This is a genomic window from Microbacterium hanjuni (assembly GCF_043556395.1).
Lineage (GTDB): Bacteria > Actinomycetota > Actinomycetes > Actinomycetales > Microbacteriaceae > Microbacterium.
Map to the genome: position 1 here is coordinate 563,207 of NZ_JBIGIK010000002.1, position 110,340 is coordinate 673,546.

Below are 110,340 nucleotides of genomic sequence, written 5' to 3' on the forward strand. Positions count from 1 at the left end.
CCTCGAGGTCGTCGAACGCCGCGGGGGGTACGCCGGATACGGGGCGCAGAACGCTCCGGTGCGCCTCGCCGCCCAGTATCAGCAGCGCCAGCTCGCGGAGTCGGGGTCGAAGCGGTGATCCGCCACGTCGCCGTCTTCCGCTTCGACGCGTCGTTCACCGCGGAGGATCGCGCGCGGTGGATCTCGATGCTGCGCGCTCTGCCCGCCAGCATCCCGGAACTCCGATCGATGAGCGTGGGCGAGGACGTGCTGGGAGGGCCCTCGTCGCACGAGCTCGCCATCGTCGCGGACTTCGACGACCTCGCCGGCCTCGCGACCTATACGAAGCATCCTGCGCATGCCGCGGTGCTCGAGATCTCGGGCCCCGTGAAAGTCTCGCTGGCCACGGTCGACTTCGAGATGCCGGAGCCCCGGTGACGGGCGGCGGGGTCGAGCACGGGCGAGCTCCGTCCTACCTCGTGGGGCTGATCGGCGAGGGGATCACCGCCTCGCTGACCCCGCCGATGCATGAAGCGGAGGCGGCCGCCCTGGGGCTGTCGTACACCTACCGCATCCTCGACCTCATCGAGCTGGGGCGTCCGGCCGAGGACGTCGGTGCGTTGCTCGACGAAGCCCACCGAGCGGGCTACGCCGCTCTGAACATCACCCACCCGTGCAAGCAGCTCGTCGTGCAGATCGTCGATGAGCTGGACGAGGATGCTGCTCGCCTGGGCGCCGTGAACCTCGTCGTGTTCGACGACGGCCGCCTCATCGGCTACAACACCGACTGGATGGGATTCCGCGACGCGCTCCGCGCCGGCCTTCCCGACGCTCCGCTGGAGCACGTCGTGCAGGTCGGCTGCGGCGGCGCGGGCGCCGCCACCGCCTACGCGCTGCTGCACAGCGGTGTCGCCGAGCTGAGCCTCAACGACACGGACGACCGCCGTGCCGAGCAGTTGGCCGCGCGCCTGCGTGAACTCTTTCCCGCCCAGGCGGTGCACGCGGCGGCGGCGCCGACGCTGCCCGACCTCATCGCGCGCGCGAGCGGTGTGGTGCACGCCACCCCGATGGGCATGGCCCACCACCCGGGAGTGGCCTTCGACGTGGCGGGGCTGCGGGAAGGCGCCTGGGTGTCGGACGTCGTCTACCGCCCACTCGAGACCGAGCTCGTCCGGGAGGCGTCGCGACGCGGGCACCCGGTTCTCGACGGCGGTCGCATGGCCGTCGGTCAGGCCTGGGCTAGTCTCCAGATCATCACCGGCGAGCAGCCTCGCCGTGACCGGATGGAGCGGCATTTCCGAACGCTCGTCGAGGCCGAGGGGGTTCACCATGACGCAGGTGCGCGATGACGACGCCGGTGCGCTCGCCGCGACCCCGCGCGCCGAGCGCACGCGGGAGGACATCCTCGAGGTGGCCACCGACGAGTTCGCCTCCAACGGGTACGCCGGAGCGCGGGTGGACGAGATCGCCGCGCGCACCCGCACGACGAAGCGCATGATCTACTACTACTTCGAGTCGAAGGAGGGCCTCTACCTCGCCGTTCTGGAGCGCGTGTACGCCCAGATCAGGCAGGTGGAGCGCGGCGTGCACGTCGACGAGCTCGCCCCCAGCGAGGCGCTGCGCACCCTCGCCGAAGCCACCTACGACCACCACACGACGCACGAGGCGTTCATCCAGCTGGTCAGCATCGAGAACATCCACCGCGCGGAGCACCTCCGCCAGTCCGAGATCATCCTCCGCGAGAACGCGACCGCGATCTCACTGCTCGAGCAGGTCATCGAGCGAGGGGTGCGCGAGGGCAGCTTCCGCGCCGATGTGGACGCCGTCGACGTGCACATGATGATCAGCGCCTACGCCTGCTTCCACGTCGCGAACCGGCACACCTTCGCCGCGATCTTCCACCGCGACATGCTGGACCCCGCGCTGCAGAGTCCCCACCGCCGACTCATGGGCGACATGATCGTGGCCACCATGACCAGCCGGCCGGCGCCACCGGTCGATTGACCTCAGCCTCGCGGCAGCTGCTCGCCCCCGCAGGGGCACCGTTCAGGAGACTGACGCACGTGGCGTCAGAACCGATCCTGATTGGACTGAACGTGACCGCTTCGACCGACGCTGACCGCACCCGCCTGGCCGAGAAGGCTGAGGCAGAGTACTTCCGACGCTTTCTGGCGCGCGTTCCCGCGACGACCCAGCAGGATCTGGGAATCCGCACCGCCACCGTCGGCGCCGGTGTGGTGACCGCGGTCCGGAACGACCCTTCCGGTTACTGGACCAAGGCTCTCGGATTCGGCCCGGGAGACCTCATCGACGCAGCTCTCCTCCGGGAGATAGTGGGCTTCTTCCGACTCGCGGGCAAAGAGGAGGGTGTCATCGCCATTCCCCCGTCGGCCGAACCTCAGGACTGGGCCGAGCTCACCCGACAGTTCGGACTGACACCGACGTCCGAATGGACTAAGTTCGCTCGTTCCCCTGGCGCCATCACCACGCCGTCGATCGATTTCGAGGTCCGGGCCCTCGGCGCCGAAGACCCCCCGCGTGGCAACGGATCATCCGGGAGGCGTTCGGCATGCTCGAACCCGACCTCACGCCGATGCTCCGAGCGACGATCACCGATCCCGTCGCCCGGGTGTTCGGGGCCTGGGACGGCGACCTTCTGATCGGGGCTGGAGCCGTCCATTTGCTCGGGGAGGCAGCATCGCTCAACACCGGCGCGACACTTCCGTCCCACCGACGTCGCGGTGTTCAGGGTGCACTCATCTCCGCTCGCGTTCGCGCCGCAGCTGATGCTGGATGCCGGCTCGTCTCGGCGGAGACGGGGTCCTCGCCCGACAGTCCTTCGTACCGCAACCTCGTCCGGGCCGGTTTCGTTCATCTCTACGACCGCCAGAACTGGACGTGGACGGCGTGACTATCGTCCGGGGCTGAGGTGCTGATTCTCGATTGCGTCGGCTGCTGCTGAGACGCCTGATTCCGCACTCAAGCCCGCGCCCAGAGCGCGCGCCCGCTCCCCCACAGCGGGTTCGAGGAGCTCACGAAGGGCCGTGAACAAGGCTTCTTCGGACAGGTGGTCGAAGGGAAGCCAGCCGCCGACCCGGAGGTCTTCGACCCGTCTTCCCCAGAAGGGCTGATCGAAGTTCACCGAGCAGACCAGGGTCGGAAGACCGGCCGTGAGGCTCGCGGCGGTCGTCCCCGCGCCTCCGTGGTGCACGGCCGCGACGCAGAGCGGGAAGACGGAACTGTGGTCGATCTCTCCGATCACACGAACCAGGTTCTCGGTGTCATCGATCTCGGTGCCATCGTCCCCGCCACCACCGTAGGTGGACCAGCCGGCACCGATCAACGCTCTCACCCCGAGTCGCGCCGCGACCCGCCTGACGAGGTCGATCATCCGCTGCGGTTCTCGAACGGGCATGCTGCCGAAACCGAAGTAGACCGGCGGGGATCCGGCCGTCAGCCACTCGCGGAGACCTTCGTCGGTAGCTGCCTCGCCCCAGAGACGCCGATGCAGCCCGGTCGGAGTGATGAATCCGGTCAGCGGTCGCTCGGCCGACCAGCCCGCCAACTGGGGAACGAGTGCTCTGCTGTAGGCCTGGAGCTCGAGGGTGTGACGACCTCGAAGCCGAGCCGTGAGATTCTGACGGACCGGGGGGAGGCCTAGTGCGGCGCGAAAGGAATTTGCGTAGTCCGCTGTCGCCTTCCACTCGGTGCGGGCGACGAGGCGGTATGTGAATCTGTTCGCCGGCCCACCGAGGGATCGGGTGGTGAGTGCGTACGCCGGGAAGAATCGGTTGGCCCGGCGCGGCGAGTAATACAGACCGACGAGCGGGATGCCATTGACCTCGGCGATTGCGCTGGCTTCCTCCATCGTGTTCACCCCCGAGACGATGACATCGCTTCCACGGCTCGCCCGGCTGATCGCGCGGCCGAGACCTGCCAGTCGTTCGGTCTTGAGGCTCACGACCCCCTGGAGGAACGCGCGCATGTCGCCCGACGCCAACCACCTCTCCCCCTCCTCCGAATCGAGCAGCTCCCGGGTGCTGAAACCCAGCGGCTCTGTCTCGACTCCGAGCTCGGCACCGAACCGGATGAGATCGTCGGACGCTCCGAGCACCACGTCATGACCGCGCTCCGTGAGCTCATGGGCGAGGACCGCAGACGGCTGCACGTCACCGCGGCTTCCCGCCGACAGGATGCTGATCCTCATGGTCAGGCGGCCCGGTCGCTGATCGCGTCGGAGAACTGCGCGATGAGCTGGCTTCGGCTGGTGATCTCCAGCTTGATGAAGACATTCCGCAGATGCGACTCGATGGTGCGGGGGCTGAGATGCAGGATGTCGCCTGCCGCTTTGTTGGACACACCGCCGGCGATGAGTTCGGCGACCCGCCGCTCGCCGGCTGTCAACTCAGAGATCCGCGACTGCTCCCATCTTCTGAGTTCCCCGCGGAGCGACCGACGCGCATCGCCATCCTCGAGCAGGGCGATGGCACCCCGCGCCGTGTGCGTGATCGCCGAGCGCTGCGTCTGATCGACCGGGACACCGCGGACGAGTCGGAGTGCCTCGGCGATCAGGCGCGCACGCTCCGGCACCCACTCCATCGTCTCGGCCAGCGCGAGAAGCGCCAGCGTGCTGTCGTGGATCTCCCTCGGAGATCCTTCCGCGCCAGTGAGCCAGGCCTCGATGCGACGGGCCTGCAGCCTCGGAAGCGTGCGACCGGTGCGATCGGCGAGTCCTGCCAGCGCTGCTGCGAGAGATCGTGCCCGGTCGATGTCTCCCACGTCGATGTAGGCCCGGGCGAGTTCGACGTCGACCCAGAGGCGGCGGCCCGGTTCCGCGACACCGAGTCGGCCTGCCGTACGGATGGCCTCTTCGAGGTGACGGACGGCGAGGCGCGCATCCCCGCTTCGGGATAGCAGGATGCCCCGGAGAGCCGCCCGGGTGAGGTGCCCGAGTGGATCGACGCCGGTCTCGGGCACCCGGCCGATGATCTGGGCCACATCGTCGTACCGGCCCTGTTCCAGAGCGAGGAGCCCGCCGGCCCTGACGCCCGCCGGTGCCGCAGCCAGGTGTGGTGCCTGAGATCCGCTCATCGTCAGTCGCTGCTCGGCCGAACCGAACCGGCCCACCATCGTGTCCACCTGGGCCGCGTGGACGACGAGGATCTGGCGGAACCCTTCGTCGCCCTGGATCTCGCTCTGCACGAGGAGCGCGGCGAGCCCGCGGCGACTCGAGGCGATTTCGTCGATCGTGTAGGCGTACAGAGCGACCTGGGCCTCGACCGTGTCTTCGAGGAGCATGCGGGGCACACGTTGCTGCAACCGTTCGAGATCGGCGACGAGGGCGGCATCCAGCCCCGCCCCTGCGTTGACCTTGGCGTAGAGCAGCTTGGAGAGGAGCGAGTGTCGAAAAGGCGCCGAGTGCCGCTCCGACCGCAACCGGGGCAGGTGCGCTTCGAGTTGGTGCTGCACGACCGCGAAGTTCTCGCCGAGTCCGGAGACGGCCAGGCGCAGAACATTCCGGTGAGGGTGGTCGGCGGGTAGGGCTTCGAGGAGGTTCTGTGCCCGCATCCGGGCGGCGGCGAGCCCCGACGTCCGGTAGATCGACGAGGTGAGGAGCCCGATCGCCCGTTCTGCCTGGTCTTCGGTGAGTCGGCCCCACTCGAGCGCCTCGAGGATGCTCGCGACCGACCGGAACCCGCCCTTCCGGTATTCCTCGGCGGCCAGCCGCAGTTCCCGCTCGTTCCGGTCGGTCGCGCCCCCCGCACTCCGTCGGGCGGAGCGGGCCCAGAATTCGACCGCCAGGTCGACGCGCCCGGCCTGCTCGCTCTTCAGCGCGGCACGCTCCAGGGCCAGGGCGAGGTCGGTGTTCTCGCCTTCGTCCGTGCCGAGATCCTGCTGCCGCACGGCGTCGAACTCGCTGACACTTCTTCGCGCCAGCCGGAGATGCAGGTCCCGGCGATCGGAGCGGCTCAGAACCTCGAGTGCGGCCGCCCCGAGGCGGGGATCGGCGGGTCGCAGGGATCCCTCTCGAAGAGAGAGCAACCCCGCTTCCACGGCCTGATGCACGGGCACGCTGTGCTCGCCGAGAACGACGGGGATGTCGCGGACGAGGAGGTGCCCGAGGGCTGCGACTGCTTGCAGCGCCTCCAACGTCAGCCGGTCGAGCGCCTCGATCGTCTGGGTGCGAGCTAGCGATGTCATGCACGCAGCCAAGTCCAGACCTGTCGACGAAGAGTCGACGGGGAGTGGAACCGGGTCGACCTGGACTACCGCCGGACCGGAATACCTGCGTGCTTTCACTGATGCGCTCCCGAATCCGCCCGCGCAGACTGCCTGCGGTAGTCGCACAGGACGGAGCAGAAATGCGAATTGCATTCAGTAGCACCGGGTTCGTCGGGCATCTCGTTCCGATGTTCCCTTTGATGAGAGCCTTCGTGGCCGCGGGCCACGACGTGGCGGTGATCACCAGTTCGGAGATGGAGCCGCTCCTTCGGCGCGAGGCATCCGAGAACCTGATCGTCCTGCCGGCGGGGCCGCTCGCCTCGGTCACGATGACGAAAATGGCCGACGCGACAGGGGTCAGCCCGGCCACCGAACCGGTGCCCCCGGTCATCGCGGAGTTCTTCGCCGGGCGGCAGGTCGACGCGGGGTTCGAACGTGCTCACGCGAGCGCGGCCGCGTGGGAGCCGGACGTCATCATCAGTGAGGCGATGGACCACATCGGCCCACTCATCGCCGGCGAGCTCGGCGTGCCGTTCTATCGCCACTCCTTCGGGCCCACCCGACCCCGGTTGCTCACCGAGACGCTCGAGCGAGTGGCTGCAGGGCGGGCGGCTGCCCTCGGCGTCGCAGTGGCGGCCACCGAGGCCCTGATCGACATCTTCCCCGGGAGCTTGCAAGCCCCGCACGGGGAGAGTTCGTTGAGACGGATCCCGCTCCGACCTGAGATCCACCACCGTCCGGGTGCTGACCCGGTCGAGAAGCAGGAAGCCGTCGATCCGTCGCGGCTGAAGGCCCTGGTGACGTTCGGCACGGTCTTCACCGACCCTGGGGTGAGAGAAGCCGCCGTCGAGTCGATGGACCCGCACCACTGGGACCTCGTGATCACGACAGGAGGAGACGCCGGAAGCGGCTCTCCGCAGTCGCACCCGGAGCGCCGGTACGTACCGTTCACCCCTCTCGGCGAGCTCCTGCCCGGAACCGACCTGGTCATCACGGCCGGCGGTGCGGGAACGGTGCTCTCTGCCCTGATCGCCGGAATCCCGATGGTGATCCTCCCGCTCGGGGCGGACCACGACATCAACGCCGCCCGCGCGAACGCGGCCGGCGTCGCCCTCGTCGTGCGTGACCCCCGCGACATCGGCAGGGCGGCGACCAGGATGCTGTCAGACCCGCGGTATCACGAACAGTCCCGCATCATCGCCGCACAGATCGCAGAGCTGCCGAGCGCCGACGTCGTCGCCGCCGGGCTCGAGCGGGAGATCGCGGGCCGTCATGAGTAACGGGACCGAGGGGCCCATGTCGCTCTCCACCTGGCTGAGCGGTGCTCGCCCGCGAACGCTGACGCTCAGCGCCGTGCCGGTCGTGCTCGGCACGGCCGCCGCTCAGCATGCGGGAGGCGCCAACATCGGTCTCGCCGTCCTCGCCCTCCTGACGGCGCTCTTCCTGCAGGTCGGCGTGAACTACAGCAACGACTACTCAGACGGGGTGCGCGGAACCGATCAGTTCCGGGTCGGGCCGCCGCGGCTCACCGGATCCGGCGCGGCTCGCCCTCGGATGGTTTTGGCCGTCGCGCTCGCCTTCTTCCTCCTCGGCGCGGCATCCGGACTCGTCCTCATTCTGCTGACGCAGGAGTGGTGGCTGGCCGCGGTCGGCGTCGCCGCGATCGCCGCGGCCTGGTCGTACACCGGGGGATCCCGCCCATACGGGTACGCCGGGCTCGGCGAAGTGGCGGTCTTCGTCTTCTTCGGGCTGGTGGCCACGGTCGGCACCGAGTACGTGCAGACCAAGGCCTTCAGCGTGCTGGGCCTGATCTCCGCCGCTGCGGCGGGCTTCTTCGCCTGCGCCGTGCTCATGGTCAACAACATCCGCGACATCGAGCCGGATCGACGGGCAGGCAAGCGCACATTGGCCGTGAAGCTCGGCCTGCGCAGCGCCCGGATCGCCTACGGCGCGCTCCTCGCGGCTCCCTACGTACTCGCCGTGGTGATCGTGGTCACGCATCCGTTCGCGATCCTGGGGGTGGTGTCGCTTCCCCTCACGGTGCGCGCGTTCGTCCTGGGGACGAGGAGCTCGAAGCCCCTCGAGCTGATCACCGCGTTGAAGTCGACGTCTTTCGGGGCACTGCTCTTCGCGATCGCCCTCGGGCTCGGCCTCGTGCTGACGTGAGGAGGACCGGGCTGCTCTTAGCCGCCGTGGGCGTGGCCGCACTCGTCTGCCTGGCGGCCGTCTGGTTCGCCACGCACCCGTCGTCCGTGCCACCGATCGACGCCGCGTGGCAACGGCTCATGCTCGCCGGCGACCTCCCCGTCGCCCTCGACGCTGCACGGGTGCTCGATCTGCTGGGGCACGGAGTGATCGGCTTCGTGGTGCTGCCGCTCGTCGTCGCGGGTTGCCTGTGGCGCCGCGGGCCCCGCGCGATGGGGCTCGTGATCGCGTCGTCGCTGCTCTCGCTCGGTGCCGCGCAGCTTCTGAAGCACCTGGTCGAACGGCAGCGGCCGGCCCCGACGCTCGTCCCCAGCGATCTGGGATCGTTCCCCTCGGGCCATGTCATGAACGTCGCCACACTGGCAGTGGTCGTGCTGCTAACCGTACCGCGGTGGCGCGTCGCCGTCATCGGCCGTTCCGCGGTGGTGGTGATGGCTGTCAGCAGAACGTATCTGAACGTCCACTGGCTCACCGACACCCTCGCCGGAGCCGCACTCGGGGCGGCGGTTCCGATTCTGCTGGCGGCGGCCGTCAGATTCGGCGCGGGGGCCGGGGAGCCGTCATCCGCGCGTCTTCGATGGCGTGAGTGAGATTTCCTGCCCAGAGCCCTCCATGTCCCGGCAACAGGATGTCGGCTGCGACATCCTCCAGGTCGGCCAGGGCGTCGAACGACGCGACCGGGTCGTGGGAGAAGAACGAGGGAAGCAGTTGCGGTCCGCTGCGTCGGCTGAGTGGGTGCGCGGTGATGAGAGCGTCGCCTGAGACGAGCACTCCCTCATCGGGGAGGAGGAAACTCGTGTGCCCGCTCGTGTGTCCGCCGCTCAGAACCGGAATCGGATGGCCGGGCAGGTCGAGCCGATCGTCCGCCGGAAACGATCGAGCCGTCGGGAGGGACAGGTGTTGTGCGCCACCCGCCATCGCGATCATCGCCAGCCATCGCGCACCGCGAGGCTTCCAGGAGTGACGGACGACGTCGCTTACGCTCGCCTGCTCGCGCGCCGATCCGTGAGCGTTGGGCAGTTCCCGGGCGTGTGTGTACACCGGAACTGCTCGACGGCCGAGCAACGCCGGGAGCCCGCCGATGTGGTCGACGTGCGCGTGGGTGACGAGCACCGCGCGAACGTCTTCCCAGCGATGCCCGATCCGCTCGATCTCGGCGACGACCGTGGCGGCATCGCCGGGGTACCCGGCATCGATGAGCGTCAGATCCTTCCCGTCGCGGAGAACGACGAAGTTGACTGCGGTGCCCCGGCCGAGGAAGACGTTCGAGGCTACTTCGTGCATGGTTCTGCCGGGAAGAGTGCGGCTTGGTAGGCGAGCGCCGCTTTGGACGCGGAGAGCGACGTGTGTCGCGCCGCGGTGGTGATGTTCTCGTGCGCGAGAGCCAGCGGATGATCAGGGGCCAGAGCGGTCGGCCCGAGGCTGCCGATGAGCCGGGGGATGGCGGATTCCGCTTCGCCGACCGCACGTGCCGCCAGGTCGGCGGCACGGCTTCGAGCCCGCACCGTCATGGTGTCGACCTTGGCGCGGGTACTCAGTCCTGAGGTGGCCGCTGAGAGCAGGGCTTCGGCGCGATCTATCCGCCGCAGCGCGTCCGAGGTGGCCAGCTGCACATCCGGCCGCGACCAGCGACTCGACGACGACGCGTTGCGCTCGATCTCGGCGCTGACGAACGACGAGGCCGAGCGAGCCATCCCCACGACGGACGAGGCGAAGAACAGCGTCGCGAAGAACGTCAGGGGCGCCTCGGTCGACGGAGCGCTCAGGGCGAGCACGCGCCTGGCCGGTACGGTGACCGCGTCGAGATACGCCGTGTCGCCGCCGGCCCCGGTGAGTCCGATCGCTTTCCAGCTCGATTCTCCGCGCACCTCTCCGACAGGGACGAGCACACGGTTGAGCTGCCGCGAATCGGTGTCTGCCACCGTCGCCATCACCCAGCTCGCGAAGCGCAGTCCGCTCACGGGTGCCGACACCGCCGTGACGGTGGCCGTCTCGGCCGTGAGGATGAGAGTTCCCGAGGGTGCGAGCGTGCCGGCGACGAGCGTCTCGGCGTCTCCGCCCCAGATCTCGTCGAGGGCCGACTCGGGGAACTGCGCGACGGCCAGATTGGTGACGGCCGCGATGGCGGCCAGCCAGCCGGCGTCGGCGTTCCAGGCCGACACCTGCGCGATCCTCCGGGCGATCTCATCGACCCTGTCCTGCCTGCCCCCGAACTGCTCGGGCACGAACACCCGGAACACCCCGGTAGTCCGCAGAACATCGACGTCGGCCGGTGACAACCTGTCGGATTCGAGGCCCGTCATCACGCTGACACCGCCGCGAGGAGCACCGAGGGATCGCCCTCGAACCAGACGCAGTCCATCTCGAAGTGCGCGACGCGCGGGCCGGTATCACTGCGTCTGATCAGGAACGTCCAGCGGTTCCCCATCAGCGCGTGGCGCGTGGAGAGCGGGTCGGGGCCCTCGCCGGGAAGGAAGTGCTGGGCCTGGGCGTAGGCCTCGATCCGATAGCCGTCGCCCTGGGCCGCGACGAAGACGTTGCTGACCAGGTGCATCGTGTCGAGCGGACCGACCGCGCCGATCATCGCGGGGATGACCGTTTCGCGGCCGGAGAGCACGGGGAAATCCAGGCCGATCTTCGTGGTGGCCGGAGTGAGGTCGACGACCACGTCCTCCGTGAGGAGGCCGGCGAGGACGGACGTGTCGCCCGTGTCGAGCGCGCTGGCCCACAAGAGCGGCACGGCGCGGAGCATTCTCTCGTCGTCGATCGGTTCTGCGGGCGGGGTGAGGGAGTTGTCGGTCATGATCGTTTTCCTTGAGTCGTGTTCAGATGAGTGGCTGCTGGAGCCGGAAGAGGTTCTGGGGATCGACGGAGTGTTTGATCTCCCGAAGCCGCGCCAGAGCGTCGGGGGCGAAGAGACTTTCCAGCGATGCGTCCAGATCGTCGGGCGCGAAGTTGAGGTACTGCCGGCCCGTGCTCCACGGCTTCATCGCCTCGACGATGTGCTCGGCCTCTCGGATGGCATCAGCCCGCACCGACGGCATCCCCACGGCCACCGTCCAGAGCACGAAGGCGGCGTCGTCACCGGTCAAAGCACCCGGGGAGGGCACCGCACGGCTCATCGCGCCGCCGAGGTGGCGCAGCTCAACGATCTCCACCCCGGGCTCGGCGGCCGGGCCGGCCACCGCGATCAACGCGTCGACCGCCTCGTGATCGAGCCTGGACAGGAAGGTGGTCCGCTCGCTGAAGGGTGCCGGATCGACGGGATCGGAGTGGATGCTCGCGAACTGCTCGTACGGCAACTTCCCCACCGTGTCCAGTCGGACCGGTGCCGCGGCACGGAGCGGACGGAGAAGCTCGTCGACGTCGTCGACGGAGCCGAGGAACGCCACGCGGAGGTGGATGACGAAACGGCCCGCGAGGATTTCGGGAATGCCCGGCAGAGGGGGCATCCGCAGGAGCGCGAGCGATGTCGTGAGTGCGTCGGGCGCGCTCTCGGTGAGCACGCGGTAGGCCTCGAGCACCCGCTCGGCGTCACCCCCGTCGAAGAAGATGCCGCCACCCGTGAACGTGCTGATCGGGAAGAGTTCCACTTCGATGGCGGTGACGATGCCGATGTTGCTGCGACCGCCCCGAAGCGCCCAGAAGAGGTCCGCGTGCTCGTCGGCCGAGACCTCCAGGAGTGAACCGTCTGCGACGACGACCCGGAGTGCCGTCACGTGATCTACGGCCCATCCGTGCGCTCGCCCTAAGGTCGGGCTGATCCCGCCCCCGAGGGTGAAACCGACGACCCCCACCTGCGGTGAGGAGCCGTGCAGCGGAGCCAGGCCCAGCGGCAGTGTGGCCGCCAGGACATCTGACCAGACTGCGCCCGCTCCGATCTGCGCTCGCTTCGCTGCGGCGTCGACGTGGACATAACGCAGGGCGCTGGTGATGATGAGCATCCCGCCCTGGATCGGCCGTGCGGCGTGGTGACCCGTCGACATCACCGCGACGGGCAGGTCGCGAACGGCCGCGAACCGCACCGCTTCGACGATGTCTTCCGCATCCGCCGCTCGAACGACGACGTCGGGATGACGCTCCGCCGCGAGGTTGTACCCCGACGTCGCGGCGTCGTAGCCGGCCGAACCGCGGCCGAGTACCATGCCGGCGATTCGAGCGGTCAGTTCTGTGAGTTCTTGGTCGTTGACGTACGACGTGGTGCTGTCGATGGACGGGGACATCTGTTTCCTCTCTCTGGCCGCCTCCTCGGTCGAAGCGGGCACGAGTGAGTCCATCGCAGCGCTGTGGATGCTCAGTCGACGTGCCGTCGACGCCCGGTGGACTACGCCTGGAAGGGCTTCTGACCGGCCTGCCGGCGCGAGTAAGCCTGCACTAGCGACAGGAACCGGTAGCGATGCCCCGGCTCGGAGATCAGGAGGTTCGCGTCGACGAGCTCCTCCAGCAGCCTCGTGGCGAAGGCCGGTTCGATCGCAGCGTGCTCGGAAGCCCAGGAGGAGTCGAAGGGCCCCGTCGCGACGACGGCGAGCCGATGGCTCACCGACAGCGCTTCGGCGCTCACGATCGACTCGGCCCGGGCGAGAGGAGCATCGACGATCTGGCAGTCCTCCTGCATGACCATCGGGCTCTGCAGATCATCGAGGAGTTGCTGCTCGATCTCTGCCAGCGTCCAGTGCGGGCGATCGTTCAAGCGCGCGGCGGCGACCTCGACGGCGATCGGGATGTTCGAGCACTCTTCAGCCAATCGACGGGCGGTGGCTTCCTCGCTGGCGATCCTGGCCGGGCCGGCCAGGATCCCCATCAGGTCGGTCGATTCCTGGGTCGTGAAGGCCGTGAGCCGGAGCCACGTCACGGATGGCGTGTTGACGATGCGGCGCTGGGAGGTGACGATGACGGCCGACTGGCTGCTCGAGGGGAACAGGAGCGAGAGGTCTGACGCATCCACGATGTCGTCCAGCACGAGCAGCAGAGCCCGATCCGACGTCAGGGTTCGCCAGAGTGCCGCGCGCCGAGCCACTCCAGTGGGCATCTCTTCAGGCCGGATGCCGAGGGTTGCGAGCAGTTCGCCGAGCACAGAGGCGGATGGCTTCTCGCCGATCTGCAGGAAGATCTGACCGTCAGGAAAGTTGCTCCGTACGGTGTGGGCGACTCGCAAGGCCAGCCGGGTCTTGCCCATTCCGTCGAGTCCCGCTATCCCGACGTGTCGTATCGTCGGCAGCGTCAACGCAGCGGTGAGGCGAGCGACCTCGCCCGCGCGACCCACGAAAGGCGGGGCGTCGCTGGGAAGTTCGGCGGGAATTCGAATGGAGAGCTGAGGGTCTGGCTGAGTCACGCCGACGCCGACGCCGACGCCGACGCCGACACCCGCAACGGCCTTCTCGGCTCGGAGTATCTGAACGTGGAGCGCCTGGAGTTCAGGGCCCGGATCGATGCCGAGTTCCGAATCCAGAGCGTGCCGTACGCGCTCGTAGACGCTCAGAGCATCCGATCGCTGGTTCTTCTGCCAGAGACCGGTCATGTAGAGCTCGGCGAGCTTTTCGTGAGTCGGTTGCCGCCGCCACAACTCGCCGACGGTGCTGAGAACCTCGCCCGGCTCGCCGTCCGCCAGCTCCAAGGGGAACAGGGCGATCACAGCGTCCACCCGGCGGCTCTCCAGCCAGGCCCGTTGGGCGACCAGCCAGTCCGCCTCGTACCCCTGGAGCGCGTCGCCTTTCCACAGCGACAGCGCCGAGCGGAGCGAGTCCCGCGCGGAGTGACCGTCGAACTGTCTGATCTCGTCGGCGACGTGGAGTAGCTCGAAGAACTCGGCGGTGTCCACCGCGAGGCCCTCGGTCGCGATCCGATAGGAGCCGGCTGTGAACTGGATCAAGTCGCTCCCGGGAGATGCCGATCCGAGAACGCGGCGAAGCCGGTAGATATAGGTGCGCAGGATGCCCCGAGCACTGCGAGGAGGGTTCTCACCCCACAACCGGTCGACAACATCGTCGACCGTGACGGGTCGACCATCGGCCAGGATCAGCACCGCGAGCACCGCGCGTTGCTGGCGGGTTCCCAGATCGACCTCGCGCCCGCCACTCCAGGCTCTCACCGGCCCCAGCAGTTCGAAGGAGAGCGAGCGATCGACGAAAGGCGCGGGTGGGGTGGCTAAGAGCTGCGCAACGGGATGTGTCATGTCACCGATTCATGTGGGAAGGATGCCCGGTGCGCCGATGAACCGCGGAAGTCGTTTTTGACTGTCCGATCTACATTAGGGCGCGACGACTGGAGGTGACCTGTGAGATCGACGGGTGTTCTCGACGGAATACGGAGTTGGGGAAATGCGGTGCGACGAGGGTCACGCCGTCACCTCTGGCCCTCTCGGCGATGTCGATCCGCGTGCTGACCGCCCGCCGGGGGTCGTGATCGCCGACCCACACGAGATCAGGGTGGCCGATCTCCGCCGGGCAGTGCATGGCGTCCCCAACGATGAGAGCGCGCCCGGCGGTCCCCTCCACCGAGAACGCGACGTGACCAGGCGTATGCCCGGACGTGGGAACGGCGAACACCCCGTCGAGCGGTTCTGAACCGGCCACCAGGTCGTTGCGGCGTGAAGCGATGATGTCGAGTTCGTGCTGCCTCGGGCCGATGGCGTCGCCGACGTTCTCGGGCCTCGCCCAGAAACGCCACTCCCCTTCGGTCAACCAGTAGTCCGCATTCGGGAACGTCGGGGCACCGGAACCCGTCTCGTCCCCGAGCCATCCCAGATGGTCGGCATGGGCGGTCATGATCTCCTTGCGGATCGGGACGGTCGCGGGACGCGGGGCGATGACCTCATCAGGTCCAGTCGCCGTCTTCGGTGCCGAGGTGCTCGCGACCGAGTGGCGTGATCGGGACGGTCGCGAGGCTGGTGAACCCGATCTCGAGCAGGGTGGAACGGGGCACGCCGACACGGCCGAGGGTAGACATGCCCTCGATGACCGCGCAGAAGTAGGTGCCGAGCGCCTCTGCATCGGCGCTGCTGTCGATCTCACCCGCGTTCTGCGCGTCGACGATGCACGCCGTGTAATCGGCCCGGATCGAATCGAACGCGGCGGCGACGGTCGCGGCGACTTCGGACTCGCGGCTGGAGAGCTCGACGGCCGCCCGGAGGAACAGAGAGGGCGGGGCCTGGGCCGCGCCGTGCTCGACGGCGGCGCTGACCAACTGGGTGCGGATGCGCACGATCGGATCCTCCGCGCTCTGCAGGATCGACTTCACCGCGTCGACGGCACTGGCGGTGTCACTGAGGAAAGCGCGCATGAAGAGTTCCTTCTTGCCGCCGAAGGTGTTGTAGAGACTCTGCCGGGCCAGACCCGTCGCTTCGAGAAGGTCATCGAGCGAGGTGCCCGCGAAGCCCGTCTCGGCGAACGTGCGCCGTGCGCGGTCGATGACCTCGGCCTCGTCGAACATGCGTGGGCGTGGCATCCGAACCTCCCGGAAATGAGTTGTTGACTGATTCGTCCATTATGTCTTATTGTTTTGGATCAAGCAGTCAACAACTCACATCGGGGAACATCATGGTCGGAGCATTGCACGGGAAAACGGCACTCGTATCGGGCGGCACGTCAGGTATCGGGCTGGCCGTCGTCCGCCGTTTCGTCGCCGAGGGCGCACACGTCTTCGTCACCGGGCGGCGGCAGGAGGCGCTCGACGCGCTCCGCTCGGAGTTCGGAGACGCGGTCACCCCCGTGCGCGCCGACGCCACGGAGCCCGAGGGCATCGAGGCGGTCTACCGGGCGGTGGCCGCCCGCGGCAGAGGCCTGGACGCCGTGCATGTCAACGCCGGCATCGGCGAGTTCAAGCCACTCGAGTTCGTGACCGCTGAGGACATCGACACGACCTTCGGCACGAACGTGCGTGCAACCACCCTCACGGTGCAGGGCGCGCTGCCGTTCCTGCACGAGGGGTCGGCGATCGTCGTGACCGGGTCGTCTTCGGCATCGGGGACCGAGCCGGCGTTCGGGCTCTACGGTGCGTCGAAGGCGGCGGTGGCGACCCTGACCCGCACCTGGGCGGCGGAACTAGCGCCTCGCGGCATCCGGATCAACACCGTGGTTCCCGGCCCGACCGAGACCCCTGGCCTGAAGGGACTCGCCTCGGGGAACCCGGACGAACTGCTGGCGCAGATCGCCAGCAGGATCCCCTTCGGTCGGGTGCTCCTGCCGGAAGAGGTCGCGTCGGCGGTGCTCTTCCTCGTCTCGGACCAGAGTTCCGGGATGACCGGCAGCGAGCTGGCCGTCGACGGCGGCAGCACGATCGTCTGACCTCACTTCACAGCGCCGGAACACTCACACGACAGGAGTTCGACCATGACACACACACGACGCAACGGCTGGTTCGGGGTCACGGCAGTGGCCGTGGGATCCTTCGGAACCGTCTTGTCCGAGTTCTTGCCCATCGGGCTCCTCCCGTCGATCTCCCGCGACCTCGGCGTCTCGATCGGCGTGGCCGGACTCATGGTGGTCGTGACCGGTCTGGCTGCTGCGGTCGCCGCGCCCGTGATCACCGTCGCGTCGTCGCGCCTCGACAGGAAGGTGGTGCTCATCGGCCTCAGTGCTGTCCTCGTCGTCGCCGACGTCGTGGGCGCGACCGCCGGGGCGTTCCCGGTCCTGCTGCTGTCGCGCGTCCTGCTCGGGGTCGCACTCGGCGGGTTCTGGGCCGTCGGCCTAGGAGTCGCACCCCGACTCGTGGCCCCCGCGGAGTCCATCCGAGCGGCTTCCCTCATCACGGCCGGCATCTCAGTCGCAACCGTGGTCAGCCTGCCGCTCGGTGCCTTCATCGCCACGACGGCGAGCTGGCGGCTGGCGTTCGCCATCGGTGCAGGTCTCGGGATGATCGCACTCGTGTTGCAGCTCATCGCGCTCCCCGCGCTCCCCTCGGAGCAACGGGTGCGCCCCGCGGCACTGATGGCGCTGTTCACGGTCCCTCGTGCCCGGGTCGGCCTGATCGTCGCGGCCCTCCTGTTCGCGGCGCAGTTCGCGGCCTACACATACATCAGTCCCTTCCTCGAGGACACGGCGAGGATCAGCCCCGATGTGGTCACCGTTGCACTGCTCGTGTTCGGTGTCGCCGGGATCGCCGGCAACTTCGCGGCCGGCGCCACTCTCGACCGGTCGGTCTCGTGCACCCTCGTGGCCGGCGGACTCGTCCTGGCTGCGGCCGTGGCCCTGCTCCCACTTGTCGCGCACCTTCCGGTGGCCGTCTTCGTGCTCCTCGTCGCGTGGGGCCTGGTGTGGGGCGGGCTCCCGCTCGCCTTGCAGACCTGGATGGTCAGTGCACTGCCGGAAGGAGCCGAAGCCGGCATGGCCATGTTCGTCACGACGATCCAGGTCGCGCTCGCCGTCGGCTCCACCCTCGGCGGGGTCGCCGTCACCGTCTCCGGGATCGGCGTCGACTTCAGCTTCGCCGCGATCCTCGCGGTGCTCGGCACGACCGCCGTCATCCTCCTCGGCCTGCGCAGCGTCCGGCGACCGGCCGCCGTCACCCATCACTGACACGCATCACTGACGCCTGCGCGGACATCGCCGCGCAGCAATCCCTACGAAAGGAAGAACACCATGTCGAACACCGCCACCAACACCGACTCCAAGCGCATCCTCCTCATCGGCGGCGGCTCGGGCATCGGCCACGCCATCGCCGCAGCCGCCCTCGAGCGCGGCGACCAGCCCATCATCGGGGCGCGCGACCCGGAGCACACGTCGTCCACGCTCCCGGAGGCGCTCCGTGGCGTGCCCGTGGTGCACGCCGACCTCGCCGACGAGGACACCATCGCCGCACTCCGCGAGTCGGGGCCGTTCGACGCCGTCGTCTCGCTCGCCGCAGCATCCGCGAACGGTCCGGTCGCGGAGCTGGAACGGGCGGCGATCCACAGCGCCTTCGACGCCAAGGTCGCCGGGCCCATGCTGCTCGCCAAGCACCTCAGCGGTTCGATCCGCCCCGGCGGCACGTTCGTGTTCTTCTCCGGCGTCGCCGCCTGGAAGCCGGCACCCGGCATGAGCGTGATGGCGACGGTGAACGGTGCCGTGGCGTTCATGGCCGAGGCGCTCGCGGTGGAACTCGCCCCGGTTCGGGCGGTCGCCGTCTCGCCCGGCATCATCGACTCGGGGCTCTGGGACTTCATGGGCGATGACGGCAAGCGCGACTTCTTCCGGGCGACCGCCGCAGCGAACCCCGTGCGACGCGTCGGCACGCCCGCCGACATCGTCGGGGCGGTGCTCCTCGCGATCGACAACACCTTCATCACCGGCACCACGCTCCACGTCGACGGTGGCGGACGCCTCACCTGACGGCGAGCGAACGGCTCGCGCCCCGACGCCTCAGCCGCTACGCGATCGACCAGACGTGGGCGGTTCCACCCGGGTTCTCGACGGTGATGGCGGTGTCGAGGTCGCGGTACTGCGCGTCGACGTTCGACACGATCATCGTGTGGTCGACCCCGTTGTTGTTCTGCGGATCCCAGTCGACCATCACACGTCGCGGACCTCGTGCTGCTGAAGAGCGACGGGTGCCACGGGGGGGGAACCCGGCGCGCGGCGAATAGCATGAACCGGTGACCACGCCCGCCCTCTCCGCCGAGCAGGAAGCGCTCTACCGGCTCATCGAGGACACCCGGGAGCACGTGTTCGTCACGGGTCGCGCCGGTACCGGCAAGTCGACGCTGCTGCAATACCTGGCCTACAACACCTCGAAGCAGATCGCCGTGTGCGCCCCCACGGGGGTGGCGGCGCTGAACGTCGAGGGCCAGACGATCCACTCGCTGTTCCGGTTGCCGATCGGCCTCATCGCGAACGGTGAGATCGACCAGTCGGACACCACCCGGCGAATCTTGAACGCGATCGACACCCTCGTCATCGACGAGATCTCGATGGTCAACGCCGACCTGATGGACGGGATGGACCGAGCGCTCCGCCAAGCTCGGGGTCGACGGGCCGAGCCTTTCGGCGGTGCACAGATCGTCATGTTCGGCGACCCCTACCAACTCGCTCCGGTCCCGCCCCGCGGCGACGAGATGCGGTACATCCAGGACCACTACCGCTCGTTCTGGTTCTTCGACGCGAAGGTGTGGGCGGGCGATTCCGCGGGCGACGGCATCATCGCGCTCGGCCGCCACGGCGCCGAGCTGCACGTGCGGGAACTCGTCGACATCCACCGCCAGGCCGATCCGGCCTTCAAGGCCCTGCTGAACGCGGTGCGCTACGGCCACGTGACCGCCGAGATGGCCGAGGTGCTCAACACCGCGGGAGCGCGCACGCCTCCGGATGCTGCCGACGGCGAGCATCCGATCATCACCCTCGCCACCCGCAACGACATCGTCAACACGATCAACCGGCGCCACCTCGACGCGCTGGTCGGGCGTCTGCAGACGGCCAAGGCCGAGGTGAGCGGGGACTTCGGTCGAGGCGAGGCGAGCTACCCCGCCGACCAGGAGCTCAAGCTCAAGGTGGGCGCTCAGGTGATGTTCCTGCGCAACGACATCCCGGGCTTCGGCGAACCGGCACGGTGGGTGAACGGCACGATCGGCACGGTCACCCGCATCGCCGGCGGCACCGTGCGCGTCGAGGTCGACGGGCGCGAGCACGACGTCGAGCCGGCGGTTTGGGAGCGGTATCGCTACGCCTACGACCCGGGCGCGCGCACGCTGTCTCGAGACATCGTGGCGGAGTTCACGCAGTTTCCGCTGCGCCTCGCGTGGGCCGTCACGATCCACAAGTCGCAGGGAAAGACCTACGACAGGGCCGTCGTCGACCTCGGTTCGGGCGCCTTCGCCCCGGGGCAGACGTACGTGGCCCTCAGCCGGCTCACCTCGATCGAGGGGCTCTACCTCTCCCGGCCGCTACGCCCGAGCGATATCCGGGTTGATCCCGACGTGCGCCGGTTCATGTCGAGCCGGCCCGGAATGCGCGCGTAGCTCCGCAGCATCCGCCCCTCGACGCGGGTCAGGCGACTTCGGTCGCCTTGGCTGCCGCGAGGTCGACGAAGAGCTCGGTGTTGAAGCGGTAAGCGAGCAGTACCTCGGCGATCACGCGTTCCTGCTCGGCGGCGCCCCAGGGTGCTGAGTCGAGCTGCTCGCGGTAGACGTCCTTGAACGCCTTCGGGTCGGCGATGGCGTCGAAGAGGTAGAAGCCGATGCCGTTGGTGTCGAAACCGAAACGCCGCTTCATGAGGCGACCGATGAAGAGCCCTCCCGACAGGTCGCCGAGATAGCGCGTGTAGTGGTGGGCCACGAAACCGCCGGCCCACACCGACCCGACCTGCTCGATGCGTTCCACATAGCGACGCGTGGTCGGGAGGGGCGTGATCCGCTCGCGCCAATCCGGTCCGATCAAGAACTCCAGGTCGGCCTCGAGAGCGGGGATGCGGGTGAGGCGATCGGTGATGAAGACGGCGGCCACCGGGTCGTTGCGCATCCGGTCGGTCGCCGCTTCCAGCGCGGCGTAGATGAACCAGTGCTGCGCGACGAGCGCGATGTAGTCCTCTCGCGTGCCGTCCCCCGTCATGAGATCCGACATGAATCCTGCGCCCTCGCTCGACGAGTGCGCCGCGCTGGAGCGTTCACGCAAGGCGGTGGAGAACGGCAGAAGTTCGCTCATGAACGTCATCCTAGGGGAAAGTTAGGGCAACCTAACCTAGGAAGTTCCTCCGGTGACGTCAGCCGTGCGGGCGCGGCTCGAGGCCCAACCGAGCACACGCCGCGTCGTAGAGGGCGACGATCTCGCGGCGCACGGCCGCGCGCTCGGTGATCGGGCCGCCGGGCCAGTCGACACGTACGGCTTTCTCGCCGCCGTCGGAACCGGTGACGCTCCACTCGCCGCCGTCGCCGTCGAAGCCGGTCATCGTCGCGGAGACCGCGTCGGTGTCAGGACCGAAGGCGCGAGCGATCAGCACGTTGTCGTCGGTGTGGTCGCTGTTCATGTGCCGGAGCACGCCGCTCATCGTCGCGTCATCGAAGGTGTGAGCCATGCGAACACCATAGGCAACTCGTGATGCACCTGTGACCTGCGTCCGGGCGATCACCCAGGCTGGGCAGATGCGGTGTGTTTGAATTCTTGGACGCGTCATTCGGGCGCGAGGATCTTCCGGGGGTGAAGGTGCGCATCCTTCCCAGGCGCCGCGGCGTCGCGGCAGTGGTCGCTGTTGCGTTCGCGCTCACCATGCTCAGCGGATGCAGCGCCGACGAGACCGTCGAGCTCGATCTCCCCGCTCAGGTCGAGAGCGACCTCCCGGCCGACACGGTCGCCCAGCTCGAAGCCGCCGTCACCTCCGCCATGACCGCCACCGGATCGTCGGGCGCCGTCGTCGGCGTCTGGGCGCCGTGGAGCGGCCAGTGGGTCACGGGCCTCGGCGCGCAGAGCATCGGGGGGACGGATGCTGTCACCACCGACATGACGTTCCGTGCGGGTGACGTCACCCGGGCGATGACCTGCGACGTCCTCTTCCGCACGGCCGCTGCCGGCACCGTCTCGCTCGATGACAGCGTCACGCAGTACGTCTCCTCGGTGCCCGATCTGTCACTCGTGTCACTGCGCCAGCTCTGCGACAGCAGTTCGGGCGTGGGTTCGTACGCCCCCACGCTGCAGTCGGCGTTCTTCTCCAACCCCGACCGCGAGTGGAACCCCCGCGAACTGGCCGGGTACGGCCAGGCGCAGTACGACCAGAGCGTCTCGGGATCGGCGTTCCGCGACTCCGATGCCGGTTACCTGCTGCTGGGCCTCGCCTTGGAGCGCGCGACAGGAGAGTCGATCGGCCAGCTGATCGACGAGGAGGTGGTGCGCCCGCTCGGGCTGACGGCGACGAGCCTTCCGGGCTCCGATCCGGCGCCTCCCGGTGACGATGCGCTCGAGGGGTACTGGTCGGTTCCGGATGCTGCGGGCGCCTGGAACTGCGCGGATCCCGCGAACCGGACGGTGCTGTCGGCCAGCATGGGCGCCAGCGACTCCGGCGCCGTCACCGACATCACCGATCTCGGGCGGTACGCCCAGGCTCTGGCGACGAACGCCCTGGTCGGCGGCGAGTCCGCACGTTTCGACAACCCGCTCCCGGTCGCGGCCGATCAGCCCTCGTGGTTCACCGCGAAGGGCGGGGCCTACCAGGCGGGCTCGTTGATCGGGCAGTACGGCTCCGTACCCGGCTACCTCACCGCCGCGTTCTCCGATCCCACGACGGGCATGACCGTCGCGGTCGTGCTGAACAACTCCGGGGCGAACTCCTCGATCGGCGCGTGGCTGGCCTGGGAACTCGCCGCCATCGCCTCGAAGGCACCGGCGGCGTCGGGCCAGACGGCTCCGCAAGCCGGTCTGCCGTGGACCGCCCAGCAGTTCCACGACCAGATCGCCGCGAACGCGATCTGCGCCGCTCCCGCGCCGTGACCGAGACCTCCCGGTCGCCGCGATGACCGGGCGCTCGCGGCCGAACGCCGCGGTGCTGCTGGTGATGGTCGGCCTCGCGTGTCAGGAGATCGGGGCCTCGACCGCGGTGCTGCTCTTCGACGACGTCGGGCCACTCGGGATGGTCATGCTGCGCCTGGTGTTCTCGGCGGTGCTGCTCCTGATCATCGCCCGCCCCCGTTTGCGCGGACACGACCGATCGGACTGGGTATCGGTCGTGCAGTTCGGGCTGGTGCTCGCCACGATGAACGGCCTGTTCTACCTCGCCCTCGAGCGCCTGCCGCTGGGGGTCACCGTGACCATCGAGGTGCTGGGACCGCTCACGCTGTCGGTGATCGCGAGCCGCCGCGCCTCGGCGTGGCTCTGGGCGGGGCTGGCCCTCGTCGGCGTCGTCGCCCTCGGGGGCGGCGGGTGGGACGACCTCGACCTGGTCGGCGTGCTCTGTGCCCTCGGCGCCGCCGCGAGCTGGGCGTTCTACATCCTCGCCTCCGCGCGGGTCGGACGAGCCTTCCCGCGCCTCGACGGTTTGGCCATCGCCATGAGCATCGGCGCCGTGGTGTCGATCCCGTTCGGCGTCGCCGACGCCGGCAGCGCCCTGCTGCGCCTCGACCTCCTAGCGCTCGGGGCGGCCGTGGCGGTGCTGTCCTCGGCCATTCCTTACGCGCTGGAGCTGTTGGCGCTTCGCCGCCTGCCCGCCTCCACGTTCGCGATCCTGATGAGCCTCGGACCGGTCACGGCCTCGATCGCGGGGTTCCTCCTGCTCGGACAGCACCTCGCCTGGCTCGAGCTGGTCGGCATCGCCCTGGTCATCACGGCCAGCATCGGCGCCGTGCGCGCCTCGACCCGCGCGGGCGCGGCGACGGCATCCGACCGTCGAGACATCGAGCTGGGCGAGCCGCTCGCCTGAGGCTCGGGATGTCCGCCGCACGCGGACACAACTCCTCCACCGCGCTCGGGAAACCGGCGAATACCGGTCGATTCGCCCGTCTCGGCGTAGTCGTGGAGGAGTTGTGTCCGCCGGGCGGCGGTGAGGGGGGAAGTCGACTGCCGGCGAGCATCTCGCCTGGCCTTTCAGGCGTGCGTCGCCACGCGGACACAACTCCTCCACCGCGCTCGGGAAACCGGCGAACACCGGTCGATTCGCCCGTCTCGGCGTAGTCGTGGAGGAGTTGTGTCCGCCGGGCTTCGGAAGGAGTGTGTTGGAACATATAGTGTTGCAACATGCATCCCGTCCGCCGAGTCGCGGTGGTCAGTACCGGCGCGGTACAGATCCACCCCGAGCACGTGGAACGCACCCGGTCGCCGCTGCCCTGGTGGCTGCTGACCTCCCGCCGGTGGACGGCACCGCGACCGATCAACGTCTACGTCATCGAGCACGAGGCGGGCCTGGTGCTCTTCGACACCGGGCAGGATCGGGCCTCCGTCACGGACGCCCGGTACTTCCCCCGGGGGATCAGCGGCTTCCTCTACGCGCGACTCGCGAGGTTCACGATCGGTGCCGACGAGACCCTTACTGCGCAGCTGGACCGCCTGGGATACGACATCGCCGATGTGCGGGTCGCGATCGTGTCGCACCTCCATCAGGATCACATCGGCGGTCTGGCCGAGCTCGGTCACGCCGAGATCATCGTCGCTGAAGCGGAGATGGCAGCAGCGCGGCAGCGCTTCGCCGAGTTGAACGGCTATCTCCGACGTCACATCTTCCTTCCCGGGCTCCGCTGGAGAGAACTCGATCGCGGACTCGACGTCTTCGGCGATGAGTCTCTCACCGTGATCCCGACGCCGGGCCACACGCCGGGGTCGCTCTCCTTGCTGGTGCGTCAGGACGGCATCGCGCCCCTGCTCTTCGTGGGCGATCTCACCTACGACGTCGACCTGCTGGATAGCGGGCGGGTGCCGGGCGTCGGAGACGAGGGCGGCTTGGCCGAATCGACCAGGAAGGTCGCCGAGCTCTCGGCCCAGCATCCGGGTCTCGTCGTCTTGGCCGCGCACGATCCCGCCGCCGAACGCCTCCTCGCTGCTGCCGTGTCGCCGCGATCGGTCACGGAATGAGGGTGGCGGAGCAGGTCCGCTACCTCGTGCTGGCGGCTCAGCGCGAGGGCAATCGCCGACTCGCGACAGCCCTCGGCGAGATCGGGCTGACGCCGGCGCAGTCGGAGGTGTTGCGCATCCTCGGTGACCACAGTGGCCTGACACTGCACGGGGTGGGCGCGATGCTCGTGTGCGACAGCGGTACGAACCCGTCGCGCCTCATCGAGAAGCTCGTGCGGGCGGGCCTGGTCGAACGCACCGCGGACCCGTCCGACCGACGCTCGATGCGGCTCTCCCTGACCGCCTCCGGCGCAGCGGCGGAGCGGCGGGTGCGCATGATCGAAGACGCGCTGTACGCCCAGATCGATGCCGTGCCCGACGCCGCGGCACTCGCGCGGATGCTGCAGCCGCTGGTCTCCGGGACGGTCGCAGGCGAGGCGCTCCGAAAGCGCATCGAGGGATAGCGCGCGCGCCGTCAACCGCTCGGGTATGGCGCCCCATCAAGCGGCGGAATCGTGCCGGGGTAGGGGACATCGGGCCGGAGGGCCTGCAGCGCGTGCAGTTCCTCCGGGGTGAGATCGCCCGCCTGGGCGCGGGAGGCGATCGTCATCATCCGCGCGGGCGACATGGCGGCGCCCGCCGCCGACCCGTTCACCTGATTGATCGCCCAGGCATAGAGGGCCTGCTGGGTCTTCGACATCCTCCGGTACGAGCTGATCAGGTAGATGAGGGTGCCGAGGAACGCCAGCCCGATGAAGATCATGAGGACGCCTCGCCCCGGCTCCTCCGGGCTCCACGTGAACATAAGCACTCCGAGGACCGGGAACGCGACCCCCGCGACCGCGCAGACGGCGATCTGCGTCACCCAGTAGCTGGTGCCCGAACTCTGGTCTGTCATGTGCCGCCCCCGCCGCCGCCCCCGCCATAGCGGATCAGGGGCAGATGCAGGCTACCGCTGCGCGGCCGTTCTGCCGCACGGCAGGCCGGTCAAGGGGTCGTGGCGACGAGGCGCAGCCATCCACTGTCGATGCGGTTGGCATCGGTGAAACTCACCTGCACCGGCCCTTGGTAGGTGAGACCCGAGTAGGCGATCGCCACGCCGGTGTCGCACTGCATCGTGCCCTCCATCAGTACTCGGTTGTCCTCGCCGGCCGCCGCAGTCCCCACGCGATAGTCGGCCGCCACGCCGACGCACTCACCGTCCAAGCGGATGTCCGGACCCGTCAGCTCGGAGACCAAGGTCGACGTCGAAGGAATGCCCTCGGGCCCGTCGGCCACGAACTCCGCTCGGGCGATCTCGTCCGGCGTGGTCTCGGGGATCGGCGGAAGCGTAGGTTCGGGCGTCGGAGAAGGCGGGGCGGTCGGCGACGCGGATGCTGCGGGCGTGACCGCATCCGAGTCGGCACCCGGCGGTCCTACCGCCGCGCATCCCGCCATGAGCAGGGTCAGGGCCGCGGCGAGCGGAAGAGCAGAGGAAGCGACACGTGTGCGGATTGAGATCCGGCTACGTTCAGGGGCCATCACTTCACGCTAGGCAGGGCGAGGGGGGTAGGTCAGCCCCCCGCACGTCATTCCCAGGGGAGCGTGAGGTGCACCGTCAGCCCACCTCCGGGGGTCTCGCAGGCCACGATGGTGCCGCCCATCAGCTCCACGAAGGTGCGGGAGAGGTAGAGACCGAGGCCGAGACCGGAGTGCCCGGCGGGCCCCCCTCGCCAGTACTGCCCGAAGATGTTCTCGCGGTCACCGGCGGGCACGCCCGGACCATGGTCGATGATCGACACGAGCGCCCGCCCCTGGTCTTCTCGGAATCGCAGCAGGACCGCACGATTCGCAGGCGAGTGACGGTGCGCGTTGCTGAGGATGTTGACGATCGCACGCAGGAGCAGGGCGGGATCACCGACGACGACTGCTTCGGTGTCGGGGAAGTCCAGGCGGATGCTGTCGGGTCCGAGCCGCAACTCCGCCACGCCTTCCAAGAGCAGCGCGGTCACATCCATCGGCTCGCGATGAACGCGCAGGGCGGCGTCGACGACGCGCGTCATGTCGAGCAGTTGGTCCACGAGCCTGGCGATCGTTTCGATGCCCCGGTCGGCGATGTCGACCAGTTCGGCGCGGGTGGCCGGGTCGCTTCCTCCGTCGGCGCGCGCCAGCTCCGACAGGGCGAGGCTGGCGGCGGCGATGGGCTGGCGAAGATCGTGAGCGAGGCAACGGAGCAGGTCCGTTGAGGTCAGGGGCTCGGACCGCGCGGCGGTCACGCTCTGCTGCTCCATCTCGCCCCTCCGCTCGCCCGTTCCCCGAGTAAACGCTCGCGGGCGGCCGGGGGCATCCGTCAGATGACGCAAATCCTGGACGAGTTCTTCGACACCGGCCCTACCGGCGGCGGCTGGACGCCCGGGCGAAGGGGGAAGATGAAGGCATGGCTGCCCCCCACCGCCCCGGTCTTCGGGTCACGGCCGGGCTCACCATTCCCGAGTCCGAGCTGTCGTGGCGGTTCTCGCGGTCGTCCGGGCCGGGTGGGCAAGGCGTGAACACGGCGGACTCGCGCGTGGAGCTGATGTGGGATGTTGGTACCTCGAGCGCCGTCACCCGCTTCCAGCGTGAGCGACTGCTCGAGCGGCTGAACGGGCGACTCGTCGACGGCGTGCTGACGATCGCCGCATCCGAGCACCGCGCCCAGTTGCGCAACCGCGAGGCCGCCCTCGCCCGCCTGGCCGCCCTGGTGGGTGAGGCCCTCCGACCCGCATCCCCCACACGGCGACCCACCAAGCCGAGTCGCGGCTCGAAGGAACGGCGTCTGAAAGCCAAGCAGGTGCGCACCAACGTCAAGCAGATGCGTCGCCCGCCCACCGATTGACCCCACCACACGCCTCACCGGGCGCGGGTGTGTTCGGTGGCTCCGGTCGGCCTGGGCGGAAGCGGCGGGTAGATCCGGCGTAGGACGAGTCGTTGCACGAGGGTCCAGATGACCGTGACGAGGAGGTACAGCCCGGCCGCCAGCGGTACGAACAACGCGACGGCGGCCGTCGCGAACTGCAGCGCGCCTGCAACGCGCAGCACGCCGGCGGAGCCGAAAGCCGCCGGCTCGCCCGCCACCGCCTGAGGGGCGACCTGTGGTCGGAACACGCGACGGGTGACCTCGGCCACGACGATGATCGCCGCGATCAGCACCCCGAAGACGGCGGCCGTCGTCGGGGTCACCGCGCCGGCACCGATCGCTCCGATCAGGCTGGTGCCGAGCGGGACGCCGAGCAGCTGCTCGGTGAGCAGGCCATTCGGGTGTCCGGCGATGACGGAGTGGAGGAAGAGCGCGTAGATGAGACCGACCACCGGCGCCTGGATGAGCACCGGCACGCACCCGGCGAACGGGGAGGCTTTCTCGTCGGCGTACAGCTGCATCGTCTCGCGTTGCAGACGCTCGCGGTCTTTCTTGTGCTTGCGCTGGAGGGCGATGAGTTTCGGCGCGATGCGCGCTCGGGTCTGCTCGGCCTTGGCCTGAGCGACCCCGGTCGGGATGAGCGCGGCGCGGACAGCCAGGGTGAGCACGATCACGGCCGCGGCGGCGGAGGCCGCCCCGGCGACCGGCTGCAGCGCTGCGGCGAGCGCCATGAGGATGCCGTACGCCACATTGAGGGTGGCGGAGATGAAGGGGAGGGAGAAGAGGTCCAAGGGATAAGCCCGTCGTCGAGGTCAGAGGTGGTCGCGGAGCGGCCACGTGAGGCGACGACGAACACCGACTCCGCCCGGTCGGGCGGGGGTGGTCGACGGGACTACGCGGCCGAGACCGCGCTACCCGGAGCTCGAGAACGGGGGTGGCCCGCAGCATCCGGATCACTCTGCAGGAGCGGCGCCGACACATCGATCGTTCGGCGGGGCCGTGCCAGGGACGATCGAGCGGACGGCCGGAGCGCGACCGCGTGCACGAGTGCGACCACGAGGGCGGTGGCGAGCAGTGCCGCCGCGACGACGGTCACGGTGCCGGGTTCCACCTCGGCGATCAGCCCCATCGAGGAGAACAGGATGCGCAGGAAGGAGCCGATCGCGTCGATCATCGCCCGTCCCTCCGCCTCACCGAATGCGGTCACGCTAACACGGAGCGCCGGGCGCTAGGAATCGGGGTTGCTCGCCTGGACGACGATGCGGTCGCCGGTGTGCGTGAAGCGCAGCACGGCATTGTCGCCGAAACGGTCGCGCAGCTGCTGGTAACCCGCGTCGGTCTCGCCGCTGAGCGAGAGCTGCGTGAGCGCGTCGAAGGCGGCGGTCGTGCAGCCTCCCCGGGTCTCGTCCCCGAGAGAGACGAAGACGCAATTCTGCGTCTCGGGCTGTTCGGGATCGAACGGCGATCGCGTGGTGAAGACGGTCAGGCCGAAGTAGTCCTCGAAGCGGATCAGCTCACTCACCCCGCCGCCGTCGTAGCCATATGGGGTGCCGAGTTCGGGCGCCGCCGTAAGGGTATCCACCACGGTGGGGTCGTTGTGCGTGAGCGCCCACGTCGCGGCGGCCCCGATGGCCGCCGCGAGGACGACGGATGCTGCCCACACCCCCGCCCGTCGAAGGCGCTGTCGAGGCTGCGGCTCTAACGGAATGACCGACTCGTGCCCTGGCTCAGGCTCAGGCTCGTGCTTAGGCTCGGACCGGGGTTCGGGTGAGGGCGCGGTTTCGGACGACTGCCCGCGTTGCCCCGTTCGGAGTCCCTCGAGCTCGCGCAGCCGGTCCCACGCGCGCGGATCGTCGCGGATATCGGGGTCGGGGCCGTAGGCCCGCGCTCGCAGCGCAGCGAGCTCGTCATCGGGAGTGCTGGGCACTGGGCCATCGTCTCACTCGGGGAGAGCTGCCGACGCACGAACCTTGGGGTGGAGCGCGCGCCGGTACGTGAAGACCCACCCGAGTGCCGTGCACAGCGCGAAGACAGCCGAGACGATCAACGAGAGCGGGGATCCGAACGCGATCGCCATCGGGGTTCCCCCGAACACCCAGGCGCTCGCGCCCACGGTGACCTGCCCCAGCAGGGCTCCGAGAACGGCGAAGACCGCGACGTGGACGGCGGGGCGGGCGACACGTTCCAACGCCTTTCCGATGAGCCGCGCGACGGGAGCCATCACCGTGGTGACGAGGCCCGACACGACCGCGGCGCCGCCGAAGAAGAGGAACGCCACGAGGAACTCGAGCGACCCGTACGTTCCGCTGGGCGGGTTGACGATGAGAACACCGAGCATCAGCACGGCCAGGATCGCGAGGAACACGGCCCACGCCGTCCATGCCCCACGCCACAGCTCGCGCCACGTGAAGGCCATCGGCCTTTCGGGCGTGCGAACGGACGGTGCAGTACTGCTTTCCGCACCGTCGGGCAGTGTCCGCTTCGGCTCACTCACCGGTGTCTCCTCGCTCCGGCGCGACGGTCACGCTGCCGGTCTGTGCGCGCGGAGAGCTGGGGGGAAGGGATGCTGCGCGGGAGCGGATGGTTTCGACCTCGGCGTCGAACAAGACGTCGGCACCGATGCCCGTCGCCGCCAGGTGCCCTCCGAGCTCGAGGCTGATGATCCCGTGGAGTCGGGTCCAGGTGAGGAACGCCAAGGCCAGCACGTCGACCGGCACCGAGGTGATCTCCCGCCGCTCCGCCCATTTCTCGAAGGCGTCGGCGAGCGCGGGGCGCGCGGCCGGACGTGACCCCGCCCCTTCCTCCTCACCACGCCCGGTGACGGCGAGGAGGGCGTTGATGATGACCGTCATGCTCCGTGAGGACGCCGGAATGGTGCGCTCGGGAGCGAACTCCTCGCCCGAACCGATCCGGGTCTGAAAGATGAGGCGGTACGCATTGGGTTGCTTCAAGGCCCAGGCTCGCATGCCGCGGAGGACGGCATCGAGATGACTTTCGGCTGACCCCTTGGCGTTCTCGAGATCCACCAGGGAGTCGGCGAGATCGTCGTAGGCGTCGACCACGAGGTCAGCCAGCAGAGCGTCGCGATTGGCGAAGTAGCGGTAGATGGCGGCCGGCGACATCGACATCTCCCGAACGATCCCGCTCAGGGACACAGCATCCGGACCCCCCTCGCTGATCTGGTCCATCGCGAGCTGCTTGATCTCACGCACCGTCGCGACGCGGCGCTCTTCGCGTCGCGTCGGCTTGATGGTCGAGCTCATTCCGTTTCCTTCCGTGGGTCGTGTTGACACCGTAACACCCCTTCACTAGTGTGAAGCCCACTCCCATTGCGACAGATGGTCGCAGTGACGGAAGAAGCTCATGACCTCCTCAACCGCCCCCGTTCCCGCCACCATCACGAAGGTCGTCCTCCCCGGCATCGTCGAGCCCTCCGGATTGCAGATCACCACTGCCCCTGCCCCGACGCCCGTGGGAAGCCAGCTCCTCGTGCGGGTGGAAGCGACCGGCATCGCGTTCGCCGAGCAGGCGATGCGCCGGGGCCGCTACTACGGGCAGCCGGAGTTTCCCTTCACCCCCGGGTACGATCTCGTCGGCCGCGTGCTCGCTGTCGGCCCGGACGGCGATCGGCAGATGGTCGGCCGCCGGGTCGCCACGATGACCAAGACGGGTGCATGGGCCACCCATACCGTCGTCGAGGCGCGCGACAGCGTCATCGTCCCGGAGGGCATCGCCTCCGAGGATGCTGAGACGGTGGTCGTGAACGGGGTCACCGCTTGGCAGATGCTGCACCGTGCTGCGAAAGTGCGACCCGGTCAGACCATCCTCGTGTTCGGCGCGAACGGCGGAGTCGGCGGCATCCTCATCCAGCTCGCCCGCCACCACGGCGTCACCGTCATCGGCGCCGCATCGCCGCGTCACCATGACGCCCTGCGTGCTGCGGGAGTCATCCCGGTGGACTATGCCGACCCGAATCTCGAGGCGACCGTGCGCCGGCACGCACCCGCCGGTGTCGACGCCGTCTTCGACAACATCGGAGGGGATATGGCGAAGACGTCCTTCGCGCTTCTGGCCCGCGGGGGCACCCTCGTGACGTACGCCATCGCCAAAGCGGTGAGCGGCACCGGACCCCTGATGATGCCGTTCATGAAGACCCTCGGCCAGGCCGTGCTGTGGAGTGCGCTGCCCAACGGCAAGAAGGCGACGTTCTACGACCTGTGGGCGGGACACACGCTCCGCCCGGCGCGATTCCGTCGCCGTCTCGAAGAAGACCTCGGCCACGTCTTCGAGCTGCTCCGCACGGGCACGATCACCGCCAACATCGCCGCCCGCTTCCCCCTCACCGAGGCGGTCGCCGCTCTCGAACTCGCCGAGTCCCGCACCCTCAACGGCAAAGTGATCCTGCTGCCGTGACTCCGCGTCGCGCATTGGGTGGGGTCCCCACGAGAGCTCGCACGCGGTAGAGTCGCGGCTACGACGCCCAGTCCCCGCGTCCCTGCAGTCGGCATTCGCCTGCTGTCGGCGCGCGAGCGAGGGACTGATGGTGTCCGAACAGGTGGGAAGCGGTAGCGGCGCCGCCGGCGCGCCCCCTTCGGACGCCCTGCACGCCGGGTTCTTGGAGCGTCTGCCCGTCGACGGCGCATCGGTGTCGGTCATGACGCTGGCGGGAAACCAGTCCACGGTGTCGTCCAGCGACGCCCTGGCCACCCATCTCGAACAGTTGCAGTACGACCTCGGTGAAGGCCCCCACTACCGGGCGCTGGAGACACACCGACCCGTGCTGGTGCCCGATGTCCGATCCGCCGATCACTCGCAGTGGCCGATCTTCGGAAACGCCGTCTGCGAGACCAAGGCCAGGGCGGTGTTCTCCTTCCCGCTGCGCATCGGTGCGGCCACCGTCGGAGTCGTCGACTTGTACTGCCTCGCACCGGGGCACCTTTCCGCTCTCGACGTAGCCCACGCCGCAGCGCTCGCCGGGGCGGTCGCGGGCAAGGCAGCGGCCTACGCCGCCACCGACGCGGACGGCGACGGGCGTCATGATTCGGAGCTCGTGGCGGGAACGCGCCGAGAGGTCCATCAAGCGACCGGCATGATGTCGGTCCAACTCGACACGTCCGTGACGGAGGCGTTCGCTCTCCTCCGCGGGCACGCCTATTCCGCCGGTCGGAGCGTGGACGAGGTGGCGCGTGACGTGGTGGCGCGGGTTCTCGACTTCACCCGACCCTCAGACGGGTAGCGGGAGACGCTGATGCGTACGACACTGATCGAAGGACAGGATGATGGCTGAAACAACGCGGGACGCTCGGCTCAGCGCCGCTTTCCTGAAGGTGGCTGACACCTTGGTGGACGACTACGACGTCGTCGACCTGCTCGACACCCTCGTGCAGGAGTGCACGGTCTTCGTCGGTTCCGATGCGGGGGGTCTGCTGATCGCGGATGCGGACGGGTGGCTGCAGCTGATCGCCTCCACGAACGAGGAGGCCGAGTTCGTCGAGATCATCCAGCTCAACGCGGGTGAGGGCCCGTGCGTCGACGCGTACAAGACCGGTGTGGGCGTGACCGTGCCCGACCTTTCCGAGAACAACCAGTGGCCGGCGTTCAGCGCCGAGGCGCTCAAGCAAGGCTTCCGATCGATGCACGCGTTTCCGATGCGGTTGCGGGGAGAGACGATCGGCGCGATGGGCCTCTTCAGCGTCACCACCGGCGAGCTCAGCGAAAGCGATGTGGCCGTCGCCCAGTCTCTGGCTGATGTCGCCACCATCGGCATCCTCCAGGAACGTTCCCTCCGCGACACCACCATGGTCGCCGACCAGATGCAGCGCGCCCTCGACAGTCGCGTACTCATCGAGCAGGCCAAGGGCGTCATCGCCGCGCAGACCGGCGTGAACATGCACACGGCGTTCGCGATCCTCCGCGACTACGCCCGCAACAACCAGCTCAAGCTCGGCGCGGTCGCCGAGCGTGTCGCGGAGCGCACCCTGACCCTGTCCGCCGGGGAAAGCGTCGCAGCGGAGTAGTCACGCCTCCTCCCGGGTGACGAGCGATGAAGCTGGCGGTCAGTCGTGGCCCAGGTCACTGTTCGTGAACGATCCGCACGCGGCTGACGGTGAAGCCCGCGCGCGTGAACGCTGCGCGCATCGGCGCATTCGCCCGGTCGGCGGTGCCGACGATGCGGTGCTGTCCGTTCTCGTGGTGGACGTGCACCATTTCGGCCAGCAGGTCGTGAACGTAGCCCTTGCCTCGATGCTCGGGGACGACCCCGAGGTAGCTGATGCTCGCGTCGTAGGCGGTCCTGGTCGGGATGATGAACCCCACGGTCGAGCCGTCGCGCAGCGTCGCGATCTGCCAGGCATCGCGGTCTCCGGGCAGCGAGAGGTAGAAGTGCAGGTCGTCCTCGGCCAGGGCGTCGAGACCTTCGCGGGCGACCATGTCGAGGGTGTGGGCGTCGAGACTGCCTGCGGCGACCCGTGCGAACATGCTGCGGAACACGTCGTCCGCCGCTGGTGCGAAGGAGAGCCGGAGGGAGCGGCCGGGGCGCGGGTCGGTGTCGGTCCGAGCGAAGCTCACGCGTTCGGTGGTGAGGCGGAACCCACCGGCACGCGCGGCGCGCTCCCGCCAACGAACGGCGTGGACTGCCGCAGGGTCGCTGGGCCAGTCCACGTCGACGTCGACATTGAATTCCAGCGCCGGCCCGGGGCCGAACGAGTCGAGCCCGGCTCGGACGAGAGCTGCTCCCACGTCCTCGGGATGATCCGCAGGATCTGCTACCCAGAGGCAATCGAGGGTGGCCGGCCGACCAGCATCCTCGCGTCCCCACCACAGTGCACGCCCGATCGTCCGGCCGTCCCGCTCCGCAATCCACGACCACTCGAGTCGGTAATTCCCGGTCGCCATCTCTTCGCGCAGCTGCGCCGAAGCGACCCACGCGACCGGTTCCACGCCCACCCCCTCGACGAGGAGCGCGTCGTCGCTCGGTCGGGCGGGTCTGACCGAGAAGGAGCCACGGGGTGGCAGCGGTGTGCCCGTCATGATGAACCGGTGGACGGGGTGTGATCCGGAAAGTCCGTCTCACCGAAGGGATCCATTTCGCGATTCTAGGTCTGGGCGGCGCCTGCCCCTAGGCTTCCCGGATGGCATCGGGCGTCCGGGATTCTTACGCGCAACGAGCCGCGGAGTACACCGAGCTTTTGGGCTCGATGACAGCGATGCATCCGTCGGACGTGCAGCTCGTGACGTCATGGGCCGCGTCGGTCGATGGTCCGTTACTCGACGCCGGGTGCGGTCCTGGACACTGGACCGCCCACCTCGCTGGGCAGGGAATCGATGCGCGCGGTGTGGATCAGGTGCCTGCCTTCATCGATCACGCGCGGGCCGCCTACCCCTCGGTGACCTTCACGCTCGGGAGTATGGATGCTCTGGTTGATCCGGACGAGACGTACGGGGGAGTTCTCGCTTGGTACTCCGTCATCCACCACCACCCATCGAGCATCGGACGTGCGCTCGCCGAGTTCGCTCGGGTTCTGCGCCCCGGTGGACAGCTGCTCGTCGGTTTCTTCCTCGGCACTGACGTCGAGCCGTTCGACCATGCGGTCGTCACGGCCTATCGGTGGCCGGCCGATCTCCTCGCGCACGAGCTGACGGCGGCCGGATTCGCCGTGACCGAGACGCATACGCGCACCGTGGCCTATGAAAGACCGCGACCGCACGGCGCGATCTTGGCGCACCTCCGAAGCGCGGGGTGAGGGTCGCGGGCCTTCCTGGCAGACGGCCGCCTAGTGGTGCGGCAAGCATCCTCGGTTCGTCTTCGGATCTTGCAACGGGATGCTGCGTGAAGAACGCCAGTATCCGTACGCGCTCTCGACGAGGAGTGTGACGGCCGACGCGCGCCCCGTCAACGGGAGCACGCGAGTGATCTGGCGCTCCGCGACTTTTAGCTGGTCGAGGGTCCCCGTGTCGCCCACGGTGGCGTGGGGTACACACCCATCGTGCGCACCGCCATAGGGCGGGTAGCCGGGGAAAGCGCGGTGAACGGCGCCGGTGAGCTCGACGAACGGCGCCGGATCTTCGGGGCCGAGCCAGAGGACCTGATCGCCGAACCACCCGGTGGTCGTCAACGCGAAATCGAAGGCCGGGATTCGGCCGATAGTGCGAACCACGACACTCAAGGCCGACGCATCCAGTCCAGAGGCGGGGACGAACGGAAAGAGAATCGTGACGTGCGGAGGCACTCCGGCGCGAGCATCTGCGGAGAGCCCCCGCCTGAGCGATGACAGTTGGGCGGACGGCGGGGTCTCGATGACCAGCGCTGTCCGAGACATAACTCGATAGTAAGAGCGAGACGGGGTATCGGATCGTCTACCGGCCGGCCGGGCATACAAGTGCAGGAGAGGCGGTACTGCTAACTCGGTTCGCCGCTGAAAGTCAGTCCGTCCTCCCACGTCAAATCGATGTCGTATTGACTCAGACCCGTCTTGCACACCTCGAGGTCAGCCAGCGCAGCCGGCGAAAGCTTGAAATACGCGTCAATCGCGAACCGAATCGGGAGCTCAGCCACGTCCGGGTACGCCGCCACGAGCTGCCCATCCAACGCAAACCCGACGTACGTCAGAAGCTTCGCGTTGAGCAGCTCCGGATCGGGACGATCGCGCCACGCCTCGGTCTCGACAATGTGCAGGATGCAGGTCGACCCATCCGCCGACACCCCAACCAGATCTATGACGTCGGGATTGTTGAGTCCTGGCATGCGTCGAGAATACGTCGGGCACTCTGACTCGGCCTCCTCCCGGAAACGTTTGACGGTCGCATTGTGGGTGTCCTCCGACGATCTACTTCGCTACTTCCTACGCCGCCTCGATCGCGAAGATGCAGCAGACGCCCTCGCCGACGTGATGACCACAGCCTGGGCGCGGGTGGACCGACTACCGGATGAGCCCCACGAGGCGCGCATGTGGCTGTTCGGCGTCGCTCGCAACGTGCTGCTACACGCCCACAGGGGCAACGCGCGAAGGTCTCAACTCGCTGACCGAATGCGAATCGAACTCGCATCGCGAAGCGCATCACCGGCCGACTCTGGGCTGGAAATCCGTGACGCCATCCGCAGGCTAGATAGCGACCTCGCGGAACTGATTAGCCTCATTCACTGGGACGGGTTCTCCATCGTCGACGCAGCAACGCTGCTCGGCATTCCGGCCTCAACGGCTCGCGGTCGTTACCAAAGAGCAAAGAACGCGCTACGGGAAACGCTTGCATCCAACACGAACTAGAACGCCGGATGCCGACCCGATCGGAGCCAGGGCAGATTCCCTCTCAGCCCATGCCCCGGGTGCCTCAGCGCGGCTCTCGTCGGCCTCTGGTGGCTCGGTTGCATCGAATGTGCTCTGGGCCGTTGTACTGCGTGCGGTCAGTCTCGTCATGACCGAGGTCGAAGGGCTCCCGTGCGCCTGTGTACTGAGCGCACCGCCAGCATCGCACCGTGCCAGTGGCTACCTTGGGTCCCCACTCGGCGCGGAGGCGTCTGTGGTCTGTCCCGTAGCCGCGTTCGGCTGAGTACCCGCGTCGCTTCTCGTGTGCTCGGCGGTGAGTGATGCACCGGCCTTCACCGTTCTGGATCGAGGCCGGGCTGTCGAGGCCGGGGTGCCAGGCTCGGGACATACCCTCATGCGTGGCCTCCGTACCCCAATAGGCTGTGGTGGCACATTGACGTGGGGGTATAGCTATGGGGTTCTGGTCATCACTGTTCGGCGGTAGCACGGAGGCGCCTGCGCCATTGCCCGCTCCACGGCCATCCGCTCCGGCTGCGGCCCCAGCGGTCAGGGTCCCGCCGCGTTGGGGTGAGATTGAGATCGAGGGTGAGAGCTACCGGCGCGACTCAATACGTCGTCTGTTCGAGGAGCTTGGTCTACCCGAGGGTGGCGTCGCTCAGCAGTCCGCGCGGCTTGTGCCTGAGCCGACGAATGAGTACGACCGCTTCGCCGTGAAGGTGCTGATCGGAAAGTGGCACGTCGGGTATATCCCGTCGTCGATCAGCAGTGAGGTCTCTGCCGCGCTCAATGGTCGGGTCGGCGTCGCGCCTATCCGCGTGTGGGCCGCCCCGAAGGACGGCGCATGGCGGGCGAGGGGCACGTTGTTCCCCGAGGTGGATGAGCCCGATCGGGACTTCGCGCAGGAGCAGAGGGATGCTCCGGTCATTGAGCCGACACCGGAGACGATCGCACCAGAGATGGTCGAGGTGACCGGCGCCGTGGATCTTCGGCACCTTGAGTGCATGCGCATGAGGATCAAGGGCGTTGGGAACTACGTCGGCTACAAAGAGCGGCAGGCCATGACCGGCATCGAGTGGGTTCTTGTGAGAGAGCCGGGCAACCCTCATGACTCGAGCGCCGTCATGGTCACCACCAGCGAGGGCCGGAAGGTCGGCTACGTCTCCGCGAGCCGCGCCAAGATGCTTGCTCCTCTGATGGATGCGGTCGCGGCTCGCGCGTACGTGGTGTCCGGAACTGGTGGTTCCGACGAGAGCATCCAGTTGTGGGTCGACGTTCCGAAGGCGGATGCGATCCGTGCGTTCGTGAAGTCGCTACCGACGGGGTAGCCGAGGGCCAGGCGGCCCCGCTGGACGATCCGTTAGTGGTCCGGTGCGAGAGCTGACCGCGGCAGCACGGTGCGGTCTACTCAGTGCTCTCGTGGCGGGACGACCTTGACGACGAGGAAGTTGAGCGCCGGGGTCGCCATGATCACGTGCGACGACGATATCGGCTGCCGAAGGTTCCCGCAGCGCGACCGTTCTATGAATGACCGCCCGGGTCTCAGAGGTCTAGGAACCGCAGTTCGTCAGGACTTGCGTGTGCGGGCGCCCCGTGAGGGTCGTTCGGTTCAATCCGCTCGGATGGCTGCTGGGTGTCACCGTGTCCGGTGATTTCAATTGCCACGGAGGAGTGCCGCGTGACGACCGCGCCCGCCTCCGGTCGCTGAGACGTGATGTAGAACAGGCCGGGCCAAGCGAGCGCTCCAACCGGAGGGCCGTCCGGGTCAGGATTGGCCAGCGTTACTCCGCGTTCGGCGGCGAGATCGCGTCCGACGTGGAAAGGGAGCCCGACGATATTCGGTACCGTCACAAGATTCCCGACCTGGTCCCACATGATGACGACGGTACGGGCACGTCCCACCCGACACCAGTAGCAAGCCAGGAGACGATCCACAAGCGGGCGGTCGACGGCCGCTCCTGCGCGACGCGTACTGCTCTCCACTGGTCGATGGCGGAAGGATTCATCCCCGCCGCAGCAGGAATAAGGCCTGCCTCGTACTGGCCGAAACCCCGGTTCGCATTACCCCGCCCGATAAAGATGCCCGCAGGGGCGCGTCAACCGGGGCGGGCAGAATGTTCGCTCCAGGACGTTGGACGCGGCCGCGGTGGCTGAGATTCGGAACTGAGTTGCACCCCGCAAGGATGGCGACACCAGCGATCTAGCGTCGAGAGCACAGCTACCGCCCCCGGTGGTACTCGCAGTCAAGCCGAACGGTGAACGTCTGGCGCGTGGAAGAGCCAATGTGTTCCTGACGGTTGAGTGCCAACCGGCTTGAAAAAGTGCCACCTTGCGTGAGAAGTGACAGTGGAGGGGCTGACGGGAATCGAACCCGCGCTATCTGCTTGGGAAGCAGAAGTTCTGCCATTGAACTACAGCCCCGTGCGGCCTTTCGGCGCCGAGCCAGCATAACAGGGACGATCCGCGCCGCCCGCGGCGCCAGCATCCGATCGAATCGACATCCTCGCGCCGAGACGACAGGGTGGCGGCGTCGGCGAGGTGTCGCCTCGACGGGGCGATGTCGTTTGGGCGGAGCCGCTCTAGGCTGAGCGCGTGCTGCTCTCTGATCGCGACATCTCTCGTGAACTCGCCGCTGGACGCATCGTTCTCGAACCGTCCGACGCTGCCATGGTGCAACCGTCGAGCGTCGATGTGCGTCTGGACCGGTACTTCCGGCTGTTCGACAACCACAAATATCCCTTCATCGACCCCGCGGTCGATCAGCCCGAGCTCACGCGCCTCATCGAGGTCGCCCCGGATGAGCCGTTCATCCTTCACCCGGGTGAGTTCGCGCTGGGGTCGACGTTCGAACTCGTCGGACTGCCCGACGACGTCGCCGCGCGCCTCGAGGGCAAGTCGTCGCTCGGTCGCCTGGGCCTGCTCACCCACTCCACGGCGGGCTTCATCGACCCGGGATTCTCGGGCCACGTCACCCTCGAGCTCTCGAACGTCGCGACGCTGCCCATCAAGCTCTGGCCGGGTATGAAGATCGGCCAGCTCTGCTTCTTCCAGCTGTCCTCGCCCGCCGAGAACCCCTACGGCTCGGGCCCCTACGGCAACCGCTACCAGGGCCAGCGCGGTCCGACGGCCTCGCGCTCGTTCCTCAACTTCCACCGTTCCGACGTCGGAGTCACCACGGCTGGATCTCTCGGCCAGTAGCGCTCGCCCGCACCGAAACGCGGGTGCGACGCGCGACGCCCGCACGACGGTGCGGGGGAGTCGGGCTGCACAAAACTCACCCGCACCGAATTGCGGATGCTGCCTGCGCAGCTCGCATTTCGGTGCGGGTGAGTTCAAGGGTGGGCTCGCTCAGACGGCGGGCTCGGATGCTGCGGCACGGCCGCGCTCGAACCCGGCGGTGAAACCGCGCTCGTAAGCGCGCTCGCCATGGCGGTGGCCGCGCCCGTGGCCGCGCCCGTGTTCATGCTGCTCGTGAGGGGCGCACGGACCGTCGTGCGGACCGAACCCGCCCTCGTGCCGACCGAACCCGCCGCCGAAGCCGGGGCCGAAGCCGCCGCGGAAGCCGCGGCGCTCATCGGCGCCCGGGCCGAAGCCGAAGCCGCGATGCCCGCCGAAGCCGGGGCCGAACCCGCCGCCGGAGCCGGGGCCGAAGCCGCGGTGTCGACCGAAACCACGCCCGGGGCCGCGCCCGCCGAAGCTCTCTTCGTCGTAGCCGAGGGCCTCGGCCATCTTCTGCAGCGACGCGAGGGTCGTGGCGTAGTCCTCGGGCGAGACGGCGTCACTCACGCGAGCCCGCACGCCGTCGACGATGCCGCCGAGGCGCTCCTTGGCCGCGGTCCCTTCCTCGGTGAGGGAGAAGGTGCCGTCGCTCTCGGCGATCCAGCCGCGCTCGATCAAGCGGCGCACGCGTCCGCTCTTGCGGGCGAGGCGCTCGAGCAGCCAGGGGGCGTCGACCGAGCCGTCGATGACGTTCAGCAGCATCCACTCGCGACGGTCGATGCCTTCGGCGGCGAGGGTGCGAGCGAACTCGAGGGTGATCAGGTGGTCGACCGTGCGCAGCCAGAAGCCGAGCGGTCGGTCGGAGGTGTTCTCGTTGTTCTCGGTGGTGTCGTTCATGGGATGTCCTCTCGAATCGGAGGCCGTCAGCCGCCGATGTATGTCATGTAGCAAGTACATGCACTATGACATGGGTTGCGAGAGCATGTCAAGTGGCATGTAAATTCGAGACATGACTTCCGATCCCCTCGACGAGATCGTCGCCGCCTTGGCGCGGCTGCGCGGGCCTCGGCCCCGCCCGCCGTGGGAGGGCGGGGGCCCCGGCCGCTGGGGTCGGGGCGGCCCGCGCGAACGCGATCACGAGCACGGCGAGCACCCCCGCGGCGGGATGCCCCCGTGGGCGGGCGCGCACGGACGCATGGCAGGACTCGCGAGACTCCGGATGCTGGAGGCTCTGGCCGCAGCATCCGAGCCCCTCTCCGTCAGCGAACTCGCCGTCGCGATCGGCGTCGATCAGCCGCGCGCCTCTCGGCTCGTGCAGCAGGCCGCCGACCACGGCTTCGTGCGGCGCGAGGCGGATCCGTCCGACGCGCGGCGCACGCGGATCGCGCTGACCGACGAGGGCTCGGCCATCGTGCGCAGCTTCCGCGGCGAGCGACGCGAGGCCGTACGCGAGGCGCTCGACTCCTTCTCCGATGCCGATCGCGCCGAGCTCGCCCGCCTTCTCACGAAGCTCGCGGAGGCCTGGCCCCGCTCCTGACCCGCCTGCTCCCCTGTCACATACCGCGGGTGCGACCCGCAGATTGTGACAGGGGAGCCGCTCTTGGGCGTGAACCCCGCCGCTCGCCTGTCACGAATGGTGGGTCGGACCCGCAGAACGTGACAGGGGACCAGCTGTACCCAGGGCTGGCGCGCCCGGGCTAGGCGCAGAACCCGTTCGCCTGTCATGAATGATGGGTGCGTCCCGCAGATTGTGACAGGGGAGCCGCTCTTGGGCGTGAACCCCGCCGCTCGCCTGTCACGAATGGCGGGTCGGACCCGCAGAACGTGACAGGGGAGCAGCTGCCGCCCGACCCGCCGCTCCCGCGCTACGCGCGCGGCGTGCGCACCGGCAGCAGCAGCGCGAGACCGAGGACCAGCACGATCACGATGCCCAGGATGCCGAAGGCGGTCACGCTGGTCCAGACGATCAGCAGCGACCAGAGGGCCGAGGAGATCCAGCTCGCGGCCCGGCCGGTCGTGGCGTAGAGGCCGAAGATCTCACCCTCGCGGCCGGCGGGCGTGACTCGGGCGAGGAAGCTGCGGGCGGCCGCCTGCGCCGGACCGACGAAGGCGCAGAGCAGCAGTCCGCCGACCCAGAACACGATCGGCCCACCATCGCGGAACAAGAACACCGCGAGGCCGGCGACGATCATTCCCACCAGCGCGGTCACGATGATCGCCTTGGCCCCGAACCGGTCGTCCAGGCGCCCGGCGAGCAGGGTGGACACCCCGGCGACGAGGTTGGCCGTGATGCCGAAGATCGCCAGCTGGATGAAATCGAAGCCGAAGACCCCGCCCGCGATGATCGCGCCGTACGCGAAGACGCCCGCCAAGCCGTCGCGGAAGACGGCGCTCGAGATGAGGAACCAGAACGTCGGGCGCGTCTGCTCGTTGCGGTACAACCCGACGATGTCCTTGATGAGCAGTCGATAGCTCGCGAAGAAGCTCACCTTCGCCGCCGTGCGGCCCGCACTCGGTTCGGGCACGGCGAAGAAGAGCGGCACCGAGAAGACGATCGCCCAGACGGCGCAACCGACGGCGATGAGGCGGAAGGGCAGCCCGTCTTCGGTGGGGAGGCCGAACCAGTCGGCGGCGAAGAACACGATGACCAGCGCGAGGGCGACGACCCCGCCGATGTAGCCGAAGCCCCAGCCGAGCCCCGAGATGCGCCCGATGTTCTTGCGGTTGGCGATGCCGATGAGCAGCGCGTTGTAGTTCACGCCGGCGATCTCGCTGAGCACGCTGCCGGTGGCGATCAGCGCGACGCCCCAGACGAACAGCTCGGGCTCGGGGCGGATGAAGTACAGCGCGAACATGCAGGCCACGAGCAGCCCCGTCGCCCCGGCGAGCCACCGCTTCTGGTGGCCCGAAGCATCGGCCCGCTGACCGAGCACGGGCGCGAGGGCGAGGATGAGCAGGCCCGCCGCCGTGCCGCCCCACCCGAAGCCCGCCGCGAGGTTCGCGAGGCCGGCTTCGCGCACCGCGTCGCCTTCGGGAAGCGCCGCGACATCGGCTGGGAGGAACGCCTCACCGGTGAGGTACAGCGTCGAGGCGAAGATGAAAGTCAGCAGCACCGAGTTGAACGGCTGCGTCGCCCAGTCCCAGAACGCCCACGCGAGAACCGTGCGCCCCGGGACCTTCTCGTCGGCCCGGAGGTCGAGACCCATCGCCGCAACGGCGCCGGTGTTCGCGGCGGCCGGCGGCGCGGAGGGAACGGAGCTGTCGCGATCGGGTGCGCTCATGCCGGTCACGCTAGGCCGTCGCGGTGAACAGTCGGTGGCGCCCCGCCGGTGGCGTGCGCGGAGGAGAGGCTGAGCGGGTGCGCGCCGCTAGGCTCGCGGAAACGAGAGGGGCGCCATGGCGGATGACCGGCTGACCGCGCGTGGGCACGGGCATCGGGGCGCTCGCTCCGGTCGCCCTCGCGACGACGCGTCGGGGGCGGATGCTGTCACCGTCGCTTCCGCACTGAAAGAGCGGGTGTACGCCGCCTTCACCGGCCTCGCCATCGTGCTGGTGACAGCGACGAGCGAGCACCCCGAACCGGATCACGCGTTCCTCGGCCTCGTGCTGGGCGTGCTCGGCATCTCGATCGCCGGTTTCGCGGCAGACGTGATCTCCCACCTCGCCGTGCACCGCTCCTTCCCGAACCGCACGGAGTTCGGTGTGATGATCGCGATCGCGGGCAGCGCCGTGAGCACGGTCTTCGTTCCGGGGATCATCCTCGCCCTCGCCTGGGCGGGTGTCTTCGACCTCGGCGGGGCGTTGCGCGCCACCATGACCGTGTACATCGTCACGCTCGCGGTCATCGGCTGGCTGGCCGTGCGCCGGTCGAAGTTGGCGTGGTGGGTGCAGCTTATCGCGTTGGCCATGCTGCTGGGGCTCGGGCTGCTGGTCATCCTGCTGCAGACGTTGGCGCACTCGATCTGAGCGGGCCCAACGAGCCGAACGCACCGCGAGGCTGAGGGTTGAGCCTGTTCATGGCAAGTTCGCTTGACGCGCGGGAAGCGTCTCGATAGCGTTGAGTCATCACGGCTCAACCTCGCCGATCGTGCGAGGACGAGCCCCCGAAGAACTTTGTACAACCTCGGGTCGCAGCATCCACTGGACCCGACAAGAAGGAGATGAACATGCCTCGTGCAGTTGGAATCGACCTCGGTACCACCAACTCCGTCGTTTCGGTCCTGGAGGGCGGCGAGCCCAAGGTGATCGCGAACGCCGAAGGCTTCCGCACCACCCCGTCGGTCGTCGCGTTCACGAAGGACGGCGAGGTGCTGGTCGGTGAGACCGCCAAGCGCCAGGCCGTGACCAACGTCGACCGCACCGTCTCGAGCGTGAAGCGTCACATGGGCACCACCTGGACCTTCGACGTCGACGGCAAGAAGTGGACGCCGCAGGAGATTTCGGCCCGCATCCTGCAGAAGCTGAAGCGTGACGCCGAGGAGTACCTGGGCGACACCGTCACCGACGCGGTCATCACGGTTCCCGCTTACTTCAACGACGCCGAGCGTCAGGCCACGAAGGAGGCCGGCGAGATCGCGGGCCTCAACGTCCTGCGCATCATCAACGAGCCGACCGCTGCCGCCCTCGCGTACGGCCTCGACCGGGGCAAGGAGGACGAGCTCATCCTCGTCTTCGACCTCGGTGGTGGAACCTTCGACGTCTCGCTGCTCGAGGTGGGCAAGGACGACGACTTCTCGACCATCCAGGTGCGCTCGACCGCCGGTGACAACCGCCTCGGTGGCGACGACTGGGACCAGCGTCTCGTCGACTACTTCATCAAGCAGTTCAAGGACACCACCGGTGTCGACGTCTCGGGCGACAAGATCGCACTCCAGCGCCTCAAGGAGGCTGCCGAGCAGGCGAAGAAGGAGCTGTCGAGCTCCACGTCGACCAGCGTGAACCTGCCCTACCTTTCCCTCACCGACTCCGGCCCCGTGTCGCTGTCCGAGACGATCACCCGCGCGAAGTTCGAGGACCTCACCAAGGACCTCCTCGACCGCACGAAGAAGCCCTTCGCGGATGTCATCCGCGAGGCCGGCATCAAGGTCGGCGACATCGACCACATCGTGCTCGTCGGTGGCTCGACCCGTATGCCCGCCGTTGCCGAACTCGTCAAGCGCGAGACCGGCAAGGACGCGAACAAGGGCGTCAACCCCGATGAGGTCGTCGCCGTCGGCGCCGCTCTGCAGGCCGGTGTGCTGAAGGGCGAGCGCAAGGACGTCCTGCTCATCGACGTCACCCCCCTGAGCCTCGGTATCGAGACCAAGGGCGGCATCATGACCAAGCTCATCGAGCGCAACACGGCCATCCCGACCAAGCGCAGCGAGACCTTCACGACCGCGGACGACAACCAGCCGTCCGTCGCGATCCAGGTCTTCCAGGGCGAGCGTGAGTTCACCCGCGACAACAAGCCGCTCGGCACCTTCGAGCTCACCGGCATCGCCCCGGCCCCCCGTGGCATCCCGCAGGTCGAGGTCACCTTCGACATCGACGCGAACGGCATCGTGCACGTCTCGGCGAAGGACAAGGGCACCGGCAAGGAGCAGTCGATGACGATCACCGGCGGCTCGTCGCTGCCGAAGGAAGACGTCGAGCGCATGGTGCGCGAGGCCGAGGAGCACGCGGCCGAGGACAAGAAGCGTCGCGAGTCGGCCGAGGTGCGCAACCAGGCCGAGACGCTCTCGTACTCGATCGAGAAGCTGCTCACCGACAACGCCGACAAGCTGCCCGACGACGTCAAGACCGAGGTCCAGGGCGATGTCGACGCGCTCAAGACCGCTCTCGCGGGCGAGGACGACGATGCGGTGAAGACCGCGTTCGACAAGCTGAACGCCAGCCAGGGCAAGATCGGCGAGGCCATCTACAGCGCCGGTCAGGCCGAGCAGGCTCCGGATGCCGGCACCGAGGCGCCTTCGGAGAACGCTGCACCCTCGTCTGACGAGGATGTCGTGGACGCCGAGGTCGTGGACGACGAGGACGAGAAGAAATAATCATGGCGAACAAGGACGACGAACAGCCCCAGGGTTCGGGCGCCGGTCCTGACGCGCCGACGGGGTCGGAGGAGCAGTCCTCCGGCCCCGCGCCGCAGGAGCCGGAACTCACCGTGGACGACATCCTCGGAGCGCCCCAGTCCGCCGACGCTCACGCCGGTGACGCCGCGGGTGCTGGTCAGAACGTGGACGACTCCCAGCTGCTGGGTGACCTCAAGCGACTGCAGGCCGAGTACGCCAACTACCGTCGGCGTACCGAGGAGCAGCGCGAGCGCGAGATCGAACGCGCCAAGGGCGAGGCCGTGAAGGGTCTCATCCCCGTGCTCGACGACCTCGACCGCGCCATCAAGCACGGCGATCTCGTCGCGGGCACGCCCTTCGCCGCGATCTCCGACAAGCTGCGCACCGTCGCGGAACGTCTCGGTGTGGTGTCGTACGGCACCGCGGGCGAGGCCTTCGACCCGCAGCAGCACGAGGCGATCTTCCAGGCGCCGACCCCCGGTGTCACGACGCCGACCGTGCTCGAGGTCGTCGAGGTGGGTTACCGCCTGGGTTCGGTCGAGCTGCGACCCGCGAAGGTCGTCGTCGCCGTACCGGTCGAGTAGGAGAGCCATGGCGAGTCAGGACTGGTTCGACAAAGACTTCTACAAGGTGCTCGGCGTCGATAAAGACGTCCCCGCGGCCGACCTGAAGAAGGTCTACCGCAAGCTGGCGCGCAAGTATCACCCGGATTCCAACCCGGGTGATGCGAAGGCGGAGGCCACCTTCAAGGAGATCAGCGAGGCGTATGCCGTGCTGAGCGACGCCGATCAGCGCGCGGAGTACGACCAGATCCGCGCGATGGGCTCGGGCGCCCGCTTCAGCGCCGGCGCGCCCGCCGGCGGCCAGGGCAGCGCCGGGTTCGAAGACGTGTTCAGCATGTTCGGACAGGGTCGCGGAGGCCCGCGCACACAGAGCGCGGGCAACTTCGACGACTTCTTCGCCAACTTCGAACCCTCCGGCTTCGGCTCCGGACGTTTCGGGCAGACGAGCGGGGGCTACCGCGGATTCGGCGGCCCGCAGCGCGGCTCCGACGTCACGGCGCGCACGACGATCGACTTCCTCACCGCCACGAAGGGCGAGACCATCTCGCTCGCGGGCGAGGATGGCAAGCCGTTCAAGGTGAGGATCCCCGCCGGTGTCTCCGACGGGCAGAAGATCCGGTTGCGCGGTCGAGGGAGTCCCTCTCCCGACGGCGGCGAACCCGGCGACATCGTGGTGCAGGTGGCCGTGCGGCCGCATCCGGTGTTCGTCCGCGACGGACTCAACCTTCGCGTGACGGTGCCGGTCACCTTCACCGAGGCGGCCCTCGGTGCGACCATCGAAGTGCCGACCTTGGGTGGTGACCCGGTCAAGCTGCGGGTCGCGCCCGGCACCCCCTCCGGACGCGTGCTGCGGGTCAAGGGCCGCGGCGTCGCAACCACCAAGGGCACCGGCGACCTCCTCGCGGAGGTGCAGGTGGCGGTGCCGTCGCATCTGGACGAAGCGGCGCGCGAAGCACTCGAGAAGTACCAGCAGGTCGAACCGAAGGAGAACCCCCGCGGTGACCTGATGGCGAAGGCCCGCGGCTAGCAGAGCGCACGACAACGGCAGGACTGTCGCACGAAGACGGAGGTGATCACGTGGCAGAGAAGGAACTCGACGAGGACGCACCGATCTTCGCGATCGCCATGGCCGCCGAACTGGCGAACATGCACCCCCAGACGCTGCGTCAATACGACCGGCTCGGCCTCGTCGTGCCCGCCCGCACCCAGGGCGGGTCGCGGCGATACTCCACCCGTCACGTCGAGCAGCTGCGGGAGGTGTCGCGCCTCTCGGGCGAAGGCATGAGCCTGCCCGCGATCGCGCGCCTCGTCGCGCTCGAGGAGCACGTGCACGCCCTCACCCGTCGGGTCACCGACCTGGAACGCCAGCTGACCGCCGAGCGCCAGACCCGCCCCGGCGCCCGGGTGTTCGCCGCCGGCGCGACCGGCGCTGTGATCACGCTGCGCCACGGCGCCCGCGTCCGCCGCGCGACGGACGTCGTGTTGTGGCGCGCCGAGCGCTCGCACGGCCAGGACGACGCCGAGCAGTGAGCGACGCCGACCGCGGAGACGTGGTGGTGCTCGGAAGCGCCAACATGGACCTCGTGGTGCGGCAACCACGTCGGGCTGAACCGGGCGAGACGATCTTCGGCACCGCCTTCACGACCGGCGCCGGCGGTAAAGGCCTGAACCAGGCCGTGGCCGCGGCGCGGGCAGGCGCGCGGGTCGTCTTCCTCGGAGCCGTCGGGGCGGATGCTTTCGGCGAACGCCTGCGGCAACGACTCGTCGCGGACGGGGTCGAGGTGTCGGGGTTGCGGGTCTCGACCGAGGCCACCGGCATCGCGCAGATCACGGTCACCGACGACGGCGAGAACACGATCGTGGTCGTGCCCGGCGCCAACGACGACGTGGAGTTCTCGCCCGACGATCAAGCCGCGGTGGCGGCAGCATCCCACCTCGTCGTTCAGGGGGAACGTCCGATCCCCCTGCTCGCGACCGCGATGCGCCATGCCCGCGAGGCGGGAGTGACGACGGTGCTGACCCCGGCGCCCGCGAGCCGCGACCTCGAGGCGCTGCTCGACCTCACCGACGTGCTGGTGCCCAACGAGAACGAAGCGCTCGAGCTCAGTGGCAGCCCCGACGCGGCCGAGGCGGCGGCCCGACTCAGTCGCCGTGCGGGCACCGTCATCGTGACGCGCGGTGCGCACGGCGCGCTCGTGGCGCGCGACGGCGCCGTCGTCTTCACCCTTGCCGCACCGGTGGTGACTCCGGTCGACACCACGGCCGCCGGCGACACCTTCGTCGGCGTACTCGTCGCCTGGCTCGCGGACGGCGCGTCGCTTGAGGACGCCCTCTCCGCTGCCGCCGCGGCCGCGGCGATCACCGTCACCCGAGCGGGGGCGGCGGAATCGATGCCCCACCGCGACGAGATCGATCGCGCGCTGAGCGCCCCGACCTCGCCGTCATAGAGTGCTCCCATGTCGAGCGAGCCGTCCCTGAGCGCCGCCGCATCGCGGACCGCTCGCCGAGAGCAGGGCGAGACGGCGGCCATGAAGCGGTGGGAGAAGGCCGGCTACTGGCCGCTGATCTTCGCCGCCCTGGCCTTCTTCTTCGCGATCACCTTCCAGGTGGTCGGCAATCTGACAGAGCCGTGGTCGAGTCTGACGTGGATCGTGGTCGCCGTCACCTGGCTGATCTTCCTCATCGACTACGTCGCGCGCCTGATCATGAGCCACCCGCGGGGCACGTGGTTCCGCCGCCATCTCTTCGACGCCGCCGTCGTGGTCGTCCCCACCCTGCAGGCCGTGCGCCTGCTGCGGGTCGTCACGCGGTTGGTGTCGCGGCGGGGGTCGGCGGGCGACTCGCTGCGCGCGAGCCTGCTGGTCTACGGCTTCGGCTCGGCGCTGCTGCTGATCTGGCAGGCGTCGCTCGCAGTGCTGAGTTTCGAGCGGAACGCCCCCGGGGCGAACATCACGACGTTCGAAGACACGGTGTGGTGGGCGTTCTGCACCGTCAGCACCGTCGGCTACGGCGACTTCTATCCCGTCACGACCGGCGGACGCACGGTGGCGATCTTCCTGATGATGGGAGGCGTCATCCTCGTCGGCCTCATCGTCGCGTCGTTCTCCTCGTGGGTCGCCGAGCGCGTCACGCGGGGCCACGAGGAGAAGCGCCCCGCGACCCGCGGCGACGTGATGGCGGTCATGCACGAGGTGCAGAAGAACGAGATGCCGCCGGCCCCCGCACCCGGAGGGCCCGGGACGCCCTGAGCGTCAGCCCGGTGAGATCCGCAGCACGGTCGGCGACTCCCCGAGGGGGAGATCATCGACCACGCGCAGGGTGCGGGCGATCTCGTCGACCGCCGGCAGGACGGTCGCGACGCGCGCACGGTCGCCGCACACCGCGGTGAGCGTGACCAGGTGCGAACCGGTGTCCCAGGTGTACGTCGCGAACGGGGGAGTGCGGGGATCGGGCGGCAGGTCGATCACCAGTTTCTCGCCGACACCCAGGTGGGGGTTCGAGAACGCCTCGGTGTCGTCATACTCCATCGGCATCGCGGCTCGCGCGGCGCGCAGCTGCGGGGTCGCCTCCTGCACCTGCGCCATCGCGACCAGCAGCTCTGGGTCGGATTTCCAGACCCAGACGAGCACCCGGCCCGCAGCGCGCCGCATCAGCAGCGGGGCGGCCTGGCTCGCCGCCCACGCGAGCACCCTGCTGCCCGGGCGGTCGCTCGCCCCGACAGCCCGGTTCGCCTGAGCGAGCAGCATCCGGATCGCCGCCTTGCGGTGCCGGCGACCGCGCAGCCCGAGCGACTCGGTCACGGCCACCCAGCGGGTGGGATCGGCGTCGGCCTGCAGGCGGGTCGGCATGCACCCAGCGTAGGCGTCCGCCGGCACCCTATGCCGTGTCGGAGGTTGGTGGCAGTCTGAGACGACGGCGCACGTCGCCGCGGTGTCGCCTCGATTCTCTCTTCCGGAGGCCCTCGTGTTGGGAAAGATCCTCTTCAGGTATCTGAAGACCTACCGCTGGCTGCTGGCCGGCGTGCTGGTGTTCCAGTTCATCTCCGCGATGGCTTCGCTGTTCCTCCCGCGGCTCAACGCCAACATCATCGACGAGGGCGTCGCGCAGGGCGACACCGCCTTCATCTGGTCGACCGGGACGCTCATGCTGGCCATCTCGCTCGGGCAGATCACCGCGTCGATCATCGCGACCTACTTCGCCGCCCGTGCGGCGATGGCGGCCGGGCGCGACATCCGACGCGACGTGTACGACAAGGTCAGCGCGTTCTCCGAGCGCGAGGTCTCGCAGTTCGGGCCCGGCTCGTTGATCACCCGCAACACCAACGACGTGCAGCAGGTGCAGATGCTGGCCATGATGGGCGCGACCATGCTCGTCACCGCCCCGCTCCTCGCGATCGGCGGTGTGATCATGGCCCTGCAGCAGGACGTCGGCCTGAGCTGGCTGATCGGCGTCGCGGTGCCGACGCTGCTGCTCGTGGCGGCGCTCATCATCAGCCGTATGGTGCCGCTGTTCCGCACCTTCCAGACCAAGCTCGACGCGGTCAACCGCATCATGCGCGAACAGCTGACCGGCGTCCGGGTCGTGCGCGCCTTCGTGCGCGAAGACATCGAAGAAGAGCGTTTCCGGGGCGCGAACACCGACATCATGGTGGTCGGGCGCAAGGTCGGTTCGCTGTTCGTGCTGCTGTTCCCCCTCGCGATGCTCGTGCTGAACGTCACCGTGGTCGGCGTGATCTGGTTCGGCGGCATCCAGGTCGACGCCGGCAACGTCGAGATCGGCACGCTGTTCGCCTTCATGCAGTACGTCGGTCAGATCCTGATGGGCGTGCTGATGGCCAGCTTCATGACGATCATGATTCCGCGAGCCGCCGTGTCGGCCGAGCGCATCGGGGAGGTCCTGGCCAGCCAGTCGACTCTCACCCGCGCCACGAACCCGGTGACGACGTTCCCGACCCCCGGGTCCGTCGCGTTCGAGGACGTCGCGTTCTTCTACCCGGGTGCGGAGTCGCCGGTTCTTCAGGGCATCACCTTCGCCGCCGACCGTGGCGAGACCGTCGCCGTCGTCGGCTCGACCGGTGCGGGCAAGACCACGCTCGTCTCGCTGATCCCGCGCCTGTTCGATGTCACCGCGGGCGCCGTACGGGTCGGCGGCGTCGACGTCCGCGAGGCCGATCTCGACGAGCTGTGGAAGGGCATCGGGCTCGTCCCGCAACGCCCGTTCCTGTTCACCGGCACCGTGGCGTCGAACCTGCGTTTCGGGCGAGAGGATGCGACGGACGCAGAGCTGTGGAGGGCGCTCGAGATCGCGCAGGGCCGGGACTTCGTCGAAGAGATGGAGGGCCGGTTGGAGGCACGTATCGCGCAGGGTGGCACCAACGTCTCCGGCGGACAGCGCCAGCGCCTCGCGATCGCCCGGGCCATCGTGCACCAACCCGACATCCTCATCTTCGACGACTCGTTCTCGGCCCTCGACCTGACCACCGACGCGCGGTTGCGCCAGGCGCTCTGGCGAGATCTGCCCGACGTCACCAAGATCGTGGTCGCCCAACGCGTCTCCACGATCATCGGCGCCGATCGCATCATCGTGCTCGAGGACGGCCGGATGGTCGGGCTCGGCACCCACGAGGAGCTGCTCGCCACCAGCGAGACCTATCGAGAGATCGTCGAGTCGCAGTTGGGGGTGGAGGCATGAGCGCCCCCGACGCCCTCACCGAGGACGAACGCCTCGAACTCGAGCTGGCCGAACAGGCCCGGCTGAACTCCGGCGACTGGGACAGCGTCGCCCCCGGCAAGGCGAGCAACTTCGGCAAGAGCTTCGCCCGGCTCATCGGCCTGCTGCGCCCCCACGCGGTCGCCTTCGCGATCGTCTCGGCACTGGGCGCCTTCGGTGTCGTGCTGGCCGTGATCGCGCCGCGGGTGCTCGGGGAGGCGACCAACCTCATCTTCGAGGGCGTCATTTCCCGCTCCCTGGGCGACCAGTTCCCCGTCGGCACCTCCCAGGATCAGGTCGTCGAGTCGCTGCGCAACGCCGACCAGGGTGACCTGGCCAATATCGTCTCGGCGATGCAGAACTTTCAGGTCGGCGCGGGCGTCGACTTCGAACGCCTCCGCATGGTGATCATCGCGGTGCTCGCGATCTACGTGATCTCCTCCTTCTTGAGCTGGATCCAGGGCTTCGTGATCAACGTGATCATGGTGCGCACGATGTGGCGACTGCGTGAATCGGTGGAGGCGAAGATCAACCGCCTCCCGCTGTCGTACTTCGACAAGGTGCAGCGCGGGGAGCTCATCTCCCGGGTGACGAACGACATCGACAACATCACCCAGACGATGCAGCAGTCGCTCTCGACAGTCGTCACCTCGGTGTTGACCGTCGTCGGCGTGCTCATCATGATGTTCACGATCTCGTGGCAGCTGGCGATCGTCGCCCTCATCTCGCTGCCGTTGATGGCCGTGATCTTCGGGGTCATCGGGCCGCGCTCGCAGAAGGCGTTCGGCATCCAGTGGCGCAAGGTCGGTCGCCTGAACGCCCGCGTCGAGGAGTCTTTCTCCGGCCACGCGCTGGTGAAGGTCTACGGCCGCGAGAAGGACTCGCGTGAGAAGTTCCAGGCCGAGAACGACGAGCTGTACGAGGCCAGCTTCCGCGCCCAGTTCCTCTCGGGGATGATCATGCCGGGCATGATGTTCATCGGAAACCTCACCTACGTGGGCATCGCGGTGCTCGGCGGTCTCATGGTCGCGAGCGGACAGTTGCGCCTGGGTGATGTGCAGGCGTTCATCCAGTACTCGCAGCAGTTCACCCAGCCGTTGTCGGAGCTGGGCGGAATGGCCGCGGTCGTGCAGTCCGGCACCGCCTCGGCCGAGCGGGTCTTCGAACTGCTCGACGCCGAGGAGCAGTCACCCGACGCGCCCGATGCTCCCCGCCCCGTCGACGGAGACGGTGTGATCGAGTTCGAGAACGTGCGGTTCTCGTACACCCCCGAGCGCCCGCTCATCACCGACCTGTCGTTCCGGGTGGAACCCGGGCAGACGGTCGCGATCGTCGGACCGACGGGGGCCGGCAAGACGACGCTGGTGAACCTCATCATGCGGTTCTACGAGCTCGACGGCGGGCGCATCCTGCTCGACGGCCAGAACATCGCGGAACTGACGCGGGACGACGTGCGCTCGCGCACCGGGATGGTGCTGCAAGACCCGTGGTTGTTCGCGGGAACCATCCGCGACAACATCCGGTACGGGCGCGAGAGCGCGACCGACGAAGAGATCGTGGCGGCCGCCGTGGCCACCCGTGTCGACCGGTTCGTGCACTCCCTCCCCGAGGGATATGACACGGTGCTCGACGAGGAAGCATCCAATGTCTCCGCGGGTGAGAAGCAGCTCATCACGATCGCGCGGGCCTTCGTGGCGCAACCGTCGGTGCTGATCCTCGACGAGGCCACCTCCTCGGTCGACACGCGCACCGAGCTGTTGCTGCAGCAGGCCATGGCGGTGCTGCGCGAGGGGCGCACCTCGTTCGTCATCGCCCACCGCCTGTCCACCATCCGGGACGCCGACCTCATTCTCGTGATGGAGCACGGCGACATCGTCGAGAAGGGCACCCACGAAGAGCTCATCGCCGTCGAGGGGGCCTACTGGCGGCTGTATCGGTCGCAGTTCGAACAGGCCGCACCCGACCCGGACGCCCTCGCCGACGCGCGTGACGGCGCCCCGGCGGTCGAGACGGCGGGCGAGCGCAGCGAAGCGGAGGCGACAACGGGCGACGCAGCGGCACGCTGAGCCGGCTGCCTCCGCGGTGTCCTGAGACGCCTCGGGTACAGTGGGGGCCGCATGCACCGCACCGTGCGACTCATCCCGCCGCACAGATTGGCCGCCATCCGTGACCTCCCCCGCGACGCCTGACGCTGGACCCCTCGACTCCCACCGACCCCTCACGATCGTGATCGGGAGCGACACCTTCTCCCCCGACATCAACGGGGCGGCCCGCTTCGCCGAACGCCTCGCCGCCGGTCTCGTGAAGCGCGGACACAACGTGCACGTGGTCGCCCCGAATCGCGCCTACCGCAAGGCTGCGCCGGCGATCGAAGTCATCGAGGGCGAGCCCATGACTCTGCACCGACTGCCGTCGGTGCGCTGGCCCCCGCATGACTGGCTCCGCTTCGTCTGGCCGTGGCGCACGAAGCACTACGCCCGCCAGGTGCTCGATGCGGTCCAGCCCGACGTCGTGCACATCCAGTCGCACATCGTGATCGGTCGAGGTTTCACCCGCGAGGCACGCAAGCGCGGTATCCCCGTCGTCGCGACCAACCACGTGATGGCTGAGAATCTGCTCGACTTCACGACCCTGCCGCCCGCCCTCAACCGGCTCGTCGTGAAACTCGCTTGGGCCGACGCGAAGAGCACCTTCGGGATGACGCGCGCCATCACGACTCCGACGCGCAACGCCGCCGATTTCCTCGAGTCCACGATCGACATCCACGGCGTCATCCCGATCAGCTGCGGCATCGACAAGACCAATTACACCCCTGACCTCACTCCCCGCGACGCGAACCGGGTGCTCTTCGTCGGTCGGCTCACCACCGAGAAGGCCATCGACGTCATGCTCAATGCCGTCGCCCGACTCGACCCGGCGCTCGATGTGCACGTCGACATCGTGGGCGGCGGCGACCAGCGCAAGAACCTCGAGACGCTCGCTCAGCAACTCGGCATCGCGGGCCGCGTCACGTTCCACGGACACGCCTCCGACGACGAGCTGCGCACGCTGTACTCCCGGGCGAGCGTGTTCGCCATCGCCTCGATCGCCGAGCTGCAGTCCATCGCCACGATGGAGGCCATGGCATCGGGTCTGCCGATCGTCGCCGCCAACGCCGTCGCCCTCCCGCACCTCGTGCAGGACGGCGTGAACGGCTACCTGTTCGAGCCAGGCAACATCGACGAGATGGCCGCGCGCCTCACCGACGTGCTGACCGCGGCCCCCGAGGAGCGCCTGCGCATGCAGCAGGCCTCGCTCGACGGCGTCATCGTGCACGACATCGGGCACACCCTCGACACCTTCGAGGCGCTGTACCGCGGCGAGCCCCTCCCCGATTAGGTCATCGTGCACGTCGTGATGTTCGGCGATCAGCACGTCGAATCCTCGGGCGGCGCGCAGGTGTCGATGCGCCTGCAGCGCCGCTTCCTCGAGCGCGCCGGCCACACGGTCACGATTGTCTCCCCCCGTCTTCATGCGCGTCGCGTGAGCGACCCGGCCTACGTCGACCTGCCGTCGCTGCCGATCACGATCGACCGCGAATACGGCATCCCCTGGCCCGGCGCGAGCACCGACCGGCGCCTCGATCAGGCGATGACACGGCGACCTCCCGTCGACCTCGTGCACGTGCAGGCGGACTTCTGGGGCGCCTTCCTCGGACACCGCTTCGCCCGGCGCCATCGTCTGCCGCTCGTTCACACGATGCACAACCGCGTCGATGTCGGCATCGAAGCGACCGCGCCGGCGCCCTCGCTGGTGCTGCGCGCGCTCAACACCTGGGCCCGCCGAGCGCTCCGCCGCGGTGGGCCCGCAGCCGGTGTCGACGGTTGGGCCTACCTCCGCACCCTGGCGTCGGGGGCGGATGCGGTGACCGCACCGTCGTCGCACTTCGCGCACCGGCTCGAACAGCACCGCGTCTTCCCTCACGTGGACGTCGTCTGGAACGGTATCGACGACGCGGTGCTGAACGAGATCGGGGCCGCGAGGTTCCCGCGCGCGGAGGGCCGCGTGCGGCTGGTCTGGATCGGGCGTATGAGCCCGGAGAAGCGGTTGCTGCCGTTCCTCCGGAGTCTCGCCGAAGCGGGCATCGACGCCGACGTCGCGGTGATCGGCGGCGGGGGGCAGCTGCGGGCGGCGCGCCGGCTCGTCCGCCGGCTGGCCCCGAACGCCCGGGTCACGTTCGCTGGGCGTCTGCCCTACGCCGAGACGCTACGGCGGATCGCGGCCGCCGACGCGGTGGTGCAGACCTCGATCGGTTTCGAGACGCAGGGGATGACGGTGTTCGAGGCCGCGTCACTGGGCGTGCCCTCGATCGTCAGCGATCCCGACATCGCGCGCGAGCTGGGTTCCGGCCACTGGCCGGTGCACGACGCGAGCACGAGAGCGCTCGCCGCGGCGCTGCGTTCCGCAGCATCCGACATCCTCGAGGGTCACGCTCCCGTGCCCGACCCCTCGATCCGCGAGCGGTTTCGCCAGTCGTCCCGCACCGACGCGATGATCGCCGTCTACGACCGAGCCCGGGCTTCAGAATCCGACGGCCCCCAGCACGAGCGGGTAGATGACGTACCCCGTCACGAGGTTGAACAGGGCCAAGGCCCCGGCGCCGATGCCGATGCCCGCGAGCACCCGGGGGGCGTCTCGTCGGGTGACGCCGAAGATCCCGAAGCCCAGCGCCGTGAGGGCGAGTAGGCCGGACAGCACGGCGACGACCGCGCCGGCGAATTCGTAGCTCGTATACGCGTCAGAGCGAACGATCAAGCTGCCCTGCACGACGGTCCCGATCAGGCTCACCACGAACAGCCCGGCCGCGGCGATCACGGCCACGAGCCCCGCGGGATTACGGCGACCGACAGCCGCGGGCTGCGGAGCGCCGTAGCCGGAGAACTGCGGCGGCGCGCCTGCCGGGTAGGCCGCCGGGTAGGGCGGGCGTGCGGGCTGCGGTCCAGCGGCGGGGTGCTGCGGGGGATGGGGCTGCGTCACGGTCGGCTCGATTCTCGTCGCGCCGAGTCTAGGGACGCGGGTGGTGTTCAGGGAAGGCGTCGCGGGTCGGTGGGCAGGCGGTGGTAGCCGTCGGCGTGCAGGGAGGCGACCGTGGCGGTGATCGCGGCGATGGACAAGGCGGTCAGGAAGAGGAGAATGAGCATGGCAGTAACGCTACGATTGTGTGAATACCGCCACGAGTGGCAGTATGGCCATCGTTCGAACGAATCCTGCCAACGCCGAGGAGCCCTGTGAAAACCGTCGCCGTCATCGTCCAGTCGGGTTTCTCGCCGTTCGAATTCGGGCTCGCGTGCGAAGCCTTCGGCCTGGACCGCAGCGACGACGGCATCGAGCCCTTCGACTTCCGCATCGTGACCCCGGCGCCCGGAGTGATCGACAGCAGCATGGGCTTCTCCGTCAACGTCGAGCACGATCTGACCTTCGCCGACGAGGCCGACCTGGTGATCGTCACGCCGATCCCGCGCGCCCGCTGGGCGAGCGTCGACACCCGCGTCGCCGGTGTCGTCCGGCGAGCGGCGGACCGCGGCGCCTGGCTGCTCAGCGTCTGCAGCGGCTCGTTCGTGCTCGCCGCCGCGGGCGTGCTCGATGGCCGCCGGGCGACGACGCACTGGATGTACGCCGAGATCATGGCGACGATGTACCCCTCGATCGAGGTCGACCCCGACGTGCTCTACGTGCAGGACGAACGGATCATCACGAGCGCGGGAACGGCTGCCGGTATCGACGCCTGCCTGCACCTCCTCCGTCAGGAGTTGGGGGCGGAGGCGGCCAACACCATCGCTCGGCGCATGGTCGTTCCTCCCCAGCGCGACGGCGGGCAGGCGCAGTTCATCGCGGCACCGCTGCCGGTGGAAGCATCCCTCTCCCTCGCCCCGGTGAGCGAATGGATGCTGCAGAACCTCGCATCCGATCTCTCGGTCGACCACCTCGCCGCGCGCGCTCACATGTCGCCGCGCACCTTCGCGCGCCGCTTCAAGGCGGATTTCGGTGCCACACCCGCGGCCTGGCTGGCGCGTCAGCGCATCATCCACGCGCAGCGGCTGCTCGAGCAGACGGGGTTCGGCCTCGACCGGGTCGCTGCCGAAAGCGGGTTCGGCTCGGCGGCCGTGCTGCGCCAGAACTTCGCGCGCACGCTCGGCATCACCCCGACCGCTTACCGCTCCCGCTTCGCATGCACGACCGAGGCGCGTGGCGCGGCGTCGGTCGACCCCTTCTCGGTCGATGCCTTGGAGGCTGACGTCGCGGCGGAGCTCGCCCCCGTCGCCTGAGCGACGGCGTCGCGGTTCGCCGCGACGAAGGCGGCGTGGTCGGCGCGGGTGAGGTCGGCGTAGGCGAAGGCCCACTCGACCATCGGTCCTGCCAGAGCGCGGCCGCTGCCCGCATACCCCGCGACGGCCGGGGCGTTCGGAGACTGGGCGTGGGCACGTGCCAAGGTCGCAGCGCAGGCCTGGGCGTAGCGGAGGAACGGACCGTCCTCGAGCTCGGACATCTCGATCCCCCCTTTCATGTCGTGCAACTGCCGCAGGTAGAAATCGGTGGCGCTGCGCACGTGACCGAGGAACGGATCGGACACCGCCTGCAGCACCCGCTGCAGCGAGACCACCCGCGCGCCCTGGCCGGCGGAGGCGATCAGCGACGTGAGAGCAGGCGGCTGGGGCCAGTTGCCGTATTCATCCAACACGCTGCGCACCGCCTCTTTGCCCTGCAGGATCAGCGCGTGCGCGTCGCCGTCCTGCAGCAGCACGAGGTAGCAGCGCGTGCCGACACTGCCGACACCCACGACCCGCCGGGCGACGTCGACGATCGAGTACTGCTCGAGCAGCACGGCGACATCGATGTTCACGGAGGTGCGGTAGTCGCCCTCGACCGCGAGAAGGCGCTGCGTCGTCTCCGCGTCGAGGTGCACCATCGTCGGGGGCTGCTCGGTGAAAGCGAGTCGTCCGCCGCTACCCCCGCCGACGGTGAGCCGACGCACCGCGCGACCGCCGGTACGCCGTTTCGCGTCGCGGATCGCCTCGCCCAGCACCGCGCGCGATTGCGGGTCGAAGGAGCCCATCAGCGACTCGGGGGAGAAGTGCTCGAAGTAGCGGGCGACGGGGTCACGGTCGACCAGCCGGTCCATCACCCGCGCGTAGGTGATCACGGCGGCACCGGCCGCTTCCCGCACGACCTGGTCGCTGCGCGAGGTTTCGCCGCCCGCGAGCACGATGCTCGTCACGAGACGCTTGAGATCCCACTCCCAGGGGGCCCAGGCCGCTTCGTCGAAATCGTTGAGGTCGAACACGAGCGAACGCTGGGGCGAGGCGTAGAAGCCGAAGTTGGCGACGTGCGCGTCGCCGCAGGAGGCGACGACGATGCCCGTGGTCTGATCGCGGGCGAGGTCGGCCGCCATGACGGCGGCCGCGCCACGGTAGAACGCGAAGGGACTCGCCGCCATGCGTTGAATGCGCAGCGGTACGAGCTCGGGCACGCGCGGTGCGTTCTGAGCGGTGAGGATCGAGAGCGGATCGCGGCCCGTGGTCGTCAACGTCGCCAGATCGCGGCGCGGCAGCCGCTGCCGGGTGCCGCGGCCGGTGGCGCGTCCCTCGGCCGTCGACGGCGGGGAGGCATGGGGGAGGTCGGGTGCGGGCGAGGTCACGGCCTCACCGTAGCCCCCCTCGGGAACGGTCGTGAGTACTGGTGGAACGAAGGGCGCACCTGATAAAGTTGAGGCGCAAGCACTCAAGTTTGCGAGTGCGACCACGACTTTCAGGAGACCGAATGAACGCCACCCAGCAGCCCGGGCAGGAGGAGGCCCAGAGCCCCCTCGAGCAGTTCGGGATCAATCTCACAGACCTCGCCCGTCAGGGCAAGCTCGACCCCGTGATCGGTCGCGACAGCGAGATCCGCCGGGTCAGCCAGGTGCTCACGCGCCGCACCAAGAACAACCCGGTCCTGATCGGCGAGCCCGGCGTCGGCAAGACCGCCGTCGTCGAAGGTCTCGCCCAGCGCATCGTCGCCGGCGACGTCGCCGAGAGCCTCAAGAACAAGGAACTCATCACCCTCGACATCTCCGCCCTCGTGGCGGGCGCGATGTATCGCGGGCAGTTCGAGGAGCGCCTCAAGAGCGTGCTCAAAGAGATCACCGAGTCCGACGGGCGCATCATCACGTTCATCGACGAGCTGCACGTGCTCATGGGCGCCGGTGGTGGCGAGGGTTCGGTCGCCGCCTCCAACATGCTCAAGCCGATGCTCGCGCGCGGCGAACTGCGCCTCATCGGTGCGACGACGCTCAACGAGTACCGCGAGTTCATCGAGAAGGATGCTGCGCTCGAACGCCGTTTCCAGCAGGTCTACGTCGGTGAACCGACCGTCGAAGACACCATCGCGATCCTCCGCGGCCTGAAGGAACGCTACGAAGCGCACCACAAGGTCGCGATCGCCGACGCGGCGCTCGTGGCGGCAGCATCCCTCTCCAACCGCTACATCCCGTCCCGTCAGCTTCCCGACAAGGCCATCGACCTCATCGACGAGGCCGCGTCGCGGTTGCGGATGGAGATCGACTCCGCGCCGCTGGAGATCGACGAGCTGCGTCGACTCGTCGACCGGCTGAAGCTCGAGGAGCTGGCGCTGAAGAAGGAGAAGGACGCGGCCTCGAAGGAGCGGCTGGCGACCCTGCGCGAGACTCTGGCGCTGCAGCAGGCGACCCTCAAGGACCTGCAGGCTCGGTGGGAGCTCGAGCGCGCGTCGCTGAACCGCGTCGGTGAGCTGAAGACGCGTCTGGACGCGGCCCGAGGCGAAGCCGAGCGTGCGCAGCGCGAGGGCAACCTGGAGAAGGCCTCCCGCCTGCTCTATGCCGAGATCCCGGCGCTCGAGCGCGAGCTGATCAAAGCGGAGGGCGAGGATGCTTCGGCCGACGGCGAGGGTCGGATGGTCAACGACCAGGTGACCGACGAAGACATCGCCTCGGTCATCGCGGCGTGGACGGGCATTCCGGTCGGCCGGCTGCTGCAGGGGGAGACCGAGAAGCTCCTTCACCTCGAGAAGGAGCTCGGCAAGCGCATCATCGGGCAGAAGGACGCGGTCAAGACCGTCTCCGACGCGGTGCGCCGCTCGCGGGCCGGGCTCAGCGACCCCAATCGTCCGATCGGGTCGTTCCTGTTCCTCGGCCCGACCGGTGTGGGTAAGACCGAGCTGGCCAAGGCGCTCGCGGAGTTCCTCTTCGACGACGAGCACGCGATCGTGCGCATCGACATGTCGGAGTACGGCGAGAAGCACTCGGTCTCGCGCCTCGTCGGAGCCCCTCCCGGCTACGTCGGTTACGAGCAGGGCGGTCAGCTGACCGAGGCCGTGCGCCGGCGCCCGTACAGCGTCGTGCTGCTGGATGAGATCGAGAAGGCCGACCCCGAGGTCTTCAACATCCTGCTGCAGGTGATGGACGACGGCCGGCTCACCGACGGGCAGGGCCGTACGGTCGATTTCACCAACACGATCCTGATCATGACGTCGAACCTCGGCTCGCCGATTCTGATCGACCCGACGCTGTCGGTGGATCAGAAGCGCGAGCAGGTCATGGCGCTGGTGCGCCAGGCGTTCAAGCCCGAGTTCGTGAACCGCCTCGACGACATCGTCATCTTCCAGCCGCTGAGCCAGGACGACCTCGCGCAGATCGTCGAACTCGCCGTCGACGGGCTGCAGCGGCGCTTGCGCGAACGGCGCCTCACGCTCGCCGTCACCCCCGACGCGCGCGCGTGGCTGTCCGAACGCGGCTACGACCCGGTGTTCGGCGCGCGTCCGCTGCGCCGGCTCATCCAGAGCGAGGTGCAAGACCGTCTCGCGATGGCGATCCTCGGCGGCGGCGTGCACGACGGCGACCTCGTCCGGGTCGACGTCGCGCCCGACGGCTCGGGCCTGGCGCTGCGCAGCGACGGCCCCGCGGCCGCCTAGCTCACCGGCTGCCTGGCCGCCTGGCTGCCGGGCTGTCTGCGCGAATCAACGCCCGGATGCTCGAATCCACCCTCGGGTGCAGCATCCGGGCGTTGATTCGTGCGGCGGAGCATGGATTCGCCGGCAGCGCGAGCGGAGGCTCGAGGTTCGCGGGGGAGGGTAGCGTCGAGGGATGACGACGCTGCGCGCGCTCTGGGGCTCGACGCACCCGGGACCGACCCTCGTCGTCACTGCACTCTCCCTCGCGCTGGGCATCGCGACGGGGCTGGATGCTGTGCGCCTCGCGCTGCTGGTCGGTTCGGTCTTCCTCGGCCAACTCTCGGTGGGGCTCTCCAACGACGCGATCGACGCGGGTCGCGACCAGGCCGTCGGACGCACCGACAAGCCGATCGCGGCGGGCGTCATTTCGGCGCGGCTGGCCCTCGGCACCGCCGTCTCGACCGCAGCCGGCGCTCTCGTGCTCGCCGGCGTGCTGGGTTTCGGGATGCTGGCGGCCACCGCCGTCTTCCTCGCCGGCGCCTGGGCGTACAACGCGGGGCTGAAGGGCACGGCTCTCTCGCTCGTCCCCTTCCTGATCAGCTTCGGGCTGTTCCCCTCGCTCGCCACCCTCTCGGCTCCCGCGCCCACACTCGCTCCGCTGTGGGCGGGTGTCGCCGGGGCGGCGCTCGGGGCGGCGGTGCACCTGACCAACGTGCTCCCCGACCTCGACGACGATCAGCGCACGGGCGTGCGCGGCCTGCCGCACCGACTCGGCGCCCGGGTGTCGGCGGTGCTCGCCGTGGTGGGGATCCTCGCCGGCGCGATCGCGGTGCTCTGGGGCTCCAGCGGCGGCGAGCTCGCCGCGGTGTCCCCGCTCGGGTGGATCTTCGCCGCCCTCGTCCTCGCTGCGGCGGTGGCGACCGGCATCCTGGCCCTCGTCCGTCCTCCGGGAAGGGCGGTGTTCCGCCTCGTGATGCTCGCGGCCCTGCTGCTGGCCGCCCAGCTCGTCGCGACGGGCTCCGCCCTCACCCCCTGACCCGGGCGGTCACCTCCGCCGGGCTTGTTCGCCCAGAACGCACGTATTGGGCGAGAACGCACGCTGTCGCGCTCGAGGACGTGCGGTTTCGTCGAGAACGTACGTTCTGGGGCTCGGGAGGTGCGGCGGAGGCGGGCGGGCCGGCACCCGAGGTGGCGGGACGAAGGCTCACCCCACCCCACCTCACCCCACCCTGGGTCCGGCCCCCGGGTTGGACACAACTCCTCCAATCCGGCAGCGGGCGAACCGGCCGCCCGCGCCACGGTGCCGCTGCGCCCTTCGAACCGTCGGGAAGTAGAGGAGTTGTGTCCGGTTGGTCTCACACCCGCCGCGGCTCCTACCTCGGGTCCGGCCCCGGGGTGGGACACAACTCCTCCAATCCGGCGGCGGGCGAACCGGCGGCCGGCGCCATGATGCCGCTGCGCCCTTCGAACCGTCGGGAAGTGGAGGAGGTGTGTCCGGTTGCCTACACCGGCCCCGGGTCCGACGCTTACCCGGCTCACCCCCCGGTGGTGGAGGAGGTGTGTCCGGTTGGTCTCGTACCCGCCGCGGCCCCTACCCTGGGTCCGGCCCCGGGTGGGACACAACTCCTCCAATCCGGCGGCGGGCGAATCGGCCGTCCGCGCCACGATGCCGCTGCGCTCTACGAACCGTCGGCAAATGGAGGAGTTGTGTCCGGCTGCGCCGAGACACCTGGAAAGCTCACGCGGCGCGGTCGAAACCCATCGCGTAGGCGCGCGCGAAGATACCCGAAGCGGGCGAACCGAGAGCCACCCGTAACAGCGCCCGCCGGGCGGCATCACCGGCCGGCCCGAGCGGGCGCCCGAGGGTCGTGTTCGCGGCGGCGAGGCGCGCGGCGGTCCGCGCCGAGGCGAGCCGGTCCCGCTCCCAGCGGTCGAGCTCCGCGTCGGGACGGCGGCCCGAGCGCACCCAGTCCGTCACGAGCGGCGCCAGGGTCGCAGCATCGAGCAGCCCGAGGTTCATCCCCTGCCCGCCGATCGGGCTCACCTCGTGCGCGGTGTCGCCGAGCACGACGAGGCTGCCGTGCACGAGCGCGGGCGCGACGGCACGGCGCACGCGGAAGCCGGAGGCCGAGACGAGGGATGCTGCCGCCTCGGCCTCGCCTCGCTGTTCGAGCGCCCTTCGCAGCCGCGCCGTTCGGGCTTCGGGCGCGTCGTGGCCGGGCTCGGGGTCCCAGGTCACGAACCGCCGCACCCCGTCGGGGAGGGGAAAGGACTCGAGCACCCCGTGCGCATCGAGGGTGACGACGGCGACCGGTCCGCCCTGGGCGGTCAGATCCGCCATGAGGTAGCGGTCGGGGTACTGCCGCACCCGCACGCCGTTGCCCCGGTACACCAGCCCGCGCGCGGCGACGCCGGCGGCCACGAGCACCACGCTCGCCAGCAGTTGCTCGCCGCCGCGGCCGTTCTCATCGCCCGCGAGGAACACGCGCACGCGTCCGCCTTCGGGCCGCAGCGCCGTGACCTCCACGCCGCGCCGCACGACCGGAGCGTCGACGGCGAGCACCTCCTCGGTCGCGGACTGCGGCAGCGTGGCCACGAAGGGGAACCGGGTCGACAGGCGGTCGAAGCGCACGGCGCCGAGCACTTTGCCGCCCGAGCGCGCCTCGCCCCGCGACACGCGCAGGGCGCGGTCGAGCAAGCGCTCGGTCACCCCCGAGGACTCGAGCGCGGCGAGGCTCGGAGCATGGATGCCGATCGCGCGGGAGCCGGGCGAGGCCGCGGGGCGTCGCTCGAGCACGGTCACCTCGAGGCCGTTGCGGTGAAGCAGCCCGGCGAGCAGCATCCCGACCGGACCCGCCCCGACGACGACGACGTCAGCCACGGCCCACCGCCGTCGCGAGCAGGCGGAACGGAGCCGGACGCTCGACGCGCCACGGCGCCCCGAGCTCGGCGGCGAGCTCGTCGGCGCGATAGCTGCGGCGGATCGAGCGCAGTCCGTCGGTGTGCAGGAAGGTGCCGGCCGACAGCGGCAGCACCCCGACCGCGTACAGCCCGTAGGCGAGGGGGCCGCGTTCGATGTCGGAGTGCATCACGATTCCCCGCGACAGCGCGAGCGAATCGTCGGTGACCTCGCGCAGCACGTCGGGGGAGAGGTGGTGCAGCACGTGGCTCGACAGCACGGCGTCGTACGTCTCGCCGGCCGCGCGCAGGTCGGTCGAGCTCGCCGCCACGAAGGTGACCCCGGGCGCCTCGCGCAACCGCGCTGCGGCATGGGCGCGCGGGTCGGGGTCCGCGCCCGTCCAGTCGGCCACGAGTCCGTCGCGCTCGGCCAGGCGCGCGAGGCGAGCCACGACGTCGCCGCCGCCGGAGCCGAGATCGAGCACGCGGGCCGGGCGTCCGAGTTGGCGGAGGAACGGTCGGAGCGTGGTGCGGTAGACCGTGCCCCAGCTCGAGACGAGGCGATTGACGGTGTCGAAGCGGCGGTAGGTCGCCGCGAGGCGCACCGGGTCGCACCCCGGGTCGTCCATGATCTCGGTCAGGGCGACGTCGCGTTCGCGCAGATTCATGGGGCGACGGCAGAGCCCGACACGAGCTCGACGAGATCGCCCGCGCCGAGGATCGAAGCATCCACCCCGCGGACGACGAGCTGCGCGGCCTCGATCGTGAGCCCGGGCCCGAACGCGATCGCGGCCATCCGCTCGCCGTCGCGACGTTCGTCGCCCATCATCATCTGCTGCAGCACGAAGAGGATCGTGGCGCTCGACATGTTGCCGTAGCGACGCAGCACGTCGCGCGAGGCCTCGAGGGCATCGGGAGGAAGGCCCAGACCGTCTTCGACGCGATCCAGGATGCTGCGCCCACCCGGGTGCACCGCCCAGGCGTCGACGGAATCCATGCCGCCGAAGAGGCTGCGCACCGCCGCCTCGATCTCACGTCCGACGATGCGGGGAACCTGGGCGGTGAGGGTCATCTCGAACCCCTCGTCACCGATCGTCCACACCATGTCGTCTTCACCCTCGTCGGTGAGGCGGGTGCCGAAGCCGGTCAGTTCCAAGCGCCGGCCGCGCTGCAGCGCCGGGTCGGCGGAGACGACCGCGGCAGCCGCGCCGTCGGCGAAGACGGAGGCCGCGACGATCTGCTCGGGGTCGCGCGAACTGCGGATGTGCAGCGAGCAGAGCTCGGCCGCGACCACCAGCACCACGGCCTCGGGCTGGGCGGCGGTAATCCGACTCGCCAGGCGCAGTCCGGGGAGGGCGGCCGCGCAGCCGATGAAGCCGAGGTGGTAGCGCTCGGTGGCGGGGGAGAGGCCGAGGTCGCGCACGAGCAGGTAGTCGGGGCCGGGGGCGAACAGGCCCGTGCACGACACGGTCACGACGTGCGTCACCGCGTCGGCGGAGACCCCGGAACGAGCGAGGGCGTCGCGGGCGGCCTCGGCGAAGAGGGCCGGAGCCACGCGGCGGTATTCGGCGTTGCGCTCGCCGGTCGAGGGTGCGCGCAACTGGGCCGGCTCGATGAGCACGTCGAGCCTGGAGGGCGGGTTGCCGCCGAGCTCGCTGAGCACCGTGTGGCGGGTGTCGATCGCGGCGGCATCGAAGGCCGCATCGAGCAGACGCCGGGCAAGACGGTCGATTCCGGGCTGAGCGGCAAGAAGGTCGCGCACCCGATCCTGTGTCAGGCGGGTGTCGGGCACGGCGGTGCCGATCCCCAGGATGCTGGCGGTCATGCTCAACGATAGGCACCCCCTGACCCCCGTCGGCGAGGGCTGGCGCGCCACGACCGTGCCGTCTAAAGTGACGCCGCCCGGAGGGGGGATTTCACGGGGTATTCCGCTCGAGATAGTGCGGGCTCTGGATGAGTCCGAGCACGTTGCCGAACGGGTCGACGACGGATGCGGTGAAGAACTGCGCCTCGCGCTCGATCACCGGCTCCCACACCGCGGCTCCTCGAGCGAGCAGGTCGTCGGCGACCGCCTGGATGTCATCGACGTGCCACCGGGCGATCACGCCGCCGGGGGTCGTCGCGGCGTCGGCCGGGCGGAAGGCGGATGAGACGATGCCGAATTCGTCCTGGTCGTCGCCGACGCGGAACTCGACGTAGGCCGGGTTCGCAGCATCCGGTCTCTCGAAGTACGGGTCGATACCGAGAACGGCGGCGTACCAGTCGCGGGCCGCCGCGACGTCGTCGGCGAAGAGGTTGACCTGCGCGAGTCCGCGGAACGAGGAGACCATGCCTCACGGTATCCCCGTCGTCCGGGGCCTTCAATGACCCCTCGACAGCGGCGTGCGGCGAGGCCACCCTGGAGGCAGGCGGACCGGCCGCCGCAGAGGAGGAATCATGTTCAACACAGACGGGGCCTTCAGCGGGTTCGCGGTCGACGACATCGATGCGGCGCGCACGTTCTACCGCGACACCCTCGGACTCGCCGTCGAGGACGACCCGATGGGGTTCCTGCGACTCGCCCTCCCCTCGGGCGCTCGGGTGCTCGTGTACGGCAAACCCGATCACGAGCCGGCGGGGTACACGATCCTCAACTTCCCCGTGGACGACGTGGACGCCGCCGTGGACGACCTCAACGCCCGGGGCGTCACGACGAAGATCTACAGCGACGACGAACTGAAGACGGATGCCAAGGGGATCGCACGCGAAATGGGTCCGGACATCGCCTGGTTCCGCGACCCCGCGGGGAACGTCCTGTCGGTGCTCGCCGCCGACTGAAGCGGCCGGATCAGGACGCGGTCGGCGGACGCGTCGCCCAGGAGGCAGGGCCGTCGGTGCCGGCGGCGTATTCATCGAGCGGGACCTCGTCGGCGCGCCAGGCGTCGATGACGGGCTGCACGATGCGCCAGCACTGCTCGGCCGCGTCGCCGCGCACGGAGAGGGTGGCGTCGCCGTCGAGGATGCCCGACAGCACCTCGGCGTACGCCTTCAGGCTGCCTTCGCCGAGGTCGGCCTCGAGGGTGGCGCGCTTGACGGCGAACGGATCGACGCCGCCGGTCACGTTCAGATCGATCGCCATCCGGTCGGGTCCGAGCGAGAACCGCAGCACCGTCGGTTCCATGTCGCCGGTGAGGCCCGCGGGCATGTGCCGCACCGGGCGGAATCGGATCACGACCTCGCGATCGGCGTCGTCGAGCGCCTTGCCCGACCGCAGCGTGATGGGAACGCCCTGCCACCGGGAGGTGCGCACCTCGCAGGTGATCTCGGCCAGGGTCTCGGTGTGGCGGGCGGGATCGACACCGGGCTCATCGACGTACGACGGCAGGGCCCGCTCGTCGATCGTGCCGGCGGTGTAGACCGCGCGACGCGAGTACGTCGCCGGGTCGTCGTTCCAGATGTGGGTGGCGCGGAGCACGGCCGAGGTGGAGTCGCGGAAGTCGAGCTGGTCGAGCGTCGCGGGGGGTTCCATCGCCAGGATCGCCAGCACCTGCAGCAGGTGGCTCTGAATCATGTCGACGAGGGCGCCGGCCTTGTCGTAGTAGCCGGCACGACCCTCGAGCCCGAGCACCTCGTCGTAGCGGATCAACACCGACTCGATGTCTTCGGCCGACCAGATCGGTTCGAAGATGCGGTTCGCGACGCGGACGCCGATGAGGTTCAGGGTGGTCGAACGGCCCAGGAAGTGGTCGATGCGGAACACCTGCGACTCGGGCACGATGCGCTCGACGGTCTCGTTGAGCGCGTGCGCGCTGGCCTCATCGCTGCCGAACGGCTTCTCGAGCGCGAGGATGAGGTCTTTCGGCACGTCGATCTGGGTGAGCGCTTCGCACGCCGCCGCCGCGATCGCGGGCGGCACCGCGAAGTAGAGCGCCACCCGTCCTTCGTTGCCGGCCAGCAGCTTCGCGAGGTCATCGGGGTTCGTGATGTCGGCACGCGTGTAGGTCGTCGTCGCGACCGCGGCGAGAGCCGCTTGCGAATCGGTGGAGGCGAAGGAGGTGCGTACGACCTCGCGCCACTTCTCGTCGCTCCAGTCGACCATGCCGGCCCCGCGCAGCACGATCGAGCGCTCGGGTTCGCGCGTCAGCAGCTGGCCCAGTGCGGGCAGCAGCAGGCGCGCAGCGAGGTCTCCCGATCCGCCGAGGATGATCAGCGTGGTCTTTTCGGACGTCATACCGCTCACCCTAGCCACGGCGGGTGAATGCGCCGGGCGGCTTGTGCAGCTCACGCCCCTCACCCCTCCCGAGAGTCGGCGAGGGGTGAGGGGCGTGAAGCGGGGCGGATGCTGCGCTCAGCCCTTCATGGCTTCGGAGAGCTTGACGCGCGCACCCATGCGGAGGATCGCGTTCTGGTAGATCCGCGCTCCGACCCAGATCGCTCCGAGGCACGTGGCGATGAGGATCGCGAGCGAGATGATCGGCTCGAACCACTGCGCCTCACCCAGGTAGAGCCGCAGCGGCATGCCGACCGGGGCGGAGAACGGCACGTACGACATCACCGTGAGCACCACCGGGTTGTCGTTGAAGAAGATGACGAGGAAGTACGGCGCCATCACGAGCAGCATCAGGGGAGTCGTCGTCGCGCCGATGTCTTCCTGCCGCGAGACCATCGCGCCGGCCGCCGCGAACAGCGCGGCGAGCAGCACGAAGCCGAAGAAGAAGAAGACCGCGAACCAGACCAGGGGCGAGCCCAGGCCGCTCAGGAGCTCGGATTGCCCGGTGACGGCCAGTCCGATGATCGCGATCGCCACGAGGCCGACGATCTGGCCCATCGCCAGCACGGTGTTACCGACCACCTTGCCCGCCAGCAGCGCCCGCACCGGGATCGCGGAGATGAGGATCTCGACCACGCGGGTCTGCTTCTCCTCCACCACGCTCTGCGAGATGGTCGCGCCGAAGGTCGTGGCCGCCATGAAGAACACGATGCCGAAGCCGAAGGCGACGAGGTAGCGCAACGCTCCGTCGATCGCGCCGGCCGGATCGAGCAGCTCGACGTTCGGTGTCTGTTGCAGCAGTTGGAGCACGTCGGTCGGGGCGCTGTCGTCGGCCACGACCTTGTAGGAGAAGGCTCCACCGGCAGCGTCGGGAACGAGAGCCGCTTCGACGGAACCGTCTCGTACGAGGGCGGTCGCGTCGTCGGGGCTGTCGGCGACGGTCACCTCCAGTCCGGGTACGTCGCGCACGTCACTCTCCGTGCTCGAGGTGACGGCGACGGGGATGCGGTCATCGCCCGCGGAGTTGGCGGCGAACCCGCCCCAGATCACGGCGGCCAGGGCGAGCAGCAGCAGCACCGCCGAGGAGATCACGAACGACTTGCTGCGCAGCTTCGAGCCGATCTCCCGCTCGGCGACGAGCCAGACGCTCTGCAGTTCGCCCGGTGCGGGGCGTTGGGGTCCGCGCGCCGTGGCGCGGGTGGTGGCGGTGCTCACTGGATGACCTCCTTGAAGATCTGGGCGAGGGTCGGATGCTGGGGGGCGAAGCTGGCGACATCGCCGCGCTCGACGGCGGACTGCAGCACGAGCTGCGCCGTGGCGGCATCGGCGTCGAACAGCGCATAGCCGCCGTCGAAGTCGACCACCGTCACGCCGGGTTGTTCGCGGATCCAGCCGGCGTCACCGGCGGAGACGAGTTCGTACCGCTGGCCGGCGTGCTCGGCGCGGAGGGAGTCGCGGGCCCCGGCGGCGCGGATGGTGCCGCCGGCGATGATCACGAGGTCGTCGCACAGGCGCTCGACGACGTCGAGCTGGTGCGAGGAGAACAGCACCGCGGCGCCGGCGGCGGCTCGTTCCTGCAGCACTCCCGCGACCACGTCGACGGCCATCGGGTCGAGACCTGAGAACGGCTCGTCGAGGATGAGGACCTCAGGGTCGTGCACGAGGGCGGCGGCGATCTGCGCCCGCTGCTGGTTTCCCAGCGAGAGGGTCTCGACGTTGTCGCCGAGGCGCTCCGACAGCCCGAGGCGATCGAGCAGGCTCTCGGCGGCTGCCGTGGCATCGGCCTTGCCGTAGCCGTGCAGTCGCGCGAGATAGGCGATGTGCTCGCCGACCTTCATCTTCGGGTACAGGCCGCGCTCCTCGGGCATGTAGCCGAACCGGCGCCGGTCGGCCGCGGTGATGGGGGCGCCGTTCAGCTCCACCTGTCCGCTGTCCTTCGCCAGCACGCCCAGGGCGATCCGCATCGTCGTGGTCTTGCCCGCGCCGTTGCCGCCGACGAAACCCGTCAGGCGCCCCGGCGTCACCCGGAACGACACGTCGTCGAGTACGCGGCGTCCGCCGTAGCTCTTGGTGATCCCGCTCAGCTCGAGCACGTCTCCTCCTTCACCGGCGCCCGGGATGAGCACCTGCTTGAACGCTACGCAGGCGGGTCGCCGGCAGCATCCGCCCCCGGGATGGTTCTGCCCCTCCCCCTGGCGGGGGAGCCCCGCCCCACCTGCACCCCACTTCTTGCTCCCCTGTCACGAAGTGCGGGTGTGACCCACGGTTTGTGACAGGGGAGCCGCAGATACGAGGCGGGGGAGCCGGGGTCAGGCGAGGCCGTGGCGGTGCGCGAGCACGACGGCCTGCACGCGGTCGCGCGCGCCGAGCTTCTGCAGCACGTTCGAGACGTGGGTCTTCACGGTCGCCTCGCCGATGTACAGGCGCGCCGCGATCTCGGCGTTGCTGAGGGCCTCCGCCATCGACCGCAGCACCTCGCTCTCGCGTTCGGTGAGCGGCTCGGCGAGCGCGAGCGGCGCCGCCACCGCGCGAGGCCCGGCGTCGGACGACGCGAAGCGCGCGATCACGCGGCGGGTGACTTCAGGAGCGAGCAGGGCATCGCCCCCCGCCACGACCCGCACGGCCGAGACGAGCTCTTCAGGGCCGGCGTTCTTGAGGAGGAACCCGCTGGCGCCCGCCGACAGCGCGGCGAACAGATAGTCGTCGCGGTCGAAGGTCGTCACGATCAACACGGCCGCCTCGAGCGTCGGATCGGCCACGATCCGGCGCGTCGCCTCGAGGCCGTCCATGTCGGGCATCTGCACGTCCATGCAGATCACCGCGGGACGCAGAGCGGATGCTGCTGCCACAGCCTCGAGTCCCGTCGCTGCCTCACCGACCACCGTGATGTCGTCTTCCAGCGACAGGATGGTGCGAAAGCCTGCGCGCATCATGGCGTGGTCATCGACCAGCAGGACGCGGATGTCAGACATGCGCAGCCACCGCGTCCTGACGGGGCACGCGCACGCGCACCAGGTACCCGCCGCGCGCTCGTGCGCCGAGCTCGAGCGTTCCCCCCGACGCCTCGGCGCGCTCTCGCATGCCGAGTTGGCCGAGGCCGGGGGCCGCTGCGGCCATGCGGCCGGTGTTCGATACCTCCAGCTCGACGATCGTGGGGGTGTAGCGCAGTCGCACGTCGGCGGTGGCGCCCGGCCCGCCGTGCCGACGCGCGTTCGTCAGCGCCTCCTGGGCGATCCGGTAGAGGTTCACCTGGGCGACCTCCGGCACCGGTACGGGTTCGCCGATGACGGCGAACCGCGTCGGCATTCCGCCGGCGCTCGCCTCTTCGACCAGCGCCGGGATCGCCGCGAGCCCGCGCGTCGTGGGCGCCGTGTCGGTGTCGGGTTCGCCGCCCGGGGTGCGCAGCGTCGCCAGCAGTTGGCGCAGTTCGCTGAGTGCATCGCGGGCAGACGACTCGACGCTCTCGAGGATCTCCCGGGCATGAGTGGGGTCCTTCGCCATGACCGAACGCGCAGCTCCCGCTTGCACCCCCATCAGCGACACGTGGTGCGCGACCACGTCGTGCAGCTCCCGGGCGATGCGCACGCGATCGAGCGCGACGGCTTGAGCTGCGGTGACCTCGCGTTCCCTCTCGAGCTCGGCGGTGCGTTCCTCGAGGGCGCGGCGCTCGCGCATCTGCTGGTAAGCGCGCTCGCCGAAGTAATACGCGCCGCCGAAGTAGAGCACGTTGAGGAGGATCGTCAGCAGGGTGTACGCGACGTACGGCGAGAAGGCCCCGGCTCGGGAGAAGCTCTCATCGACACCATCGGGGAGATCCTGGGTCGCGTCGATGAACATCACCACGACGAGCCACAAGAACATGCCCGTGATGATGCCGATGCGCACGATCGTCGCCCGGCGCCGGTCGAGCGACCAGGCGCCGACGGTGTACAGCGCGATGAACATCGCGATGTTCCCGGCGTAGATCTCGGGGATGTGCAGGGTGACCGCCAGGAAATACGCGGCCGACACGATCACCGCGACCGTGGCGGGCCACCGGCGCCGGAGGGCCAGGGGAACCGCGAGCACGAAGGCGTAGGCGACCGTGAGCGGCATGTCCGCCTGGTCGGCGCCGTACATCCCCGCCACCGCCGAGAGGGTCGCGCTGATCAGCGCGCCGACGAAGACGACGGCGGCGAGGCCGAGATCGGCGCGGCTCTGCGCGCGAGTGGGAACCATTCCCTCACGCTACGAGACGCGGCCGTGCCGCAGCATCCGCCTCACGGGGGAGAATCTCGAAGCGGATGCCGGCGCCGAGCTCGAGGCCAACGCCCGCCGAGTCGACATCATCCCGCCGAGACGACATGCCGGCGGCGTCGCTCGCGTGTCTTCTGGGCGGTGCCATGTCGACTCGACCGATGCCGGCCGCCATGCCGGCGCTCAGCCGAAGATCATCGGCCGGTCGTCGTCTTCCTCGGGGGAGGCGAGGTCGAGGTCGACCACGACGGGGACGTGGTCGCTGGGCGCCTCGCCCTTGCGCTCGTTGCGGTGGATCGCCGCGCCCGCGACGGCGTCGGCGAAGGCATGCGAGCCGAGAACGAAGTCGATGCGCAGGCCCTCGTTGCGGGGGAAGGCCAGCTGCTTGTAGTCCCAGTAGGTGTAGCCGGTGGGGATGATCGGGCGCACGACGTCGGTGAGACCGGCCGATTCGAGGGCGGCGAAGGCGGCACGCTCGGGCGGCGACACGTGGGTGGTCTGACCCACGATGACGCCCGGGGCGCCGTTGTCGGCGTCGGTGGGGGCGATGTTGAAGTCACCGGTGAGAGCGAGGGCCAGGTCGGGCGTCTGCGCGAGGGTCGTGCTGGTGTACTCCTGCAGCGCGTTCAGCCAGTCGAGCTTGTAGAGGTAGTGGGGGTCGTCCAGGGAACGGCCGTTCGGCACGTACAGACTCCACACCCTCACCCCGCCGATCGTCGCACCGATCGCGCGCGCCTCCTGGGGAGCATCCGGCCCCTCCTGCCCCTTCGCGAACCCGGGCATCCCGGGGAATCCGATCTCGACGTCGGTGAGCGGCTCGCGGCTGGCGATCGCGACGCCGTTCCACTGATTGAGGCCGTAGGCGGCGACGTGATAGCCCGCCTCCTCGAACGCGGCGTAGGGGAATTGCTCGGTCTTGCACTTGATCTCCTGCATCGCCAGCACGTCGATGTGCTCGCGAACGGCGAACTCGACGGTGCGGGTGACGCGGGCGCGGATCGAGTTGACGTTCCAGGTGGCCAGGCGCATGGTTTCCAGCCTACGGGCGCCCGCCGACGCGGCTGAATAGACTCGGGAGCATGACCGTCGCGACCACGCCCGAGATCGAAGCCGATCGCCAGAACCTCATCGCTCTGATCACCGACGAGGCCGTGTTCCACGGCGATTTCACGCTGTCCAGCGGCAAGAAGGCGACGTACTACGTCGATATGCGCAAGCTCACGCTCGATCACCGGGCAGCCCCGGCGATCGGGCGCATCATGCTCGACCTGATCCGCGATGTCGACGGGGTCGTCGCCGTCGGCGGTCTGACGCTGGGCGCCGACCCGATCGCGAACGCGATGCTGCACGAGTCCGTCCACGCCGGAACGCCGCTCGACGCGTTCGTGGTGCGCAAGGAGCCGAAGGACCACGGACGCGGGCGGCAGATCGAGGGGGCGGATGTCGCCGGCAAACGCGTCGTCGTCGTCGAGGACACCTCGACGACCGGTCAGTCCGCGCTCAAGGCCGTCGAGGTACTCCGCCGGGAGGGCGCCGAGGTCGTCGCGGTCGCGGTGATCGTCGACCGCCGCACAGGGGCGCAGGCCGCCGTCGAAGCCGAGGGGCTTCAGTGGCTCGCGGCGATCGACCTCGACGATCTCGGGCTCGCCCCGCAGTAGCGCGTCGCCTCAGTCGAACTCGTCGCCGCCCTCGTCATCGCCGGAGCGGCGCCTGCGCACCCACTGCCAGATGAAGGCGACCAAGGTGCCCGCGATCGTGACGAACGAGACGAGCAGTATCGCGGTGCGGTCATCCATCAGGGGCGCTTTCCCTCCGCCGCGTCGGCGACGATCTTGGTGATCCGCGCGGTGCGGGTCGCGGGCCGCTTGGCCATGGCGATCTGAGTGAGTCCGAACTTCTTCGTCGACGGGGGAAACGTGTCCCAGTTGGCCCGCGCGGCCGGATTCGCATCCAAAGCGAGGGCGAACTCCTCGGGTTCGATGCCCGCCTCGGGGCCATCGAGCATCTCCCACGAGCCGTTGGCCTTGGCCACCTCGATCGCTCGCGCGCCGGCGGGCGCCATCATCCCCTCTGCTTCGATACGCAGCAGCCGCGCCTTGTTGGTGGCCGCCCACCCGCTCGCGGGGCGGCGAGGGGAGAACCACAGACCGGTGCTCTCCTCGTCGAAGACCCGCACCGGGCCGTCGATCCAGCCGAAGCAGAGGGCGTGCACGATGGCGTCCTCGTACGGGATGTGGCGGTCGGCGAATCCGGAGCGGCCACGCACGAGCCACGCCCCACGGGAGGTCTCGTGGTTCTCCTCGAGCCACGCTCGCCACGTGACCGCGTCCTTCGCGACGACCCGCTCGCCTTCGTCGAGGGCGCCCATCAGAGCCCTTCGGTGATCCCGGCCTCGGGCATCTCGGTCTCCGCGGGTTCGTCGCGGATGAGCTCGGCGACCGAGGTGAGGATCTCATCCGGGCGGAAGGGGTAGCGGTCGATCTCGGCCTGGTCGCTGATGCCGGTGAGCACGAGCACCGTGTGCAGGCCCGCCTCGATGCCGGCGACCACGTCGGTGTCCATGCGGTCACCGATCATGCCCGTGGTCTCGGAGTGGGCGCCGATGCGGTTGAGCGCCGAACGGAACATCATCGGGTTGGGCTTGCCGACGACGTACGGCTCCATGCCGGTCGCCTTGGTGATGAGAGCTGAGATCGCCCCCGTGGCGGGCAGGACACCTTCCGCCGAGGGGCCGGTCGCGTCGGGGTTCGTCGCGATGAAGCGCGCGCCGGCGCGGAGGAAGCGGATGGCCTTGGTGATCGCTTCGAAGGAGTAGTTCCGCGTCTCCCCGACGACCACGTAGTCGGGGTGGGTCTCGGTCATGATGAACCCGGCTTCGTGCAGCGCCGTGGTCAGCCCGACCTCGCCGATGACGAACGCGGTGCCGCCCGGCTTCTGCGATTTCAGGAAGTCCGCGGTCGCCAGTGCCGAGGTCCAGATGGCGGCTTCGGGCACGACGAGCCCCGACGCCCTGAGACGCGCGCTCAGGTCGCGGGGGGTGTAGATGGAGTTGTTCGTGAGCACCAGGAAGGGGGTTCCCTCGTCTCGCCACTGCGCGAGCAACTCGGACGCGCCGGGGATGGGCACGTTCTCGTGAACGAGCACGCCGTCCATGTCGGTCAGCCAGCATTCGATATCGCCGCGGGTCCGCATGCGCTCAGCCTAGACCCGCGTCCTGCCCCACGCAGAGGACCGTTTGTGCCGGTCCCATAGCCGACTTATTCCCCGAGCGACATACCCCGGATTCGCGCCGCCTCCGGGCTAATGTCGAGGTGTGACGCGACCCGAGTGGAACCCTCGTCAGCTGCCCGACCTGACAGGGCGTACCTACCTCGTCACGGGCGCCACGAAGGGGCTCGGGTTCTTCTCCTCCGAGCAGCTCGCGCGCGCCGGAGCGCACGTTCTGCTCACGGGCCGAAACCCGAATCGCATGGTCGCCGCGCGCGCCGCGCTCGTTCGCCGGGTGCCGGAAGCATCCGTCGAAACCCTGCTTCTCGACACGAGCAAGATGGGCTCGGTGCGGGCCGCGGCGGCGACCGTTCGCGCCCGCGGCGGCCTCGACGGGCTGCTGCTGAACGCGGGCATCGTGCACCCCCCGAAGAAGCGGTCGACCCAGGACGGCAACGAGCTCGTCTTCGCGACCAACGTGCTCGGCCACTACGCGCTCGCGGGCGAGCTGTTGCCCGCGCTCGCCGAAGCGCGCGGGCGCATGGTGTGGGTCGGCAGCATGTCGACCTCGCTCTGGAAGTACGACCCCGTCGATCCGCAACTGAAGCGCGGCTACTCGGGCTGGCGCGCGTATGTGCAATCCAAGGTCGCGACCACCGCGCTCGGCTTCGAGGCCGAGCGGCGCCTGCGTGCGACCGGCGTGCCCGTGCAGAGCCTGGTCGCTCACCCGGGCTACTCCGTCAGCGGTCGCACGGTCGGTGTGCGCGGCGTCAACGAGCCCACCCGGCGCGGGCGCTTCACCGCCCAGCTGCAGGCGGTGCTCACCCAGTCCAAGGAGCACGGTGCCTGGCCGTTGGTGCGGGCGTTGGTGGATGCTGACGCCTCGGGCGGGCAGTTCTGGGGTCCGCGGTTCGTGACCCAGGGCGAACCGCGCCGCGCGCGTGCCGCGCCGCTCACCCGCAGTCTCGAGGTGGGCGATCGCCTGTGGCGCACGTGCGAGGACGCGACCGGGGTGCACTGGCCCTTCGCCCAGGCCGCCCGCGCCGCCGGCTGAGCGAGCGGCTCTGTCCGCGAGTGCGCGACCTGCACGCGCTCAGGCGGTCAGCCACACCGCGTCGGAGGCGCCCGGGGGCAGCGGCAGATCGGCCTCCGCGAGACGGACGGTGCCCTCGCCTCGCACCTCGACGTCGATGCCGACCTCGATGCCCGCGTCGACCAGGGCGCGCAGCAGCTCGGGATCGCGGTCGCTCACCCGCAGCACGCGCCCCCGATGCCCGGGCGCCGCATCGGCCAGCAGCACGAACTCCTCCCGGTGCACGACCCCCGCAGCATCCGGAATCGCATCGCCGTGCGGGTCGAACCGCGGGCGTCCGAGCCGCGCGTCGATGCCGTCGAGGAGGCGGTCGCTCACGGTGTGCTCGAGCACTTCGGCTTCGTCGTGCACCTCGTGCCAGCCGTAGCCGAACTCCTCGACCAGCCACGTCTCGATGAGGCGGTGGCGGCGGATGACGGCCGCCGCACGCAGGCGTCCGGTGTCGGTGAGCGCAACCGGACCATAGGGGCGGTGGGTGACCAGGCCTTGCGCTGCGAGCTTCTTCACCATCTCGGTGACGCTCGACGGCGCGAGTCCGAGAACCGCGGCGAGCTGCGAGGGAGTGATCCGCTCGTCCTGCCACTCGGTGTGGTGGTAGATCGTCTTGAGATAGTCGTCGACGGCAGGAGAGGCCACCACACCAGGCTAGCCGCCGTGCCGCGTCAGCTGCCGGTGAGGATCAGCCAGAGCAGGATCGCGTTGAGGGCGATCAGGAAGACGGATGCTGCGACACCGGCGACCGTTGTCGCGATGCGGTTGCGGAACGGCCCGAGCACTTCGCGCTTCGCCGTCAGCGCGATCAGCGGGATGAGCGCGAAGGGGATGCCGAACGACAGCACGACCTGGCTGAGCACGAGCGCCGCGGTCGGGTCGAGCCCGGCGCCGAGGATGAGCAGCGCGGGCGCGAGGGTCACGAGCCGTCGTGCGAGCAGCGGGATCCGCACCCGCAGCAGGCCGTGCATGATCTCGGCTCCGGCGTAGGCCCCGACCGAGGTCGAGGCGAGGCCGCTGGCGAGCAGTCCCACGGCGAACAGGGTGGCCACGAGGGGGCCGAGACCCGCGGCGAGGGCGGCGTGGGCGCCCTCGAGGGTGTCGGTGCCCGCGACGCCCGACAGGTTCGCGGCGGCGAGCAGCAGGATGCAGAGGTTCACTGTGCCGGCGATCGCCATCGCGATCGTGACGTCCCACCGCGTGGCACGCAGCAGGCGCGCGGTGCCGATGCCGCGAGCCTGCTCGAGCGTTCGCTCGGGGGCGTCGGGCAGGGCGGGGGCCACGGCGAAGCGGTCGCGCGCGAGGGCGGAGTGCGCGTAGATCGCGTGCGGCATGATCGTCGCGCCGAGGATGGATGCTGCGAGCAGCACCGACGCGCTCCCCTCGAACCGCGGCACCAACCCGCCCACGATGGCGGCCGGATCGGGCGGGCCGATGAAGACGCCGAACGTGAACCCCAGGGCGATGATCGCGACCATCCCGATGACGATGAACTCGAACGGGCGCGCGCCCCGGCGCGATTGCACCACCAGCAGCACCATCGACACGGCTCCCGTGATGACGCCGCCCCACAGGAGCGGAACGTCGAACAGCAGGTTGAGCGCGACCGCCCCGCCGATCACCTCGGCGATGTCGGTCGCCATCGCGACCAGCTCGGCTTGCAGCCAATAGGCGCGTCGCCCCCACGGGCTGCGGATGCGATGACCGAGGGTCTCAGGCAGGCTCTGGCCGGTGACGATGCCGAGCTTCGCGGAGAGGTACTGGATCAGCCACGCCATGAGGTTGCCGACCACCACGACCCAGACCAGCAGGTATCCGAAGGCGGCGCCCGCAGTCATATTGCTCGCCACGTTGCCGGGGTCGAGGTAGGCGACGCCGGCGACGAGTGCCGGTCCGATGAGCCAGCGCGCGCGGGCGGCGCCGGCCGGGCGCGCCTCCCTCCCCGGTGCGGCTGTCGACAGCGACGTTTTCGGCATACCGAAACTTTAGGGCACTTTTCGGGTGACCGAAATCACCTAGCCTGAGGCGGTGAGCGACGGAACGGATACGCCCGAAGAGCCCGAGGCGACCGTCTTGCACGGCGTCGGGCCGTGGGAGGGCGACTGGCCGGAGGATGAGCGCTACGACCCCGAGCTGTTGACGGCCGGCGACCGCCGCAACGTCATCGACCGCTACCGGTACTGGCGCATGGACGCGATCGTCGCCGACCTCGATGAACGGCGCCACCCGTTCCACGTCGCGATCGAGAATTGGCAGCACGACCTGAACATCGGCTCGATCGTGCGCAGCGCGAACGCGTTCCTCGCCGCCGAGGTGCACATCATCGGCAAGCGCCGGTGGAACCGTCGTGGGGCGATGGTGACCGACCGGTATCAGCACGTGCGCCACCACGAAGACGTTGCCGCCTTCGCCGCGTGGGCGGCGTCGGAATCCTTGCCGGTCATCGCGGTCGACAACGTCGAGGGTTCCGTTCCCGTCGACCGGGCAGAACTGCCCGAGGCTTGCGTCCTGCTGTTCGGTCAAGAGGGGCCCGGACTCTCGCCGGAGGCTGTGGCGGCAGCATCCGGTGTCGTCGAGATCACCCAGTACGGCTCGACCCGCTCGCTCAACGCCTCGGCCGCAGCGGCCGTCGTGATGTACGAGTGGTGCCGGAGGTGGGCGGCTTAGCCCGGCGGGTCTCAGCCCACCGGCCCGACGTGGGAGCGCACGTCGTAGGCGACGATCGCATCCGACTCCGCCGTCAGCCGCATCGTGGCCTCGGTGCGCCCGTCGTAGAGGATGTTCGCCGTGAACGTCTGCTGCTCTCCCGGCCGTGAGCACTCGAGGACGGCAGGTTCGTCGATGACCGCCGCGGAGGACTCGAGGAAGTAGCTGACCGTGGAGCCGTCGATGCTCTGGCACGTCAGGGTGATCTCCCACCGTCCGTCCCCCTCCGTGATGCCCAGCATGCTCGGCCCGTCGGCAGTGAGGCGCTCGACACCGCGACCGGTCGCACCTTGCGACCCCTCGCGCACGCCGAGCGGAAGCACGTCGTCGAGCCACGCCCTGGCGGCGTCGCCTTCCGGAAGCGTCGAGCCGCTGGAGGTGGGGGAGGGAGTGGATTCCGCCGGTTCACTGGTGGCCTCGGGGAAGGTCGTGGCCGTGCACCCGGCCATCAGGGCGGCGGTGGGAAGGGTCATGAGAAGAGCACGCGTGAGCTTCGTCATCGTTCGACGCTAGGGAAGATGCCTGGGTGTTGCGGGTGAGGTCAGGCTCCGGCGGTGGTCCAGGCGGCTCCCCGCACGCGCCACCCGAGGGTGGCGAGACGCGCCAGCATATAGACGCCGAAGAACGCGACGGCCACCCAGGCGAGGCCCGCGGCGCCGCCCGGGGCGAGGACGGCGACGAGCACGATCGCCGGGGCGAACACGAGCAGGTTGAGCCCGCCCGCGAGAGCGAGGTAACGGCCGTCTCCCGCCCCGATGAGCACCCCGTCGAGCACGAACACGACGGCGGCGAGCGGCTGGCCCACGGCCAGCACGAGCAGCGCGGGCTGGATCAGCGCCGCGAGCGTGGGGTCTCCAGTGAACACGAGCCCGATCACGCCCGACAGGGCGGCGATCATCCCTCCCACGAGCACCCCGAACCACACGCCCCACGCGGTCGTGCGGCGGAGCACGCGCTGCACGCCCTCATCGTCGCCCGCGCCGAGTCCCTTGCCGACGAGCGCCTGCGCGGCGATCGCGAGGGCGTCGAGGGCGAAGGCGGCGGTCGAGAAGATCGTGAACACCACCTGCCAGCCGGCGAGCTCGGGCGCGCCGAGGCCGGTCGCCACGACGACGGTCACCAGCAGCGCTCCGCGCAGACTCACGGTGCGCAGCAGCATCCATCCCCCCGACAGGGCCGAGCCCTGTACGCCCTCCCGTTGCGGACGAACGGATGCTGAGTGCCGTCGCGCGAGGCGCCCCACCACCACGACGTACGCGGCGACCATGCCCCACTGGGCGACGACCGTTCCCACCGCCGAGCCGGCGATGCCCCAGCCGAAGCCGTAGATGAAGACGAAATTGAGCACGGCGTTGGTGCCGAAGCCGAGCCCGGCGACCCAGAGGGGAGTCACGGTGTCCTGCATTCCGCGCAGCAATCCGGTCGCGGCGAAGACGATGAGCATCGCGGGAAGGCCCCACACCGAGATGCCGAGGTAGATCTCGGCCTGCTCGGCGACCGCTTCGCTCGCTCCGAAGAGCGACACGAGCGTGGGGGTCGACAGCACGCCGGCGAGGGCGAGGACGCCGCCGATGCCGAGCGCGAGCCACATGCCGTCGATGCCGGCCGACACGGCGCGGGTCGGGTCACCGGCGCCGAAGCGCCGCGCGACGGCCGGGGTCGTGGAGTAGGCGAGGAAGACCATGAGCCCGACGATGGTCTGCAGGATCGCGCCGGCGATGCCGAGCCCCGCGAGCGGGTCGACGCCGAGGTGACCGATGAGGGCCGAATCGACGATGAGGAACAGCGGCTCGGCGATGAGGGCGCCCAGCGCGGGCACGGCGAGGCGCAGGATGTCGCGGTTGAGCGTCGCGCTGGTCACCTCACGAGCCTAGGACGAGGCGCTCGCCGCGTGCTGTTGGGGAATGCCTGAGTCGCGACGGCGTTGCGACGGGGGATGACTTCCCCCGCGCAGGCTCCCGATTCCGCAGCATCCGCCCCCCGTAGCGCCCTCGTCGTGGGGGCCACCGGCATCGGCGGTTCGGCGCTCGTCGACCTATTGAGCGCACAGGGGTGGCCGGTCACGGCGCTTTCGCGGCGGCCCATCGCCGAGCGACCGGGCGTGCGTCCGCTGTCGGCCGACCTGCGCTCCGCCGACGACCTGGCACGGGTGCTCGCCGACGAGAAGCCCACGCACGTCTTCTTCACCGCGTGGTCGCGGCAGGAGACGGAGGAGGAGAACATCGCCGTGAACGGCGGGATGGTGCGCGACCTGCTGGCGGCCCTCTCGCACGCGCCCCTCGAGCACGTCGCCCTCGTCACCGGTCTGAAGCACTACCTCGGCCCGTTCGAGACGTACGGGCAGGGCGCGATGCCCGACACCCCGTTCCACGAGGAGGAGGCGCGGCTGGACGCGCCGAACTTCTACTACGCGCAGGAGGACGAGCTCTTCGCCGCTGCCGAGCGCGACGGATTCACCTGGTCGGTGCACCGCTCGCACACCGTCATCGGCCACGCGGTCGGCAACGCGATGAACATGGGCCTGACCCTCGCGGTGTATGCCTCGATCTGCCGCGACCTGGGTGAGCCGTTCGTGTTCCCGGGGTCACTCACCCAGTGGGACAGCCTGACCGACATGACCGACGCCACCGTTCTCGCCGAGCAGATGCTGTGGGCGGCGACCTCCGACGCCGGGAGCAACGAGGCGTTCAACGTGGTCAACGGCGATGTCTTCCGCTGGCGCTGGATGTGGACCCGCCTGGCGGAGTACTTCGGCGTCGAGCCGGTCGGCCCGGAGGCCGAGCCGCAGCCGCTCGAGCAGCGGATGGCCGGTGCCCAGGACGTGTGGCAGCGTATCGCCGCCGAGCACGGGCTCGTCGAGCCCGATCTCAGCCGGGTCGCATCGTGGTGGCACACCGACGCCGACCTCGGCCGCCAGCTCGAGGTCGTGACCGACATCAGCAAGTCGCGGTTGGCGGGATTCTCGGTGCACCACCGCACCGTCGATTCGTTCACCGCCCTGTTCGACCGCTACCGCGCCGAGGGGCTCATCCCGCCTGCCTGACCGGCCGGCTCCCAGCCACCACGTCGCCACCGGCGCCTATCCTGGACGCATGACCGACTCCCCCCGATCCGGCCTCGCGCTCGACGACCTGAGCACCGAGATCCGCCCCCAGGACGACCTGTTCCGCTACGTGAACGGTCGCTGGCTCGAGCGCACCGACATTCCCGACGACAAGGCCCGTTGGGGTGCGTTCCACCTGCTCGCCGAGCAGGCCGAGAAGGACGTGCAGACGATCATCGTCGAGTCGCAGGATGCTGATCCCGGCACCGAGACACGCAAGATCGGCGACCTGTTCACGAGCTTCATGGACACCGAGCGCATCGCCGCGCTCGGTGCCGCCCCGCTGGCCGACCAGTTGGCGCGCGTCGACGCGGTGACCGACATCCCCTCGCTGCTGCGCACGATCGGCGAGCTCGAGCGCGAGGGCGTCAACGGCCTCATCGAGCTGTACGTCGAGCCCGACCCGGGCAACCCGCAGCGCTACGTGCCGTTCCTCATCCAGGGTGGGCTGTCGCTCCCCGACGAGAGCTACTACCGCCAGGACAACTTCGAAGAGATCCGCAGCGCCTACCGCGCGCACATCGAGCGCATCCTCGAGCTCGCGAACGTGGCGGAGCCCGCAGCATCCGCCGATCGCATCTTCGCACTCGAGTCGGAGCTGGCCTCCCACCACTGGGACAAGGTGCGCAGCCGCGACGCGGTCGCCACCTACAACCTGCGCTCGTGGGACGACACGGTGGCCCTCGCCGGTGTCGACCTCGCCCCGTGGCTCGAGAGCGTCGCGCCCGAGCATCGCGACGCCTTCAGCGAGGTCGTGCTGTACCAGCCGAGCTTCATCGAGTCGCTGTCGAGCGTGCTCACCGAGGAGCGGCTCGAGGACTGGAAGGCGTGGCTGCGCTTCAAGGTCGTGCACGCCGGCGCCGCTTTCCTGTCCGACGATTTCGTGGCCGAGAACTTCGCCTTCTACGGCACGCAGCTCACCGGTGTTCCGGTCAACCGCGAGCGCTGGAAGCGCGGCGTCGGCCTCGTCGAGGCGGCGATGGGCGAGGCCGTCGGGCGGGTCTACGTCGAACGGCACTTCCCGCCCACCGCGAAGGAAGCGATGGACGAACTCGTCGCCAACGTCGTCGAGGCATACCGGCAGTCGATCCAAGCACTCGAGTGGATGAGCCCGGCGACCCGCGAGCGGGCGCTCGCCAAGCTCGACGCCTTCACCCCGAAGATCGGCTACCCCGTGAAGTGGCGCGACTACGACCTGCTCGAGATCGATGCCACCGACCTCGTCGGCAACGTGCGCCGCGCTCACGTCGCCGAGCACGATCGCCAGCTCGCGAAGGTCGGCAAGCCGATCGACCGCGACGAGTGGCTCATGACCCCGCAGACGGTGAACGCCTACTACAACCCGCTCATGAACGAGATCGTGTTCCCGGCGGCGATCCTGCAGTACCCGTTCTTCGACGCGGATCGGGATGCTGCCGCCAACTACGGCGGTATCGGCGCGGTCATCGGTCACGAGATCGGCCACGGGTTCGACGACCAGGGCAGCCGCTTCGACGGCGACGGGTCGCTGCGCGACTGGTGGACCGACGATGACCGTGCGGCGTTCGAGCAGCGCACGCGCAGCCTGATCGAGCAGTACAACGATCTCGTGCCCGTCGGACTCGGTGACGAGCACAAGGTCAACGGCGAGCTCACGATCGGGGAGAACATCGGCGACCTGGGCGGACTCGGCATCGCCCTGAAGGCCTACCAGCTCTCGCTCGGCGACGCCGAGTCGCCGGTGGTCGACGGCTTCACCGGCACGCAGCGCCTGCTTCTCAGCTGGGCGCAGGTCTGGCAGCAGAAGGGCCGTGAGGCCGAGACGATCCGGCTGCTCACGATCGACCCCCACTCGCCGAACGAGTTCCGCTGCAACCAGATCGTGCGCAACATCGACGCGTACTACGACGCCTTCGACGTCACCGAGTCCGACGATCTCTGGCTCGATCCGGACCGTCGGGTCACCATCTGGTAACCCGCGTCTGGTGTGATTCGGATGCTGCGTCACTGACTGGGGAGGTACTTCACCGTGGGAATCACTCCACACTCCCCGCATGACTCGGCCGCCGAGGGAACCCGCGGTGCCAACCGTGGTGGAACGCGGCGCTCACCGCGCCGCACCGGATCGGCGACTCGGTCGTTCTCCTCGACCCTGCGCGCACTCGACCTCGTCGCGGGCTCCGGGGCACGCGTCTCGGTGCGCGTGGACGACCTCGATCGCGGCACGCCGGTGCTGCAGGGCGATGACAACGAGATGCTGCCCGTCGGCGGTATCGGGATGGTGCCGTTGCTCATCGAGGTGGCGGCAGCTTTCGAGGACGGACGGATCGACCCGCTCGAGATCGTCGAGCGCAGCGCCGTCGATGCGGTGGGTGTCGCGGGCATCTGGCGCCACCTGAAGGCACCGGCCCTCCCGCTCGTCGACGTCGCCGTCTTGGCCGCAGCGACGGGCGACGCGCTCGCCGCGAACGTGCTCCTGGCCCGCGTCGGCCTACCGGCGGTGCGTGCCCGCTTCGACTCCCTCGGGATGGCACGCTCGGCGCTGCTCGACCGGTTCCGCGACACCCGCGGGCTCGACGATGCGCCGCAAGTGGCACTCGCCTCGGCGCGGGAGCTGTCGAGCTTGTTCTCCGCGCTGGTGAATTCGCGCGCGGTCACGCCGGGGGTCAGCGCGCAGGTCGCGGAATGGCTGAGCCTCAACCACGACCTCAGCCTCGTCGCCTCCGCGACGGGCCTGGACCCCTTCGCGCACGAGCACGACGAGCACGACCTCCTCTTCGTCAACAAGACCGGCCGGGAGACGGGCGTTCGCGCCGAAGCGGGAGTGCTCGCAGGTCCGCGGGCGGGCGTGTCCTATGCGCTCATCGTTGCGTTCGACGATCTGTCGATCACCCACCGCCTGCGCGCGCACGAGGCGTTCCGCACCCTCGGCGTCGAGCTGATGGAGTACGTGTTCTGAGGCTCGCGGCGCCCTAGCGCACGCCCTTCATGAGGGCCAGGACGGGCTTGGTCACGGCCAGGAGCGCGATCCCGAGCACGATGGCGATCGACCCGAGGATCGCGAAGTAGGGCACCTCGTTCGTCGGGTCGTACAGGGTGGCGACTTGGCCGGCGACCGCCGTACCGAGGGCGACGGACAGGAAGAACAACGCCACCATCTGGGTGTGGAAGGCCGCCGGGGCGAGCTTCGTGGAGACGGACAGCCCGATGGGGGAGATGAACAGCTCGGCGACGGTGAACACGAAGAGGATCGCGACGATCGCCAGGAGCGGTGTCGCGTTCTGGCCGCTGTTGGCCCAGACGAGGAAGAGCAGGAAGGCCAGGCCCATCACGATCGCGCCGAAGGCGAACTTGACCGGCGTGGTGGCTTGGCGGCGCCCGAGTTTGGTCCAGACGGCCGCGAAGACGCCCGAGAGGATGATGATGAAGACCGGGTTGATCGACTGCACCCAAGCGACCGGCATCTCCCACCCGAAGAGGTCGCGGTTGAGGCGCTCGTCGGAGTAGATCGTCAACACGGTGAACTGCTGCTGGTACAGCGACCAGAATCCGACGCTCACGATGAACAGCGGAATGAAGCCGAAGACGCGTGACCGCTCCACCGGCTCCAGGCGCCGTGAGGTGAGGATGACCGCGAAGTAGGCGATCGTGGCCACGATGGTGACGAGGATGACCACGGCGGCCAGGTTGTCGGCGCGGATCACTCCCGTGAGCACGAGCACGACGATGACCACCACGGCTGCGACGGCGATACCCACCCAAAGCCCGTACTTGTTGCGGGGGAGCGGGTTCGGAACGGCTCGTGCCGCCGCGGGGAGATTCCGCCGGCCGATCGAGTACTGGATGAGGCCGAGCACCATGCCCACCGCCGCCAGGCCGAAGCCCCAGTGGAAGCCGAGCGTCGACTGCAGCAAGCCGGTGAGCAGGGGGCCGAGGAACGCCCCCAGGTTGATACCGAGGTAGAACAGCGAGAAACCGCCGTCCCGCCGCGGGTCGTCGGGCGAGTAGAGCGTGCCCACGACCGAGGTCGCGTTCGCTTTCAGTCCGCCGGAACCGAGCGCCACCAGGATCAGGCCGACGCCCACTCCGAGGACACCGGGGAGCAGCGCGAGGCTCACATGGCCCGCCACGATGACGATCGCGCTGAAGAAGAGCACCCGCTCCGAACCGAGCAGGCGATCGGCGATCCACGCACCGAGGATCGTGGACAGATAGACCGCACCGCCGTAGGCGCCGACGATGCCCGTCGCGACGGCCTGGTCGATACCGAGGCCGCCCTGCTGGGCGGAGTAGTAGAGGTAGATCAGCAGGATGCCCTGCATGCCGTAGAAGCTGAACCGCTCCCACATCTCCACTCCGAAGACGTGGGCGAGCGCTCGCGGCTGGCCGAAGAACCGCCTGTCGGTGTCGCCGCTCGCCGTGGTCACCGGGGGCTCAGGAGGCGATGTCGCGTCAGCCATGCCCTCAGGGTAGCGAGGCGCCCTCACGCGTGCGGGATCTTGTCAGGGCCCCTCGCTGTCGCTGCAACGAGACAGGGGAGCGGGACTGTTGCGAAGCGGGGTCGGTCGGTCGAGCGTGGGAGGATGGCCGGATGATGGGGACAGCCCTCGGCGGCGAGTCGATTCCCGTCCGACGTGTCTCCCCGGCCCGCCAGGTGCTCACCCTCTTCGGTGACTACTGGTGGCGTGTGCCCGAGGCGTTGCCGACCGGGTCGATCCTGGGGGCCCTCGGTGACCTGGGTGTCAAGGAAGCGGCAGCGCGGGCGGCTCTCGGGCGTCTCGTCGACGTCGACCTCCTGTCGGCGGAGCGCGACGGCCGGCGAACGGCGCACCGCCTGACCGATCGCGGCCTCGCGGTCGTCGGCGACGAAGCGCAGTGGCTCGACACGTTCGGGGTCCGCGAGCAACCCTGGGACAGCACCTGGACGGTCGTGGCCTTCTCGATCCCCGAGTCGCAGCGGGCGCTGCGGCACTCCTCGCGGTCACGACTGCGCTGGCTGGGATTCGCACCCCTCTACGACGGCGTCTGGATCTCGGCACGCGATGCTGCAGCCGACGCGCTCGGGCAGCTCTCGCAGCTGGGTGTGGCCGACGTCACGGCGATGCGCGCTCAGCTCGAGCGATCCGGAGGGGCGAGCCCGCGCTCCGCGTGGAACCTCGATGAGATCCAGCGGCAATACGCCGCGTTCGCGACGACGCTGACGGATGCTGAGACCTCGGGCGAGCCGGTGAACGCCCTGGCGCTCCGCTCCCGCCTCATGCTCGCCTGGCAGGCGTTCCGCGAGACCGATCCCGCCCTCCCCTCCGAACTTCTGCCCAGCGACTGGCCGCGGGTGCCGCTACGCCGACGGTTCGCCGAGGTGCACGCGTCGCTCGGTCCGGCCAGCGTCGAAAGGTTCACCCAGCTCGTCTCCGCCATCGAGCCCCGGTTGGCCGATCGGGTCACCCAGCGGCTGCTTGCCGCCTGACCTCACGGGTCAGCGCCTACCGCTGAGGCCACCGGATCAAGCCTGATGGGGCCGACCTCTCCCCTCCGCCCTCTCCCCGCGGCCCGATCGCACGAGCGTCGGAGATACGCACCGTTGTCGGAGGATTGCGCCGAAATCCTCCGACAACGGTGCGATTTTCCGACGCTCGTGCGATCGGGGCGGTTGCTAGGCCGTCTGTCCCGGGTGGAGGAGGACCTTCGTCCAGCCGTCTTCGCGCTTGTCGAATCGGTCGTAGGCGTCGACGGCTTCGTCGAGACCGAGTTCGTGCGAGACGATGAACGAGGGCTTGGCGCGGTCTCGGATGATCAGATCGCGCAGCTCCCGGTTGTAACGCTTCACCGGGCACTGCCCTGATCCGATGCTGATGCCCTTCTCGAATGCCAGGCCGTAGTTGAAGGCGATGCGGCCCGTCTTGGCGCCTTCTTCGGCGGCTTTCGGATCCTCCGGGACGTAAACGCCGACGACTCCGATGTGCCCGGTGGCGCGGACGACCTCCACGAGGTTGTCGAGAACCAGTTCGGGATGTTCTTGGCCGTGGGCGTCGTGCGCTTGGAAGCCCACCGCTTCCACGCCGCAGTCGACTCCGAAACCGTCGGTCGCATCGATGATGGTTTCGGTCTGATTGCCGTCGGAGATGTCGACCGGGGTGGCGCCGATGCTCGCGGCAAGGGCGAGGCGGTCGGGTTCCTTATCGACGACGAAGACCTGCGATGCCCCGCGCAGCAGCGCGCTGTAGGCCGCCATGAGCCCGACCGGTCCTGCCCCGAAGACGGCCACGGACTTGCCCGGTGCCACCATCGCCAATTCGGTGCCGTGATAGCCGGTGGGGAAGATGTCGGACAGCATCGTGAAATCGGCTTCGTTCTCGGTTCCGGCCGGCAGCTCGAGAAGATTGAAGTCCGCCCACGGCACGCGCAGGAGCTCGGCCTGCCCACCCAGGTAAGGGCCCATGCCGGGATATCCGTAACCCGCTCCGGGGTTCCCCGAAGGGTTCGCCCGGAGGCAGGCTGAGGTGAATCCGTCGTTGCAGTTGCGGCACGTGCCGCAGGCGAGGTTGAAGGGCACGGAGACGCGGTCTCCGACCTTGATGCGGTCGACTCCGGCCCCGACTTCCTCGACGATTCCCATGTTCTCGTGACCGAGCACCATGCCGGCGTCCAACGGTGCGCGACCCTCGTACGGGTGAAGATCCGACCCGCAGATGTTCGCGGTCGTAATGCGGATGATCGCGTCCAGCGGTTGCTCGATCTTGGGGTCGGGGACATCTTCTACGCTGAGCTTGAACGGGCCCTTGAAGACGACTGCTCGCATGGGGGGTTCCTTCCGAATCGGACGCCGCCCGAGATCGGATGATCATCGCGGCGTCTCGCTCACCTCAGCCGGTGGGTGCGGGCTGAGACAGGCGGTTGCGGAAGTGCTTCTTACTGTCTATGGGCGGTGGCTCCCCGTCGCCGAAGCAGAACAGGTCCGCCCGCAGGGGCAGAACAAGGTCCGGAGCTGCGGGTGGGACGGCGCCCGCGCGAGCTCACGCGCTCAGCGGGTGCCGCCGTACGCGGCCGGAACCAGATCGAGCTGAGGTTCACCGCTTCTGATGAGCTGCAGGATGGCGTCGGCGACGGTCTCCGGTGTGTCGAACTCTGCTCCGGCCGTCATCGCCTCCGCGTCAGCGCGACCTGCACGGATCGACGCGAGGAACTCGGTGTCGGTCGCGAACGGAATCACCGTCGACACGGCGATGCCGGCGGCCTCCCACTCGTTGCGGGCAATGGCGGTGAGGCGCTCGAGTGCGACCTTCGAGGCGACATAGGCACCGGTTCCGGGCACGTTTGCGAAAGTGGTGCCGGAGCTGACGTTGACGATGGCACCCGCGTGCTGGCGCCGCATCGTCGGGAGCACCGCCTGCATCATCGCGAGCGGCGCGATGAGGTTCAGCTCGAGCAGGGAGCGGAAGTCATCGAGCGCGATCTGTTCGACGGTGGCCTGCAACCCCTGACCGGCGTTGTTGACGAGCACGTCGATGCGCCCGAACTCGGCCAGCGTCGTCGAGACGAGCGCTTCGATCTGGCGCTGATCCGTGACGTCGCAGCGCACGGCGATGGCTCGATCGAGCTCGTCGGCCAGTCGGGTGATGCGGTCCGCGCGTCGGGCGGCGAGCACCACGCGCGCCCCGGCGGCGGATGCTGCACGCGCGGTCGCTGCTCCGATTCCGGACGACGCTCCGGTGATGACGATGACTGAGTCCTGGATATCCATTGCTTCTCCTCCGGCGGCACGGTCGCGCCTTCCCGACTTACGATACTCGGAGGTAGCGTAACGGGGGCTGCGTGCCGTACTCTGCGAGAGATGGATACTTCCGAGGCGGCCCCCGAACCCCGGGTCGAGTCCGCAGCCCGGCGGACGGGCCGCCCGTTCGACCGCTCCAGCGATGCCTCGATCCTGGCGAGCACGCTCGACCTCCTGGCCGAGCGCGACTACGAGCGGCTGACCGTCGACGAGGTGGCGGCCCGAACGGGCAAGGCGAAGACCACCCTCTACCGGCGGTGGGCGACGAAGGAAGACCTCGTGCTTGCGGCGATCCGTGCCGCCGGACGGCCCCCGGAGGTGGATGATCTGCCGGATCTCGGATCTCTGCGATCCGACCTGCTCGCGGTGGTCGATTCCCCGTGGCTGGGTGACCCGGAGCGGCGGATGGCGATCTTCGCGGGGCTCGCCTCGGCCACGCGGAGCTCAGAGCGAATGGCCGCCGTGATCCGGTCCGAGGTCACGGACCCGTACGTCGAGGTCTACCGGCGCCTCTTGCAGCGAGCTCTGCACCGGGGCGAGATTTCCGCCGCGGTGGCGACCAGTATCCCCGTTCTGTCCGTAGTCATCCCCGCCATGAGCACGCACCGTTTGAGTGTCGACCGCGCATCGGTCGACCGCGACTTCTTCGTCTCGGTGATCGACGACGTGCTGCTCCCCGCGTTGCGCGGGGCGGATACGTAACGGCGTCGTCCGGTTTATACAGGGTTCCGTGAATTCAGACACTCCTGTACTCTCGGCCCATGTCCATCGCGACCGCCACTGTCACGCATACCGCCGCACTCGCGCGGCTGGCGCACGCTCTCGCGGATTCGACACGCGCGGGCGTGCTCCTGGCTCTGCGCGAAGCTCCCGCGCAGCCCTCGGGTCTCGCAGAGTCTCTCGGCGTTTCGCGTCAGGTCATGTCCAACCAGCTCGCGTGCTTGCGCGGCTGCGGTCTCGTGGAAGCCGTGCCCGACGGCCGGCGCACCTGGTACCGGCTCGCCGACGAGCATCTAGCTCCCGCGCTGGACGAACTGCTGCGCGTCGTCCTTTACGTCGAACCCGACTGCTGCACCGGCGACAGCTGCACCTGCTCATGAGCGTCGCGTCGTCGACCGCCGAGAGTGAGCGGAAGCGCATCCTGCAGCGGCGGATCAAGGCGGTCGTCACTCTGACGATCGCGTACAACGTGATCGAAGCCGTCGTCGCGATCTCGGCGGGCACGGTCGCGTCGTCGGCGGCGCTCGTCGGATTCGGGCTGGACTCGACGATCGAGGTCCTCTCCGCCGCCGCGGTCGCCTGGCAGTTCACGCGCCGCGACCCGGAGCGCTGGGAGATGGGAACCCTCCGGGTCATCGCTGTCGCCTTCTTCGCGCTCGCCGCCTTCGTCAGCGTCTCCTCGCTGCTCGCTCTGCTCGGCCAGGTCACCGTGGAACACTCGCCACTGGGCATCGCGATCACTGCTCTGAGCGTGATCATCATGCCCTTCCTCTCTTTCGCGGAGCGGCGCGCGGGCCGCGAGCTCGGCTCGGCCACCGCCGTCGCCGACTCCAAGCAGACCCTCATCTGCACCTACCTCTCCGCGGCCGTGCTCATCGGGCTGGTGCTCAACAGCCTCCTCGGGTGGTGGTGGGCAGACGCGATCGCAGGGCTCGTGATCGCCGTCTTCGCCGTGCGCGAGGGGATCGAAGCGTGGCGGGGCGACGCGTGCGCGACCTCGGTCGGGATGCTTCTCGAGGGCGAGAACGATCACCACGACCACTAGCTCGCAGCGACTCGAGACGGGCGCCGGCGCCGAACACCCGCACCGAGTAGGCCGATCGTCCGAGTTCGCGAGGAGCTTCGGTCGGCGAGAGGACTCCCCGGCCTGAACCCTCCTCCGCTCGGCCGAAAGTCCTCCCGCCGCCCGAGCCCGGGCGGTGGGCGAGGCGTCCTGACAGAATGCACCCGTGTCGATTCCTCCGCGCCTCTCGGTCGTGACCGTCGGGGCGCGCGACCTGCCCGCACTTCGTCGGTTCTACGGCTCGCTCGGATGGGACGAGGTAGGCGGGAGCGATGACACCTGGGCGGCCTTCCTGCTCGGGGGAGTGCTGTTCTCGCTCTATCCCCTCTCTCCATTGTCGATCGAGGCGGCAGGAGGGGAGCTTCCCTCGGCGGGATGGTCGGGGGTCACCCTCGCGTGCAACGTCGACACCCCCGGCGAGGTCGACGTCGCGTTCGAAGCGGCGGTCTCGGCCGGAGCCACGCCGGTCGAAGCTCCCACGACGCGGGAGTGGGGCGGACGTTCGGGGTACATCGCCGACCCCGAGGGCAATCGGTGGGAGATCGCGTGGGCATCCACGGCCCGGTTCGACGCGCGTGGAGCGATCGTCGGGTTCGGTTCGTGACCCCGCCCTTCCTCTCCGTGCCACCGGGACGGCACGGAGGCTTCGTGAAAGGATGCGGGCGATGGATGCCTCGACACAGCACGAGTTGAACATGCTGCAGGCTCGCGCCTACGGCCCCGAGGCTGACATCGACCAGGATCCTCGAGCCGCTCAGCGCCTGCGCGAGCTCGAATCCACGTTCGCCGGACCGGAGCCGGCAGGCATCGCCCCGGTCGTTCCCGAGCCCGCCCCGGCCGAACCCGCCCCACCTCTCGGGGGGCACCTTGGTTCTCATCGAGAAGCGATTCGCGAGCCGGAAGATGAACGCCACGAACCTGAGCCGGATTCGGTGGAAGCGCGGACTTCCTTCATCGGGAAGATCGTTTCCCCTCGACTGCGCGTGTGGTGGGTGCTCTCGGTGATCGCATCCATCGTCGCGTCGGCTGCGATCACGCATGCGCTGACGTCGATCGCGCCGGTGTCTTCCTCGTCCGGCGCGCCGCAGATCGCGACCCTGGAGAAAACGACGGCCGTGGAGGTTCCGAGCGGGTGGTTCGGCGCGGGTCCGAGTTCTGCGGTGTTCGAATTCTTCGGCCTGACGATCTTCGAAAGCAGTGGCGGCTACGCGGTCGCGGGGCGGGAATGCATCTCCGCCGTCGCCACGGAGGACCTGCCGGAGCCGGACGCCAATCTGAACAACCAATCGATCCAGGGGAGTTACTTCGCCGGCTGCCGCGTCGGTGCGTTCCCCGCCTCGGTGGAGCTGTTCGTCGACAGCAGCGCCCCGGAGGAGATGCGGGCGCAGTTCCCCCCGGGTAGCGCCTTGCAGTTCGTCTTCGACGGCAATCGAGTCGGAGTCTTCCTCGACGAGGGCTAAGAGCAGGTCGTCCTGTGGCGATCAGTTAACCTTTGAGTTTTCATTGACGCTCGTCACGACAGCTTCTACTATCTGGCTGAGGCGGCAATGATGCCGTCCAGGACGACGTCGTCCTCATCCCCTGCTCGGAGGCATCCTCATGAGAAGACCCCGAAACCTGTTCGCCGCCGCGGGAGCTGTTGCCGCAGCATCCGTCGTCACCCTGGCGCTGCTGACTCCTCCTGCCGTCGCGGCGGACAGCGTGAGCGTCGAGATCCTGTCCAGCCGAGCCGACAGTGTCTCGGGTGGCGACGCGCTCGTCGCCGTCACCGGCGCTGCGGGTGAGGTGCGCGTGACCGCCGCCGGTGTCGACGTCTCGTCGGCGTTCGTCGCCGACGAGGGTCGCCTCATCGGTCTGGTCGAGGGGCTGCCCCTCGGATCCAGCGACATCGTCGTCGAGACGGCCGACTCCGGCTCGGCAGAGGTGGAGGTCGTGAACCACCCGCTGTCCGGTCCGGTCTTCTCGGGCCCGCAGCATCCGATGTACTGCACCGCCTCGGGAGCACCGTGGAACTTCGGCGAACTCGACGCCGACTGTCAGACCGACCAGACCTTCGTGACGTACCGCTACCGCACGACCGCCGGGGCGTTCGCCGACTTCCCGACGAACGGTACGCGGCCCACCGACCTCGCGACCGCGCAGGTCGACGGCGTGGACGTTCCCTACATCGTGCGCATCGAACGGGGCACGATCAATCGCGCTGTCTACGAGACGGCGATCCTGCACGATCCTGCCACCGCGGCGCCCTCACCGACCACGGACCTCGCCGGCTGGACCGGCAAACTCGCCTACACCTTCGGCGGCGCGTGCGGCGTCGGGTACTGGCAGGGCACGAGCACCGGCGGGGTCGAGAACGACCTGCTGCTGCGCAACGGCTACGCCGTCGCGTCGGCCACCCTCAATGTCTACGCGCAGAACTGCAACGACGTCACGAGTGCCGAGACGGCGATGATGGTCAAGGAGAAGTTCATCGAGACCCACGGTGCCGTGCGGTTCACGATGGGCTCCGGCGGGTCGGCCGGCACCATGCAGCAACTGCTGCTGGCCAACAACTACCCCGGAATCCTCGACGGCGTCCTCGGCGAGATCGGTTACCCCGATGAGCGCACCACCACCATCGGCGGTCACGACTGCCGCGGCCTGCAGAACTACTGGGGCTCGACCGCCGGTGGCGGCTGGACCGACGCGCAGAAGCTCGCGGTCAGCGGGCACGCGGTGACGGGAACCTGCTTCGGCTTCACCTTCTTCGACGGAGTCGATGACCCGAACCGCGGCTGCGCGGCAGCGGTGCCGGTCGCGGACCGGTGGTCACCGACGAACCCCGACGGCCTGCGCTGCACGATCGCCGACATGGTGAAGAACGTCTACGGCGTCGACGAGCAGGGCCGCGGTCTTCGCGTCGAACCCGACAACGTGGGCGTGCAGTACGGGCTCGACGCCGTGGAGAACGGGGAGATCTCGGTCGAGCAGTTCCTCAGCCTCAACCAGAACATCGGCGGCATGAACGTCGACGGCGTGCGCACGGCCGAACGATCCGTCGCGAGCGTCGAGGCGATCGAGCGGGCCTTCGAGACCGGTCGCGTCAACATGATGACCGGCGGACTCGAGACCATCCCGGTGCTGGAGATCCGTGGGTACAGCGACCTCCGGGGCGACTTCCACGAGCGTTACCGCTCGGCGATCATCCGCGAGCGGATGCTCGAGGCGCACGGCAACGCGGACACGCACGTGAACTGGACGAGCCCGGAGGGCGCGGTCAATACGCTCATGCGCGAGCAGGCGTTCGCCTACCTTGACGCGTGGCTCGAGGGCATCGAAGAGCTCGGCGGCCCCGCCGACCGTGCACGCACGGTGCAAGCGCGTCCGGCGGAACTGGAGGACGGATGCTTCGACGCGGGTGGCACCTTCATCGAAGAGGAGCTCGATTACTCCGACCCGACGACGGCGTGCAACACCCTCTACCCGTATCATTCCGAACCCCGGTACGAGGCGGGCGAGCCGCTGCTGCGCGACGTGCTGAAGTGCGAGGTCACCGACCCGGTTCGCGCGGACTACCCCACGATGACCGACGAGCAGTGGGCGCAGCTGAACACGGTGTTCGCCGACGGTGTCTGCGACTGGACGCAGCCCAGCCAGGGCTACGCCGAGCTCGAGGGCACGTGGCTGAACTTCGGTGAGACCGAACAGGTGGCGCTCGAGCCGCCCGTCATCACGGGTGAGCCCCGCGTCGGCTCTCCGCTGAGCGCCACGGCCGTGACCGAGCCGGCGGATGCGACGGCAACCTACGAGTGGCTGCTCGACGGCGTCGTCGTCGCCGGGGTGACCGGATCGACGTTCACGCCGCCGGTCGGGTCGGAAGGCCAGGCGGTGACCGTGCGGGTCACGGCTTCGGCGCCGGGTCTCATCGATCGATCGGCCGTTTCCGCGGCGACCGGGCCTGTCGCCGCGGCGGTGACGACCTCGCCCTCACCGTCGACCGACCCCTCGCCATCCGCCTCGCCGACGGCGGACGGTGACGATTGGGCGGTCATCCTGGGCGCGACCACGGTCGAACAGGGAGGCACGCTGCCGGTCACGGTGGTGGGCTTGGAGCCCGGGCAGACGATCGAGGCGACGCTGTTCAGTGATCCGATCGTGGTCACCGGTATCCCGGCCGCCGGGGCGGACGGGACGACCCGCTTCTCGATCGCCATCCCCGCCGACTTCGACCTGGGCGCACACACCCTCGTGGTGACCGCGGCCGGCGACGGGTCGATCCGTGTGACGGTGACGGTCGTCGCATCCGGTTCCCTCGCGTCGACCGGCTCGACCGCCCCCTGGGGCTTCGCGCTCCTGGGCGCAGGTCTTCTGACCGCCGGGGGACTGGCGTTCGCCCTGCGGCGGCGCGCGCGGACATCGGGGGGTGTGACCACGCCGTAGAGCGCAGGGGGAGGGCCGGACCGTTTCCGCGGTCCGGCCTTTCCCATGTCGGTCTGTGACACCCGGGATCGCCCACCTCCGAGGCGCGCAATACGATCTCACCATGTCGACAACCACTGCCACTCCGCCGTTCCGGGCCGATATCGTCGGCAGCTTCCTCCGGCCGGCCGCTCTCGCCGAGGCGCGCGCCCAGCACGCCGCGGGTGACCTGAGCGACGACGCCCTCCGCGCGGTGGAGGATGCTGCGGTCGAGGCCCTCGTGCAGCAGCAGGCCGAGAACGGACTCCAGGTCGCCACCGACGGGGAGTTCCGCCGTTCCTGGTGGCACTTCGACTTCTTCGGTCTGCTCGACGGGGTCGAGATCGTCGAACTCGACCACGGCATCCAGTTCCAGGGCGTGCAGACTCGTCCGCGCGGCATCGAGATCACGGGCCCCATCCGCTTCCCCGCCGACCACCCGTTCCTCGCCCATTTCCGAGCGCTCCGCGACGCGGCCGCCCGCACCGGCGCGACGCCGAAGTTCACGATCCCCGCGCCGACCGTGCTCGACTTCCGGCTCGAGCCCGACCACATCGATCCCGCGACCTACAGCGGGCGGGATGCGATCATCGACGACCTCGTGACGACCTATCGCGACGCGCTCGCCGCGTTCTACAACGCCGGTGCCCGCTACCTGCAATTCGACGACACCGCGTGGGCGTACCTCTGTTCCGACGCGGAACTGGCCAAGGCGCGTGAGCGCGGCATCGACACCGAGGGCATCGCCGAGCGCTACGCCACCTTGCTCAACCGCATCCTCGAGGGCAAGCCCGACGACCTGATCGTCACGACGCACGTCTGTCGTGGCAACTTCCGCTCCACCTGGATCTCCTCCGGCGGCTATGAGCCGATCGCCGAACAGCTCCTCGGCAACACCGCCTACGACGGCTACTTCCTCGAGTACGATTCCGAGCGCGCGGGCGGTTTCGAGCCGCTGCGCTTCCTCCCGGCCGGCGACAAGATCGTCGAACTCGGCCTCATCACGACCAAGAGCGGTGAACTCGAAGACGCCGACGACATCCGCCCGCGCATCGAGGAAGCATCCTCCTTCGCTCCGCTCGAACAGCTGGCACTCAGCCCGCAGTGCGGCTTCGCCTCGACCGAAGAGGGCAACACCCTCACCGAAGACGAGCAGTGGGCGAAGATCCGCTCGGTCGTCGACATCTCCCGCTCCGTCTGGGGCTGACCCCTCCCCGCGACCTCCTCGGCGCCCAGCCTGCTCCCCCGTCGCGCATGGCGGTCCGGGCCCCGCATCGCGTGCGACAGGGGAGCAGGAGTCTCAGGTCCCGGATGCTGCTGCCCGGGCGCGTGCGGTGCTCAGACCACGGGGGTGCCGTGGGTGTGGAAGGTCTCGATCGTCTTCATCCCCCAGGCCTGGCCCTTCTTGCGCTCCTCCTGCGTCCACTCCACGACCGGCTGGTCGGGGTCGAGCAGCAAGCGCGCGCCGGCGTTGGCGAACTCGATGCGGTTGCCGCCGGGCTCGTAGACGTAGAGGAAGAACGTCTGGTTGATCGCGTGCTTGTGGGGGCCGGACTCGATGTGGATGCCGTTCTCGAGAAAGATGTCGGCGGCCTTGAGGATGTCTTCTCGGGTGTCGGGGGCGAAGGCGATGTGGTGCAGGCGGTTGCCGTGCTTGGTCCAATCGTCGGAATAAACGATGTCGTACGACTTGAGCGAGAAGTGGAACCACCAGGCGGCGAACTTGCCGTCATCGTTGCGGATGCGCTCGCTCTCGCGCATGGCGAGGGCGCCCGCGAGGAACTCGCCGTTGGCCTCGACGTCTTTTGCGAGGTAGTTGATGTGGTCGAGACGGCGAGCGTTGACCCCGCGCCCTGGAAACGCCGAGGCCTGGTTCTTGAGCGCCGGCTTGTCGTCGGTCGCGACGTAGCGCTCGGTCTCGTAGTAGATGCCCATTGCGTGGCCGTCGGGGTCGCGGAACGCATAGATCGGGCCGGTGCCGACCTCGCCGTCGACCCACCCTTCGCCGAGGCCGGTCGCCTCGATCGCCGCGACCCGGCGCTCGAGAGCGGCCGGTGAGATCGCGCGGAAGGTCGTTCGCCCCACGCCCGCAGCATCCGATGGGGTGAGCTTGATCGTGTACAGCTCGTAGTCGTCCCAGGTGCGCAGGTAAACGGAGCCGTCGATCTCGGCGACGACACGCATCGCGAGGAGGTCGCGGAAGAACCAGAGGCTCTTGTCGAACTCGGGCGTCAGCAGCTCGACGCTGCCGATGTGGGCCACGTCGAAGGAAGTGGAGTCGGTCATGGTGCGGGTCCTCTCTGAGGGGCGTGCGGGTCAGCGACGCGGCCGGGCAAAGACCGTGCCGTCGAAGATCTTGCGGGCGGTGCGTACCGATGCCGACGTTGCGCGCCACGTGCCGTCCGCGTCCTGGGTGACGGTCACCGTGGTCGGCGAGCTGCCCGTCGGGTGCTCGATCACGGTCTCGCCGTTTCCCTCGGGGAGCTGGGCGAGGTCGGAGCCGACAGCGCCCGGGATGCGGAGGCCGGCGGCGACGGACGCAGCCATCAGCACCCCGATCGACGTATGTACCCGCGACGGAATGAAAGCCCGCGTGGAGATCGATCCGCCCTCGGTGGCTGGGGAGAGCAGGATCATCTTGGGCACGGTCTGTTGCGAAACGTCGCCCAGGCCCATGCGTGCTCCGGCAGCGACGCGTACGCGTTCGATCTCGGCGCGAAGATCGTCCCGCGCCTCGAGGTCTTCGGGCATCTCGTCGCCCCGCACTCCGAATTCGTCCGCGCGCAAGAGCACCACCGGCATGCCGTTGTCGATGAGGGTCACGCGGTGGCCGGCGACCTCGTCGACGACCTCGCCGCTGGGAAGGAGGCGCTTGTCACCGCCGGAGATCTCGAGATCGATACGCCCCGCCGTGCCGGGCACCCCGTCGATCGCCGTGTCGCCGTCGTAGTCGGGACGGCCGGCGGGGGTCGCGAACGTGGCCGCCGCGACGTCACCGGTGTTGACGAGGCGGATGCGCACGGTGGTGCGATCGGCGGATGCTGTGACGAGGCCGCGCTCGAGGGCGAACGGTCCGACGGCCGCGAGCAGGTTGCCACAGGTCTGCGCGGTGGAGACGACCGGCTCGTCGACGGCGACCTGGTAGAAGACGTAGTCGATATCGACGCCGGGCACGCTCGAGCGCGAAACGACGGCGACCTTGGAGGTCAGCGGGTGCGCGCCACCGAGCCCGTCGATCTGCGCGGGATCCGGGCTTCCCATCACCCTGAGCAGCAGGTCGGCGCGGTCCCTCTCTTCCGCGGGGAGGTCGGCCTCGACGAAGAACGCGCCCTTCGACGTGCCGCCGCGCATGAGCATGCAGCGGATGCCGTCAGCGTCGGCCACGGCGGTGCTCCTCCTGCGTGATGAAGCTGACGCCGAGCTGATCGAGCACCGGTCGCAGGTCGTTCAGGTCCATCGAGATCTTGCCCGCGCGGTAACGCTCGCGGTTGGCCGACTCCTTGGCCACCCGGGCGCGGGCAGCATCCAAGGTCTCCGCCGCACGCTCACGCGGCACGATCGTCACCCCGTCATCGTCGGCGACCACCACATCGCCGGGGCGCACCTCGACCTCGTCGAGCAGGACGGGGATGTTCACTGAGCCGGCGGTGTCTTTCACGGTGCCCTGCGCGCTGACGTGCGCCGTCCAGACCGGGAAGCCCATCTCGCGCAGCTCAGCCGTGTCGCGCACGCCGCCCGAGGTCACGTAGGCCCGCACCCCGCGGGTCTGCATCTGGGTCGCCATCAGGTCGCCGATGAAGCCGAAGGCCGAATCGGTGATGGGGACCACGACGATCACGTCGCCGTCACGGGCCTGCTCGATCGCGGCGTGCACCATGAGGTTGTCGCCCGGGGCGACGCGCACCGTGATAGCGGTTCCGGCGATCCGTGCGCCCTGCTGGATCGGCTTGATGCGCGCTCCGGCATATCCCGTTCGGCCCATCGCCTCGTGCACCGTCGCAGAACCGAACTCGGCCAATGCTGCCGTCGTGGCAGCATCCGCTCTCTCGATGTCGGTGACGATGACCCCGGTCATTCGAGCAGTCCCGTGACCTGCGGCAGGTAGCGCATGTACGCCTCGCCCCGAGTGTCGTGGGCGAGTCCGAGGTTGGGGCCCGCGTTGCGCTTGACCTGCACGCCACGGCGAACGGCGAGGTCGGTGTAGTACGACCACATGTGCTTCTGGGCGGCGAGGCATTCCATCGCCGCGCGCTTGCGGGGGAACGCCTCGGTGATGTCGAGCAGCACGTTGGGTTTGAAGTCGCTCTGCTCGGGCTGGTGCGGTTCGAAGAAGAAGACGGGGGGTGCGCCGATGATCTCGTCGGCGGTCGGGAACGAGCCGTCGGCATTCGCGACGCCGATCGCCTGCGCCAGCACGCGGGCTTCGAGGGCCATGCGCGCCGCGGCGGGGTGATCGCCGTTGTACGGGTCGGTGAGCGGGTGGGTCAGCACCACCGTGGGCTGCACCTGCCGGTAGATGTCGATGAGGGCAGCGATCGCCTCGGGGGACTCGCGCAGGGGGTAATCGCCGAGGTCGAGGAAGATGATGTCGGCGCCGAGTGCGGATGCTGCCGCCTCGGCCTCGCCGCGGCGGATGGCCTTGATCTCCTCGAGGCTCTTGCCCTCCAGCCACTGGCTGGCCGATTCGCCGCGCTCGCCATAACTGAGGCAGACGACCGTCGCGCGCTCGCCGCGCTGAGTGGCCGCGGCGATGGCCCCGCCGGCGCGCCACACGAAGTCGCCGGCATGCGCGCTGACCACAAGTAGGGACGGACTCCGGTGTGCCATGGCAGTCAGCGAATCACACCTTCGACGAAATGGTCAACATTTTGTTTACAATTCGCGCGGGGCCAACCACTATGGACGAAGGCATACTGCCGCCCTTCGATGGCGGCTGACAGACGAGGAAGTCGAGGAGAGCCATGGCGAGCAACCTGCAGGAGCTGCTGGATGAGAAGGGGAGCATCGTCGAGATGCTGCGCGACTCCCAGCTCGGCACGTACATCTACCCGGTCGTACCGGCGGAGTTCACGAACTGGCGCCGCGAGCAGAAGGCGTGGCGCGAGACGGCCGTGCTCTACGACCAGACCCACCACATGGTCAACTTTTTCGTCTCCGGTCCCGATGCGCTGAAGCTGTTGAGCGACACCGGCATCAACTCGTTCGCGAACTTCCCGGTCAACACCGCGAAGCAGTTCGTGCCGACAGCATCCAATGGCGGTGTGATCGGCGACGGCATCCTCTTCCACGAGGCGGAGGGCGAGTACGTCTACGTGGGCCGTGCCCCGGCTGCGAACTGGTTGCAGTTCCACGCCGAGACCGGTGGCTACGACGTCGAGGTGCGCTACGACGACCGCTCGCCCTCGCGCCCCTACGGCCAGGCCGTGCACCGCGAGTACTACCGCTTCCAGATCCAGGGCCCGAACGCCTGGGCGATCATCGAGAAGCTCAACGGCGGCACGCTCGAGAAGGTCAAGTTCTTCCACATGGGCGAGATGACCATCGCGGGGGAGAAGGTGCGCACCCTGCGCCACGGCATGGCCGGGGCTCCCGGGCTCGAGCTGTGGGGACCCTACGAGCAGCACGGGAAGATCCGCGAGGCCGTGCTCGAAGCCGGGCGCGAGTTCGGTATCGAGCCGTGCGGTTCGCGCGCCTACTCCTCGAACACGCTCGAGTCGGGGTGGATCCCCTCGCCCCTGCCGGCGATCTACACCGGCGAGGCCGAGCGGGCCTACCGCGAGTGGCTGCCCGCGAACAGCTACGAGGCGATCAACGCGCTCGCCGGATCGTTCGTGTCCGACAACATCGAGGACTACTACCTCACCCCGTGGGAGCTGGGCTACGGGTCGTTCGTCAAGTTCGACCACGACTTCATCGGCCGTGAGGCGCTCGAGAAGCTCGACCCGACCTCGCAGCGGAAGAAAGTGACGCTGGCGTGGAACGACGAGGATCTCGCGAAGATCCTGACCAGCGTGCTCGACCGGGAGGGTGTGGGCTACCAGTTCTTCGACCTGCCGAACGCGAACTACGGCTCATCCAACTACGACGCCGTGCTCGACGCCGACGGCAACACCGTGGGGCTCTCGCTGTTCACCGGCATTACTGCGAACGAGAAGCGTGGCCTGTCGCTCGCCACGGTCGACCAGGACGTTCCGATCGGCGCCGAGGTGCGCGTGGTCTGGGGCGAGCCCGACGGCGGCTCTGCGAAGACCACGGTCGAGCCGCACGACCAGATCTCCGTGCGCGCGATCGTCAGCCCGGTTCCCTACGCCGAAACCGCACGCCAGGAGTACCAGGGCGGCTGGCGCACCGCCGGCGCAGCGGTGTAGCTCGGGGGTCGGGCGGGCCCTTGCCCGCCCTCGCGAGAATTGGCTGGTGGGACCGCGGGCGAGCCCTGCCCGGTGGGTCCCGCCCCGCGAGAATCGGCCGGGCGGCCGAGAATCGGTGCGACGCGCTGAGTTTCGGCCGCCCGACCGATTGTGAAGGGATGCGTCGGCGTCCTTGCGCCCGCGGCGTATCGGGCCCGGGCATAGGGCGATTTGTTCCGCTCGAAATTGGTTTGTGAAAGTTTTCCCCGACCCCTCTCCGGAGGGTTCCCATGTCGGACCCCCCGCGTAGATTCGTAGGTATGGACGAACAGATCGCATCGGTGGTCGCGGCGTTGAACGCTGTGGCCGGGGTGGCGGGCGGTCGTTCTGTGGAGGCGTTGGCGCCGGGTGAGTTGATGGCCGTGAACGAGGGTTTGGGGCGGGCACGGCGGTTGCTGGATGCGACGTACACTTCGGTTGCGGCGGAGATCAACCGGCAGTCCCGGCCCGAGCTGGGGAAGGACTCCTTCGCGAAGAAGCAGGGGTACCGCACCCCGGCGACGTTGATCTCCGCGACCACCGGCACCAGTGTGGGAGAAGCGGTGCGGATCGTCGCGGTAGGGGATGCGACCGCGCCGCGAGTGTCGTTGACGGGAGAGGTGCGGCCCGCGAAACACCAGCAGGTCCGTGAGGCTCTGGTGGCGGGGCGGATCGGGATGCCGGCGGCGACGGCGATCATCACGATGCTTGACCGCGTCGCCCTTCGCGCCGACGCGGCCTCCCTGGCGAACATGGAGCGGCAGTTGGCGGAAGCAGCGCCCGGCCTGACATTGGAGCAGCTGCAGAAGCTCATCCAACGCGCGGAGGCGCACCTCGACCCTGACGGGGTGGAGCCGCGGGAGGCGGAGCTGCGCGGGGACCGGTCACTCACGATCCGGGAGGAACGCTCCGGCATGATCGTGCTCACCGGGAGGTTCGATCCCGAGACCGCGGCGCCGATCAAGACCGCGATCGAGGGGATGGTCGCGGGCATGCTGCACCGCCGCGACGCCGGCAACACGCCGGGTCTTGCCCCTGGTGACGCGGATGGCGGGCTGGACGCGGGTGGCGGGGACGGCGCCGGTGGTACTCAGGTGGTGGAAGACGTTCGGTCGGTGAAGCAGATACAGGCTGACGCGCTCTCGGCTCTGTGCCGGCACGGGGTCAGCTGTGATCAGGTGCCCACCGGCGTGACGACGACGATCGTCGTTCGGATGAGCCTGGAAGACCTGGAGAAGCGGGCGGGGTGGGCCACGATCGACGGGATCAACCAGCCCGTATCCGCCGCAACGGTGCGGCGGATGGCGTCCGACGCGCAAGTCATCCCCTGCGTCCTCGGTGGGGACAGCGAGATCCTCGATTGGGGGAGAGCGAAACGGTTGTTCACCCCGGCACAGAAACTCGCCAGCGCCGAACGCGACGGCGGATGCGGAGGGTGCGGGCTACCACCGGGAATGACGTCGGTGCATCACATCGACTGGTGGGTGCGAGACCACGGCTCCACCGACCTGTCCAACGCGATGCTGCTGTGCACCTCGTGTCACCATCGGATTCACGACGACGGGTGGGACATCCGCATCGAGGGCACCGGAGTGAACGCGAAAGTGTGGTTCATCCCACCACCCTGGCTCGACCCGGACCGCACCCCGCGCCTCGGCGGAAAAGCCCGCTTCGACCTCGCCGCCTGACCCTGTGGCCCCGGCGTCGATGCGTACCCGCCCAGACCCACCTGCCCAGACCCACCTGCCCAGACCCACCTGCCCAGACCCACCTGCCCAGACCCACCTGCCCAGACCCACCTGCCCAGACCCACCTGCCCAGACCCACCTGCCCAGACCCGCCTAGACCCGCCCAGACGCACCGCGCACCGCGCACGCGGGATCAGGGAGCGGGTGCGTCGCCGTGGATGACTTGGAATCGCCCCGACGATCCACGGATGGCCCGCGCCACCGTCTCGAAGAGCCAGTCGAGCGCGGCCGTGTGCTGGGTCGTCGAACGGCGGTAGAGGCAGACGTCGACGGTGGGCATCTCGAACGGCAGTTCGCGCACGACGAGCGGCCACGTCTTCGCCCACCCCTCGGCGATCGTGTCGGGCATGGTGGCGACGAGATCGCTGCTCGCCGCGATGAGAGGCGGCAGCGCAGCCAGGTGGTTCGAAGCGACGCGCGGCTCGATCGCGATGCCGGCACGCCGCAGCGCGAGGTCGACCGCCGGCGCCCCCGAGTCGCTCGCGACGACCACGTGGTTCGCGGCTGCGTAGGTATCGAGGTCCAACACCCCCGAGGCGAGCGGATGCTGCGACGACATCACGACGCCGTACCCCTGCGACTTGAGCACCACCTTCTCGAACGATCCCGGAACGCTCGAGGGTGTGACCGCGAGGTCGACCGTGCCGCGCGCGAGCCATTCCGGCAGGGCCCGGGCATTCATCGGCACCACCTCGATCCGCATCCCCGGCGCCTTCGACCGGACAGCGCGCACGATCGCGGGCAGCCAACCGATCTCGCCGAGCTCGGACAGTGCGATGCGGAAGGTGCGGTCGGATGCTGCCGGCTCGAAGCCGTGAACGCTGTCGAGCGTGCGATCGATCGCCGCGATCGCGTCGCGGAAGCCCGGCGTGACGCTCTCGGCCAACGGAGTGGGCACCATTGCCCGACCCACGCGGTGGAAGAGCGGGTCATCGAGCTCGCGACGGAGTCGTGCGAGCGACTGACTGACGGCGGGCTGGGTCACGTACAGACGGGCGGCGGCCGCGGTGAGGCTTCGCGTCTCGGCGATGGCGAGGAACACCCGCACCAGGTTCAGGTCCACCGCGCGTGCCTAAGGAGTCGTGCGTGGCTCATAAGCATCCATTATCCGCATCCCCGTCATTCATGCGTCGCGCTGTCTAGCATTGCTCTCGCGAGACCAGTCGAACAAGGGAGTTCACGATGACCGAATCAGCTGCCGAGGCGATCGCCCGAGCCGGTAACCCCGTGGAGTTGCTGCGCAACGCGCAGTCGCCACCGACGATCTTCCCGGTCACTCCGGAGTTCAGCAACTGGCGGTCCGAGCAGCTCGCCTGGCGAAAGAGTGTCGCGCTGCTGGATCAGTCCCACCACATGACCGACCTCTTCATCTCGGGCCCCGATGCCCTCCGGCTCTTGAGCGAGACCGGGGTCAACAGCTTCGCGAACTTCCCCGTCGACGCCGCCAAGCAGTTCGTGGCCGTCAACCACGAGGGGTATCTGATCGGGGATGCGATCCTCTTCCACCTCGCCGATGATCTGTACGACCTCGTCGGGTGGCACATGGTGCTCGACTGGGTGCAGTTCATCGGCGAGACCGGTGCCTACGACGTCTCGTTCGAGCGCGACGCGAACTCCCTCATGCGCGAGCCGGGACTCGATCCGACCTTCTACCGCTACGAGCTGCAGGGTCCGCACGCGCTGGCGCTGATGGAGAAGCTCACCGCTGCCCCGGTGCCGCCGACGAAGTTCTTCGGCATGGCGACCTTCACGATCGCCGGGACCGAGGTGCGCTCCCTGCGCCACGGCATGGCCGGGCAACCCGGGTTCGAGCTCTTCGGCCCGTGGGCCGACGGGCAGCGGGTGCGGGAGGCCATCGTCTCGGCGGGCGAGGAGTTCGATCTGGTGCTGGTGGGGTCGCGGGCCTACTCCTCGGCGAACCTCGAATCGGCGTGGGTGCCGTCACCGCTGCCGGCGGTGTTCACCGGCGAGCGGACGGCCGAATACCTCCAGTGGCTTCCGGCAGCGCGCCTCGGCTCGCTCGCGGGGAGCGTCGTGCACGACGACATCGAGCACTACTACCTCACCCCGTACGACCTGGGGTACGGGCGCAGCGTCGCCTTCGACCACGACTTCATCGGCCGAGCGGCGCTGGAGGAACACGCGGCAGCAGAGCAGCGGGTCAAGGTGACCCTGGTCTGGGATCCCGAAGACGTCGCCGCAGCACAGCGAACCCTCTACGAGGAGGGCGTACCCGCCAAGTACCTCGAGTTCCCGAAGGCGCGCTACGGCGTCTACCAGGTGGACCGCGTGAGCGTCGACGGTGTCGAGGTCGGCATCTCGCACGACTGCGGATACATCACGAACGAGCAGGCGTTCGTGTCGCTCGCGAGCGTGGCGAAGGCTTACGCCGAGCCGGGCACGCGGGTGGTCGTGACGTGGGGCGAGGAGCCGAACACGCTCAAGCCCGCGGTGGAGCCGCACCGCCAGGTCGAGATCCGAGCGACGGTCGCGCCCGCGCCGTTCTCCCGCTTCGCGCGCGAGAACTACCGCAAGAGCTGATCCGGGCCGAGGCCGTCGGCGCGGATGCGCTCGAACCACGCGAGGGTGCCGCGGGTCATGTGGGCGGGCTGCCCGCTCGATTCCAGCGCGTCGAGCACGTCGCGCACCTCGTGCTCGCGCCGCTCGGCGTGCAGGTACGTGCCCGCCACGAAGCGTTCCAGCAACGCGGGTCCCTCGGGGCCCAGCTCGGACGCCATCTGCGCGCGTACCCACTCCTCGGCCCCGGCGGCGCGCCCCGCACCGAGGGTCTCGATCGCCAGGGTCGCGAGCCCTTTCGTGAAGACGCTGCGCAGCAGTTTGAGTCGCGCTGCAGCGCCGGCCTCCCCGTCGATCACCTCGACGGGCGCGCCGAGGGGCCCGAGCGCTGCGGCGAGGCGCGCGGCTCCCGGTCCGCTCGCGAGCAACGGGGTCGCGATGCCCGCGCGCGGCACCGGGGCGAGCACCGCGACGTCGGCGACCTCGATGCCGAAGCCGGCGGCGCGCTCGGCGACACGGGCCTTCAGTTCGGGGGACGCGGTGTTGAAGTCGGCATAGAGGGCGGATGCTGCGAGGAAGGGCAGCACGTCTTCGGCCACCTGCTCGGCCGATGCGGCGCCGACGAGGCTGACGACGACCTCGGCCCCCGTGACCGCGTCCTGGGGGCTGGCGGACTCTTCTACGCCGGCCTGCGGCCGGGGGCGCAGGTCGTAACCCCGCACCTCGGCGCCGGCGTCGCGAAACCCGCGCGCGTAGATGCGCCCCGCCTCGCCCAGCCCGATCACCGCGAGGCGCGTCATCGGACGCTCCGTTCGGGTTCCGCGCCTGCGGCGGCGCGGGATCGCCGGGCGTCGAGGGTCGCGATGTACTCCCACGATCGCGCCGACACCCCGGCATCGGGCCGCGGACCGTGCACGGCCGCGTTGTCGTCGTTCTCCGAGGCGTACGCGTCGCGCAGCGATCGGCTCACCCCGGCAGCGGCGATGCGCAGCACCTCCACGATCGGCGCGGCAGAGGAATCGTCGTTCGGCACCACCGCGCCCATCGCCGCGTACACCGGGCCGTCGGGGCCCCGCACGGGCACGGCGATTCCGCGGGATTCGAGGTGGATGTGTCCCGGCGCGATCGCGAGGTCGTCGGCGCGGATGCGTCGCAGCGCCGAGCGCAGACCCGCTGCCGTCGTGATGGTTCGGGAGGTGTACGCGCGCAGGCCCTGCGCGATGGTCTCCTCCACGACACTGTCGGGGGCATGTGCCAAGAGCACCAGCCCGATCGAGGAGGCGTGCAGCGGGATGCGACCGCCGATCAGGGTCGCGTTGACCACAGCATCCTTCGTCGACATCCTCTCGAGGAACAGCACGTCGGTTCCCGACCTCACCCCCAGTTGCAGGTGTTGGCGGATGCGAGCGTGCGCGGCGCTCAACCACGGTCGGGCGACTTCGCGCAGGCCGAGCGCCCCCGGGGTGCGGGAGGCGTACTCCCACAGCCGCACCCCGAGGCGGTACGTGCGATCCGGCATGCGCTCGAGCATCCCCTCCTGCACGAGCTCGCCGACGAGGCGATGCGTCGTGGAGAGGGGGAGGCCGGCGGCCTGAGCGAGCTCGCCGAGCGTCTGGAACGGCCGGAGGGCGTCGAAGGCATCGAGCACCCGCAGGAGCCGGTGCAATGCCGATTCACCGGCAGATCTGCGCGCCATCGCGTCCTCCTCACCGCGACCTTACACAGGCGGCGGCGGCGCCGATGGGCTCAGCTGCGATAGACCGTGCGCGCCCACTCGTG

General features: G+C 69.2%; 113 protein-coding genes and 1 tRNA gene (2 of these 114 only partly in view). 57 read left to right on the forward strand and 57 right to left on the reverse strand.

What is annotated here, in order from left to right; genetic code table 11:
• The 5 genes from ACFXP5_RS10415 to ACFXP5_RS10435 all read left to right on the forward strand — a co-directional run.
• Positions 1-118: the end of a bifunctional sugar phosphate isomerase/epimerase/4-hydroxyphenylpyruvate dioxygenase family protein gene (locus ACFXP5_RS10415; protein WP_394544566.1), read on the forward strand. Its footprint begins 1,730 nt before the window's first position; 118 of the gene's 1,848 nt are visible here — the last part of the coding sequence; its start codon lies beyond the left edge, outside the window; the stop codon is at positions 116-118.
• Positions 115-417, forward strand: coding sequence for a Dabb family protein (locus ACFXP5_RS10420; RefSeq protein ID WP_394528204.1), 303 nt, complete (start codon positions 115-117; stop codon positions 415-417). Before ACFXP5_RS10415 ends, ACFXP5_RS10420 begins: the two co-directional genes overlap by 4 nt.
• Positions 414-1,328: a shikimate dehydrogenase gene (locus ACFXP5_RS10425; RefSeq protein ID WP_394544567.1), complete on the forward strand. Its 915-nt coding sequence runs from the start codon at positions 414-416 to the stop codon at positions 1,326-1,328. Before ACFXP5_RS10420 ends, ACFXP5_RS10425 begins: the two co-directional genes overlap by 4 nt.
• The gene (locus ACFXP5_RS10430; protein ID WP_394528206.1) at positions 1,309-1,983 is read left to right on the forward strand and encodes a TetR family transcriptional regulator; all 675 of its coding nucleotides are present in this window, start codon (positions 1,309-1,311) and stop codon (positions 1,981-1,983) included. Before ACFXP5_RS10425 ends, ACFXP5_RS10430 begins: the two co-directional genes overlap by 20 nt.
• 547 nt (positions 1,984-2,530) lie before the next feature.
• Positions 2,531-2,890 carry a GNAT family N-acetyltransferase gene (locus tag ACFXP5_RS10435; RefSeq protein WP_394544823.1) on the forward strand — a complete coding sequence of 120 codons (360 nt, stop codon included), beginning with the start codon at positions 2,531-2,533 and terminating at the stop codon, positions 2,888-2,890.
• On the opposite strand, the gene ACFXP5_RS10440 is transcribed toward ACFXP5_RS10435, so the two are convergent.
• Both ACFXP5_RS10440 and ACFXP5_RS10445 read right to left on the reverse strand, forming a co-directional pair.
• A complete protein-coding gene (locus ACFXP5_RS10440; protein ID WP_394544568.1) occupies positions 2,891-4,186 on the reverse strand; it encodes a glycosyltransferase in 1,296 nt (431 codons plus the stop codon). It abuts the gene before it with no gap.
• 2 nt (positions 4,187-4,188) lie between these two features.
• A complete protein-coding gene (locus ACFXP5_RS10445; RefSeq protein ID WP_394544569.1) occupies positions 4,189-6,180 on the reverse strand; it encodes a helix-turn-helix transcriptional regulator in 1,992 nt (663 codons plus the stop codon).
• A gap of 221 nt (positions 6,181-6,401) precedes the next feature.
• Between ACFXP5_RS10445 and ACFXP5_RS10450 the strand changes: the two genes are divergently transcribed.
• Genes ACFXP5_RS10450 through ACFXP5_RS10460 form a run of 3 tightly spaced genes read left to right on the forward strand, consistent with a single transcriptional unit; the run spans position 6,402 to position 8,996 of the window.
• Complete coding sequence (locus ACFXP5_RS10450) at positions 6,402-7,481, forward strand: glycosyltransferase (RefSeq protein WP_394544570.1); 1,080 nt, start codon at positions 6,402-6,404, stop codon at positions 7,479-7,481.
• A gap of 16 nt (positions 7,482-7,497) precedes the next feature.
• A complete protein-coding gene (locus ACFXP5_RS10455) occupies positions 7,498-8,367 on the forward strand; it encodes a 1,4-dihydroxy-2-naphthoate polyprenyltransferase (RefSeq protein ID WP_394528211.1) in 870 nt (289 codons plus the stop codon).
• A 32-nt stretch (positions 8,368-8,399) separates the two neighbouring features.
• Positions 8,400-8,996 (forward strand): phosphatase PAP2 family protein, encoded by a 597-nt coding sequence (locus tag ACFXP5_RS10460; RefSeq protein ID WP_394528212.1) that lies wholly within the window; start codon positions 8,400-8,402, stop codon positions 8,994-8,996.
• Here the strand turns inward: ACFXP5_RS10460 and ACFXP5_RS10465 are convergent.
• The 7 genes from ACFXP5_RS10465 to ACFXP5_RS10495 form a co-directional block, all read right to left on the reverse strand.
• The gene (locus tag ACFXP5_RS10465; protein ID WP_394528213.1) at positions 8,938-9,690 is read right to left on the reverse strand and encodes an MBL fold metallo-hydrolase; all 753 of its coding nucleotides are present in this window, start codon (positions 9,688-9,690) and stop codon (positions 8,938-8,940) included. The genes ACFXP5_RS10460 and ACFXP5_RS10465 overlap by 59 nt on opposite strands.
• Positions 9,678-10,709 (reverse strand): acyl-CoA dehydrogenase family protein, encoded by a 1,032-nt coding sequence (locus ACFXP5_RS10470; protein ID WP_394528214.1) that lies wholly within the window; start codon positions 10,707-10,709, stop codon positions 9,678-9,680. Before ACFXP5_RS10470 ends, ACFXP5_RS10465 begins: the two co-directional genes overlap by 13 nt.
• Positions 10,709-11,209: a nuclear transport factor 2 family protein gene (locus ACFXP5_RS10475; protein ID WP_394528215.1), complete on the reverse strand. Its 501-nt coding sequence runs from the start codon at positions 11,207-11,209 to the stop codon at positions 10,709-10,711. Before ACFXP5_RS10475 ends, ACFXP5_RS10470 begins: the two co-directional genes overlap by 1 nt.
• A gap of 22 nt (positions 11,210-11,231) precedes the next feature.
• Positions 11,232-12,629 carry an FAD-binding oxidoreductase gene (locus tag ACFXP5_RS10480; RefSeq protein WP_394528216.1) on the reverse strand — a complete coding sequence of 466 codons (1,398 nt, stop codon included), beginning with the start codon at positions 12,627-12,629 and terminating at the stop codon, positions 11,232-11,234.
• Positions 12,630-12,730: 101 nt separating this feature from the next.
• Complete coding sequence (locus tag ACFXP5_RS10485) at positions 12,731-14,578, reverse strand: AfsR/SARP family transcriptional regulator (protein ID WP_394544571.1); 1,848 nt, start codon at positions 14,576-14,578, stop codon at positions 12,731-12,733.
• A 70-nt stretch (positions 14,579-14,648) separates the two neighbouring features.
• The gene (locus tag ACFXP5_RS10490) at positions 14,649-15,170 is read right to left on the reverse strand and encodes an MBL fold metallo-hydrolase (RefSeq protein ID WP_394528218.1); all 522 of its coding nucleotides are present in this window, start codon (positions 15,168-15,170) and stop codon (positions 14,649-14,651) included.
• Positions 15,171-15,219: 49 nt separating this feature from the next.
• The gene (locus ACFXP5_RS10495) at positions 15,220-15,849 is read right to left on the reverse strand and encodes a TetR/AcrR family transcriptional regulator (RefSeq protein ID WP_394528219.1); all 630 of its coding nucleotides are present in this window, start codon (positions 15,847-15,849) and stop codon (positions 15,220-15,222) included.
• Between the two features lie 92 nt (positions 15,850-15,941).
• Here ACFXP5_RS10495 and ACFXP5_RS10500 point away from each other — a divergent pair, with 92 nt between their 5' ends.
• From ACFXP5_RS10500 to ACFXP5_RS10510, 3 genes are all read left to right on the forward strand, one after another.
• Positions 15,942-16,688 (forward strand): SDR family NAD(P)-dependent oxidoreductase, encoded by a 747-nt coding sequence (locus ACFXP5_RS10500; RefSeq protein WP_394528220.1) that lies wholly within the window; start codon positions 15,942-15,944, stop codon positions 16,686-16,688.
• A gap of 45 nt (positions 16,689-16,733) precedes the next feature.
• On the forward strand, positions 16,734-17,918 hold the full coding sequence (locus tag ACFXP5_RS10505; RefSeq protein WP_394528221.1) for an MFS transporter: 1,185 nt from the start codon (positions 16,734-16,736) through the stop codon (positions 17,916-17,918).
• A 63-nt stretch (positions 17,919-17,981) separates the two neighbouring features.
• Positions 17,982-18,710, forward strand: a complete 729-nt coding sequence (locus ACFXP5_RS10510) for an SDR family oxidoreductase (RefSeq protein WP_394528222.1) — start codon at positions 17,982-17,984, stop codon at positions 18,708-18,710.
• Positions 18,711-18,747: 37 nt separating this feature from the next.
• Here ACFXP5_RS10510 and ACFXP5_RS10515 read toward each other — a convergent pair whose 3' ends face one another.
• Positions 18,748-18,891 (reverse strand): hypothetical protein, encoded by a 144-nt coding sequence (locus ACFXP5_RS10515; protein ID WP_394528223.1) that lies wholly within the window; start codon positions 18,889-18,891, stop codon positions 18,748-18,750.
• A gap of 82 nt (positions 18,892-18,973) precedes the next feature.
• On the opposite strand from ACFXP5_RS10515, the gene ACFXP5_RS10520 reads away from it, so the two are divergent.
• Entirely contained in the window at positions 18,974-20,332 is a 1,359-nt protein-coding gene (locus ACFXP5_RS10520) for an ATP-dependent DNA helicase (RefSeq protein ID WP_394528670.1), read from the forward strand.
• 28 nt (positions 20,333-20,360) lie between these two features.
• Here the strand turns inward: ACFXP5_RS10520 and ACFXP5_RS10525 are convergent, their stop codons facing one another.
• Together ACFXP5_RS10525 and ACFXP5_RS10530 are read right to left on the reverse strand one after the other, a co-directional pair.
• A complete protein-coding gene (locus ACFXP5_RS10525; protein ID WP_394528669.1) occupies positions 20,361-21,014 on the reverse strand; it encodes a biliverdin-producing heme oxygenase in 654 nt (217 codons plus the stop codon).
• Between the two features lie 58 nt (positions 21,015-21,072).
• On the reverse strand, positions 21,073-21,384 hold the full coding sequence (locus ACFXP5_RS10530; protein ID WP_394528668.1) for a DUF2470 domain-containing protein: 312 nt from the start codon (positions 21,382-21,384) through the stop codon (positions 21,073-21,075).
• A 122-nt stretch (positions 21,385-21,506) separates the two neighbouring features.
• On the opposite strand from ACFXP5_RS10530, the gene ACFXP5_RS10535 reads away from it, so the two are divergent.
• The 4 genes from ACFXP5_RS10535 (at position 21,507) to ACFXP5_RS10550 (ending at position 25,303) form a co-directional block, all read left to right on the forward strand.
• Positions 21,507-22,790, forward strand: a complete 1,284-nt coding sequence (locus ACFXP5_RS10535; RefSeq protein ID WP_394528667.1) for a serine hydrolase domain-containing protein — start codon at positions 21,507-21,509, stop codon at positions 22,788-22,790.
• Positions 22,791-22,812: 22 nt separating this feature from the next.
• Positions 22,813-23,715, forward strand: coding sequence for an EamA family transporter (locus ACFXP5_RS10540; RefSeq protein WP_394528666.1), 903 nt, complete (start codon positions 22,813-22,815; stop codon positions 23,713-23,715).
• A 314-nt stretch (positions 23,716-24,029) separates the two neighbouring features.
• On the forward strand, positions 24,030-24,860 hold the full coding sequence (locus ACFXP5_RS10545; protein WP_394544572.1) for an N-acyl homoserine lactonase family protein: 831 nt from the start codon (positions 24,030-24,032) through the stop codon (positions 24,858-24,860).
• Positions 24,861-24,862: 2 nt separating this feature from the next.
• Positions 24,863-25,303 (forward strand): MarR family winged helix-turn-helix transcriptional regulator, encoded by a 441-nt coding sequence (locus ACFXP5_RS10550; RefSeq protein ID WP_394544573.1) that lies wholly within the window; start codon positions 24,863-24,865, stop codon positions 25,301-25,303.
• Positions 25,304-25,314: 11 nt separating this feature from the next.
• Here the strand turns inward: ACFXP5_RS10550 and ACFXP5_RS10555 are convergent, their stop codons facing one another.
• From ACFXP5_RS10555 to ACFXP5_RS10565, 3 genes are all read right to left on the reverse strand, one after another.
• Positions 25,315-25,737: a hypothetical protein gene (locus ACFXP5_RS10555; RefSeq protein ID WP_394544574.1), complete on the reverse strand. Its 423-nt coding sequence runs from the start codon at positions 25,735-25,737 to the stop codon at positions 25,315-25,317.
• 89 nt (positions 25,738-25,826) lie between these two features.
• Positions 25,827-26,360, reverse strand: coding sequence for a hypothetical protein (locus ACFXP5_RS10560; RefSeq protein WP_394528662.1), 534 nt, complete (start codon positions 26,358-26,360; stop codon positions 25,827-25,829).
• Positions 26,361-26,407: 47 nt separating this feature from the next.
• Positions 26,408-27,109, reverse strand: coding sequence for a sensor histidine kinase (locus tag ACFXP5_RS10565; RefSeq protein ID WP_394528661.1), 702 nt, complete (start codon positions 27,107-27,109; stop codon positions 26,408-26,410).
• A 146-nt stretch (positions 27,110-27,255) separates the two neighbouring features.
• On the opposite strand from ACFXP5_RS10565, the gene arfB reads away from it, so the two are divergent.
• On the forward strand, positions 27,256-27,693 hold the full coding sequence (arfB, locus tag ACFXP5_RS10570; protein ID WP_394528660.1) for an alternative ribosome rescue aminoacyl-tRNA hydrolase ArfB: 438 nt from the start codon (positions 27,256-27,258) through the stop codon (positions 27,691-27,693).
• A gap of 14 nt (positions 27,694-27,707) precedes the next feature.
• On the opposite strand, the gene ACFXP5_RS10575 is transcribed toward arfB, so the two are convergent.
• The 5 genes from ACFXP5_RS10575 to ACFXP5_RS10595 all read right to left on the reverse strand — a co-directional run bounded on the left by ACFXP5_RS10575 (position 27,708) and on the right by ACFXP5_RS10595 (position 30,977).
• Positions 27,708-28,505 (reverse strand): YidC/Oxa1 family membrane protein insertase, encoded by a 798-nt coding sequence (locus ACFXP5_RS10575; protein ID WP_394528659.1) that lies wholly within the window; start codon positions 28,503-28,505, stop codon positions 27,708-27,710.
• Between the two features lie 101 nt (positions 28,506-28,606).
• Positions 28,607-28,921 carry a DUF6412 domain-containing protein gene (locus ACFXP5_RS10580; RefSeq protein WP_394528658.1) on the reverse strand — a complete coding sequence of 105 codons (315 nt, stop codon included), beginning with the start codon at positions 28,919-28,921 and terminating at the stop codon, positions 28,607-28,609.
• 21 nt (positions 28,922-28,942) lie between these two features.
• Positions 28,943-29,641, reverse strand: a complete 699-nt coding sequence (locus ACFXP5_RS10585; RefSeq protein WP_394544575.1) for a hypothetical protein — start codon at positions 29,639-29,641, stop codon at positions 28,943-28,945.
• 12 nt (positions 29,642-29,653) lie between these two features.
• Positions 29,654-30,208 carry a hypothetical protein gene (locus tag ACFXP5_RS10590; protein WP_394528656.1) on the reverse strand — a complete coding sequence of 185 codons (555 nt, stop codon included), beginning with the start codon at positions 30,206-30,208 and terminating at the stop codon, positions 29,654-29,656.
• Positions 30,201-30,977, reverse strand: coding sequence for a TetR/AcrR family transcriptional regulator (locus ACFXP5_RS10595; protein ID WP_394528655.1), 777 nt, complete (start codon positions 30,975-30,977; stop codon positions 30,201-30,203). The genes ACFXP5_RS10590 and ACFXP5_RS10595 overlap by 8 nt, the downstream gene beginning before the upstream one ends.
• Positions 30,978-31,077: 100 nt before the next feature.
• Here ACFXP5_RS10595 and ACFXP5_RS10600 point away from each other — a divergent pair, with 100 nt between their 5' ends.
• The 3 genes from ACFXP5_RS10600 to ACFXP5_RS10610 all read left to right on the forward strand — a co-directional run bounded on the left by ACFXP5_RS10600 (position 31,078) and on the right by ACFXP5_RS10610 (position 33,731).
• Positions 31,078-32,127 (forward strand): medium chain dehydrogenase/reductase family protein, encoded by a 1,050-nt coding sequence (locus tag ACFXP5_RS10600; protein ID WP_394544577.1) that lies wholly within the window; start codon positions 31,078-31,080, stop codon positions 32,125-32,127.
• A gap of 130 nt (positions 32,128-32,257) precedes the next feature.
• Complete coding sequence (locus ACFXP5_RS10605) at positions 32,258-32,950, forward strand: GAF and ANTAR domain-containing protein (protein ID WP_394544578.1); 693 nt, start codon at positions 32,258-32,260, stop codon at positions 32,948-32,950.
• 43 nt (positions 32,951-32,993) lie between these two features.
• Entirely contained in the window at positions 32,994-33,731 is a 738-nt protein-coding gene (locus tag ACFXP5_RS10610; protein WP_394544579.1) for a GAF and ANTAR domain-containing protein, read from the forward strand.
• A gap of 55 nt (positions 33,732-33,786) precedes the next feature.
• On the opposite strand, the gene ACFXP5_RS10615 is transcribed toward ACFXP5_RS10610, so the two are convergent.
• Positions 33,787-34,743 (reverse strand): GNAT family N-acetyltransferase, encoded by a 957-nt coding sequence (locus tag ACFXP5_RS10615; RefSeq protein WP_394544580.1) that lies wholly within the window; start codon positions 34,741-34,743, stop codon positions 33,787-33,789.
• Positions 34,744-34,844: 101 nt separating this feature from the next.
• Between ACFXP5_RS10615 and ACFXP5_RS10620 the strand changes: the two genes are divergently transcribed.
• On the forward strand, positions 34,845-35,456 hold the full coding sequence (locus ACFXP5_RS10620) for a class I SAM-dependent methyltransferase (RefSeq protein WP_394544581.1): 612 nt from the start codon (positions 34,845-34,847) through the stop codon (positions 35,454-35,456).
• Positions 35,457-35,486: 30 nt separating this feature from the next.
• Here ACFXP5_RS10620 and ACFXP5_RS10625 read toward each other — a convergent pair whose 3' ends face one another.
• Positions 35,487-36,032, reverse strand: a complete 546-nt coding sequence (locus ACFXP5_RS10625) for a 2'-5' RNA ligase family protein (protein WP_394544582.1) — start codon at positions 36,030-36,032, stop codon at positions 35,487-35,489.
• Positions 36,033-36,112: 80 nt separating this feature from the next.
• Positions 36,113-36,457: a DUF6572 domain-containing protein gene (locus ACFXP5_RS10630; protein WP_394544583.1), complete on the reverse strand. Its 345-nt coding sequence runs from the start codon at positions 36,455-36,457 to the stop codon at positions 36,113-36,115.
• Positions 36,458-36,524: 67 nt separating this feature from the next.
• On the opposite strand from ACFXP5_RS10630, the gene ACFXP5_RS10635 reads away from it, so the two are divergent.
• Both ACFXP5_RS10635 and ACFXP5_RS10640 read left to right on the forward strand, forming a co-directional pair.
• Positions 36,525-36,977: an RNA polymerase sigma factor gene (locus ACFXP5_RS10635; RefSeq protein ID WP_394544584.1), complete on the forward strand. Its 453-nt coding sequence runs from the start codon at positions 36,525-36,527 to the stop codon at positions 36,975-36,977.
• A gap of 452 nt (positions 36,978-37,429) precedes the next feature.
• Complete coding sequence (locus ACFXP5_RS10640) at positions 37,430-38,302, forward strand: HIRAN domain-containing protein (protein ID WP_394544585.1); 873 nt, start codon at positions 37,430-37,432, stop codon at positions 38,300-38,302.
• 214 nt (positions 38,303-38,516) lie between these two features.
• On the opposite strand, the gene ACFXP5_RS10645 is transcribed toward ACFXP5_RS10640, so the two are convergent.
• Positions 38,517-38,849 carry a PASTA domain-containing protein gene (locus tag ACFXP5_RS10645; protein WP_394544586.1) on the reverse strand — a complete coding sequence of 111 codons (333 nt, stop codon included), beginning with the start codon at positions 38,847-38,849 and terminating at the stop codon, positions 38,517-38,519.
• Positions 38,850-39,321: 472 nt separating this feature from the next.
• Positions 39,322-39,395: transfer RNA gene (locus ACFXP5_RS10650), tRNA-Gly, on the reverse strand.
• 171 nt (positions 39,396-39,566) lie between these two features.
• Between ACFXP5_RS10650 and dcd the strand changes: the two genes are divergently transcribed.
• Positions 39,567-40,172, forward strand: coding sequence for a dCTP deaminase (gene dcd / locus ACFXP5_RS10655; RefSeq protein WP_394528644.1), 606 nt, complete (start codon positions 39,567-39,569; stop codon positions 40,170-40,172).
• A gap of 150 nt (positions 40,173-40,322) precedes the next feature.
• Here the strand turns inward: dcd and ACFXP5_RS10660 are convergent, their stop codons facing one another.
• Entirely contained in the window at positions 40,323-41,090 is a 768-nt protein-coding gene (locus tag ACFXP5_RS10660; RefSeq protein WP_394544587.1) for a MarR family winged helix-turn-helix transcriptional regulator, read from the reverse strand.
• A gap of 112 nt (positions 41,091-41,202) precedes the next feature.
• On the opposite strand from ACFXP5_RS10660, the gene ACFXP5_RS10665 reads away from it, so the two are divergent.
• On the forward strand, positions 41,203-41,730 hold the full coding sequence (locus ACFXP5_RS10665) for a MarR family winged helix-turn-helix transcriptional regulator (protein WP_394544588.1): 528 nt from the start codon (positions 41,203-41,205) through the stop codon (positions 41,728-41,730).
• 328 nt (positions 41,731-42,058) lie between these two features.
• On the opposite strand, the gene ACFXP5_RS10670 is transcribed toward ACFXP5_RS10665, so the two are convergent.
• Positions 42,059-43,474: an MFS transporter gene (locus ACFXP5_RS10670; RefSeq protein WP_394544589.1), complete on the reverse strand. Its 1,416-nt coding sequence runs from the start codon at positions 43,472-43,474 to the stop codon at positions 42,059-42,061.
• Positions 43,475-43,589: 115 nt separating this feature from the next.
• On the opposite strand from ACFXP5_RS10670, the gene ACFXP5_RS10675 reads away from it, so the two are divergent.
• The 7 genes from ACFXP5_RS10675 to ACFXP5_RS10705 all read left to right on the forward strand — a co-directional run bounded on the left by ACFXP5_RS10675 (position 43,590) and on the right by ACFXP5_RS10705 (position 50,054).
• Positions 43,590-44,159, forward strand: a complete 570-nt coding sequence (locus ACFXP5_RS10675; RefSeq protein WP_394544590.1) for a hypothetical protein — start codon at positions 43,590-43,592, stop codon at positions 44,157-44,159.
• A 200-nt stretch (positions 44,160-44,359) separates the two neighbouring features.
• On the forward strand, positions 44,360-46,222 hold the full coding sequence (gene dnaK, locus ACFXP5_RS10680) for a molecular chaperone DnaK (protein ID WP_394528639.1): 1,863 nt from the start codon (positions 44,360-44,362) through the stop codon (positions 46,220-46,222).
• Positions 46,223-46,224: 2 nt separating this feature from the next.
• Positions 46,225-46,827, forward strand: a complete 603-nt coding sequence (locus ACFXP5_RS10685; RefSeq protein WP_394528638.1) for a nucleotide exchange factor GrpE — start codon at positions 46,225-46,227, stop codon at positions 46,825-46,827.
• Positions 46,828-46,834: 7 nt separating this feature from the next.
• Positions 46,835-47,833 carry a DnaJ C-terminal domain-containing protein gene (locus ACFXP5_RS10690; protein ID WP_394528637.1) on the forward strand — a complete coding sequence of 333 codons (999 nt, stop codon included), beginning with the start codon at positions 46,835-46,837 and terminating at the stop codon, positions 47,831-47,833.
• 50 nt (positions 47,834-47,883) lie between these two features.
• On the forward strand, positions 47,884-48,336 hold the full coding sequence (locus ACFXP5_RS10695) for a heat shock protein transcriptional repressor HspR (RefSeq protein WP_394528636.1): 453 nt from the start codon (positions 47,884-47,886) through the stop codon (positions 48,334-48,336).
• Complete coding sequence (locus ACFXP5_RS10700; protein ID WP_394544591.1) at positions 48,333-49,253, forward strand: ribokinase; 921 nt, start codon at positions 48,333-48,335, stop codon at positions 49,251-49,253. Before ACFXP5_RS10695 ends, ACFXP5_RS10700 begins: the two co-directional genes overlap by 4 nt.
• Before the next feature lie 9 nt (positions 49,254-49,262).
• Positions 49,263-50,054, forward strand: a complete 792-nt coding sequence (locus ACFXP5_RS10705) for a potassium channel family protein (protein WP_394544592.1) — start codon at positions 49,263-49,265, stop codon at positions 50,052-50,054.
• Between the two features lie 3 nt (positions 50,055-50,057).
• Here the strand turns inward: ACFXP5_RS10705 and ACFXP5_RS10710 are convergent, their stop codons facing one another.
• Positions 50,058-50,654, reverse strand: a complete 597-nt coding sequence (locus ACFXP5_RS10710) for a hypothetical protein (RefSeq protein WP_394528633.1) — start codon at positions 50,652-50,654, stop codon at positions 50,058-50,060.
• Between the two features lie 115 nt (positions 50,655-50,769).
• Between ACFXP5_RS10710 and ACFXP5_RS10715 the strand changes: the two genes are divergently transcribed.
• From ACFXP5_RS10715 to ACFXP5_RS10735, 5 genes are all read left to right on the forward strand, one after another.
• Positions 50,770-52,497: an ABC transporter ATP-binding protein gene (locus tag ACFXP5_RS10715; RefSeq protein WP_394544593.1), complete on the forward strand. Its 1,728-nt coding sequence runs from the start codon at positions 50,770-50,772 to the stop codon at positions 52,495-52,497.
• A complete protein-coding gene (locus ACFXP5_RS10720; protein ID WP_394544594.1) occupies positions 52,494-54,581 on the forward strand; it encodes an ABC transporter ATP-binding protein in 2,088 nt (695 codons plus the stop codon). Before ACFXP5_RS10715 ends, ACFXP5_RS10720 begins: the two co-directional genes overlap by 4 nt.
• A 100-nt stretch (positions 54,582-54,681) precedes the next feature.
• Positions 54,682-55,893, forward strand: coding sequence for a glycosyltransferase (locus tag ACFXP5_RS10725; protein WP_394544595.1), 1,212 nt, complete (start codon positions 54,682-54,684; stop codon positions 55,891-55,893).
• Positions 55,894-55,911: 18 nt separating this feature from the next.
• Positions 55,912-57,240: a glycosyltransferase family 4 protein gene (locus tag ACFXP5_RS10730; RefSeq protein WP_394544824.1), complete on the forward strand. Its 1,329-nt coding sequence runs from the start codon at positions 55,912-55,914 to the stop codon at positions 57,238-57,240.
• A 542-nt stretch (positions 57,241-57,782) separates the two neighbouring features.
• Positions 57,783-58,820: a GlxA family transcriptional regulator gene (locus ACFXP5_RS10735; RefSeq protein ID WP_394528628.1), complete on the forward strand. Its 1,038-nt coding sequence runs from the start codon at positions 57,783-57,785 to the stop codon at positions 58,818-58,820.
• Here ACFXP5_RS10735 and ACFXP5_RS10740 read toward each other — a convergent pair.
• The gene (locus ACFXP5_RS10740) at positions 58,706-60,190 is read right to left on the reverse strand and encodes a DUF2252 domain-containing protein (protein WP_394544596.1); all 1,485 of its coding nucleotides are present in this window, start codon (positions 60,188-60,190) and stop codon (positions 58,706-58,708) included. The genes ACFXP5_RS10735 and ACFXP5_RS10740 overlap by 115 nt on opposite strands.
• Positions 60,191-60,312: 122 nt before the next feature.
• Between ACFXP5_RS10740 and ACFXP5_RS10745 the strand changes: the two genes are divergently transcribed.
• Together ACFXP5_RS10745 and ACFXP5_RS10750 are read left to right on the forward strand one after the other, a co-directional pair.
• The gene (locus ACFXP5_RS10745; protein ID WP_394544597.1) at positions 60,313-62,478 is read left to right on the forward strand and encodes an ATP-dependent Clp protease ATP-binding subunit; all 2,166 of its coding nucleotides are present in this window, start codon (positions 60,313-60,315) and stop codon (positions 62,476-62,478) included.
• 172 nt (positions 62,479-62,650) lie between these two features.
• Positions 62,651-63,493 carry a UbiA family prenyltransferase gene (locus ACFXP5_RS10750; RefSeq protein ID WP_394544598.1) on the forward strand — a complete coding sequence of 281 codons (843 nt, stop codon included), beginning with the start codon at positions 62,651-62,653 and terminating at the stop codon, positions 63,491-63,493.
• Between the two features lie 702 nt (positions 63,494-64,195).
• Here ACFXP5_RS10750 and ACFXP5_RS10755 read toward each other — a convergent pair.
• The 4 genes from ACFXP5_RS10755 to ACFXP5_RS10770 form a co-directional block, all read right to left on the reverse strand.
• Positions 64,196-65,338, reverse strand: coding sequence for an FAD-dependent oxidoreductase (locus ACFXP5_RS10755; RefSeq protein ID WP_394544599.1), 1,143 nt, complete (start codon positions 65,336-65,338; stop codon positions 64,196-64,198).
• Complete coding sequence (locus ACFXP5_RS10760) at positions 65,331-66,023, reverse strand: methyltransferase domain-containing protein (protein WP_394528623.1); 693 nt, start codon at positions 66,021-66,023, stop codon at positions 65,331-65,333. The genes ACFXP5_RS10755 and ACFXP5_RS10760 overlap by 8 nt, the downstream gene beginning before the upstream one ends.
• Positions 66,020-67,180: a type III polyketide synthase gene (locus ACFXP5_RS10765; protein WP_394544601.1), complete on the reverse strand. Its 1,161-nt coding sequence runs from the start codon at positions 67,178-67,180 to the stop codon at positions 66,020-66,022. The genes ACFXP5_RS10760 and ACFXP5_RS10765 overlap by 4 nt, the downstream gene beginning before the upstream one ends.
• Before the next feature lie 91 nt (positions 67,181-67,271).
• Entirely contained in the window at positions 67,272-67,685 is a 414-nt protein-coding gene (locus ACFXP5_RS10770) for a VOC family protein (RefSeq protein ID WP_394528621.1), read from the reverse strand.
• A 106-nt stretch (positions 67,686-67,791) separates the two neighbouring features.
• On the opposite strand from ACFXP5_RS10770, the gene ACFXP5_RS10775 reads away from it, so the two are divergent.
• Entirely contained in the window at positions 67,792-68,172 is a 381-nt protein-coding gene (locus ACFXP5_RS10775) for a VOC family protein (RefSeq protein ID WP_394544602.1), read from the forward strand.
• Between the two features lie 10 nt (positions 68,173-68,182).
• Here the strand turns inward: ACFXP5_RS10775 and ACFXP5_RS10780 are convergent, their stop codons facing one another.
• The 6 genes from ACFXP5_RS10780 to ACFXP5_RS10805 all read right to left on the reverse strand — a co-directional run bounded on the left by ACFXP5_RS10780 (position 68,183) and on the right by ACFXP5_RS10805 (position 74,869).
• Entirely contained in the window at positions 68,183-69,565 is a 1,383-nt protein-coding gene (locus tag ACFXP5_RS10780) for a glucose-6-phosphate dehydrogenase (RefSeq protein WP_394544603.1), read from the reverse strand.
• Positions 69,566-69,682: 117 nt separating this feature from the next.
• Entirely contained in the window at positions 69,683-70,819 is a 1,137-nt protein-coding gene (locus ACFXP5_RS10785) for an ABC transporter permease (RefSeq protein WP_394544605.1), read from the reverse strand.
• Positions 70,816-71,697, reverse strand: a complete 882-nt coding sequence (locus ACFXP5_RS10790; RefSeq protein WP_394528685.1) for an ABC transporter ATP-binding protein — start codon at positions 71,695-71,697, stop codon at positions 70,816-70,818. Before ACFXP5_RS10790 ends, ACFXP5_RS10785 begins: the two co-directional genes overlap by 4 nt.
• A gap of 216 nt (positions 71,698-71,913) precedes the next feature.
• Positions 71,914-72,576 (reverse strand): response regulator, encoded by a 663-nt coding sequence (locus tag ACFXP5_RS10795; RefSeq protein ID WP_394544606.1) that lies wholly within the window; start codon positions 72,574-72,576, stop codon positions 71,914-71,916.
• The gene (locus ACFXP5_RS10800) at positions 72,569-73,822 is read right to left on the reverse strand and encodes a histidine kinase (RefSeq protein ID WP_394544607.1); all 1,254 of its coding nucleotides are present in this window, start codon (positions 73,820-73,822) and stop codon (positions 72,569-72,571) included. The genes ACFXP5_RS10795 and ACFXP5_RS10800 overlap by 8 nt, the downstream gene beginning before the upstream one ends.
• A 201-nt stretch (positions 73,823-74,023) precedes the next feature.
• Entirely contained in the window at positions 74,024-74,869 is an 846-nt protein-coding gene (locus tag ACFXP5_RS10805; protein WP_394544608.1) for an exodeoxyribonuclease III, read from the reverse strand.
• A gap of 50 nt (positions 74,870-74,919) precedes the next feature.
• Between ACFXP5_RS10805 and pyrE the strand changes: the two genes are divergently transcribed.
• Complete coding sequence (pyrE, locus tag ACFXP5_RS10810) at positions 74,920-75,498, forward strand: orotate phosphoribosyltransferase (protein ID WP_394544609.1); 579 nt, start codon at positions 74,920-74,922, stop codon at positions 75,496-75,498.
• Between the two features lie 9 nt (positions 75,499-75,507).
• Here pyrE and ACFXP5_RS10815 read toward each other — a convergent pair whose 3' ends face one another.
• The 3 genes from ACFXP5_RS10815 to ACFXP5_RS10825 are packed head-to-tail and all read right to left on the reverse strand — an operon-like array spanning position 75,508 to position 77,032.
• Positions 75,508-75,636, reverse strand: coding sequence for a hypothetical protein (locus ACFXP5_RS10815; RefSeq protein WP_394544610.1), 129 nt, complete (start codon positions 75,634-75,636; stop codon positions 75,508-75,510).
• Positions 75,636-76,208, reverse strand: a complete 573-nt coding sequence (locus tag ACFXP5_RS10820; RefSeq protein ID WP_394544611.1) for a YdeI/OmpD-associated family protein — start codon at positions 76,206-76,208, stop codon at positions 75,636-75,638. The genes ACFXP5_RS10815 and ACFXP5_RS10820 overlap by 1 nt, the downstream gene beginning before the upstream one ends.
• Positions 76,208-77,032: an HAD-IIA family hydrolase gene (locus ACFXP5_RS10825; protein ID WP_394528610.1), complete on the reverse strand. Its 825-nt coding sequence runs from the start codon at positions 77,030-77,032 to the stop codon at positions 76,208-76,210. Before ACFXP5_RS10825 ends, ACFXP5_RS10820 begins: the two co-directional genes overlap by 1 nt.
• Before the next feature lie 121 nt (positions 77,033-77,153).
• Between ACFXP5_RS10825 and ACFXP5_RS10830 the strand changes: the two genes are divergently transcribed.
• A complete protein-coding gene (locus ACFXP5_RS10830) occupies positions 77,154-78,101 on the forward strand; it encodes an SDR family NAD(P)-dependent oxidoreductase (protein WP_394544612.1) in 948 nt (315 codons plus the stop codon).
• 39 nt (positions 78,102-78,140) lie between these two features.
• On the opposite strand, the gene ACFXP5_RS10835 is transcribed toward ACFXP5_RS10830, so the two are convergent.
• Both ACFXP5_RS10835 and ACFXP5_RS10840 read right to left on the reverse strand, forming a co-directional pair.
• On the reverse strand, positions 78,141-78,776 hold the full coding sequence (locus ACFXP5_RS10835; protein WP_394544613.1) for a metal-dependent transcriptional regulator: 636 nt from the start codon (positions 78,774-78,776) through the stop codon (positions 78,141-78,143).
• A 26-nt stretch (positions 78,777-78,802) separates the two neighbouring features.
• Complete coding sequence (locus ACFXP5_RS10840; RefSeq protein ID WP_394544614.1) at positions 78,803-80,107, reverse strand: Nramp family divalent metal transporter; 1,305 nt, start codon at positions 80,105-80,107, stop codon at positions 78,803-78,805.
• Between the two features lie 52 nt (positions 80,108-80,159).
• Here ACFXP5_RS10840 and ACFXP5_RS10845 point away from each other — a divergent pair, with 52 nt between their 5' ends.
• Entirely contained in the window at positions 80,160-80,798 is a 639-nt protein-coding gene (locus ACFXP5_RS10845; RefSeq protein WP_394544615.1) for a TrmH family RNA methyltransferase, read from the forward strand.
• Positions 80,799-80,809: 11 nt separating this feature from the next.
• On the opposite strand, the gene ACFXP5_RS10850 is transcribed toward ACFXP5_RS10845, so the two are convergent.
• Together ACFXP5_RS10850 and ACFXP5_RS10855 are read right to left on the reverse strand one after the other, a co-directional pair.
• Positions 80,810-81,337 carry a hypothetical protein gene (locus tag ACFXP5_RS10850; RefSeq protein WP_394544616.1) on the reverse strand — a complete coding sequence of 176 codons (528 nt, stop codon included), beginning with the start codon at positions 81,335-81,337 and terminating at the stop codon, positions 80,810-80,812.
• A 41-nt stretch (positions 81,338-81,378) separates the two neighbouring features.
• Complete coding sequence (locus ACFXP5_RS10855; protein ID WP_394544617.1) at positions 81,379-82,698, reverse strand: MATE family efflux transporter; 1,320 nt, start codon at positions 82,696-82,698, stop codon at positions 81,379-81,381.
• 75 nt (positions 82,699-82,773) lie between these two features.
• On the opposite strand from ACFXP5_RS10855, the gene ACFXP5_RS10860 reads away from it, so the two are divergent.
• The 3 genes from ACFXP5_RS10860 to ACFXP5_RS10870 are packed head-to-tail and all read left to right on the forward strand — an operon-like array spanning position 82,774 to position 86,878.
• Complete coding sequence (locus ACFXP5_RS10860; RefSeq protein WP_394528603.1) at positions 82,774-83,880, forward strand: SDR family oxidoreductase; 1,107 nt, start codon at positions 82,774-82,776, stop codon at positions 83,878-83,880.
• Positions 83,881-83,929: 49 nt separating this feature from the next.
• A complete protein-coding gene (locus ACFXP5_RS10865) occupies positions 83,930-85,894 on the forward strand; it encodes a M13 family metallopeptidase (RefSeq protein ID WP_394544618.1) in 1,965 nt (654 codons plus the stop codon).
• Between the two features lie 54 nt (positions 85,895-85,948).
• On the forward strand, positions 85,949-86,878 hold the full coding sequence (locus ACFXP5_RS10870; protein WP_394528601.1) for a serine hydrolase: 930 nt from the start codon (positions 85,949-85,951) through the stop codon (positions 86,876-86,878).
• Between the two features lie 13 nt (positions 86,879-86,891).
• Here the strand turns inward: ACFXP5_RS10870 and ACFXP5_RS10875 are convergent, their stop codons facing one another.
• On the reverse strand, positions 86,892-88,379 hold the full coding sequence (locus tag ACFXP5_RS10875) for a peptide MFS transporter (protein WP_394544619.1): 1,488 nt from the start codon (positions 88,377-88,379) through the stop codon (positions 86,892-86,894).
• 131 nt (positions 88,380-88,510) lie between these two features.
• Here ACFXP5_RS10875 and ACFXP5_RS10880 point away from each other — a divergent pair, with 131 nt between their 5' ends.
• A complete protein-coding gene (locus ACFXP5_RS10880) occupies positions 88,511-89,386 on the forward strand; it encodes a PaaX family transcriptional regulator (RefSeq protein ID WP_394544620.1) in 876 nt (291 codons plus the stop codon).
• 186 nt (positions 89,387-89,572) lie between these two features.
• Here ACFXP5_RS10880 and ACFXP5_RS10885 read toward each other — a convergent pair whose 3' ends face one another.
• Complete coding sequence (locus ACFXP5_RS10885) at positions 89,573-90,718, reverse strand: glutathione-independent formaldehyde dehydrogenase (protein WP_394544621.1); 1,146 nt, start codon at positions 90,716-90,718, stop codon at positions 89,573-89,575.
• Between the two features lie 222 nt (positions 90,719-90,940).
• Positions 90,941-91,660: an SDR family oxidoreductase gene (locus ACFXP5_RS10890; RefSeq protein WP_394544622.1), complete on the reverse strand. Its 720-nt coding sequence runs from the start codon at positions 91,658-91,660 to the stop codon at positions 90,941-90,943.
• A 90-nt stretch (positions 91,661-91,750) separates the two neighbouring features.
• Here ACFXP5_RS10890 and ACFXP5_RS10895 point away from each other — a divergent pair, with 90 nt between their 5' ends.
• The 7 genes from ACFXP5_RS10895 to ACFXP5_RS10925 all read left to right on the forward strand — a co-directional run bounded on the left by ACFXP5_RS10895 (position 91,751) and on the right by ACFXP5_RS10925 (position 99,117).
• Positions 91,751-92,392 (forward strand): TetR/AcrR family transcriptional regulator, encoded by a 642-nt coding sequence (locus ACFXP5_RS10895; RefSeq protein WP_394544623.1) that lies wholly within the window; start codon positions 91,751-91,753, stop codon positions 92,390-92,392.
• Between the two features lie 59 nt (positions 92,393-92,451).
• Positions 92,452-92,790: an ArsR/SmtB family transcription factor gene (locus tag ACFXP5_RS10900; RefSeq protein WP_394544624.1), complete on the forward strand. Its 339-nt coding sequence runs from the start codon at positions 92,452-92,454 to the stop codon at positions 92,788-92,790.
• A complete protein-coding gene (locus ACFXP5_RS10905) occupies positions 92,787-93,455 on the forward strand; it encodes a cation efflux transmembrane domain-containing protein (RefSeq protein ID WP_394544625.1) in 669 nt (222 codons plus the stop codon). The genes ACFXP5_RS10900 and ACFXP5_RS10905 overlap by 4 nt, the downstream gene beginning before the upstream one ends.
• A 184-nt stretch (positions 93,456-93,639) precedes the next feature.
• Positions 93,640-94,077 carry a VOC family protein gene (locus ACFXP5_RS10910; RefSeq protein ID WP_394544626.1) on the forward strand — a complete coding sequence of 146 codons (438 nt, stop codon included), beginning with the start codon at positions 93,640-93,642 and terminating at the stop codon, positions 94,075-94,077.
• 61 nt (positions 94,078-94,138) lie between these two features.
• Positions 94,139-94,933 (forward strand): hypothetical protein, encoded by a 795-nt coding sequence (locus tag ACFXP5_RS10915; protein WP_394544627.1) that lies wholly within the window; start codon positions 94,139-94,141, stop codon positions 94,931-94,933.
• Positions 94,934-95,072: 139 nt separating this feature from the next.
• Positions 95,073-97,892, forward strand: coding sequence for a DUF6351 family protein (locus ACFXP5_RS10920; protein ID WP_394544628.1), 2,820 nt, complete (start codon positions 95,073-95,075; stop codon positions 97,890-97,892).
• A gap of 103 nt (positions 97,893-97,995) precedes the next feature.
• Entirely contained in the window at positions 97,996-99,117 is a 1,122-nt protein-coding gene (locus tag ACFXP5_RS10925) for a 5-methyltetrahydropteroyltriglutamate--homocysteine S-methyltransferase (RefSeq protein ID WP_394544629.1), read from the forward strand.
• 131 nt (positions 99,118-99,248) lie between these two features.
• Here ACFXP5_RS10925 and ACFXP5_RS10930 read toward each other — a convergent pair whose 3' ends face one another.
• The 4 genes from ACFXP5_RS10930 to ACFXP5_RS10945 are packed head-to-tail and all read right to left on the reverse strand — an operon-like array spanning position 99,249 to position 102,737.
• Positions 99,249-100,196, reverse strand: coding sequence for a VOC family protein (locus ACFXP5_RS10930; RefSeq protein WP_394544630.1), 948 nt, complete (start codon positions 100,194-100,196; stop codon positions 99,249-99,251).
• Positions 100,197-100,226: 30 nt separating this feature from the next.
• A complete protein-coding gene (locus tag ACFXP5_RS10935; protein ID WP_394544631.1) occupies positions 100,227-101,294 on the reverse strand; it encodes a 4-oxalomesaconate tautomerase in 1,068 nt (355 codons plus the stop codon).
• A complete protein-coding gene (locus ACFXP5_RS10940; RefSeq protein ID WP_394544632.1) occupies positions 101,281-101,985 on the reverse strand; it encodes a 4-carboxy-4-hydroxy-2-oxoadipate aldolase/oxaloacetate decarboxylase in 705 nt (234 codons plus the stop codon). The genes ACFXP5_RS10935 and ACFXP5_RS10940 overlap by 14 nt, the downstream gene beginning before the upstream one ends.
• On the reverse strand, positions 101,982-102,737 hold the full coding sequence (locus tag ACFXP5_RS10945; RefSeq protein WP_394544633.1) for a PIG-L deacetylase family protein: 756 nt from the start codon (positions 102,735-102,737) through the stop codon (positions 101,982-101,984). The genes ACFXP5_RS10940 and ACFXP5_RS10945 overlap by 4 nt, the downstream gene beginning before the upstream one ends.
• A gap of 134 nt (positions 102,738-102,871) precedes the next feature.
• Here ACFXP5_RS10945 and ligM point away from each other — a divergent pair, with 134 nt between their 5' ends.
• Both ligM and ACFXP5_RS10955 read left to right on the forward strand, forming a co-directional pair.
• Entirely contained in the window at positions 102,872-104,278 is a 1,407-nt protein-coding gene (gene ligM / locus ACFXP5_RS10950; protein ID WP_394544634.1) for a vanillate/3-O-methylgallate O-demethylase, read from the forward strand.
• Between the two features lie 299 nt (positions 104,279-104,577).
• Entirely contained in the window at positions 104,578-105,984 is a 1,407-nt protein-coding gene (locus ACFXP5_RS10955; protein WP_394544635.1) for an HNH endonuclease, read from the forward strand.
• Between the two features lie 193 nt (positions 105,985-106,177).
• On the opposite strand, the gene ACFXP5_RS10960 is transcribed toward ACFXP5_RS10955, so the two are convergent.
• Positions 106,178-107,107: a LysR family transcriptional regulator gene (locus tag ACFXP5_RS10960; RefSeq protein ID WP_394544636.1), complete on the reverse strand. Its 930-nt coding sequence runs from the start codon at positions 107,105-107,107 to the stop codon at positions 106,178-106,180.
• A 119-nt stretch (positions 107,108-107,226) separates the two neighbouring features.
• On the opposite strand from ACFXP5_RS10960, the gene ACFXP5_RS10965 reads away from it, so the two are divergent.
• Positions 107,227-108,585, forward strand: coding sequence for an aminomethyl transferase family protein (locus tag ACFXP5_RS10965; RefSeq protein WP_394544637.1), 1,359 nt, complete (start codon positions 107,227-107,229; stop codon positions 108,583-108,585).
• On the opposite strand, the gene ACFXP5_RS10970 is transcribed toward ACFXP5_RS10965, so the two are convergent.
• The 3 genes in view from ACFXP5_RS10970 to ACFXP5_RS10980 are tightly spaced (at most 50 nt apart) and all read right to left on the reverse strand, a layout consistent with a single transcriptional unit that may run on beyond the window.
• Positions 108,570-109,361, reverse strand: coding sequence for an NAD(P)-binding domain-containing protein (locus tag ACFXP5_RS10970; protein WP_394544638.1), 792 nt, complete (start codon positions 109,359-109,361; stop codon positions 108,570-108,572). The genes ACFXP5_RS10965 and ACFXP5_RS10970 overlap by 16 nt on opposite strands.
• A complete protein-coding gene (locus ACFXP5_RS10975; protein ID WP_394528576.1) occupies positions 109,358-110,257 on the reverse strand; it encodes an IclR family transcriptional regulator in 900 nt (299 codons plus the stop codon). Before ACFXP5_RS10975 ends, ACFXP5_RS10970 begins: the two co-directional genes overlap by 4 nt.
• 50 nt (positions 110,258-110,307) lie before the next feature.
• On the reverse strand, positions 110,308-110,340 hold the end of the coding sequence (locus tag ACFXP5_RS10980; RefSeq protein WP_394544639.1) for an aminomethyl transferase family protein. 1,332 nt of this gene lie beyond the right edge of the window; 33 of the gene's 1,365 nt are visible here — the last part of the coding sequence; its start codon lies beyond the right edge, outside the window; it ends in the stop codon at positions 110,308-110,310.

Bases quoted from the DNA above. Each gene is read 5' to 3' on its own strand.
- ACFXP5_RS10430 (WP_394528206.1), top strand. From the start codon at position 1,309: ATGACGCAGGTGCGCGATGACGACGCCGGTGCGCTCGCCGCGACCCCG.
- ACFXP5_RS10440 (WP_394544568.1), bottom strand. From the start codon at position 4,186: ATGAGGATCAGCATCCTGTCGGCGGGAAGCCGCGGTGACGTGCAGCCG.
- ACFXP5_RS10445 (WP_394544569.1), bottom strand. From the start codon at position 6,180: ATGACATCGCTAGCTCGCACCCAGACGATCGAGGCGCTCGACCGGCTG.
- ACFXP5_RS10450 (WP_394544570.1), top strand. From the start codon at position 6,402: ATGAGAGCCTTCGTGGCCGCGGGCCACGACGTGGCGGTGATCACCAGT.
- ACFXP5_RS10455 (WP_394528211.1), top strand. From the start codon at position 7,498: ATGTCGCTCTCCACCTGGCTGAGCGGTGCTCGCCCGCGAACGCTGACG.
- ACFXP5_RS10465 (WP_394528213.1), bottom strand. From the start codon at position 9,690: ATGCACGAAGTAGCCTCGAACGTCTTCCTCGGCCGGGGCACCGCAGTC.
- ACFXP5_RS10470 (WP_394528214.1), bottom strand. From the start codon at position 10,709: ATGACGGGCCTCGAATCCGACAGGTTGTCACCGGCCGACGTCGATGTT.
- ACFXP5_RS10475 (WP_394528215.1), bottom strand. From the start codon at position 11,209: ATGACCGACAACTCCCTCACCCCGCCCGCAGAACCGATCGACGACGAG.
- ACFXP5_RS10480 (WP_394528216.1), bottom strand. From the start codon at position 12,629: ATGTCCCCGTCCATCGACAGCACCACGTCGTACGTCAACGACCAAGAA.
- ACFXP5_RS10485 (WP_394544571.1), bottom strand. From the start codon at position 14,578: ATGACACATCCCGTTGCGCAGCTCTTAGCCACCCCACCCGCGCCTTTC.
- ACFXP5_RS10490 (WP_394528218.1), bottom strand. From the start codon at position 15,170: ATGACCGCCCATGCCGACCATCTGGGATGGCTCGGGGACGAGACGGGT.
- ACFXP5_RS10495 (WP_394528219.1), bottom strand. From the start codon at position 15,849: ATGCCACGCCCACGCATGTTCGACGAGGCCGAGGTCATCGACCGCGCA.
- ACFXP5_RS10500 (WP_394528220.1), top strand. From the start codon at position 15,942: ATGGTCGGAGCATTGCACGGGAAAACGGCACTCGTATCGGGCGGCACG.
- ACFXP5_RS10505 (WP_394528221.1), top strand. From the start codon at position 16,734: ATGACACACACACGACGCAACGGCTGGTTCGGGGTCACGGCAGTGGCC.
- ACFXP5_RS10510 (WP_394528222.1), top strand. From the start codon at position 17,982: ATGTCGAACACCGCCACCAACACCGACTCCAAGCGCATCCTCCTCATC.
- ACFXP5_RS10515 (WP_394528223.1), bottom strand. From the start codon at position 18,891: ATGGTCGACTGGGATCCGCAGAACAACAACGGGGTCGACCACACGATG.
- ACFXP5_RS10525 (WP_394528669.1), bottom strand. From the start codon at position 21,014: ATGAGCGAACTTCTGCCGTTCTCCACCGCCTTGCGTGAACGCTCCAGC.
- ACFXP5_RS10530 (WP_394528668.1), bottom strand. From the start codon at position 21,384: ATGGCTCACACCTTCGATGACGCGACGATGAGCGGCGTGCTCCGGCAC.
- ACFXP5_RS10540 (WP_394528666.1), top strand. From the start codon at position 22,813: ATGACCGGGCGCTCGCGGCCGAACGCCGCGGTGCTGCTGGTGATGGTC.
- ACFXP5_RS10545 (WP_394544572.1), top strand. From the start codon at position 24,030: ATGCATCCCGTCCGCCGAGTCGCGGTGGTCAGTACCGGCGCGGTACAG.
- ACFXP5_RS10555 (WP_394544574.1), bottom strand. From the start codon at position 25,737: ATGACAGACCAGAGTTCGGGCACCAGCTACTGGGTGACGCAGATCGCC.
- ACFXP5_RS10560 (WP_394528662.1), bottom strand. From the start codon at position 26,360: ATGGCCCCTGAACGTAGCCGGATCTCAATCCGCACACGTGTCGCTTCC.
- ACFXP5_RS10565 (WP_394528661.1), bottom strand. From the start codon at position 27,109: ATGGAGCAGCAGAGCGTGACCGCCGCGCGGTCCGAGCCCCTGACCTCA.
- arfB (WP_394528660.1), top strand. From the start codon at position 27,256: ATGGCTGCCCCCCACCGCCCCGGTCTTCGGGTCACGGCCGGGCTCACC.
- ACFXP5_RS10595 (WP_394528655.1), bottom strand. From the start codon at position 30,977: ATGAGCTCGACCATCAAGCCGACGCGACGCGAAGAGCGCCGCGTCGCG.
- ACFXP5_RS10600 (WP_394544577.1), top strand. From the start codon at position 31,078: ATGACCTCCTCAACCGCCCCCGTTCCCGCCACCATCACGAAGGTCGTC.
- ACFXP5_RS10610 (WP_394544579.1), top strand. From the start codon at position 32,994: ATGGCTGAAACAACGCGGGACGCTCGGCTCAGCGCCGCTTTCCTGAAG.
- ACFXP5_RS10615 (WP_394544580.1), bottom strand. From the start codon at position 34,743: ATGACGGGCACACCGCTGCCACCCCGTGGCTCCTTCTCGGTCAGACCC.
- ACFXP5_RS10620 (WP_394544581.1), top strand. From the start codon at position 34,845: ATGGCATCGGGCGTCCGGGATTCTTACGCGCAACGAGCCGCGGAGTAC.
- ACFXP5_RS10625 (WP_394544582.1), bottom strand. From the start codon at position 36,032: ATGTCTCGGACAGCGCTGGTCATCGAGACCCCGCCGTCCGCCCAACTG.
- ACFXP5_RS10630 (WP_394544583.1), bottom strand. From the start codon at position 36,457: ATGCCAGGACTCAACAATCCCGACGTCATAGATCTGGTTGGGGTGTCG.
- ACFXP5_RS10640 (WP_394544585.1), top strand. From the start codon at position 37,430: ATGGGGTTCTGGTCATCACTGTTCGGCGGTAGCACGGAGGCGCCTGCG.
- ACFXP5_RS10645 (WP_394544586.1), bottom strand. From the start codon at position 38,849: ATGTGGGACCAGGTCGGGAATCTTGTGACGGTACCGAATATCGTCGGG.
- ACFXP5_RS10660 (WP_394544587.1), bottom strand. From the start codon at position 41,090: ATGAACGACACCACCGAGAACAACGAGAACACCTCCGACCGACCGCTC.
- ACFXP5_RS10665 (WP_394544588.1), top strand. From the start codon at position 41,203: ATGACTTCCGATCCCCTCGACGAGATCGTCGCCGCCTTGGCGCGGCTG.
- ACFXP5_RS10670 (WP_394544589.1), bottom strand. From the start codon at position 43,474: ATGAGCGCACCCGATCGCGACAGCTCCGTTCCCTCCGCGCCGCCGGCC.
- ACFXP5_RS10675 (WP_394544590.1), top strand. From the start codon at position 43,590: ATGGCGGATGACCGGCTGACCGCGCGTGGGCACGGGCATCGGGGCGCT.
- dnaK (WP_394528639.1), top strand. From the start codon at position 44,360: ATGCCTCGTGCAGTTGGAATCGACCTCGGTACCACCAACTCCGTCGTT.
- ACFXP5_RS10685 (WP_394528638.1), top strand. From the start codon at position 46,225: ATGGCGAACAAGGACGACGAACAGCCCCAGGGTTCGGGCGCCGGTCCT.
- ACFXP5_RS10690 (WP_394528637.1), top strand. From the start codon at position 46,835: ATGGCGAGTCAGGACTGGTTCGACAAAGACTTCTACAAGGTGCTCGGC.
- ACFXP5_RS10705 (WP_394544592.1), top strand. From the start codon at position 49,263: ATGTCGAGCGAGCCGTCCCTGAGCGCCGCCGCATCGCGGACCGCTCGC.
- ACFXP5_RS10710 (WP_394528633.1), bottom strand. From the start codon at position 50,654: ATGCCGACCCGCCTGCAGGCCGACGCCGATCCCACCCGCTGGGTGGCC.
- ACFXP5_RS10720 (WP_394544594.1), top strand. From the start codon at position 52,494: ATGAGCGCCCCCGACGCCCTCACCGAGGACGAACGCCTCGAACTCGAG.
- ACFXP5_RS10730 (WP_394544824.1), top strand. From the start codon at position 55,912: ATGTTCGGCGATCAGCACGTCGAATCCTCGGGCGGCGCGCAGGTGTCG.
- ACFXP5_RS10745 (WP_394544597.1), top strand. From the start codon at position 60,313: ATGAACGCCACCCAGCAGCCCGGGCAGGAGGAGGCCCAGAGCCCCCTC.
- ACFXP5_RS10750 (WP_394544598.1), top strand. From the start codon at position 62,651: ATGACGACGCTGCGCGCGCTCTGGGGCTCGACGCACCCGGGACCGACC.
- ACFXP5_RS10760 (WP_394528623.1), bottom strand. From the start codon at position 66,023: ATGAATCTGCGCGAACGCGACGTCGCCCTGACCGAGATCATGGACGAC.
- ACFXP5_RS10765 (WP_394544601.1), bottom strand. From the start codon at position 67,180: ATGACCGCCAGCATCCTGGGGATCGGCACCGCCGTGCCCGACACCCGC.
- ACFXP5_RS10770 (WP_394528621.1), bottom strand. From the start codon at position 67,685: ATGGTCTCCTCGTTCCGCGGACTCGCGCAGGTCAACCTCTTCGCCGAC.
- ACFXP5_RS10775 (WP_394544602.1), top strand. From the start codon at position 67,792: ATGTTCAACACAGACGGGGCCTTCAGCGGGTTCGCGGTCGACGACATC.
- ACFXP5_RS10780 (WP_394544603.1), bottom strand. From the start codon at position 69,565: ATGACGTCCGAAAAGACCACGCTGATCATCCTCGGCGGATCGGGAGAC.
- ACFXP5_RS10795 (WP_394544606.1), bottom strand. From the start codon at position 72,576: ATGTCTGACATCCGCGTCCTGCTGGTCGATGACCACGCCATGATGCGC.
- ACFXP5_RS10800 (WP_394544607.1), bottom strand. From the start codon at position 73,822: ATGGTTCCCACTCGCGCGCAGAGCCGCGCCGATCTCGGCCTCGCCGCC.
- ACFXP5_RS10805 (WP_394544608.1), bottom strand. From the start codon at position 74,869: ATGCGCCTGGCCACCTGGAACGTCAACTCGATCCGCGCCCGCGTCACC.
- pyrE (WP_394544609.1), top strand. From the start codon at position 74,920: ATGACCGTCGCGACCACGCCCGAGATCGAAGCCGATCGCCAGAACCTC.
- ACFXP5_RS10815 (WP_394544610.1), bottom strand. From the start codon at position 75,636: ATGGATGACCGCACCGCGATACTGCTCGTCTCGTTCGTCACGATCGCG.
- ACFXP5_RS10820 (WP_394544611.1), bottom strand. From the start codon at position 76,208: ATGGGCGCCCTCGACGAAGGCGAGCGGGTCGTCGCGAAGGACGCGGTC.
- ACFXP5_RS10825 (WP_394528610.1), bottom strand. From the start codon at position 77,032: ATGCGGACCCGCGGCGATATCGAATGCTGGCTGACCGACATGGACGGC.
- ACFXP5_RS10840 (WP_394544614.1), bottom strand. From the start codon at position 80,107: ATGCCGAAAACGTCGCTGTCGACAGCCGCACCGGGGAGGGAGGCGCGC.
- ACFXP5_RS10850 (WP_394544616.1), bottom strand. From the start codon at position 81,337: ATGACGAAGCTCACGCGTGCTCTTCTCATGACCCTTCCCACCGCCGCC.
- ACFXP5_RS10860 (WP_394528603.1), top strand. From the start codon at position 82,774: ATGACTTCCCCCGCGCAGGCTCCCGATTCCGCAGCATCCGCCCCCCGT.
- ACFXP5_RS10865 (WP_394544618.1), top strand. From the start codon at position 83,930: ATGACCGACTCCCCCCGATCCGGCCTCGCGCTCGACGACCTGAGCACC.
- ACFXP5_RS10875 (WP_394544619.1), bottom strand. From the start codon at position 88,379: ATGGCTGACGCGACATCGCCTCCTGAGCCCCCGGTGACCACGGCGAGC.
- ACFXP5_RS10880 (WP_394544620.1), top strand. From the start codon at position 88,511: ATGATGGGGACAGCCCTCGGCGGCGAGTCGATTCCCGTCCGACGTGTC.
- ACFXP5_RS10885 (WP_394544621.1), bottom strand. From the start codon at position 90,718: ATGCGAGCAGTCGTCTTCAAGGGCCCGTTCAAGCTCAGCGTAGAAGAT.
- ACFXP5_RS10890 (WP_394544622.1), bottom strand. From the start codon at position 91,660: ATGGATATCCAGGACTCAGTCATCGTCATCACCGGAGCGTCGTCCGGA.
- ACFXP5_RS10895 (WP_394544623.1), top strand. From the start codon at position 91,751: ATGGATACTTCCGAGGCGGCCCCCGAACCCCGGGTCGAGTCCGCAGCC.
- ACFXP5_RS10900 (WP_394544624.1), top strand. From the start codon at position 92,452: ATGTCCATCGCGACCGCCACTGTCACGCATACCGCCGCACTCGCGCGG.
- ACFXP5_RS10905 (WP_394544625.1), top strand. From the start codon at position 92,787: ATGAGCGTCGCGTCGTCGACCGCCGAGAGTGAGCGGAAGCGCATCCTG.
- ACFXP5_RS10915 (WP_394544627.1), top strand. From the start codon at position 94,139: ATGGATGCCTCGACACAGCACGAGTTGAACATGCTGCAGGCTCGCGCC.
- ACFXP5_RS10920 (WP_394544628.1), top strand. From the start codon at position 95,073: ATGAGAAGACCCCGAAACCTGTTCGCCGCCGCGGGAGCTGTTGCCGCA.
- ACFXP5_RS10925 (WP_394544629.1), top strand. From the start codon at position 97,996: ATGTCGACAACCACTGCCACTCCGCCGTTCCGGGCCGATATCGTCGGC.
- ACFXP5_RS10930 (WP_394544630.1), bottom strand. From the start codon at position 100,196: ATGACCGACTCCACTTCCTTCGACGTGGCCCACATCGGCAGCGTCGAG.
- ACFXP5_RS10940 (WP_394544632.1), bottom strand. From the start codon at position 101,985: ATGACCGGGGTCATCGTCACCGACATCGAGAGAGCGGATGCTGCCACG.
- ACFXP5_RS10945 (WP_394544633.1), bottom strand. From the start codon at position 102,737: ATGGCACACCGGAGTCCGTCCCTACTTGTGGTCAGCGCGCATGCCGGC.
- ligM (WP_394544634.1), top strand. From the start codon at position 102,872: ATGGCGAGCAACCTGCAGGAGCTGCTGGATGAGAAGGGGAGCATCGTC.
- ACFXP5_RS10955 (WP_394544635.1), top strand. From the start codon at position 104,578: ATGGACGAACAGATCGCATCGGTGGTCGCGGCGTTGAACGCTGTGGCC.
- ACFXP5_RS10965 (WP_394544637.1), top strand. From the start codon at position 107,227: ATGACCGAATCAGCTGCCGAGGCGATCGCCCGAGCCGGTAACCCCGTG.
- ACFXP5_RS10970 (WP_394544638.1), bottom strand. From the start codon at position 109,361: ATGACGCGCCTCGCGGTGATCGGGCTGGGCGAGGCGGGGCGCATCTAC.
- ACFXP5_RS10975 (WP_394528576.1), bottom strand. From the start codon at position 110,257: ATGGCGCGCAGATCTGCCGGTGAATCGGCATTGCACCGGCTCCTGCGG.